Source organism: Anaerostipes caccae L1-92 (genome assembly GCF_014467075.1).
Lineage (GTDB): Bacteria > Bacillota > Clostridia > Lachnospirales > Lachnospiraceae > Anaerostipes > Anaerostipes caccae.
The window spans coordinates 488,280-603,622 of record NZ_AP023027.1 but is presented as its reverse complement, the minus strand read 5'-3'; the positions used below and the strand labels follow the sequence as shown (position 1 = coordinate 603,622).

Below are 115,343 nucleotides of genomic sequence, written 5' to 3'. Positions count from 1 at the left end.
ACCACAGTAATATGGTGGTAAGCTCCGTACATCGCCGGACGCATCAGGTTGACCGCACAGGCATCCACGCCGATATATTCTTTGTGGGTGTGCTTTTCATGGATCGCCTTTGTCACCAGATGACCGTTCGGCGCCAGCATATAGCGGCCCAGTTCCGTAAAGATTTTCACATCTCCCATACCCGCAGGGACAAGTACTTCATCAAAAGCCTTGTGTACCCCTTCACCGATCACTGCGATGTCATTGCCCTCCTGATCCGGAAGATAAGGGACACCAACGCCGCCTGAGAGATTGATAAATCCGATGTGCACACCGGTCTCTTTCTGGAGTTCCACTGCCAGTTCAAACAGCTGTTTTGCAAGGGTCGGATAATACTCATTAGTCACTGTGTTGCTGGCCAGGAAAGAATGAATTCCGAATTCTTTGACACCCAGTTCTTTCAGTTTTAAAAACGCCTCTGTCATCTGAGCCCTCGTCATGCCGTACTTAGCGTCTCCGGGGTTATCCATGATATCTGTTCCGAGAGAGAACACACCGCCCGGATTGTACCGGCAGGAAATGACTTCCGGAATGCCTGCTGCTTCTTTCAGAAAGTCAATATGTGTGATGTCATCCAGATTGATCGTGGCTCCCAGTTTTTTCGCAAGCACAAATTCTTCAGCCGGTGTGTCGTTGGAAGAAAACATGATCTCACTTCCATCAAATCCGCAGCGGTCAGACATCATAAGTTCTGTCAGTGAAGAACAGTCGGTTCCGCATCCCTCTTCTTTTAAAATCTTTAAGATCGTAGGGTTCGGTGTCGCTTTCACGGCAAAATATTCTTTAAATCCTTTGTTCCAGGAAAATGCCTTATTTAAATTCCTTGCAGTCTCCCGGATTCCTTTTTCATCATATAAATGAAACGGAGTCGGATACTTCTTTACGATTTCGTCTAATTGTTCTTTTGTTACAAACGGTTTTTTTGCCATTTTATTGATTCCCTTTCTTGATTTCTAATAGTTTTATCTCATTGGCGAGAGCGTCTTTGAATACCTCTGCCAGATTATGATTGCTGGAATACAGACAGGCTGCATTATACCGGTCCACAAGATCGCCCGTGAGCACATAGGTAGAGTCTGTGATCAGGCGGATCTGTTCTTTCTTATGCTCCGTCAGATAGATGATGGCCCCTTTAAGCTCAAAAGGCTCATTGGTAATGATCACTACTTTGATGCCGCGGCCGGCTAAATCGGTAAAATACTCCCGGAACATGTTCAGCTTTTCGTTGGAAGCAGACACATAGACCCGTTCTTTTGTCTCCCTCAGCATATTCGTAAACTTGTCAAGGATCTGTCTTTCCCCTTTAATGGTCAGATATGCCCCCTTATTAATCCTCTGTTTCGGAAGTTTTGCAGCAAGCTCTTTTTTGCTTTTTTTCAAGTCCCGGATCTTATTGTCACAGAACTCCTCCACAGGCACTGCCTGATATTTCACAGTGTCTTCCTCGGACATATAGGCGGCCCCTTTTTCCACAAGTCCTGCCAGCGCATTGTAGGTGTTGGACCTGGAGATGCCGCTTTTTTTCGCTGCCTCATATCCATTCAGTTCTCCCTCCAAGACCAGAAGAACATAGAGATTCGCTTCCTGCCTGGTCAGCCCGAAATTCATCAGACATTCAACATTTTCCATTCTGCGCCTCCATTCGTGTTCCTTTATAGGAATACTATAATACGGCGACATTTTTTTGTCAATAAACGATAATAAAAAAATGATCATTCAGCAGCTGTGCTTCTTATTTTTCTTACGGTACATCTTTTTATCCGCCAAAGAAATCAGCTTGTCCAGCGACAGGCAGTCATCCGGAAACACAGCGCTCCCTGCGCTGCATCCCTTAAACGGTATATAACAGTCAGTCACACTGAAGCTGAGGTGTGAAAGCTTTTCTAAAAATTCTTCCGGGTCTTTTTCCATAAACAGACAGATAAACTCATCGCCCGACATACGGTACAGCATACCCTGATTTTTCAAAAACTTTTCTGTCTTCCCTGCAAATACACAGAGATACTCATCTCCGGCCAGATGCCCGTACAGATCGTTCACCTGTTTAAAGCAGTCCAGATCGATAAAAATCAGATAAAATCTCTGATTCTTCCGAATCAATTCCTGCGCGTCATGGAACAGGCTGTTGCGGTTTTTTAATCCTGTCAGGCTGTCCATATAGGCGATCTCTTTTAAATCATTTATATTTTTATAATTTACTACCAGATAATATATAATAATAAAATTCAAGGTGACATTCAGCGCCAGCACAAGCAGACATATGACTTTCAGAATACGGTTTTGGGGATAAGTAAATTGTACATTAAACAATACCATAGTTAAAAACCAGCTGAGACTGAAGATCAGGAAAATATTCTTTGTTCCGTCTTCCATGAACTTCAGTGCTCTTACCAGCTTCTCTCTGATCCATGAGACAAAGAATACTGACGTAATAAAATAAAGGAGGGTCTGGACTGCAAGGACCGTACCGGCAAAATTTTCTGTCTGAAATATCTTCACGGCATGGACTGAGACAGAGAAAATGAGCATCGTATAGATCCAGGATGAACAGGCAATGCTGATGATCCTTTTCCATGGTTCCGCATACAGATATTTCAGAGGAAACACATACATGGCTCCTATCAGAGCAAACATCCCATTTCCGTTTCCGAAATTCTTTCCTCTGGACAGGACTGCATATGATACAGTAACCAAAAACAAAGAAAATACTGCGATGACAAAAACTGTCTTTATCAGAGAATACTTTCTCGTGCAGCACAGATTTACTACGTTCATATTGACGGTCAGCATTTCCAGAGCCACAAGGAGATTCACCAGTATATTCATATCTGTCAGTCCTTTCCCACTGATTTTCAGCCTTTTTTTATTATACTAAATACTGCTGAAAAAATCACAGACATTCATAAAAATACTGCCGGAAACTTTCACTTAAAATTTTTCACACAAAAAGCGCATCCCATCTGGAGATGCGCTTTCCTTCATATATTATTTTACTCGTCTGCTTTTCCCTCAGATCCGAATAACTTGATCTTTGTGATCACCATGTCTTTGATCGCATCTGTACCAGGAGCAAGTAATTTACGCGGGTCAAATCCTTTTCCTTCTCTGTCTTTGCCTGCTTCAATGTATCCGCGTGTAGCCTCGGCAAATGCAATCTGGCACTCTGTGTTTACGTTGATCTTTGCGACTCCGAGAGTGATTGCTTTTTTGATCATGTCATCAGGGATTCCTGTACCGCCGTGCAGTACTAACGGCATGTCTCCTGTCAGCTTCTGGATCGCATCCAGTGTCTCGAAGCTTAATCCTTCCCAGTTTTCAGGATATTTTCCGTGGATGTTTCCGATTCCCGCTGCAAGCATCGTAACACCTAAGTCAGCGACTGCCTTACACTCTTCAGGATCTGCACATTCACCTTTTCCGATGACTCCGTCTTCTTCTCCGCCGATGGAACCTACTTCAGCTTCGATGGACATTCCTTTTCCTCTTGTTACCTGAACCAATTCCTTGGTTTTTTCAATATTCTCTTCGATCGGGTAGTGTGATCCGTCGAACATAACAGAAGAAAAACCTGCTTCGATACAAGCATTGCATCCTTCATAAGAACCATGGTCTAAGTGAAGGGCAACCGGTACAGAAATGTTTAATCCTTCTAACATTCCGTTTACCATTCCAACCACTGTCTTGTATCCTGTCATATATTTTCCGGCACCTTCAGAAACACCTAAGATCACCGGTGATCTTGTCTCTTCTGCTGCCAATAAGATTGCCTTTGTCCACTCCAGATTATTGATGTTAAACTGTCCTACAGCGTAGTGTCCGGCTTTTGCCTTATTCAACATCTCTTTTGCTGATACTAACATGATAAATCCTCCATAATTCTTTAATGAATTGTTATTTTTTTCACATCAAACTTATTATATCCTATTTGGCCAAGTTGCGCAAGTCACAGGGTTCCCAAAAAAGCCGGGACTAACAGAGAAAACTTACTGCATTTATTCCAGCCGTTCCTGCTCTTATATCCGTATGAGCAGCATATACAGCACTGTTCCGCCTGCAATGCTGAGCAGGGTGTTCCTCTTCCAAAGGTGAAGCAGAATGACTGCCGCCCCTGCCGCCAGGCTCCACAGTTTCTGAAGAGCAGGCTGAATTGTCAGTTCTTTAAAACAATACACCACAAGTGCCGCGATGATAGCCGCCGGAAGTACCTTTCCCAGATAGCCGATCATTTTAGGCATGCCTTTCTTTCCTCCAAATAATACAAACGGAAGTACTCTCGTAAAAAGTGTGACAAATGCTACCACTGCCATAATAGAAACCGCCTTCATCATTCCTTACATTCCCCCTTTTGCTCCTCTCTTATAAAACCAAGGCACATGACTGCCGCAAGTATAAGCAGTGAGGGCAGTAAAAACCGGTCCGGTCCCAACAGAATCAAGAAGAAAACGGAAACAGCAAGTCCTGCTGCCGCTGCGCCGTGTTTTTTGGAATTTTTCCACTGGTCCAGAAAAATCACCAGAAACAGTGCTGTCATGGAGAACTCGATACCCTTAAAATCAAATGGAAGCAGACCTCCTGCCAGTGCCCCGATCAGGGAACCAGCTGCCCAATAAGCCTGATCCAGAGCTGAGATCCAGAACATGATCCTGGGTTCCGCCTCTGTTTTCTCATCCGGAATGGAGCAGAGGACCGAATACGTCTCATCTGTCAGAGAGAATACCATATAAGGGTAATATCTGCCCATTTTCCTGAAACGCTCCACGAAGGAGAGACCGTAAAACATATGCCTGCCGTTGATAAACAGTGTTGTGAGCGCCACAAGGCCCAATGGCGCTCCTGCTGCGAGAAAAGACACTAAGACAAACTGCATAGAACCGGCATATATGAACAGGCTTGCAGCCAGTGTCCAGAACGGCCCGTATCCTGCCTTTGACATAAGGATGCCGAACGCAATTCCCAGAAATATATATCCAAAGAAAACCGGTATGGATTTTGTAACTGCATATTTGAAATGTTCTTTCGTATTTCTCACTGTTTCTAACCCTCCAGGCATTAAATAAGCTTTTCCAGGAGGGCCACAGATGCCATGGCATCCTCCGCATAGTAGTCGGCTCCGATACTATTTGCAATATCTTCTGTGAGCACCGCTCCTCCTACCCAGATCGGACAGCTGCAGTCCTCCTCCCGGAGTCTTTGAATGGTTTTTTCCATCGATATGACCGTAGTCGTCATCAGTGCGCTCAGGCCGATTGCCTTCGGCTGATACTTCTTCCATGCCTCTACTACCTTTTCTATCTTCACATCTTTGCCGAGGTCGATAATCCGGTAGCCATAGCTTTCCAGGACGACTTTGACGATGTTTTTCCCGATATCATGGATATCACCCTCCACAGTGGCCATCACCACCGGTCCTTTTTCCTCGCCTGCATCTGCGGTGAAACACTGCTTCACAACCTCAAAGGCTTTTTTTGTCGTCTCTGCCGACTGGATCAGCTGAGGGAGAAAGATCTTCCCCGTCTCATAGTCTTTTCCAACCACATTAAGAGCCGGAATAATCACCTCATTGATCAGTACCAGCGGTTCTTTCTTTTCCAGTTCTTCTCTCGTCTTTGCCTCCACTTCATCCTTCAGTCCGTGGAGAATGATGTCGTGGAGAGAGAACTCTGTCTGAACTGCTGCTTTCGTCTCTGCCGCATTTGACTGATTCCTGATGTAGCTTTCACTGTCGATATCTTTATAAAACAAGACATGAAACGCATCGATGGTGCCCATCAGCTCCTTATCCAGAGGATTGATGATCGGCAGATCCAGCCCGGCCTGCATGGCAAGTGCGAGAAATGTCCGGTTTAAGAGCGGACGGTTCGGAAGGCCGAAGGAGACGTTGGAGACGCCCAAAACAGTATGCACTCCCAGTTTCTTTACCATCTCTATCGCTTTTAGCGTTTCCTTTACTTCCTTTTGCTGTGCAGAAGCCGTCAGGGTCAGACAGTCGATGATAATGTCTTCTTTCCCAATGCCGTATTCCGCCGCCTTCGCAATGATTTTTTGTGCGATTTCAAATCTCTCTTCTGCTTTCAGAGGTATTCCCTCATCTAACGTCAGGCCGATTACAACGCCGCCATATTTTTTCACGATCGGAAAAATGGCTTCCATGACTTCGTCTTTTCCGTTGACAGAGTTGATCAGCGGCTTTCCGTTGTAATACCGGCATGCCAGCTCAATGGCCCGGGCATTGGAACTGTCGATCTGAAGCGGCAGGGTAATCACTTCCTGGAGGAGTTTTACCACATGTTTCATCGTCTCCGGTTCATCGATACCCGGCAGACCCACATTTACATCCAGCACATCGGCTCCCGCCTCATCCTGTTTGATTGCCTCCGATACCAGCTCATCATACCGCTCCTCTTTCAGGGCCAGCTTCAGTTTCTTCTTTCCGGTTGGATTAAGCCGTTCCCCGCAGACGATGACCCGGTCTCCGAATGTAACGGTTTTTGTCTGGCTGGACACCCTCGTCTTTTTTTCAATCTTTCTCGGTGCCGCTTTTTTCGGAGACGCGGCTTTTAACTTCCGGATAAATTCCGGAGTCGTTCCGCAGCACCCTCCTGCGGCGGAGATGCCGTCTTTCAAATATCCCTGCATAAGCTCAGCATATTCATCGCTGGTCACATGATAATGGGTCTCCCCGTGTTCCAGGCACGGAAGTCCTGCATTTGGCTGGATCATCACAGGCACAGAAGATACGCTTAAAATTTCTTCAATGATCGGCCCCAGCTCTGCCGGTCCTAAAGAACAGTTGACGCCCAGCATATCCGCTCCCAGACCCTGCACTGTATTTACAAAGGTGACCGGATCATTTCCGGACAGAGTCCGCCCGTTCTGTTCAAATGTCATAGTCACAAACACCGGCAGAGATGTGTTTTCTTTTACTGCCAGGATACCGGCTTTCACCTCATACAGATCGCTCATCGTCTCAAACAGCACCGCATCCACATCATGTTTCACCGTTTCCACCTGTGAAAGGATGATGTCATAGGCTTCATCGAACGTAAGGGTACCCATGGGTTCTAAAAGCTGTCCGATGGGACCGATGTCGAGTACGATATAGGCATCCTGTTCACGCCCTGCATTTTTTCTTGCCTCATTTGCATTGGAAACCGCGGCGCGCAGCATATCCCGGTATTCGTATTTTGACTCCTGCATTTTCAGTTCATTGCATCCGAATGTGTTGGTCGTGATAAAGTCTGCTCCTGCCCCAAGATATTTTTCATGAATCGATACGATCAGCTCCGGTCTGTCAATATTTAATTCTTCGGGGATATCTCCGGCGCGGAGTCCTGCCTCCTGAAGCTGGGTCCCCATGGCCCCGTCAAATATGAGTAATTCTTTTCCGATTCTGTCTAGTAACATCTCTGGCCTCTCTTTCTAAATGCACAGTCTTCTTTCATTACACACTGTCCGCACTGTTTTTTCCTCTCAGGCGTGCCGATACCTATGAAACCCAGCATGGATTTCTGAGGTATCATCAGATGATCCGGCGTAAGTGTGACCCCGAGAGTTTTCCCAACATCGAGCACTCTTGCGATCTCCCTGTTGAAGGACAGCGGAATATCACCATAGCCCGGACAGAGCCGGTATGATCTGTTTGGATACCCCAGCCCTTCTTCATACTCATCGCAGTAAGCTTCCAGATAAGCGCTTCCCGCCGCATCCATAACGGCTGCTTTTGTCATATTGCATTTTTCGTAGTACTTTACCTTTCGCTCCAGGGTGACCCCGAGGGTCGCTCCGATAAAAAGGCAGTGGCTGCACTGCAAGAAAGCCTCCTGTATCTGATCCCCGGGGAGATGAAGTCCCAGTTCTTTTATATAGGGCGTTTCCCCTGACAGCTCAAATCTGCGTGAGATAACCTTGGGCTGGGAAGCCTGTTTCACCTCCCGGATACAATCATCCAGCAGGCTTTCCATCTCATCCGTGATCTGCTGCCCCGAATGCCCTAAGTATTTCAGTGTATTTTCTTTAATCATGATTCAGCTCTTTTAACACGGTCGGAATATTTCCAAAGATCCTCTGCGCGATCTCCGGCTTATTCATCGTATAGATATGAATTCCGTCCACCCCGTTTGTGATCAGGTCTATGATCTGGTGGGCAGCATAGTTAATCCCGATCTCTTTCATAGCCTCAGGATAATTATAATATGTCTCGATCATCGTGGAAAGCTGGAACGGAATGGAGCAGCCGCACAATTTGGCCGTGCGCAGAAGAGATTTTGCATTTGTCACCGGCATGATCCCTGCAAGAATCGGAACATCAATGCCTATTTTTCTCGCTTCTTTTACCAGCCGGTAGTAATAGCTGTTGTCAAAGAAAATCTGGGTGATCAGGTATTCTGCCCCCGCATCCACCTTCTTTTTCAGTGCTTCTAAATCATCCCGGAAACAGTCTGCCTCCTGATGGACTTCGGGATAACATGCCCCGGAAAGGCAGAAGGAATCCCCGAAATTTTCTCTGATAAATCCGTTCAGTTCGCTGGCATAGTGAAACTCCAGATCCATTCCCCGGTATTTTTCTTCTTCTCCCGCAGGATAGTCTCCCCTCAGTGACAGAATATTATCGACATTGTGCTCCTTTAATGCCCTGCATTCTGTGAGAATATCTTCTTTTGTGGATGTAATGCAGCTTAGATGGGCTACGGACTCGATCTGATACTTATTTTTAATGGCCGATGCGATCTCCACGGTCTTTCCCTTGGAAGATCCGCCGGCTCCGTATGTAACACTGATAAAATCCGGGTCCAGTTTTGCCAGTTCCTCAATGGTATAGTAAATGGAAGAAATATCCCCTTCTTTGTTCTTGGGCGGGAATACTTCAAATGAAATGGTGGCCTTTTCCTTTAGTAATTCTGATATCTTCATCTGCTTCTCCTTTATTCCTGTAATACATTAAAGCAATTTTATCATGTTCGATTTTCTCTGTCTACACAGAAAAAGCGATGTCTGACAGGCTTCTTTCAGCCTGAGCAGACATCGTTTTATCCGAATCTTTCTATTTTTTAACTGCCTTAAAAGCTTCACTTAGATCTTCAAGAATATCATCTATGTTCTCTGTTCCGATGGAAAGTCTGATAGTATTTGCTCTCAGCCCCTGTTCTTTCAATTCTTCCTCATTCAGCTGTGAATGAGTCGTAGATGCCGGATGAATCACGAGAGATTTCACATCGGCTACATTTGCCAGCAGCGAAAAGATCTCCAGATTGTCAATGAACTCTTTTGCCGTCCTGTCATCTCCCTTGATCTCAAACGTAAAGATCGAACCGCCGCCGTTTGGAAAATATTTTTCATACAATTTCTTTTGTTCTTCATCTGCGGTCACAGAAGGGTGATGCACCGCCTCCACCTGGGGATGCTGGCTCAAAAATTCTACCGTTTTCAGTGCATTTTCCACATGCCTTTCCACTCTTAAAGATAATGTCTCCAATCCCTGGAGAAATAGGAATGCGTGAAATGGAGAAAGGGCTGCTCCCATATCTCTAAGCAGAATTGCGCGGATCTTTGTGACGAATGCTGCTCTGCCCGCTGCTTTCGTAAAGCTGATGCCGTGATAGCTTGCATTTGGCTCGGTCAGGGAAGGAAATTTCCCTGATGCCTCCCAGTCAAAATTTCCGCTGTCTACAATAACCCCTCCAATGGCAGTCCCATGACCTCCGATAAATTTTGTTGCAGAGTGTACGACGATATCCGCTCCATACTCAATGGGACGGATTAAATAAGGAGTCCCGAATGTATTGTCGATTACAAGAGGTATCCGGTGTCTGTGTGCAATCTCTGCCATCTTCTCTATATCCGCCACATCCGAATGAGGATTGCCCAATGTTTCAATAAACACTGCTTTTGTGTTTTCTTTGACAGCTGCTTCCACGGCTCCATCCTCAAAAATGTCCACAAACGTTGTTTCCACTCCGAATTCCGGCAGCGTGTGGGCCAGAAGATTATAGCTTCCGCCATAAATATTTTTTGCTGCTACAATATGATCTCCGTTTTGTGCAAGGTTTTGGATCGTATATGTAATGGCTGCTGCGCCGGACGCTGTGGCAAGTGCCGCCGCTCCTCCTTCCAGAGCTGCTATGCGCTGTTCAAATACATCCTGAGTCGGGTTGGTCAGTCTGCCGTAAATGTTTCCGGCATCGCTTAAATCAAATCTGGCCGCTGCGTGCTCACTGTCGTGAAAGACATAAGAAGATGTCTGGTAAATGGGAACTGCCCTGGCGTCAGTAGCCGGATCAGCCTGCTCCTGTCCCACATGCAGCTGCAGTGTTTCAAATTTCAAATTTCTCTCTTCTCTGGATTTCTTCTGATACATGGCTTTCTCTCCATTTCCTATATGACTGGTATGAATTGTTTTGTTGTATTATAAAAAGCATTTCATATAAAGTCAATAGGAAATTGGAATTTTATTGATTTTCATTCGTGCTCAGGATTTATCAGTTTTCTAAGCTGCTGTAACTCCTTCCTATTTTGTCAAAGTCCAGAACCGCTGCGTCGTCATTTTGAAAAACAGCTCCGGTTCCTTTTGCATTCATTGCCCGGGCAAATCCAAGCTTATTTAACATGGAAAATACTCTCCTCACTGTTGAGACACTGACACTGTACTGTTGGCAGGCTATGCGTATATGTACACAGATTTATGATTGATGAATTTGTGAGACAGTGGTATTATTCTAAGGGAGTATTATTGGGGTGATAATAATGACTTATTTAGTTTGTTTTCTTTTTCTTTCTGTAATTCTTTTTTACAGGCTAAGACAAAAGCAGGTTGAAAGGATCGCATTCACAGATGCATTGACAGGAGGAATGAATGATACGGCATTTCGGGCAGCATATGAAAAACTGGCGGCTCGGATGGAACCTTCCACTTATGCGGTCGTTTTTCTAAATATAAAAGGCTTTAAATTTATAAATGAATATTTTGGATCTGCTGCAGGAAATGATACATTAAAGTATATCTACAGTAAGCTCATCCGGCACATCTGCACCGGAGAAATAGCTGCCCGGGACAATTCAGACTGTTTTTTTCTTTGTCTGAAAGAACACAGCAAAGAAGCAATCAGATACCGGCTCCAGAAAATGACTGCAGATATCAATTCTTTTAATGCATCTTCAGATATTGAATATCAGTTTACTATTCTGCAGGGCATTTATCTTGTTGATGACCCGAAACTGGATGTCACGATCGTACTTGACCGGGCCAGGACAGCCTGCAGACAGCGGCACGGAACAGATCCGTGTTCTTTCTTTCATCCGGAGATGGCAAAACAGATGCAGTTAGAGTATGAACTGAACACTATGTTTGAAGACTCCATAAAAAAACGAGATTTTCAGATCTATCTCCAGCCCAAGGTCAGATTGGCTGATCTGACACTCAGCGGAGCCGAGGCATTGGTCAGATGGATTCATCCGGATAAAGGCATGATCTGTCCTTCAGACTTTATACCGCTGTTTGAAGAGAACGGTAAAATTTGCAGACTGGATCTGTATGTATACGAGACAGTCTGCGCTTATCTTCATAAGCGGATAGAACAGCAGAAGGATCTGTTTCCGATATCCGTTAATTTATCCAGAGCGCATTTCAAGGACCTGAATTTTCTCAGAAAGTTTTCTGAATTAAAGGCCAAGTATGGGATTCCCGACGGTATGATTGAATTTGAATTAACCGAATACAGTTTTTTAGACAAGCAGCAGCGGGAGATGGTGAAGAACTGCATTAAACAAATGCACAGGCTGGGATTTCATTGTGCCTTGGATGATTTCGGTGTTGGGTATTCTGCACTTGCACTGCTGAAGGATTTTGATGTGGATACAATAAAGCTGGACCGTCAGTTCTTTGTCGATATGACAAACCCAAAGGCCCAGACAATCATCTCCGGATTTATTGAAATTTCAGAGAAGTTAGGTATCCATCTGGTAGCGGAGGGAATAGAAACAAAGGAACAGATGGAACTTTTAAAACAGTTCCATTGTGAGATGGTTCAGGGGTATTATTTTTCCAAGCCCCTGACAATCGATGAATTTGAAAAATGGAAGGATACAATGCAGAAGCAGAAAGTATTCAAATAATGAAGCAGTGCCGGAACCTTTTTCGTTTCCGCACTGCTTTCTGTGTTACACGCATTTAATTAATAAAAATCTCCCAAATAATCATAATGATAAAAATATAATCTTATATCTCTCAGTATACCAAATCCAAAAAATACTGCCAGTCCCACATACAGCATCCACATACGGAAACGAAAGATTTCCCCAGTTCCCTTTCCTGTTTTCCTGACCAATGCTCCAATGCCAAGCCACCCCGCAATCAATACAAGATAGGCAAACGTTGGATTGCATTTCAGCGATGTCAAAAAATCAAGCCTTAAAAAAGCCAGCGCCGCCCTGGTCCCTCCGCAGGCGGGGCAGTAAAGATTGGTGACCAGCTTAAATACACATGGAAATGCCGGAATAAATTTTAGAATCTTCTGCATCATTTAGATTTCTTCGTCCCAGTTGTCACTTGTGTCTACATCGTCCGTATCATCCCAAAAATCATCGTTATCAGGCTTGGTGTCATGAGTATCATAATTATTAATGTAGCTCTCAAAATCGCCGCCTGCAAGATTTACAGCCACGAAAACAGTGATCATGATGGAGAGGACCAGTCCGCAGATGCCGCAGATCAGACCTGCCACAGCCTTGCCGTCTTTCTTTCCCATGTATTTCGGGGAAATACAGAATAATACGATCGCAACGATGCCAAGGACAAATGATACCGGAAAACAGCAGCAGGCCAGTGCGATCGCCAGGACACCCAGCACAAGAGAGACCGTTGCATAATTGTTCTGAGGGGGCTCTTCCTGACTCTGATATGCCGGTCCGCCGGTCTGGCCTCCCTGATATCCGTAATTCGCCTGTTGATTCTGCTGATAATAATATCCGCTCTCACCTACTACAATCGTATCAGATGAAGCTGTCTGAGACTGCACCTCCTCTGCTTCCGGTTCGCTTTGAACTTCAGTCTCTCTCTGGATATCATTCTCTTCCTGACTTTCAAACTCCTGCACCGGTTCCTTGATCTCTTCTCCCGTATAAGGGTCATATCTCTTCTCTTCCATATATTTTTATGCTCTCCTTTCCTTTAGGTATCTTATCATGCCGGGTCCCAGACTCTCATTTGGCCTGGAAATAAAACCATGGGCCTCATAAAAGGCTTCCCTTCCCTTTGCACACATCAGGTCCAGCATCATCTCTGTGTCATCCTCCCGGATACTCTCCACGAAAGCAATCAGATTTTCAATTATTTTGCTTCCTACACCCGCCTTTTGGTAGTCCGGATGTATCATGAGATCCTGGATATAACAGATGACCGCTCCGTCCCCCACGATCCGCCCCATGCCGACGATCCTGTCATCCGCATAGGCCGCCACCACATAAAGACTGTTTTTCAGCGCCTTCACGGCCTGAGTCCTGGTGAGCTTTTTAAAGCCTACGGCTTCCCGGAGCCAAAGGTAGGTATCCACTCCGATGTGATTTGCAACTAGTGTAATCATCTTCATTCCTTCTATCTGTTGTAATTCATTTTGATATTATAACACGAAGCCCGGTTTTGTGATATAATTTAATAAAAAAAGTGAGGAGCCTTTATGGATTTTCAAATACTCGACTTTATCCAAACACATGTAAGAACCCCGTTCCTGGATGATTTCTTCTCCAGGATCACACATTTAGGCGACGCGGGCACGATATGGATTCTGATCGCCGTTATCCTTCTGTTCACAAAAAAATACAGAAAAGCAGGTGTCGGCATGCTCATTGCCATGCTGGTTACTTACATACTGGGGGATCATATCATCAAACCTTTGGTGGGCCGGGCAAGACCTTTTACCTATCGGGATATCAAACTTCTGATTCCTCCTCCGGGCCGGTATTCTTTTCCGTCCGGTCATACAGCTTCTTCTTTCTGTGCCGCCGTATCCTTGTTTTTATACGACAAAAAGCTGGGAATCCCAGCTTTTGTCCTGGCAGCACTGATCGCGTTCAGCAGGCTGTATCTGTATGTACATTATCCAACCGATGTCCTCGGCGGGATCCTACTGGGCACTGTCTGTGCAGTCACTGTGTTCCTGCTGCTTCGACGCAATGGACACGTCGATGGAACAGTCTGAAACGTGGTCTGAGTTAATGGACAGTCCGTAGTCGATGTGCAGCGCCATGCTGTCCTCTTTCTCCTCAAAGTCGATCTTGCTTGTGTTGATCCCAAGCAAGAGACTTCCGAAAGGAGTGTCATAATAAGTGAGGTTTTCTTTTCCCCGCTCAAATACCATATGGGAGCTGCTGGCTCCCTTTTTTGTTACTTCCACGACCTTGGGGCTGATCTTAAGACGGTTTTTTACGACCTGGGAATCGTCGGTCAGCTCATCATAAATGACATAGTGCTTTCCGTTTTTCAGATAGTAATCCCCTGTCGTCATCAGCTCAATAGGTTCTTCCGTACCGGCATCCAGCTGAAGACCGGAAATATTGATAATCACTTCTTTGTTCATTTGTCTCCTCTAATACCTTTCAATATCTATGGGCTGTACTTTTTCCACATGACAGGGCAGAACCCGGTCCGCAAAACTCAGAAACTGATCTTCCATATCGCTGACATAATAATGATACTCAGCTGTATGGCCGCTCTCCGCCTCCATCTCCCTTTCTTTCAGAAGTTCCCTCAGAGATTTCGCCGTCTCGTAGGCGGGATTGATCAAGGTTACATTGTCACCCACAAAATTTTTGATGGGATTTTGCAGCAAAGGATAGTGGGTACATCCAAGGATCAGGGAATCGATCTGATACTGGTCAAACTCCCGCAAATATCTGGATACCATGTCTTCTGTGATCCTGTCGTCGATCAGTCCCTCTTCCACGAGGGGCACAAACAGAGGGCAGGCTTTTGTCACCACGGTTACATCCGGGTTCAGTTCCCTTAAATACTTTCCATACTGGCCGCTCTTTACAGTGGCATTGGTTCCAATGATGCCGATATGGTGATTCTTCGTGGCCCTGGCGGCCGCAATAGCCCCTGGACGCACCATGCCGATCATGGGAACGATATATTCCTGCTGGAGCTTGTGCATAGCAAGGGCGCTGGCCGTATTGCAGGCTATCACAATGGCCTTTACATTTTTGCTCAACAGGAAATTTACGATCTGCCTGGAGTACCGGATGACCGTATCTTTCGACTTCGTACCATAGGGTACCCTGGCCGTATCTCCAAAATAAATCAGACTCTCATCGGGAAGCTGTCTCATGATCTCCCTGGCTACGGTAAGCCCCCCGACCCCTGAGTCAAATACTCCGATGGGTGCATTGTCATGTACACTGCTCATTTTTATTCAAACCTTTCTTCCGCAAGACGGATCAGCTCGTCTGCAAGGGCCGGCGTTTTGATTCCCTGGGCCGCCCAGAGCATCGGATACATGCTGATGGACGTAAATCCTGGAAGTGTATTGATCTCATTGAACACGACCTCCCCATTCTCTGCAATAAAGAAGTCTACGCGGGAAAGACCGTATCCGTCAACAGCCTTAAAAATCTCAGCTGCGGATTTCCGGATCTCCTCTCTCGTCTCCTCCGGCATCGGAGGATCGATCAGGGTCTTTGATTCCTGGTTATTATATTTGGCATCATAATCATAGAAATCGGCAGCGGCCAGAATTTCTCCCACACCGGAAGCCTTGATCTCTTTTCCTCCGAGGACGGCGCATTCCACTTCCCGTCCAACGATGGTCTCCTCCACTAAAATATTGCGGTCATGTTCGGCAGCCTTTGACAGTGCTTTTGAAAGTGCTTCCCTGTCCTCCGCCTTGGAAACTCCCACGGAAGACCCTGCCCGGGAAGGCTTCACAAACATCGGATAAGAAAGCTTTGCCTCTGCCCGGTCAAGAGCGTCCTCCATCTGAGTTAAGTCACTCCTGCGGATATGGACAAACTGTGCCTGCCGGATTCCAAGGTCTTCCACAATGATCTTTGTATAAACCTTATCCATCGATACCGCGGAAGCCAGTACCCCGCATCCCACATACGGGATCTGAGCCATTTCAAACAGTCCCTGAATGGTCCCGTCTTCTCCGTTTAAACCGTGAAGCACCGGGAAGATTACATCCACAGGCTGCAGCCGGTATGTACCCTCTGCGAGGAGTACCAATGCCTTATCTTCTGTATCCGGAGAAATAATCGCATTCACCCTGGATTCTCTCCAGCTTCCGTCTTCAATCTCTTTTAATTTATCCACAAGCAGCCAGCGGCCGTCTTTTGTTATCCCCACTAAAATCACATTATATTTTTCTTCATCCAGGCTTCGTATGACTGTGGCAGCCGAAACACAGGACACTTCATGTTCGGAGGATCTTCCCCCGAAGATCACAGCGATATTTTTCTTCATCTCTGACTTACATCTCCTTCCGAGTGCGCAATGCTATCATATTCACGCTTCGCGTACATTATATCATAAACTTTTCAAAAATAAATCCATAAAACTTTCTGCGGTACTTTTCATATTCCTCTCTGCTCCGGAACGTCCATCCATAGACCGGGATTCCCGAAATCTTCCGGCACAGCTTTAGGGACGGCTCCTCCCAGTAAATATATTTGTATGCAATAAAATCCGGTTTTGTGGCAAAGTTCGTCAAAAGATTCTGTTCCGCCCAGTAGGCAAGCTGGTTCCCCTTATGGTGATCCTTTCTGAAATTCATGGACAGCTGCCCGCGTATGACTTCCGGACGGTTTAGCCTGAACCAGAACAGTGCAAACGGATGAAAAGATTCCATACAGTAGAGTCCCCGGTATTGATCCAGCACTTCCGCCGCCAGCCGGCAGAGTTTCCGGTCACAGTGCTCCATTTTCAGTTCCACCAGAAGCGGCACCTTTCCGTCTACCAAAGCCAGCACATCCGCAAACCGGGGAATCCGTTCTTTTGTCTCCATCAGAGAATATCTCTTAAGCTCCCGGTAGGTCAGATCACGAATCGTTTTGTTGACACCGCAGGTTCTCTTCAGATCGTAATCATGATGGACGACCATCACATCATCTTTTGTAAGCTGTACATCCAGTTCAATCCCATATCCGTAGGTAACCGCATTCCTGAAAGCCTCCATAGAGTTTTCCGGTATCCCGTGAAAGCCGTGGAGCCCCCGGTGAGCAAAACATTTCGTTTCCAGCACCGGATGTTTTCTTGGCTTCCCGGGATAGATCATATACAGGTAAAGAAAGATACAAAACGGAATCACAAGTATGATCATAACTCTCCTCTTTTCTTCCTGACAGCCTGCTCCAATACTTCCCTTTTATTTTTGGCCGGATCTTCTAAAACAAGTTCTAAAAGTCCTGCCAGCATTTCTCCTATTTCTCTGCCGGGTTTCATCCCCAGACTGATCAGGTCCTTTCCGTCAAGAGCCAGATCTTTCACCTGAAGACAGTCCTCTTCCTCTTTGATTTCCTCAAACAGCAGTCTCGTACGGTCAAGGATCTGCTGCTTTTCCTCCTGCATAAAAGTGCTCTGGGCTGAAATATCTGCCTGCTGGACTTTTAAAAGTTTCTCAAACAGCGGCACCGAAATTCTGCTGGCCCAGCGTCTCACAGTCTTTTTGCTGACCTCATCCAAAGAACCGAACCGTACGTCATGCCAATATACAAGTCTGGTCACCTGCTTTATGGTTTGGTTGTCAAATTTCAGTCTTTTCAAAATCTTCCTGGACACCTCTTCTCCGATAGTGTTATGTCCCTGAAAACTGTCTTTTATTTTCCCTTCGACTCTGGCTTCAGGCTTTCCCACATCGTGGAGCAGCATCGTCCACCGCAGTATATGGTCCGGCTCAGTATTTTTTAAAGCCTCCACCGTATGAACTCCTACGTTATAGCAGTGATGAGGGTTATTCTGAGGTGTCTCCATCATCCGGTCGAATTCCGGGAGCACCACTTTTGTAACGCCCAGATCATATGCGTCAAGGATCGTTTCCGGGTGATCGGACAGGAGAAGTTTTGTGAGCTCCGTCTGAATCCTCTCTGCGCTGATATCCTTTAAGAACTTTGCCTGTTTTTGTATGGCCTGCTTTGTCTCTTCTTCTATCACGAAGCCAAGCTGTGCCTGAAAGCGCAGCGCTCTCAAAATTCTGAGCGCATCCTCGTCAAAACGCCTGCGGGCATCCCCCACGCAGCGGATCGTCTTCTTTTTAAGGTCCTCCACTCCTCCGTAATAATCGGTCAGTCCATCCCTGTCGTTGTATGCCATGGCATTGATGGTGAAATCTCTTCTCAGCAGATCTTCTTTCAGGGATTTGGTAAAACAGACCTCCTCCGGCCTTCTGTGGTCTCTGTATTCTCCATCCACCCGGTAGGTCGTCACTTCAAATGGTTCTTTTCCCATCATCACTGTCACCGTACCGTGAGCGATTCCCGTATCAATTGTATATGAAAAAATCTCCTTTACTTGGTAAGGAGATGCGGATGTGGTAATGTCCCAGTCCGTAGGGCATTTCCCCAAAATGCAGTCCCGGACCGGGCCGCCTACGACATATGCTTCGTAGCCGGCCTGTTCCAGCTGATTTATGATCTGTTTTGCTTTTTCAGGTATCTCAATCTTAAACATAAACTTCCTTTAATATGCTTTTCCGAAAAGAACCATCTTTTTGGCCGGCTTTCCGCAGTGAACGCACACATCCCCGAGATGTTCCTGTTCAAAAGGCATGCATCTGGTGGTAGCCCCTGTCTCGTCCTTGATGGCTTCTTCACACTCGGTTTCCCCGCACCACATAGCTTTTACGAAGCCCTGCTGCTTTTCGATGATCTCCGTAAACTCATCCCAGTTTCCTGCCTCGTGAGTATTCTCCTCTAAATGCTTTTTCGCCCGTTCCAGCATGTCTTTCTGCATCTGGTCAAGCACTTCGGAAAGCTTTGATTCGATCTCGTCAAGAGAAACAAAAATCTTTTCTCTCGTATCGCGGCGCACAATCACTGCCTGGTTCTTTTCGATATCTTTCGGTCCGATCTCGATCCTGGTTGGGATTCCCTGAACTTCCTGTTCACTGAACTTCCATCCCGGACTCTTGTCGGAATCGTCTACTTTTACTTTATAATTTTTAGAAAGGCACTCTCTGATCTCTTCTGCTTTTTCGAGAACTCCTTCTTTTTTCTGCATGATCGGCACGATCATCGTCTGTACCGGTGCGATTTTCGGAGGCAGCACGAGCCCTGAATCGTCGCCGTGGACCATAATGATCGCCCCGATAATACGTGTGGACATGCCCCATGATGTCTGATGGACATACTGCAGTTTGTTGTTCTTATCGGTATACTGGATATCAAACGCTTTAGCAAATCCATCTCCGAAGTTATGGCTTGTCCCTGACTGAAGAGCCTTTCCGTCATGCATCAGCGCTTCGATCGTATAAGTGGCATTGGCCCCTGCAAACTTTTCTTTCTCCGTCTTCTGTCCTTTGACAACCGGAATTGCCAGGTACTGCTCGCAGAAGTCCGCATACATATTTAACATCTGAACCGTGCGCTCCTCAGCCTCGTCGGCTGTCGCATGGGCCGTATGGCCTTCCTGCCAGTAAAACTCAGAGGTGCGCAGGAACGGTCTCGTGCTCTTTTCCCAGCGGACTACGGACACCCACTGATTATATAACTTCGGAAGATCCCTGTAAGACTGGATGATATTAGAGTAAAAATCACAGAACAGAGTTTCAGAAGTCGGCCTTACACAGAGACGCTCCTCGAGCTTCTTATTCCCTCCGTGAGTCACCCACGCAACTTCCGGCGCAAAGCCTTCCACGTGGTCTTTCTCTCTCTCCAAAAGGCTTTCCGGAATAAACATCGGCATTGCCACATTTTCCACACCTGTCTCTTTAAATTTAGCATCCATTACTTTCTGAATATTTTCCCAAATGGCATATCCGTTGGGGCGAAGGATCATGCATCCTTTTACACTGGAATATTCAATTAATTCTGCCTTTTTAACAACGTCGGTATACCACTGTGCAAAGTCTTCATCCATTGCAGTGATGGCTTCTACCAGCTTCTTTTCTTTTGCCATGTGATTGATCTCCTTCTTATCTCTTAATTTATTTAAAATATCTTTTTATTTCTCATGTACTGCCTTGTCTGATGTCATCTTCCGTCTTACTGCGTATTCTTATCTTTTCCTGCTGCTTTAATTCCATATAAAATGTGGCCAGAGAAACCTGAACCCATGGAGCGACCACCAGAATGCCCACTCCCAGGAACAGCAGACCGATGAACAGCCGCGGGAGAAAAAACAGCCAAAACGCGATTAATCTCAAGTAATTACCATGCATCATGCTGATTCCCCGCCGCACTGCCGGGCCGCATTTCTGCTCTTCCCCGTCCAGAAGTAAATATAATGCGGGAAAATAACGCAGCTCTACGACGATGACAGCCAGTATGAGTTCAATTAATGACCAATATGAAGGCTTCAGATATTGTGTTATGTTTAAAATATCGGCAGTACAAGAAAACAAAAGTAAATACACATTCATCATTAAAACTTTTCTCAGAAGCAGCCATAAAATTCCTTTTGACTTACTCTGAAATACATAAAAGATATATTCTACGTTCGCTTCCACACCCATAGCTGTCATCATACAAGCAAAAATATTTCCTGTCCAAAAAATAAACATCAGCAGCTGTTTTGAAATTTGTATCAGCAATGCAGGCGCCAGAAAAGGGAACAACATCACTAAGCCTATTTTCCATGTTTGAAGACCCATGACGATCATTATAATAATGACTTCAATTATAACCAAAGTGCAGAGGCTGTCTTTGGCCCTTGTCTTCGCTAATTCCCAAATATCCCTGAATTTCATTCTCTTTTATGCCGCCGTCCCTGTCTTTGCCTTTTCTTGTTCCTTCAAGTCTTTATAAAATACAGCCATAGAAATCTGCAGCCATGCAGCGACCACAAACAAGCCAATTCCAAGGGTCAGGACACCGAGCAGCATCCACGGAATAAAAGAAAGATATAAGAAAATCAGCCTCTTATAATTCCCTTTCATCAAATCAGTGCCCCGCCATACTGCTTTCTTTGCTTCTTTTTCTTCCCCATCTATCAGCAAATATATTGCAGGAAAATAACGAAGTTCCACTATGACCACAGCTAATACGCTGGAGGTAAGAATGAAAGGACTGCTGTCAACGTAAAGTATTGCGCCTAATAATCCACCAAAGAAACTAAATATTGCCGCGTACACCTGAATCATAATACATTTTCTTAAAATCACCCATAAAATCGATTTCTTCTTTTTTAAAAACACATAAAATACATCTTCTACTCTTGGTTTCAGGCCAACAGAACACATGAAATATGCAAAAGTAATTCCTGCAAAAAATGCATAGACTAAAAACATCTCTGCAATCTGTATCACAAAGTTCAATATCATAGAACCAATCAGTCTCTGGAACATGTTTCCCCATACTGTGATCCCAATGGTGATAAGTACAATAATGATCTGAATCAGCACTAGCACCTTTAAATTTTCTTTTAGTTTTTCTTTAGCAAATTCTCTTATATCCTTTGCCCTCATTCTCTCTCTCATATTCTCTCTCCTTATTTGCTACCACTCGTAGCGGTGCAGCTGCCCTTCTCTCTGGAAATGGTCAAATCCCTGCTGTCTCAGCACCTCATAGGCCACAATCGCCACAGAGTTGGACAAGTTCAGGGAACGGATCTCAGGAAGCATCGGAATCCTGACTGCCGTTTCCTTGTAGTCAAGCAGAATTTCCTCCGGAATCCCGGCACTCTCCTTGCCAAACATCAGATAGACGTCTTCATCCGCGCCCCCATAAGTGACATCTGCATAGGTCTGCCTGGATTTCGTAGTTGCCATGTAAATCTTAGGATGATGATTTTTCTCAAGAAAATCCTCAAAATTCACATAAGTCCTCACATCCAGGTGTTCCCAGTAGTCCAGTCCTGCTCTTTTGATCATCTTCTCATTCAGTTTAAATCCCAGCGGTTCGATCAGATGCAGGACCGCACCGCAGGCAACGCATGTCCTTCCGATATTTCCGGTATTGGCCGGCATCTCCGGCTCATGCAGAACAATATGCAGCATGATTATCTCCTTAGTTTCTCAATAAATGTGCCAAGCCTGCTGAGGGCTTCTTTCAGTTCGTCGATGGAATACGCATAGGACACTCTCAAATATCCCTCTCCGCAGGCGCCGAAAGCTGTTCCCGGGACGATCGCAACCTTCTGTTCTTTCAAAAGTTCTTCCGCAAACTTCTCTGAGCTCATGCCAAATTCCTTAATACACGGAAATGCATAAAAAGCTCCCTCCGGCTCAAAACACTCAAGCCCCAATTCCCGGAACCGGTGAAGCAGATACCGCCTCCTCTGGTTATAGGAATTTTTCATCTCCTCCACTTCGTCATCGCAGGCGCGGAGTGCCTCCACCGCCGCGTACTGGCTCGTGGTCGGCGCAGCCATGATGCCGTACTGGTGAATCTTCACCATCTGCTCCATAATAATTTTCGGAGCAGCGGCATAGCCAAGCCTCCAGCCTGTCATGGCAAATGCCTTGGAAAAACCGTTGATAACGATAGTCCTTTCCTTCATGTCCGGAAGCGCACCGATGCTGACATGTTTGTGTCCGTATGTAAGCTCGGAATAGATCTCATCAGAGATTACAAGCAGATCATGCTCTTTCGCAAAATCAGCGATAGGCTCCAAATCTTTTTTCGTCATAATAGCGCCTGTCGGATTGTTCGGAAACGACATGATAATGGCTTTCGTCTTATCTGTCACCGCCTCCTCAAGCTGTTTTCTCGTCAGCTTGAACTTGTCTTCCTCTTTCAGCTCCACAGTGACCGGGACTCCGTCGGCCATAATAACACACGGCACATAGCAGACAAATGACGGCTGAGGCACAATGACCTCATCTCCCGGATTTATAATAGCCCTGAGAGCCACATCGATCCCCTCACTGCCGCCCACTGAAACAAGCACTTCGTCATTGTGGTAGCGCATGTGGTATTTTCTTTTTAAATATCTGCAAATCTCATCCCTGAGCTCAACGAGTCCGGCATTGGATGTATAAAACGTTTTTCCCTGCTCAAGAGAGTAGATACCTTCCTCTCTGATTCTCCACGGTGTGTCGAAATCCGGTTCCCCCACGCCGAGGGAAATTGCTTCCGGCATTTCACTCACAATATCGAAAAACTTCCGTATACCGGACGGTTCCAGCATCACGGCTTTTTTAGACAGCATATCTTTCATTATGGAGTCACCGCCTGTCTTTTATCTGTTTTTTTTGCCTCCAGCACTGTTCCGTGATCTTTGTATTTCTTAAGCACAAAGTGAGTTGCTGTACTCAGCACTGCTTCCAGAGGAGCGAGCTTTGATGAAGTAAACATGGAAATCTCCTTCATTGTCTTTCCTTCCAGCATGACCATGAAATCATAAGCCCCGGACATGAGGTACAATGCTTTTACTTCCGGGAAATTGTAGATGCGTTCTGCGATCTTATCAAAGCCTTCTCCCCTCTGGGGTGTCACTTTCACCTCGATCATGGCAGTCAGCTGTTCCCTGCTTGTGTGGTCCCAGTTGATCAGTGTATGGTACCCGCAGATAATGTGTTCTTTCTCCATCTCGGCAATTTCATTGGCGATGTCTACTTCCGTAGAATCAAGAAGAACCGCCAGCTCTTTTAAGTCCAGACGGCTGTTCTTTTCTAATAATTTTAATATTGATTCTCTCAGCTCTTGGTTCATGATCTCTCTCCAATCTTATACAATTCGTCTTGTTTCGGAGCTTCCAGGCTTGCCGCCTTTCCCTGTCTGTAAATGATCTTATCGTTGGAACCTGTGGTACGGCCGATCACCGAGGCCTTGATCCCTTCCTGTTCCAGTTCCCTCACAAGGGCATTCCCGTGATCCGTAACGATCAGCATGGAGCCGCTGGAGATCAGCTGGTACGGATTCAGATCAAAAAACTCACACAGCTCAATCGTATGCTGCTTCACCGGAATATCCTCGACAGCAACTTCCAGTCCCACACCTGAGGCCTGAGCCACTTCCCAGAGAGCACCGTAGATCCCGCCCTCTGTAATATCGTGCATGGAGGATGCATACTTTCGCGCAATCTTCCCCTCAGGGACAACCGAAACCTGTTCAAGACAGGCCTTCGCCTCGTCAAGAAACTCTTCCGGAAAACGTTCTTTTAACAGTTGTTCCTGTTCCCTGGCGATAATACCGGTTCCTTCCAGGCCGATGTATTTGGTCACCACGATATCCTGTCCCGGCTTGGCGCCTCTGGTAGAAACAAGTTCTTCCTCTTTGACTTTACCGATCCCGGTAACAGAAATAAGGGGCTTTCTGACCACATCAGTCACCTCTGTGTGACCACCGATCACCGCAATGCCAAGCTTTACGCACTCTTCCTGCACCTCTGCCGACAGCTGCCTGAGTTCTTTTTCCTTCGTCTCCGGAGGAAGCAGGACTGTGAGCATAAGACCCAACGGTTCGGCTCCCGAGGAGATCAGGTCATTGGCGGTGATATGCACTGCCAGCCTGCCAGCTTCTTTGGCCGCCCCGGTGATCGGATCAGTGGAAAGCACAAATACTTCCCCCTCATCAAGCTTCAGAGCCGCACAGTCTTCTCCGATACCGGGACCGATCAGGACTTCGTCCCGCCTGGTGCCCAGCTGTTCTAATATAACTTTTTTTAAAGTGGCTTCCGGAATTTTTCCTATCTTCATGATATTCCCCTGATCAATTCTCTTTGGATGTTTGAGCTGCCTGAGTACTCTTCTTCTCTGTGGATTTCTTCGCAGGAGTCTTTTTCTTCTCTGTGGATTTCTCCGTTGATTTTTCAGTCGGCTTGCTGTCTTTCTTTTTCTTATCTGTGTCTTTTTTCTTCTTGTCTTTGTCCTTATCTTTCTTCTTGGTTCCTACTCGCACCGTGTTCGGAGTCGCCATATAGCTGGACGTATTGAACAGAATCTTCTGTGTCTTCTTACCCTTTTCCTTAACGATCTTCCAAAGCTTCGCAGTGTAGCCGGTATGCCCGACCTGTTCTACAACCCGTTTCCCTTCTTCCAGTGTCGGGTCCTTGATCGCTTTCTCTCCGGAACTGTTTCTCACTGAAGTCGTCTCAGAGACAAACTCCACGTGCCGGTTCGGATTGGTTTTCTGTCCGTAGACGCTGAACGTGATATTAGAACCGTCGGCAATTCCTTCTATATATATAGGGAAGTCATACTGGTTCTCAAACTTCAGATCCTTATAAGTTCCGGCGATGGCTGCATCGGCAGATCTTGGCACATAGGATACGGTCATAGAATGAGGGTGGCGTTCTTTGATCTTTAACTCCGCCCGGATCACCGCATTGTAAAGTGTCGTAGAGACCTGGCAGATTCCTCCTCCGTAAGTCTGCACTGTCTGGCCGTTCTCATAAGAGCCTGCCAGGTAATAGCCATTCTCGCTCGTAAACGGAGAAACCGCTTTGTACACGGAAAAAGTTTCTCCCGGATATACAACTGTTCCGTTGATCATCTTTGCGCCGTTGGCAACATTTCCTTTTCTCCCCGGTGCGGAAGATCCGTAATAGGTTGTCTTTGTCCCCAGCTTATCTTTGACTTTTGCCATGTCTTCGCTGGTATACTCCGCCTTTTTCCTTGTAACTTTCAGAGGTACTTTGAAACTTTCCGCCTCAACCTGCTTTTTGTACGCCTTAAACGTACTCTTTTTGTCCAGCGCATACCCTGTCTTTTCTTTTATGATGATAAACTTTCCGTTCTTTCTCTTTAAAGATGCATTTTTGGGCTCTGAGACAATCTTTTTCGCCGCAGAGTCCAGTTCCCTGTCAAATATCTTCTGGTCATAGCTGCGCTCAATCTTTACGATTATCTTGTCTTTCTTGACCTGGGAATAGCGGTTTATAATGCTTCCCGAACGTCCCACGTCATAGGCATCCTTTACTGTTTTCTCCACATCCCACGCAACACCTGTCTTTGAAAGTTTCGTCACCGCTTTCTTGCCGTCCACATAGAATGTAATATCCTTTGCCTGTTCTTTCTCTATATAATCTTCAATTTCTTTTTTCGCTTCTTCTTTCGTCATTCCTCCAAGGGATTTCCCTTCAAATATAACCCCTTGGACTATTTTATGATCTTTGGTAGCCCCTTTTACCGTCTGACTGATATATACAAATATACCAATGCAGATGACGGCTAAAATCCCGGCAGCAATGCCGGCTTTCATTCTTTTTGACATACCTATCCTTCCTAAAATGTTCACGTCTGCAAAATTGTTGTCCTTAATTACACCATTAAATAACCGGCGACTGTCGTGCCGACCATTACGATCACCAAAAGGATCGCTATGATCCCGGCGATCATTCTTTTCTTTTTCATCGCATCACCCCATATTTTGAAATAATCTCGTCTATTGTCCTGGAAGCTTCACTCATTGTCAGTCCGTCTATGCTGTCGTTATCCTCTATTTTATGATATTTCCTCAGTTCGTTCAAGTACCGTTTTTGCTTTGCCGTGATCATCTGGAGTTTTTTGGGACGGTACTGAAGCGGTTCCGGAACAAAGACCTTCTGGTCCTCTCCGAATTCTCTCTTCATGGACTCAAATACAACCGCGGTTGCCAGTGCATCGTCATAGGCCCTGTGAGCCGCCTGATTGACATAGTGATAATGCTCACAGAGACTCGAAAGCTTTTTGCTCTCCAGCCCGCGAAGCAGCAGCCGGGCGGCCCTGAGGGTATCAACACCTTCTTTTTCAAAAGCATAACGAAATCTCTTTGCCGCAGTTTTCATGAACCGGTAGTCAAACATCAGATTATGTCCCAGCACCGGATAACCCTCGCTGAATGCGAGGAAACCCTCCACGCCTTCGCGCATGGGGATTCCGCCGTCCAGCATCTTCCTCGTGATCCCTGTCAGCCGGATGATAAAATCTGACACTTCCCGCTCCGGATAGATAATACAGTTGTATTTTCCGGCAATCTTGCCGTTTTTGACCTTCACCGCCCCGATCTCGATCACCTGGTCTTCCTCCACGGAAAGTCCTGTGGTTTCCAGGTCAAAGGCAACGTACTCTCTCATAGGCTATACCTCACATGAAGGGCAGACGCTCTGAAGGGTACATTCCCCGCATTTCGGCCGTCTGGCGATACAGACGTTCCTTCCGTGGGTAATGATCTGAATATTGTAGAGAATCCACTGCTCTTTCGGCAGCACCTTCATCAAATCGTGCTCTATTTTCACCGGATCGTCGTTCTTTGTCAAATATAATTTTTTGGAGATCCTTTTTACATGGGTATCCACCACGATGCTCGGCTCATGGAAGATATTTCCCCGAATTACATTGGCAGTCTTTCTTCCCACTCCGTCCAGAGCGGTCAGCTCCTCAATGCTCTCCGGCACTTCCCCTCCGTGCCGCTCAATGATCTGGCCCGCGGCTCCGATGATGTTTTTCGCTTTATTCTTATAAAATCCTGTGGAATAAATATCTCTCTCAAGTTCCCTGATATCTGCCCGGGCAAATGCCTCTAAACTCGTATATTTTTTAAACAGCTTTTCTGTCACAATATTGACTCTGGCATCCGTACACTGTGCGCTTAGCATCGTCGCAATCAGCAGCTGCCATGCATTTTCATGGTTTAAATAACATTTGTATTCTGTCGTATAAGTCTCGTTCAGAATATCACAGATCTTTCTCACTCGTTCCTTTGTTACTCTTTTGGATACTTTCGCCATAGGTTTCTGCTCCTTATGAGTTTCCTCCGATAGTTTCTTCTGACCGGTAGCGGTCATGCAGTGTGAGGATCGTTTTCCTCAGTTCACTGTTCAGCTGCTCTTTTGTGACTCTCCACTCCCAGTTGTCCCCCACCGTGGAAGGCGTATTGATCCTGGCCCGGCTTCCGAGCCCCAGATAATCCTGAAGCGGAATGATCACTGTATTTCCTCTGCTCTCAAGGGCCAGAGAAATCAGATCCAGGTTCACCTCTCCGGTGCGCACAATCGTGCTGTGGTCTAAATAGTGATGCAGGAAATTTTTATCTGCCTCCGGCATGTCACCATACCATCCGAGGACCGTATCATTATCATGGGTTCCCGTGTAAACCACACAATTTTCTTCATATTTGTGCGGCAGATACGCACTGTCATCCCATGCCCCAAAGGCAAATTCCAGTATTTTCATTCCCGGATAACCGATCTCCTTTTGCAGCTCTCTCACAGAATCTGTGAGAAAACCGAGATCCTCCGCGATGATCTTCACATCCCCGACTCTCTCTTTTAATGCCGTGAAAAATTCCAGCCCCGGCCCTTTTTCCCATCTGCCTCCTGCTGCTGTCTCGGCATCTGCCGGAATGACAAAGTATTCATCAAAGCCCCGGAAGTGATCCAGCCTCAGCACGTCATATAAGAGGAAGTTGTGGCTTAACCGCTTCATCCACCAGTCATATCCTGTACTCCTGTGATACTCCCAGTCATAGACAGGATTTGACCAGAGCTGGCCGTTCTCCGCAAAAGCATCCGGAGGGCATCCTCCCTGAACTCTCGGCTCTCCCTGTTCGTCAAGCTGAAACATTTCCGGATGTGCCAGAAAATCGGCGCCTTCCTTTGCCACATAGAATGGCAGGTCTCCAATGATACTGATGCCGTTTGCATTGGCATACTGTTTCAGCTTCAGCCACTGGCTCAAAAACTTGTACTGAACAAAGCAAAAATACTCTCTCCCTTTTCCCGGCTGTTTTAAATCCATATATCTGCAGAAGTCATCCAGCCACTCTTTGTGGACATGTTTGAAATCTTCGTAGTCTTTTCCTCCGCGGAAGCGGCTGTATGCGATCCAGAGCAGGATCTCCCTGGACATAAAGACTCTGTCATAGTCTACTTTGTCCTCGCCGTCCGCAAACTCCCAGCCGTCACATTCCTCAGGAGTCAGAAGGCCTTCTGCCTGGAGCTGCTCTAAGTCAATATATAAGACGCTTCCCGCAAAGCTTGAATAGGATAAATATGGAGAGTTCCCCTCCCCGATCGTACCCAAAGGCAGGATCTGCCAGTAAGACTGGCCTGTTGATTTCAGAAAGTCTACAAACTGGTAGGCTTCTTTAGAAAAGCACCCGATGCCGTATGAAGACGGCAGGCTGAAGATAGGCAGCAAAATACCACAAGATTTCATTCAATACTCCTTATAACTACTGATGAGGGTCTCATCATCTGATTAACAGTTTTCGTATCCCTCATTATAACATGATTTCCTGTGGTTGTTTGCTTAAAATAACGTACATCGTACTATTTTTGATGATTTTTTATAATACTGCGGATCGTTTTATACAAAAACGGCTTTAACTGCTCCAGTGTGACGGGCTGTCCGAACAGAATTGCATTGTAACAGCTTCCGGAAATCAATTCCACGATCAGGTAGATCATTGTCTCCGGCTCCTCAAATTCCCTTCCGGATTCCTTCATCAGATTCATATAAGCTTCATATATATTTTCATAGTCTCCGTCCATCGGTTCATTGATCGCATTTTTAAAGATGCCCCATCCCAGATGTTTGGAGATCAGTTTCAGGAGTGTGGGATTCCGGTACAGCTGATCAATAATATTGTCTGCCAAAAACACGATTTTGTCTTCAAACAGCCGGATATCAGCTCGTTCCAGATCCCTGTAAGCCTTTTTAAAAATCAGTCCGGCCCGGTGTGCGATCAGCTTATAACGGATATCTGTCTTATCCTTAAAATAAAGATAAAATGTCCCCTTGGCAACCCCTGCCTGGCTTACAATATCCGAGATTGATGTCTTCTGATAGCCATTTTGTGTAAAGAGGTGATATGCCGTGTCAAGCAGCGCTGTTTTCTTTCTCTTTTTATTTTCTTCTACTTTACTCATTGGCCTGTATCCCCCTTTTGCTTTTGCCTATGTTATAACATCATTATACTTAAAAATGACCATAAGTCAATATTTTTCAAAAAACCAAAGAATCTTTCGGATAATTATTGACTTTTAGTCATTTCTATAGTATACCATTAATAAGAAAAATGACTTTTGGTCATTCATTTAGGAGGACTGATTATGATTAAATTTGGAAAATGGATTGCAAAGCATCGGAAATTGATCGTTCTGCTTTCCGTTCTGCTGTTGATCCCATCACTGATCGGCATTTCCAAAACCAGGATCAACTATGACATCCTGAGCTATCTCCCCAATTCACTGGAGACAGTCAAGGGTCAGGACATTATGGTAGATGAATTTGGAACCGGGGCTTTCTCCATGGTCGTCGTAGAAGACGCCAAGGTAAAAGACGTCCAGAAGATCAAACACAAAATTGAAAAAGTAGACCATGTAAAAAAGGTTCTCTGGTACGACGACCTGGCAGATACCACGTTTCCAAAGGAAATGCTGCCGAAAAAGATCCGGAATGTTTTCTTTAACAAGAATGCGACAATGATGATTGCCCTGTTTGACAACACCACATCATCCGACGAAACGATGGAGGCAGTCAGTCAGATGCGCCACGTCGTCGGCAAACAGTGTTTTATCAGCGGCATGTCCGGCATCGTTACGGATATTAAAAACCTGGCACTGGAAGAAATGCCAATCTATGTGGTCATCGCTGCGGTGATGTCTCTGCTCGTATTGTGCCTCACAATGGAATCCCTGCTGACGCCGGTCCTGTTTCTGGCAAGCATCGGCATCGCGATCCTGTATAACCTTGGAAGCAATATTTTTCTCGGAGAAATCTCTTACATAACGAAGGCACTGACGGCGATTCTTCAGCTGGGTGTGACGATGGATTATTCCATCTTCCTGCTCCACAGCTATGAAGATAACAAGGTACGGTTTGACAACGACAAACAAAGAGCCATGGCTCATGCAATTTCCAACACCTTTAAGTCTGTTGCCGGAAGTTCCGTTACGACGATTGCAGGTTTCGCAGCCCTTTGTTTTATGACCTTTGCCCTCGGCATGAACATCGGTGTGGTCATGGCCAAAGGCGTGGTCATCGGTGTGATCTGCTGCGTAACGCTTCTGCCGTCCCTGATCCTGATCTTTGACAAATGGATCGACAAGACGACACACAAATCCATCATCCCGGATCTGTCCAACGCTTCCCACTTTATCACGAAGCATTACAAGGCAGCGATTTTGATCTTTCTGATCCTTTTGTTTCCTGCCGTTTACGGAAACAACAACACACAGATCTACTATAACATTGATAAATCACTGCCCCAGTCTCTTCCGAGCAATGTTGCAAATAAGAAGCTGAGCGACGATTTTCATATGAGCAATATCCATATGGTCATGCTGAAATCCGGCATGTCCGCAAAGGAAAAGTCTCAGATGCAGAAAAAGATCGAACAGGTAGACGGTGTCAAATGGGTTCTCGGCATGGATTCTGTAGTAGGTTCCGCCGTTCCGACCGATATGATTCCGGGCACGATCAGCGAAAACCTCATCAGTCCCCATTATGAGATGGAGTTTATCTGTTCCGACTACAAAACCGCAACCGATCAGGTCAACCGGCAGATCGCGAAGATCAATACCATCGTAAAAAGTTACAGCAAAGAATCCATGGTAATCGGGGAAGCCCCCCTTACAAAGGATCTTGCAGACGTAACCAATGTGGATCTCCGCAATGTCAACATCGCTTCGATCGCAGCCATTTTTATCATTATTATGATCGTATTTAAATCGGCATCCCTTCCGGTTATTTTGGTAGCCGTCATTGAATTTGCCATCTGCGTCAATATGGCTATCCCATATTATACCGGGGAGGAACTGCCTTTCGTGGCAAGCATTGTCATAGGCACCATTCAGCTGGGCGCAACCGTAGATTATGCGATCCTGATGACCAGCCGCTATCAGAAAGAACGTATCCGCGGAAATACAAAACGGAAATCCATCCGCATCGCCCACGAGACATCCATGCTTTCTATTATTACAAGCGGACTCAGCTTTTTTGCCGCAACGTTCGGAGTAGCGCTTTACTCCAAGATCGATATGATCAGTTCGATCTGTACTCTGCTCGCCAGAGGAGCCGTCATCAGTACGGTCAGCGTTGTGTGCATCCTTCCGGCGATGTTTATGATATTTGATAAATTAATTTGCAAAACAACCTTTGGCATGGGCCATATTCAGGAAATAAAGGAGGACTAAACATGAGGAAAAAGACATTGAGCAGGGCTTTGGCCATGGCAGCTTCACTGGTTCTGTGCGCTTCAATGGCCGCAGCTCCGGTATATGCAGCCGATTCCCAGGAAAAAGAGGAAACTGTCTATGTAAAAGCAGACGCTGAAGGCAATACACAGACAGTCATTGTCAGCGACTGGCTGAAAAACAAAAAGAAATCGGCTGAAATCAAAGATGCTACTGATTTAAATGACATCGAAAATGTGAAAGGTGACGAGACTTTTCAGAAAGGCGGCAAACACAGCATCACCTGGGATGCCAACGGCAATGACATCTATTATCAGGGAAAAACCGACAAAGAACTTCCGGTCTCCATGCAGGTAACTTATTATCTGGACGGCAAAGAAATCAGCCCGAAGGATTTGGTGGGAAAGAGCGGAAAAGTCCGGGTACGCTATGAGTTTACAAACCATGATGTACACAACGGGATCTATACGCCGTTTACCATGATCACCGCTGTGGTACTGCCCACAGAACATTTCTCAAACGTGAAAATGGAAAACGCCAAGGATATTTCCGACGGCAGCAAACACATTCTCATGGGTGTGGCCTTCCCCGGACTGTCAGACAGCCTGAAGCTGAAAGACAGTGCCATCGGCCAAAAATTTGATATTCCGGATTCCTTTGAATTTACTGCGGATGTGAAGAATTTCCAGATGACAGTAACCGCAACTGTGGCATCTGCCGACACTCTCTCAGAGTTCGGCCTGGATAAAGCGGATTCGATCGATGAACTGAATGATTCTCTGACTACTCTCTCCAATGCATCAGAGAAACTGGTAAATGGTTCCGGGGAACTGCTCTCAGGAGTCAAGGAGTTAAGAGATGCTTCCAAAACTCTGAAAAACGGCACCGCAGTCCTCAACAAAAAGACCAAAGAACTGTCCAAAGGCTTAAATACTCTGGACGATAAAAAGGATGATCTTATTTCCGGAGCCAAAAAACTCAGCAAAGGCACCAAGGATCTAAAGGCAGGGACCAGCGAACTGGAGAAGAAAACAAAGTCTCTTCCATCTATGATGAAGGAGCTTGCCTCCGGTCTGGAAAGTATGAAGTCTCTGACCGGCAGCCTTCCGAGCCAGCAAAAACTTCAGGAGCTTGCTTCCGGCCTGAACTCCATTACTTCCTCTTTTGAGACCATCAAAAGCGCCAACACTCAGTACAGCCAGGCACTTCAGGGACAGATCGACAGCCTTACCGCTATGCTCGGCAGAGGAACGGTTACGGATGCCTCTGACATTGGTGATATTAAAACTGCAATCGGAACCATGCAGGCCATTCAGGGCAAGATGAAAGACGAAAATGACACTATCGACCAGCAGAGCAAGGCTTTATCCTCTTCCTTAGCTCCCGCAAAGGCATTGATCCAGAAACTGAGCGATCCGTCCACTCAAGCATCCTTTAAAAAATTAAACAGCCTGGACACCAGAGAACTGACCACTGCTGCATCCAGTCTCCGTTCGGCGGCAGTGAAACTGAATAAAGGCGCCGGAGATCTGTCATCCGGGCAGAGCAGTCTGGTATCCGGAACCAACCAGCTGGGACAGGGAATCCACACCGCAGCATCCGGGGGCAAAAAATTGAGTTCCGCGACCGGCACGCTGGCATCCGGCGGCAGCAAACTTTCCTCCGGTACAGATGCACTGTACACAGGGGCTGACACCCTCAATACGGGCCTGATTCAGTTTAACCAGGACGGCATAAAACGTCTGGTAAACATCATGGACCATGATGTCCAAAACACTCTGGATCGGATCAATGACACGGTAAAACAGGGCGATAAGTATCAGACCTTTACAAAAAAAGCAAAAGGAACAAAAGGCAGTGTCAAATTCATGATCGAGACAGAAGAAATCGAGTAATAATTGCCTCAAAAAGAGCCATGGAATGGTTTTAAATACCGATTCCATGGCTCTTTTTATGCTTCCGCCTTTTGTAATTCCAGTTCTTTCTCTCTTTCCTTCAATTCCTTTGCTATCTTTATAAACAGCAGGAAGGAAACACCCAGCGACGCCAAATCCGCCACAGGCTGGGCAAATACGATTCCCTCAAGTCCAAATAAATAATTTGTGATCAGCAGAACCGGGAAGAATACAAGCCCCTGCCGGCTCAGTGACAGGATAAGGGACGGAATTGCTTTTCCCATCGCCTGGAACCCAAACATAAAGACGAACATGATGCCGATAACCGGGCCGGAGATCATTAAGACTCTCAGCATTCTCACACCGTGGGCTACCACCGATCCGTCGTTGATAAATGCCTGGATGATCGGCTCTGTAAACAGCAGATAAAGCAGTGACAGCACTGTTCCCATGATCACATTGCATGCCATGGAAAACTTCATCGTCTTCTTCATCTTCTCCAGATTTCCTGACCCGTAACAGTATCCGATCAGAGGAGCGACACCTGAGCCCAGTCCGATCTGCACGAGAATGACAAGCATATTTGCCTTCATAGCTACACCCATGGCCGCCACCGGAATGTCACCGTAAGATGCGAGAAAATTATTCAGAATAATATTTGCTGTGCTCATCAGAATATTATTGATCGACGCGGGTATCCCAATGGCAAATACCCCCGAAAGGATTCTTTCTTTTGCCGTAAAGTGCTTCGGCGAAATTGAAAGTCCTGTCTTCATCTTTGCAAAGAAAAACAGATAAAACACAACCGTACAAATATTTCCGATGATAGTTGCGATGGCCGCACCCGCGACTCCCATGTTCATGCCCAGAATCATCACCGGGTCCAGCACGATATTGACGATGGTCCCGATCATCATTCCGATCATGGAAATCTTGGCGGCTCCCTCTCCTCTGACTACATTGTTAAAGGCCATGGAGATTACGACAAAGACAGATCCCAGACCGATATAGGTCAGATAGCTCCGCGCGTATTCTTCTGTGTTGGGACTGCATCCGATCAGTTTCAGAATAACCGGCATTCCTCCCAGAAAGACGATCATCATGATGACGCCTGCTATGATACTGCCATAAAAGCAAAAACTGCTGATCTTCTTTACCTTTTCTGTCTCTCCCTCTCCAAGCATCCTGGAGATATAGGAACATCCGCCGATGCCAAAAATATTTCCTACCGCCATGAGCAGCATAAATACCGGCGTCGTCAGAGACACTGCCGCAACCTGGTTTGGGTCTCCGGTCTGTCCGACAAAAAAAGTGTCGGCCATATTATAAAAAATAGTTACAAGCATACTCAGCACTGTGGGCAGGGCCAGCGTGGCCACCGCTTTAGGCACCGGATATGATTCAAATACCTTATTATCCATTCGTTTCTTCCTCCTTTTATCGTAAATGCAGCCAGCTACATAATGGACTCTAATAAAATTTCACGTCTGTAATAAAAATGAAAGCGCCGCAGGGCACTTTCATCTGCTGTTTTCTATCTTATTCCAGGCTTTCGAGTACTTTTCCGAGCAATTCACAGAGTCTTTGTGACTCTTCTTCCGACAATGCTTTTCTGATGCGCATTTCTTCTTCTCTCAGGTGGACTTCCATTTCACTTTTTAAATCCAGCCCTTTCTGTGTGAGAATCACATTGCGGCATCTCTTATTCTCTTCATCCACAACACAGTATAAAAATCCTTTCGTCTCCAGACGCCTTAAAATACCGATGACCGTGGAATGTTTCACTCTCATGAATTCTCCGATATCTTTCTGGGTTATCTTCCGGTTCTGATGTTCTGCCAGATATAAAAGCAGTTCCATCTGGGAATAAGTCACATTCAGGCAGCGCAGTTTCTGATTCATATGCTGAGTAAACTTATCGTGGATATGTTTAAATCTGGCTCCGATTTCCCGTTCCTGGTTCATAATCCGCCTCCATATGTAGTGCACTACATATTCTACAAGACTGGACCAAAAATTTCAACCATTAATTTATTTCCGGCTCTCTGCCTTTACCGCATCTGCAACCGCACTGCAAACCCGCTTATCGAACACTCCGGGGATAATATAATCCTCGTTTAATTCTTCCTCAGCTATGATTCCCGCGATTGCCCGGGCCGCCGCCATCTTCATCTCTTCTGTAATCTGAGAAGCTCTGGCATCCAAAGCCCCGCGGAAAATTCCAGGGAACACCAGCACGTTATTGATCTGATTCGGAAAATCCGAACGGCCGGTAGCTACCACCTTCGCCCCGCCTTTTTTCGCCTCATCCGGCATAATCTCAGGCACTGGATTTGCCATGGCAAATACTACCGGGTCCTTTGCCATAGACGCGACCATCTCTGATGTGACAATATTCGGTGCAGAAACGCCGATAAACACGTCTTTTCCCTTCATAATCTCAGAGAGATCTCCTGTCTGTCTGTCTTTATTTGTTTTTTCCGCCATTTCTTTCTGTGCATCATTCATCCATGCTTCCCCCGGACACAGGGCGCCTTTCTGGTCAACGAGCACCGCGTCTTTTACCCCGAACTGAAGCAGAAGCTTACAGATAGAAATACCGGCAGAACCCGCTCCGTTGATCACTATCTTTGCATCTTCCAGCTTCTTTCCCGCAAATTTCAGCGCATTGATCAGCCCTGCTGCCACGACAATGGCTGTCCCGTGCTGATCGTCATGAAACACCGGTATATCCAGCTCTTCTTTCAGCCTGCGTTCTATTTCAAAACATCTCGGCGCAGAGATATCTTCCAGATTGATCCCTCCGAATGTAGGCGCCAGATTTTTTACTGTCTTTATGATCTCTTCCGCATCTTTCGTGTCCAGACAGATCGGAAACGCATCGATATCGGCAAACTCTTTAAATAAAATCGCTTTTCCTTCCATGACCGGCATGGCCGCCTCCGGTCCGATATCACCAAGGCCGAGTACTGCTGTCCCGTCGGAAACCACAGCTACCAGATTTCCTTTTGCAGTGTAGCGGTACACATCCTCTTTGCAGTCCCTGATCTTTCGGCACGGTTCTGCCACTCCGGGTGTATAAGCTGTACTCAGGTCTTCTCTCGTCTCAACCGTCACCTTTGACCTTACCGCCACTTTTCCTCTGTTTTCTTCGTGCATCTTCAGCGCCAATTCATTGTAATCCATGACCTTCTCCTTTATGAATCTCTTTCATCTACGGTTTTCTTTTATTATATTACAGTGTGATATAAAATAAAATAATGTCTTCATATCTGCCGTCTGCCAAGCGGTAGCCCCCGGGCACTGTCCCGAGCCGCTGAAATCCAAGCCGGTCATAAAGTCTCAGCGCACCCTGATTAGACGCTACCACCGCATTAAACTGCAGAATTTTATATCCCAGCTCTCTCGCCCTTTCCATACAGTCCAAAACCAGCTGTTCTCCAATATGCCGTCCTCTTGCATCTTTGCTGACCGCATAGGAGGCATTGGATAAATGTCCGCACCTGCCCACATTATTCGGATGCAGTATATAAAGTCCAAGAATCTTTCCATCCGATTCAGCCACCCCAGTATAAGACTGGCCTGCAAAAAATTCTTCTGCTTCCTTTAAAGAAAAAGTATCTTCCTGCGGAAACGCATTGGCCTCCTCCACTACCTGATTCCATATCGCTGTCATCTCTTCTAAATCTTCTTTTTTAAACTGTCTCACCGTAAGTTCCATGTACAATCCACTCCTTTTTCTCACTCTTTTGATCCCGCAGCTTTTGCATACCGGTCAAAGCTGCCGCGGAAGAAAGAAAAAAGCCATCTTAGAGATATCTCTAAAACGGCTTGCTAAGCGGGTGATGGGAATCGAACCCACGTGATCAGCTTGGAAGGCTGGAGTTCTACCATTGAACTACACCCGCATATATGACAGAGTCTTTTCAATTCTCTGTAATGCCCAGAGCCGGAATCGAACCAGCGACACGAGGATTTTCAGTCCTCTGCTCTACCGACTGAGCTATCTGGGCATGTCTCATTTCTGCGACTTCTATACTTTACCATATCATAAAGCCCAAATCAAGAACTTTTTTAGATTTTTTGTCACCCTGCGGAATTATCCTGTCTCTCTTCAACCGCAATGATATTTTTCTCAACAGACAAAACACCTTCCGTCTGGAGTTTTCTCAGCTCCACCATCATACCGCTCCTGTCCACACACAGATAATCGGCCAGATCTTTTTTAGAAAAAGGAAGCTTAATCCGGGATGTTTTCTGCTTCTCCTGTTCCTGGTTTATATATGCGAGAATCTTTTCCCTTGTAGTCCTTTTTTCAAGACACTCCAGCTTTTGATTTAAACGTACATTCTTTTCAGCCAAAAGCACAACCATATTTTCAATCAGCCTCTGGTGAAACGCACAGCTGGCGTCGCAGGTCGTCAGTACCTTATGGTAATTCAAGAACAGCACCGTACAATCTCTGGCACATTCAACCGATACAGGCAGCTCCGCATCCGGAAGACAGCCATAGGTCTCTCCGAACACATCACCCGGCCCAATATGGGCAAGAATCGCTCTCCTCCCCTCAAAATCATCTCTGACGATCAGGACTTCTCCTTCCACGATGATCCCCACTTCATCCATCCTGTCTCCATTCAGACAGATAGTATCCCTGGAAGCATACGTTTCTTTTCTGGCTGACAGACAGCCCAGCATGCCCTCTAAGTCCTCCTCTTTTATTCCTCGGAACAGGGGACAATGAGATAATATTTGCTCCATTTTACAACTCTCCTCTAAATATGTTGATTTTTCAACAGACAACTCGTGCTCATTATAGTATGATGAGATTACAAACTCAAGGAGGAAATTAAAAATGATACGACAAATAATTAAAATAGATGAGGAAAAATGTAATGGATGCGGTCTCTGCGCTTCTGCCTGCCACGAAGGTGCCATTCAGATGATCGGCGGAAAAGCAAAACTGATCCGGGATGATTACTGCGACGGACTCGGAAACTGCCTTCCAATGTGTCCGACCGGCGCCATCTCCTTTGAAGACAGGGAGGCCCCGGACTACAACAAAGCGGCAGTTCTTGAAAACCAGAGAAAGAATAATATGAGTGCGCTGCGCCAATGGCCGGTACAGATCCAGCTGGTGCCTGTGAACGCCCCGTACTTTGACAACGCCCACCTTTTGGTTGCCGCCGACTGTACCGCATTCGCACACGGAAACTTTCACGAACAGTTTATGAAACAGAAAGTCACCTTAGTCGGCTGTCCAAAACTGGACCCCGTGGACTACTCAGAAAAGCTGACAGAGATCATCCGCCAAAACAATTTAAAGAGCATCACCGTCACCCGGATGGAAGTCCCCTGCTGCGGAGGGCTGGAAAATGCGGTGCGCACTGCCCTTGAACAGAGCAAAAAATCCATTCCGCTCAATGTTATCACCATTTCTACCGAAGGGATCATCCTGGATTAAGAACTTTGATTTAAAATATCCACTGCCTTTCCGGCCAGCTCTCTGGTAAGCCCGCCTTCCATGAAGCTTGTGCGGACCCAGTGTTCTCCCAGGCTGTACTCTTCCCAATCATAATCCGTATCATCAAGAATCACGAAAGACCGGATGCGTTTCCCGCGCATCCAGTCTTTTACTTCCAGCGAACGGTTTCCTTTATGGAGATGTTTCGTTTTTGATATAATCTTCAGGCCATAGGAAGCCATGGCCTGATCCAATGCTCTCCCTACCCTGATCATCGGCCCTTTTTCATGCCACGCATGGCGCCAGCTTGACGACAGTACAATCTGTGCCCCCGTTCTCTCCACAATATATCTCAGCTGTTCTAAATTATCTTCATCCACATCAATGCCCATGAACGGCTCCATGTCTCTTTCTTCCAGTTTATCAAACAGTTCCATAGAGTTCAGCACACCGTCGATATCTAAAAAAATGATCTTTTGAGGCTTTACCCGGAACCGCCATTTATCAAAGGCTCTCATATGCTCCATCCCTTTCTCTTTATATAACTGGTACCTTTTCTATTATATCAAGACGCAGCATTACTTTCATTCGTTTTCCGGGAAATTCCGGGATAAGTCCTGTTTTATTTTATCTTCACTCTTTTTATCCCGCTGTAACTTCCAAAATATTTCTTTCCATTTATCGTCTTATATGCCCGTACCTTTATGCAGTAATATTTTTTTCGTTTCAGTCTTCTCATCCAACGCACTGTTCCGGCGGTAGATACCGACTTTGATTTAGAAAAGTTTTTTCCTGCTGACCAGCAGATTTGATAACCGCTTGGCTTGCCGGGACTTTTCCTGATATAAACTTTTGCCTTCTTTTTCCCGGCTTTTATTTTCCTGATCCGTGCTTTCTTTGGAACAATTACAAAATACCTATTGATCTTTCCTGTATAACCCCCTTTTCCTATGACTTCCATCCTGGCTTTTCCGCAGTTTTTATTTGCAGTATACTTCACCGTATAATCTTTGTTTAACTTTAAAACCCGATTGCCGCTTTTTACTCTGACTGTCCTGAAGATTGATTTCCCGGTATATACACTGTTTTTAGGCTGAGAGACAAAGCTGATTTTTTCGTATTTTTTATTGTTGTCTTTTCTCCGTATAATCTGGTAATAAGAAAAATTCTGACCATAGTAATCATTGATCCCGGTCAGACATACACAGCCAAAGCCGATGCCATTGTTCCCCATGTACTCTATACAGTAGTCTCTTCCCTCTTCCAGATGTCTTCCATTCAGGCTCACCGATGGTTTCGGCGTGACTGGTTTTCCCTCATAATAGTAATACCTTTGCGGATAGACAACTTTTGCTCCGGAAACATCATTCCCCTTGATCCGTATATCAAAAGATGTCTTTATACTTCCCTGAAAGCAGCCGATACCTTCTATCAGCACTTCTGCCCTGCCGGGATTTTTATTATTTTTATACTCCACTGTATAATCATTTCCACGCTTCAGCACCTGGCCGTTATGATTTCTCACAACCGGTTCCGGACGTATTTCTGCCCCTGTATAAAACTGCTTTGGGATATCATCTGAATTCCCCAGAGGGCCATACACAGTCACGCGGCACTCTTTCCTCACGTTCCCTGCCTTTACTGTAACGAAAGCAGTCCCCGGTGAAACTGCAGTAATCCTCCCCAGATCGCTTACCGTTAAAATTCTATGGTCACTTCCCGAAACTATGATCTTATCCGTGGATGAAAGAGGAAACAGCGAAATTTCCAGCAAACGGCTTACCTGTCTTCCATCCTTCCCCATGTCCAGAGAAACCGACTCACTATCCAATATGATATCTTCAGCCGGCTGCTGCTCCATACCTGAAACTTGGATCACTGACTCCTTATCCTGCTGATCAATATACCGGTTTTTCTGATTTCCTAAGTCAAACTGATTTTTCAGTTCCTGGTTTTTTAAATAGATTACACTTCCGGAAGCTAAGTCGGTAAAAGCTGCCTTCTTTATCTCCGGCAGCCTGTCCCCGCATAAATAAATTTGGATTGGCTTTTCAGCTTTCCCGTCGTTTCCATAATTAAATGCAGAACTGCTGATCTTCTGTACACTCGGCGGCAGGAACACCTGATCCAGACGGCACATATGAAATGCGCTGTCTTCAATGCAGTTAGTACCGGGAGAAACAGCATAGCTTAATTCTTCTTTTGCCGATGGATAACAGACCAATGTCTTATCATCACCGGAACGGCCGTACAGCACACCGTCTTCTGACCATAGCTTCGGATTTCCTTCCTCCACGGAAATATCTTTCAGTGAACGGTTTTCATAAAACTGCCCTCCATTTAGAACCGTTTCTCTTCCAAGTTTTATTTCTTTTAAGTTATGGCAGAATTCAAACGTTCCTCTCCCAGCCTTTTTTACATGGGAAAGATCTAATCGCTGAATGTGGGAACCGGCAAATGTCCACGGCTCTAACTCTGTTAAAGAAACAGGAATTAAAACATCCTGTAAATTTTGATTGGACGCAAAGGCTTCTTTCTTTATTGTCCGGACGCCATTCGGAATGCGGTAAGATATCCTGTCATCTCCGCTTGGAAAGGCAATCAGGTCAGTACCATTCTTGCTGAACAGAACATTATCTTCCACTTTATAATATTTGTTTTTATCGGACAGCTGGATGGAGTTTAAATTGGTCATAGTAAAAGAAAAGCCGGGGTTGATGTACTCCAAAGTATCTGGGAGAATGAGTTCCTCCAGATTTGGATATTCATAGCCGGGTACTCCGTCAGGATTTATAATCACTTCTTTTACACCACTTAGAATTACTATCTTCTTAGTTATCGCATCCGAATGATCATAATGAAACTTTGTAACATTGTACTTTTTCCCTTGGTATTCCACCGACGAAACCACTTCCATTGTATCCGGCTCCTGATGGTCATACTTATAGACCAAAACTTCATTTTTTGAAATAACTTCATATGAAAAACTGCCAGCTTTAAAAGTCTGCCCAATAAAACTTTCCCCATGAATTGTCGTTCCGCTTCTAATGCTAAAATTCACGATTACAAATAAACAAGATACTAATATAATTTTAACCTCTTTTTTCATAACATCTCCACATGATTAATATAATGATGGTTTTTAGTATCTTTTCTCTCATAAATATATTATAGCAAAATAAGTAAAAAATTCCATGTATTAATTTGAAATATACAGGGAACGACTTTCGCCATTCCCTGTATATTTATTTCTTTATTTCAAATTCATATTTTAACACAGCATCTTCCTTTGTTTTTTCCAGCTGACTTGTGAGCTGAGCATTTAATTCCTCGTCTTTCTTCCATTTGCTCGACTCTTTCAAGGTATACAAATATTTCTTATTTATAAATCTTACATTATATTTATATGAGTCTTTAAAAGGATTGTTCTCGGCGATATATACTATCGAATCAAGTTTTGTTTTCTTCCCCAAAGAATCTATTGCCTGATAAACAATTTTATGCTCACCTACCGAATTTAACTTTTCAATTTGCAGCGGTATTGGATCAATAACAGACACTGGTACTTTCAGGCCTTTTTTGTCATCTTCTATGTCTTCTACCTGATAGTTTTCAAATATTTCTTTAAGAATGGTCTGTGGATTGTTGTCTAGATCTTTTTGATAAAATGCAAGATTCTGTGAATGTAATTTGGGAGGATTGTTATAAGTTACACATACCGTGCCTTCTTTTTCTGCAACATTTCCAACGCTGTCTTCAGCTTGAAAAGTAACTTTGACTTCTACTGTCTCATCTTTTTCAAGCTTCATAAAATAAGTGTCCATTACATCTGTATCATTCATTCCTCCAGAAAAATTTTGGGTTTCCGGCCGGTATCCTTTCATACTTTTTGCGTAATCTAGTTTTATAATCTGTACTTTTTTTGTCAATTCTCCATCTTCTTCATCATAACAACCCTTTACAACTTTTAATAAATCATTCTTCTTTATTTTTTCATTCTCTAAAAAAGTCTTTTTATCGTTCAAAATAATATCTGGTTTACTGTCCCATTGGCCTTCCATAAAAAATATATCTTCAACATCCAATAAGCTATTTATATTATCCAAATTTTCAGATGAATTGACTTTTTTATTGCTTTCTGCAAAGTCTAATATATGATTTAATTTACCCTTTTCCCGCTCTTCTTTTAATTCTTTATATCCCACCGGTTCTAATTCCATTCTTTTGCGGGCACTGCTGATATCCTGTTTCCAGCCTACAAACTTCCCTTCTGATGACCGGAACCCGTTTTTCCTCAGCAGTATATCCTCAGATTTGTTTTGTTCCTGGCTGTCCGTCGTGCCAGCGGCACTCCGAATTCCAGGCAGATACTCCACTCTGTAATGGGGCCAAAGAGCAAAAAGAGTCGCATCCGCATTTGCCGTATAAACATTCCCCGGCTGATACCCGTCTCCTGTCCCATCTGCTTTCGTATTCCATGCCACAAACGCGCCCGACCCACTGGCAGGTGTCAGCGCCGACAGCCTTATGTCCTCCTCCCAATACTTAACTGCTGCCGTCGGCATGTTCATGACCTCCTCTTTTGAATTTTTATCATAGCGAATCTGATATGCCTGACTCAGAACAATGCTGAATGGAGCACAGCCAGAAGATGATTTCTTTAAATTTCCCGGTCTCATGACATATCCGCTGCCTGCATACACAAATCTTCCGCCCGCAGACTGATTATTCAGCAATGCCTCTCCTGTCTTGTAATTACCGTCCGCAGAATTTGATACATTCCCTTTTACTACCGCATAGCCGTTTCGTATATTGGCAGTATCCAGAGAAATTTTGGCCTTCAATGAATTGCTGTTGGAAAAGTATCGGTTGGAAGCCGTAACAAACCGGTCCTTTGCAAGATAAATTTCCTGTTGTATCTCCGTATTTCCTTCTATTGAAAACAGACTTCCTTGATGAAAAATACCCCGTTGTGTACCATTTTTGCAATGATTGTTCAAGATATGGGCGTTGTTGTTCAGAACCGTAATATTTCTGTTATAAATACCTGAGCCATTTCCGGACGCACTGTTTCCCTGGATGTTTACTGCCTGATTCGCCTGAAACGTTGTAAAAGTACCGCTGGCTATGTAAACAGCTCCTCCGTCTCCGGAGGATTGATTTCCAGTAAAGCTGCTCCCGTTTGCCTTGCAGGTGCCGTCAATGTAAATACCCCCGCCTCCCGCCTTTGCGGTGTTTCCGCTGACATTGCCGCTGCTTAAATTACATGTGCCGGATGAACTTACTGAGATACCTCCGCCCTTCCCGGAAGCGCTGTTAGAACTTACCGATGCGTTTGAAAGTGAGACTGTTCCGTCTATCTGAAGTCCCCCACCATTGGCAGAGGCGGAATTGCCTTTGATACTTCCTCCGCTTACAGAACCTCCGGCAGTTTTTAAAATGGCTCCTCCCCCGTATGTGGCGGCTGTATTGGCAGATATCTCTCCTCCGGTCATAGAAAGTTTTCCCTTTGCATAGATTCCGCCCCCGGAATTGCCGGAATGATTATTTCTTACAGTTCCTCCACTCATGCGGAATTCTGCCTCGTGATAGATGCCTGCGCCATATTTTGCCGAGTTATCATACATAGTTCCTCCGCTTAAAGAGCCTTTCACAGAATCCGCACAGTAAAAACCTCCTCCATAACCTTTGCTTTCATTTCCGTGAATCACGGCTCCCATCTTTAGTTCCAAAGCGGCGCCCTTTTTATAACTGCCGTTTGACAGACAGATGCCTGCTCCGTTTCCGGTGCTGTGATTTCCATTAATGCTGCAGTCTTGGATGGCTCCGTTTGAACCGTTGTTCAAACATATGGCTCCGCCTGCATCGGCCTGATTGTTTTTTAATACCACACCCGTGGTGGTTACCTGCTGATATCCATCTTTTCCATTCACAATCCATGCAGCGGATCTCCTGTACTTCCAGACGCCCAAGTCACCTTTTGTAGAGCTTACTTTTCCATCCGTTTCGATCGCTCCCTGCACTTTAACCGCTCCTCCGAGAGCATCCTTCTTTTGGTTGGACGCTGCACAGTCTGAAATCGCACCTCCGTACAGTCTCAGGGTTCCATAGTTCATAATGCCTCCGCCATGAATCGCCTGACAGTGTTCTATTGATCCCGCAAACATGTAAAAAGAAGAACCATTGCCGACCAGGACACCTCCTCCGTGAGAAGATTTCGGTGAACCGGAAGATACGTCTTTGCTGCTCTTTGCCCGGCAGTTGTCGATCCTGCCGCCAAACATATAACAGGATGTACCGGAATTCAGTGCAATTCCTGCCCCTCCCGCAAAGTCCGCCAAAAAATATCCGTCTATGATACGGCTGTATTTATTTAGATACAGGTGCCCTGATGTAACTTCTATCAAAGGAGCTGACGCAGCGATATTTTTTCCGTTGATGTACAGATTATTTTTTGCTCTTCCATCTCCGTCATAAGCCCCTAATGTGAGTGATCCTCCATTTACTTCCAACATGACATCTTTATATCCTGCAGTCCTGTTGAGATTATGTCCGCTCTCACCGTCCGCGTAAATCTTCACATGCCGGCCGTTCGTCCTGATCACTGATGTCACATTAAAACCCTTGTCCACACGGACGGCTATTTTCTCACCTTTCTTTACGGAAGCCACAGCATCTTTCAAAGCTTTCAAAGAACTCACGGCTTTAAAGTTGGAATATCCGTCTGAAACAGCTTTTGCCGCCGCTTTTTTCTGTACCTGGACTGACTGCCGGGATACTTCTGCTGAGTTTGCTGGAACCCTATCTTTCTTGAGAAAGCCAAGTTCTTTATAGAAATCATCCACTGCGCTCTCAATTTCCAGTTTCCCGTCCTTCACCAGTTTCAGGGCGTTGTAAAATTCCAAATAATGATCCTTTTTTCCTGAAACCAGCTGTTTTATATATTGCTCTGAAGAATGATAATCTGTTCCCTCAATCTGATTTATACACTCTATGACGATCTCATCATCCGGCTTCTCCTGATTTCCCTTCTTCAGTATCAAAAAATAAGGCTGCAGCCGGTCAAAAAATTGTTCCAGCTCCTCCTTTGAACGTTCGCTTTTTATAAGTTCCCTTGTAATCTGACAGTTTGTCACTTCCAAAAACACAGACTGCTGCTGCGGACTTAACCCGTCATAAAATTTATTCTGTTCTTCTTGAGTCCCGGAGGTGAATACATCGATGTATCCACCCTCAAGCAGTTTTCCCATAAAGCTCGTCTCTGTGCCGGCCTGAACGACCGAAGCCACTGTGCCTGTGCCCTGTTCTGATCCCGATATCGCAGCTGCCGTCAGCAGGCTTGCTGCAATCACACCGGAAATGATTCTTTTTCCCCATTTTTTCATTCTGACATGCCCCCTTATGCTTCTTCCTGAAACTGTTCCAGCACTGCTGTTTTTCTGACCTCGATCGTTTTTTTCTTTCCGTCTGAAGTAAGGAAGGTCTCACGGACATTGACGTCCAGCAGGCCGTGGATATGGTCGGCTCCGATAATCTCCACTTCTATGTCGGCATCTGATGTAATCTGTGTCTTTAAATCCCGGACAAATATCTCTGCCATCTGCTCTCTGGATTCATACTGTTCCTCCTTCATATTGTCCAAAGTCTGTTCAACCGCATTGGAGACATCCATCGTAAGTTCTGTTTTTCTGGTTGTGAGGCCTGCAATATTTTGTGTTATAAACACAGAGTAGATTAAGATGACAAGTAAAATAATTCCTGTGACTGCCCCTTTCATAATGGCTCCTCCTCTGCTTTATGCCCCGCCGTGTCATCCCAGCAGAATAAACGAGCTGTTTGCACCTGACTTCTCAAAAAATGTTGAAATGGTATCCGTCAGCGCTTTTTGAAACTGCGTCACAAAAGTACCTTTGGCAAAAACACATAAAGCCAGCACTACGATCACCGCTACAATAATCAATCCGTAATCTTCTAAAAAACTTTTCATAAATAACTCCTTTCAGTCATTCTTCATCCTCTGTTACACTGTTCGCATAGCTTCTGATCTGACAAACCTTTTCTATCCGCAGCAGAGGTACATATAATTTATACTTCAATGTTACAAGAGAGCGGGCCCTGTTCTCATCAGCCTGTTCCTTTAATACATCCAAAGAAACATACCCGTCCTCCTTTGCCTCCTTCCGGCACTGCTCCACCACTGCTTTTGAAAAACCTGCCGCATCCATCTTATGGACTGCGGCCGACTGGTACTGCTTTGCGTTGGAGACCACCTTCGTATTGGCACAATAAACGACATTTAAAAACATTCCTGCGGCTATAATAAAACAGCATACAAATGTCTCTACAGCCAGCTTCATTTTTTATCCTCCTCATAATGCATACCCTTCAATCTCCTGCCGGCTGGCAATTCCCAGCAGTTTTATCCTCAGATGATAAGCCAGCACTACTTTATACTTTGGCTTATCATCATAAAAGCCGTCATTTTTTATGGAAAGACTGTATCCTTTTTCAGACGCCTCTTTTTCACACTCTTTAATAGTCAAAGGGTCAAAACCACTGGCCTCAATTCTCCCTATCATATCCTCATGAACAGCTCTCGCTCCGGCCTCCTCCAGTGCCGCTCCGTTATATGAAGCCATTATAAAGGCACCGAGGCAGAGCAGAATCACACTGACGACTAATTCGACAGGCATCTTCATAAACATTCCCCTTTCTTCTTAATCGCCAGGCAGACGATCCATGCGGAAATAAAAGTAATACAGACGGTAAAACAAACATGATTCAGACTGATCCAAAGAATCGGTGAAAAAGACAGCATATTGCTGATCATATGTACTAAAAAAGGTGCTTTTAAGCTTTGATTTTTTTCATACACAAAACAAAAGACATTCCCCCACAGTGATGCATAGATTCCCTGGATCACCTGTCTGTGACACAGCCCAAAAATAACGCTGGAAATCAGAGACGACTTTACTTTTCCCATTGGTTTTAGTCCTTCATACAAGAATCTGCGGAATAAAAGTTCCTCGGCTGCCGGTCCAACAATCCCTGCCGCAGCTGCGTTTACTAAGATCGGGCTTTTCTCAGCCTCTTGATTCATTATAAATTTGCTGTTATGAAAAATATCAGTTAGATAAACAGAGATGTACTGCGTGAGGAAAAAGAAAGATATTGTAAATAAGATCAGCTCTCTGCGGACTATGAATCCTTTCTTTTGATCCTTTGCCAAAAAGGGGCTGCAAAGAAGGATCAGGCACAGGCCGCTGATCAGATTTGGATACAGACCGGGAATTCCGATCAGGCTGCACAGCTGTCCGCAGATTCTGTAAATTGTATAATATATAAGGAACCGCTTCACATCTTCATTCACTGTGATTTTCACCATAATTCTTTACCAGTATCTTAATTCTTCCTTCCGAAACTAACCCTATGGAGTTTTTAACCGTATATAAAAGAATGAATTCTTTATCATGACTCGTATCCAGATATTCTGACTCAAACAGAGATCTCACTTCTTTCCCTCCCTCATTCGTGACAACAAAAATCTTGATCTTTTCTGTTAAGTCACCGTCTTTTTTATCCTCTGCCTTTACAAGCTCTCTCGGATTCAGCTTTTCTTCTTTTCTAATGACAAGTCTTTTTGCCGTGCCGTCTTCCCCACGGACTCCAGACAACTTTGGTCTGCCCTGCTTTTGAAAAAATTCATTGGATGAGATATGATTGGTATCCTGTATCACGCCGTTTGCTTTCAGCTGTGAATAGACTGTATTTCGTATGAGGAAAACTGCTCCAAAAGCTGCTGCTAATAACACAATAATCCTTCCGTAATTCTCAATGGTCTGCTTCACCTCATCCTCCTAACACAATGCGCAGCTGATAGAGTCAAAAAAGGCCGTTCCAAACCGGGCAGCAGCAGATAATAGTACTCCCAGAAACGCAAGCACCGCGGTTCCCGCGATCACACACAAGATGATGCTGCCGTATTCGTCAATGATTGTCTTCATAGGTGTCACCTCCTTTCAGCTGATCAGCTGAACAAAATGAATGTAGACTGCACAAATACCAATGCCTGTAAGCAGCAAAAATAAAACCGCTCCCAGTTCCTCAAAAAAATCCTGCATATATCCTCCTGTCTATTACGGAAGCTTCGTCCAAAGCGTAAAGAAACTTCCAAAAATCAATCCCAGGTCCATGATCATCTTGAAAGTTGCCAGTATCATGGGCACAAACGTCAACGCTCCTATCCCTGCTACATCATTCTCATTTTGAAGCCATTCTGCCTTGTCCATCAATACATTATTCCGGTGAATCAAGGTATTGATCTGTGCCTCGGAATCGTCTTTCCCACAGTTGGTAAGGGAATACAGCATTCTGGAGGCAGACTGTATTTCCGGCAGATCAAACTCCGACAGAAAATTCTGATACGGCAGTATAGATTCGGGATCTTCATCAATGTTACGAAGAAGTATCTCTATCTGTTCCTTTAATACATAAGGTGCCTGATCAAGAGAATCCCTTATCGCAACATAGACATTTTCTGTCTGAAGGCTCAGTGCGATCCCCCTGAGCCAATATGGAAACTTCTGATTGATCTCTTTTAGAATTCTTCCCCCGGCATTCTTTCTCTTTAACGACGGCGTGAACCACGCTGCGGCTATCAGGGCTGTTACCGCCCCTATAATATAAAGATTCTGCCAGTCAAACCCCAGGAGTAAAACGGGAAAACTCAGTATAGTAATGATCCACGGCTGTTTTCCGTCCTTTTCCTCCCGCATTGTCTTAAAATCTTTTTTGATTTGTTCCGGATTTTCATCCAGTGTATCTTTCAGCCACGAGCCTGTGAGCAGTTTTTGTGCTCCCAGATATAACATCAGAAATAAAACCAAAAGAGAAAACGTCGTTCTCTGATAGAGCGGTCCCCTGAGCACCTTTCCAAGCATCTCATCGCTGGCCAGCATCATAACTGTGGTCCCCGCGACTGCCAGAGATGCGGTTAGAGATAGTACGATCTTAAATTTCATGCTTTTTCTCTCTTTCTGAAAGAGATATGTCCGCTCTGTCCATTCTTTCACATCGTCTAATATGATATTTAATGTACTTTGGTACTGACCGCCCAGATTTTCCACCTTGACCAGATAGTCATGCAGCATCTTCATCCGGTCACAGCGGTACTCCTGCTCGATACAGGATAGTGCGTGCCGGTATAAATCGTCCACTGCACCCGGACTGCTGATGGCTTTTTCTGCCTCATCGATAAGCTCCAGGATACGGCCTTCACAAAGCTGTTTTGTCTCCTCCAATGCCACAATGATCTTAGGCTGTTTTTTGAAAGAATACATCATTTGCTCCAAATAATTCACCACATCCCTGAATCTCTGCTGTTCATACATATATTTAAACTGCCGGATGATAATAATCGGAAAAAAACACAGATATGCCAGACCCAGGCCTATGATATAAGGTATTTGCAGATGAAAAAATTTTCCTGCTAAAAGAATTCCAAGGAAAGATAAAAGTAAAGATGCGAGATATTTTTTAAATGAATAAGAGTATCCATAGCCACGAATCTCTTTTTTTAGATTTGTATATTTGATGTACCGAAATGTTGTCAGAATTGTTCGTTTATGATGTTGTCTCATGGTTCACTCCCCTCCCATCGGAACGGATCTTTGACCAAAAATTTCTTCTTTAATTTCTCCGGAAGTTCTTTATTTATAATCCTCCGGTCCTTTAAGATCAACTGTATTGTTTTCTGTCCGGTCTTGTCCAGATAGAAACAGGCAATCTGATCAATGTAACGGCGAATTCTGCCATCCGGACTCTGTTCCTTCCGTATCAGGATCCCCAAGTCAACGAATCCATAGACGTCCCTCTCTATACGTTCCGATGCGATAGGATCATCCACCATATTTTTCATCCTCTCCGGTATCCTTCGCACATCATCTGTGTGAACGGTTGTCAGCGAATAGTGTCCCGTGGTAAGGGACTGTATTAAATGCTGTACTTCCTCGCCCCTGGCTTCCGACAGAAGAATCCACGTAGGCAGCTGTCTTAAAGATGCTTTAATGGCATCTACATAGCCAAAAGTATCTTCATTGACCTCAATGGCCACACAGTCTTTTCCCGGATTAATCTCCCGGTAATGAATCTCTAAGCTGTCCTCAATCGTGATAACTCTCTCCATGTCCGGAATAAACCTGGTCAGATATTTCAAAAGTTCTGTTTTGCCGCTGCCTACCTGACCTGCAATCACAATATTCATATGTCCCAGAATGCAGTTTTTCAGGAAATTCAGGATTTCTCTGCCGCAGTAATTCTCTTTAAAAATTTTATCTTCGCTGAGCCTTACAAGTGCCGGTGACTTTCTGATAGAAATACTCCGCCCGGTGGCACATACATCTTCATGTATAATGGAAATCCTCAGTCCATCTACTTCTGCTTCCACCAAAGGATCATATTTATTAAACGGAGCAGAGACTGCATTGGCTATTCTTGCGCTGAACTGGCTGATAAAACTTTCTGAAATCTCTGTTCCAGCAACAGTATGCCTGCCCCGCTCCAGGTCGTCAACGATCAGCTCTTTTCCGTTCCAGTTAACGTCGGTGACCATATCGTCCTGAATGAAAGGCAGCAGCGGCCCAAAATACCTGTCTTCGATTGCAAATTTCTGCATAGTTCCTCCTGATCAATGGAAATGGGGTTGTCTTGAAATAGATGTAGAAGTGATTGGCTGTATTTTGATATAAGATATCTTATTTCCATATTTTAACTTATATTTATCTTTTTGTCAATCCGTTAATTGTTTTTTTCATACAGCAAAAAAATAGTAAAAAGTAAAAAATATAGTTGACATCTCTGCCCTGATATTGTAGAATAAATTTTGTTCTCAGCAAAGAACTTCAGATAATATGCGATAGTAGTACAGTTGGTAGTACGCAACCTTGCCAAGGTTGAGGTCGCGGGTTCGAGTCCCGTCTATCGCTCTTTTTTTAATTTCAGAAAGTCTAGTGTTTGTAAAGGTTACTAGCAGTTTAAACAGCAAAGATAACTGCTGTCAAAAAGTTGGGTGGCCTTTTCGGTAAAAAATGACGATAGTTTTTTATAAAACTACCGCCATTTTTATTTTTATAAGATAATTTTTAATATTATTTATTCACAATTTTATTTTTCTGTCTATAATTCCTTTATCCAGTATACACATGTCTGCTCCATTGACTTTACCTTAGCAACCCTTGTGATACTTGTTTAGATTTATCAAAACCTGATCCAATAGAAATTCCCGGTGTACCCGTAATTGATATGGAACCCCCGGTAACTTTTATAATTCTATGAGCATAATTTGAGATAGCTTTTGTGGAATAATTTTTAAATGTTCCTTGATATAATCTAAATCTTGCATATGCTGAATATATTGTTCCCTTTGAATACTTTTGTGGAAATGTATATATAATACCTTTATTTGGTTTTTCATCTTTGGATGGTGTCTTATTAACAAATATATATCTGCTTTTAGACGGATTATAATATCTATATGTTGATTCAACCTTTTTCGTAGTTATATTTAATCCTCCTCCCCAGGCACATGCTATTCGATCTGAGGAAGCAACAAACATAGGATCAGATTTCCACTGATAATGTACTAAAATTTCATAATCAGCATTTTTTCTTTTTCCTTTTACCTTTTTACTGTTATCATATTTGACCATAGAGGTAGCCATTTTTTTTGCACTTATACTTCCAGAAGCCGAACATTTATTTTTATAATCTATATCTTTAAAACCATCTATATTTTTACTATTGTTGACTTTTACTGCGTTTTGCAACATTTTTGCATCTGTTGTAGAGCATTTATATTCCTCCGAAATCACTTCTATAGTCTTTGATTCTATTTCTTTAATTTCCTGTTTGACATTCTGAGCCTCTTCCAGAGACATCCCACTATTTTGAAGTTCCTCTATTGTTGCTTCAGAGAGTTTTCTGATTTCACCCACTTCATCTAATTCACTTAGATTATATGTTATTTCCACTGCCTGTCGATTCGTTCTCAACATTTGTTCCACTTCTTCTTGCTGATCTTGAGTAAACGTTTCTAAGCCTTTCTGTTCTTCTTCTGTTAAATTATATTTGTGTGATATACTTTGAGTAAAATTCTGATTATCTGTTTGTTTCTCGTCAGTATTTGCCCATATTATATCATTCATACTCAATACATAGATTAATAAAATTGCTGCAATAAATAACTCTTTTTTTATAATCTTTATCATAACAGTTTCTCCTTATTCTAATTTCTTTACTTCCAACCACAGTAATCTAGGTTCATAACGGAAATACTTTGTCAGAAATGGATTTTTCTTGTACATAAGACTGTATAGTAATTTCCCATCTCCATTTTTAACTCTGTCATACTCTTCCTTCATACACCTAACTTTCTCCTTTGTTGTCTTAATCTCCAAATAGTACTTTCCTTCTTGTTTCACTTTCTGAATCTCATTTGTAAAACAGGCTGTAGAAATGGTTCTTTCACTGTTACTAACTTTGTAATATAGAATACCCATTAAAATTACCAATGTTAAAATTAACCATTTACTTCTTTTCATTTTTCACCTCCTTTTCATCTTTTCTGATGCCTTATCAACGTTAAGTATATTTATATCAATCCCCTCCTTTTTTTTATTTTCTAAACTATAGGAATACTTGATAATAATATCCTTTATTTCATCATTACTTATTTTTGAATCAATACTTTTTAAAAGCGCAAATGCTCCTGATACATAAGCTGTTGCAGCTGATGTTCCGTCGACAAAAGTACGATCACCCTTCCCAATTTCCACCTCAATATTTTCGCCAGGAGCATATATATCAATTATCTTCCCATATCCCGAAGCATTATATAATTCCCCTTTACTATTTATTGCGCCAACTGATATAATATTTTTTAGCTGGTAACATGCCGGATATATTGGGTATTTATCTAAATTGACCCCTGCTTTTCCTCCTGCACAAACAAAAACTGCATCTGAATACTTTTTCATTTTTTTATAAATTGCCTTATTGTTAGCTTCAAAATCAAAGCTACAATTAAAAATTCTTGCTCCTCTATTGTATGCATAGTCTATAGCTTCCGGGATATCCTCAAGATTCCCATCTGCTCCATGCAAAATTTTAACAGGTAGTATTGTTATCCCTGGAGCCACACCAAAATATGAATCTTTCTGATGCGATCCAGCAAGAATATTTGCAATATATGTTCCATGTGCATCAGAAATATAATCATCATATACTGTATTATTTTTATGATAAAAATCCCACCCTGATATATCGTCAATATATCCATTATGATCATTATCTCGCCCGTCAAGTTTTTCATTTTTATTTTTATAGATGGATTTTTTTATATTCGGATCTGTTTTATCAATTCCTGTATCTAAAACAGCAACAATTATGTTTTTAACTCCTTTTGTTTTTTTCCATGTTTTTTGAATATTTATATCAATTCCCTGTTTGCCCTTTTTTCCATTAACAATTTGTCCAGAGTTATAAATTGCCCACTGTTTATTATAATTTTTGTTCCTTACATTTTTTTGAGAACTACAAGCCATTAAAGAAAAACACAGTGTAAATAAAAGGATAGCCTTTATATTCATCAATTTATATATCAAAACTTTTTTCATTTACAGCTCCTTTTTAATCTCCAATTTTTTGAATGGTTTTAACCATTTGGTAAAAATATTCTATCATAAACTACAAGAATAGTCAATATTATTATAATAGTTATTATTATTTATATAGTTAAAAATTAAACTATAAATATTGAAGAAGGGCTGCTCTATATGTATTTTTTTAATTATCTATTTATTGCTTTAAAGTTTTTTGCATACCTTTTTTTAATTTCTGGCCAAATGGTCAAAACTTGTTAATTTGACTGCCACCAAAAACCCAATATCCTCCGACTCATCATATAATGACAAGCCCTAAAATGTTGATCTTTCAGCCTTTTCTTTAAATAGTCATCTTTCAAAAGATTGAATGGATACTTTCCACCGCATTTGTTGTACACATGATCTTCCGTACCGCGCTCCCATATTCGTATTTTCCTCTGCATTCATTGCTCTCGTAACCTAAATAATCCTTCATTTCTTCTTTCAACATGGCTTCAAACAAAAAATAGAGTATGCAGTTCCTTTAGAACTTACACACTCTATTTTGTACTCCCTAATAAAAGGATTCTCACTTTTCTGTCCCACTGACTATGATTGCGCATACTGCCTTCTTTCCAGTTCTTTTATTATCTCACTCATAGCTGTTACTCATTTTTATGAATAATTTTATTTTGCAATACACCCAATAATGGACTCCTCTATATATGAAAAAGGTAACCGAAGGTACCTTTTTTCATATATCTTTGAAATTTAGTCAATGCTTTGTTATTCTTTCGATTCCGAGTACATTTGAAATCGCTTCCTGCAATAATCTGGAATAATTTATTCCAGCTTTATCTGCTTCTACACTCATCCAATATGGAATAGTACAATTTTTCTTTACTGCCTTATTATCTACTTTTTTCTATACTCTAAAAAATCAACGTCTACTAATGTTACAATATCTCCTGGTACAATTTCAGGACTGATCGTATTGGGCTCCGGAAGTTCTTTTCCTTCATCTTCCATATCAGTTCCTATTAATCCAATAGCGTCTCTCGCCATTTCCATTGCATCTGCAATGGTTTCTCCCTGAGTACCCGTATCAAAATCAGGGATTGATACATAGTATCCATCATCTGTCCTCTTTAAGACAATTGGGTAAGCCATTTTTTGTTTCATCATTTCCTCCTTTTATTTATACGTATCTTGTGCGTATGCTATTGATTTCCACTTCTATCATAGTGTTGGACACTTTTCAGCCATGCCTAAAAATTTTCTTATCTTTGATCATTATTTTTATGCCATATTGAGACAGTGAATTATTTTTCAGAATTGCTTGACAATTATATTCCCTCATGTTATTATAAACAAGTATTTTGATAAGATTTTGATTTTCACATATTTTTTGTAAATCATTACCACTTCTTGATGATTTACAAAAAATATGTGATTTTTTTATTTTTGCTTCAAATACAATAAAAATATTAGGAGGTACCACATGAATAACGGTACAGTAAAATGGTTTAACAGCACTAAAGGATTTGGATTTATCACAAACGAAAGCACAGGAGAAGATGTATTCGTACATTTTTCAGGAATTGCTGCAGAAGGTTTTAAATCTTTAGAAGACGGACAGAAAGTTACATTTGAGACAACTCAGGGTAACCGCGGATTACAGGCTGTCAACGTTTGTCTTGCATAATAGCTTTGATCATTCTGAAAAGATGCCCAGCACAACGCTGAGCATCTTTTTTTATTAATTTTGGAAACACTGATTTCTTTTGTTATGACATTTTGTTCTGCAGCGGTCGCGTCATACAGTTGCTGGTGTCTTCCCTGCAGAGGATTAATCTGCTCTTACAATATCAATGATCTGGTCGAAGGGCACAGCAAATCCTTCTTCATCTCTCACCATATGGAGAATATCATCTTCTTCACTGTAACGTGCAAACTCCACAAGCATGAAAGTCCCCGTCACCGTTTCATCCACAGTTGTCACCTTAACTTTGTCCCCCTGGGAGATAAAAACGTCTTCTTTTACTTCTCCGTCCTCTTTTACAATTTTCACGCCCGGCAGCAGACTTGTAATTTCCATAATACATTCCTCCATAAAAATTATTATATTAGTAAGTATTATACCCTACTGCGCCGGACGCGCCAAGTCCAAAGGGCATAAAATACAACGTGTCCGGTATTCAAAAGTCTTTGTTATCCTCCTCTGCCGCTTCCTTTTTTCTGGCCTCATCAAATATTTTTTTCATTCGTCTGTTCAGTCTCTCCGTGGGCTTATCTTCCGGTATCAATGAAGGGTCCAATGCACCTTGGCGATCATGTTCGTCTGTACTTTTACTGTCTGTTTTCCCATATCCCATGCTCTCCCTCCTTCTTATATTCTCATTTTATCACCAGCGATGCGCATCAGTTGCTGGTAATTTATGGTAATTGCATGCCGATATTCTATTTTATTCTTACATATAGTTGAATATGCAACTAATTTATGCTATATTATATTTATCTAAGATAGTATTTTGATTCATCTATGTTCAAAGTACTAATTTTTTTGGCCCAAAATAGTTGTGTATTCAACTTTATTCGAAAAAGGAGACTTTTATGAAAAAAATCAGCAGACTGATCTCTGTTATCCACCGTCACGGAATGAGATTCTTTGACTGGTCCCTGGCTGACACAGAGATCGGTCCGGGACAGCAGTTCTTTCTCGTGTGCATTTATGAAAATCCGGGAATCAGCATGCAGAAACTGGCCAGCATCGGTCATTTCGATAAGGGTACCGTCACAAAAGCCGTAAAAAAAATGGAAGATCAGGGATATCTGAGACGGGAGCCGGACGCCTGTGATAAGAGAATCCAGCACTTGTTCACAACCAGTGAGGCAAGACCTGCTCTCCAAATGATTTATGATCTGCGGGGACAGTGGAACGAAGTACTCTTAGAGAATCTTACCGAGGAAGAAGTCCAACAGGCAGAAACCCTGCTTACAAAAATTTCAGACAATGCATATTCATATATACAGAACAGGAGGTTGAAATCATTTGGAAACACAGACAAATAAGAAAGAAAATCCATTGGGATATGAACCGGTCGGAAAGCTGCTGCTCCAATTTGCAGTACCTTCCACGATCTCTGTCCTGGTAAACTCTGTCTATAATATCGTAGACCAGATTTTCATCGGGCAGGGAGTGGGTTACCTTGGAAATGCGGCCACAACGGTTACATTTCCTATCATTACGATCATCATGGCATTCGCCACTCTGCTCGGGTCCGGCGGAAGTGCTTATGCGGCAATCAAGCTGGGACAGAAAAAAGAAGAGGAAGCCGAGAAAACATTAAACAATAACTTTATGCTCTCCATTATCACTGGAATCGTGCTGGCCGTGATCGGCTTTATTTTTATGGAACCGATCCTTCGTTTATTCGGAGCAACAGAGAGTATCATGCCCTACGCAAAGGATTACGCGTCTATCATCCTGATCGGTGTTCCATTCAGTGTCATCGGACCGTGTCTCTCTAATATGGCAAGGACAGACGGCAGTCCCCGCCTTTCCATGTATGGAATCCTGATCGGGGCGGTATTGAATACCATTCTTGATCCAATTTATATTTTTATCTTTCATTGGGGTGTCAAAGGCGCGGCCATAGCAACAATTACATCACAGATCATCTCCGCACTGATCCTGTTTCTCTACTTCTGCAAACGGAGCCAGATGAGACTGCATCTAAAAGAATTAAAGCTGGATGGCTCTGTCTGCAAAAATGTGATCGCACTGGGCACTTCCTCAGGCATCACCCAGCTGGTAGCCTGCATCATGCAGGTTACGATGAATAACTCTCTCGTATATTACGGAAACAAAAGTGCCGTGGGCGGGGATGTTGCATTGAGTGCCATGGGGATCGTCATGAAGCTTGCCATGATCCTGGCATCTGTTTGTATCGGCATTGGTATCGGCTCCCAGACGATCTTCGGATTTAATTTCGGGGCAGAAAAATATCGCCGCATCAAACATCTGTTTAAAAATGCGGTGGCGGCGGCTACTGTTTCCGTACTGATCGGATGGCTGTTATGCCAGCTGTTTCCGGGATTGATCGTAAATTTATTCGGGGGAGGAAATTCCGCATTTGTGAATTTCGCTGAGAAATGTCTGAGGATTTATCTGTTCGGTATTTTCTGCGCTGGATTTCAGATCGTGGCCACAAACTATTTTCAGGCTACGGGGCAGCCTCTCAAGGCGTCTGTCCTCTCTATGCTCCGCCAGCTTCTGCTTCTGGTTCCCCTGATTTTGATCCTGCCGCTCTTTTTGGGGCTTAACGGAATCCTCTTTGCCGGACCCATCGCAGATATGTCATCGGCCGTGATCGTGGCCCTCTTTGTCGTTCCGGAGATAAAAAAACTGAATCGGCATATAAAAGAAAAAGATGAGGAAACCGAAGAAATGGAAACCAGTCCTGCATAATAGCAAGGATTTACTCACAAAAAGAACGGGTATACGCACTGTAAAATGTGTGTATACCCGTTTTTAGTTTTGCCCCTGACTGTATATAAGTCTTATCCTGAAATATGCCGTTGACCGGAATCGAACCGGTACGGGAGTATAAGTCCCGCAGGATTTTAAGTCCTGTGCGTCTGCCAGTTCCGCCACAACGGCTGATGGTGGGAGAAGGATTCGAACCTTCGAAGGCGTTGCCAACAGATTTACAGTCTGCCCCCTTTGGCCACTCGGGAATCCCACCGCGTTCCTGACAATTTAAAATTATACTGTATGAAATATGAAAATGCAAGTATTTTTTGAGAATTCCGATGAATCCCATTGTTTTTTCCGCCTTTTTCCTTTAAAATATTTCGTGGCTATACTACAAATTTAGGAGAAAAGAAAGTATGAATACAAAAAAACAAAAAAAGAAATTATCCCTGACCGTGATGATCCTGACAGCTCTATTCTTAGGTATCCTGTCCGGTCTTCTGCTTCAGGGCCATCCGAAGATCGCTGAGAATTACATTCAGCCGTTCGGGACTATTTTTCTGAATCTGATCAAAATGATCGTCGTCCCTGTGGTCCTGTTCTCTATCATCCAGGGGGTCGTCTCTCTCCAGGACATCAAAAAGGTAGGTTCCATCGGAGGAAAAACCATCTGCTTTTACATCGTTACCACCGCATTTGCGGTTACATTTGGCCTGCTGTTCGCAAATGTACTGAACGTAGGCGGCGGCTATGTAATGAACAGCTCCTCTCTGGAGGCATATGAAGGCGCTACCAAGGCTCCTTCTCTTATCGAAACCCTTGTAAATATCTTTCCGTCAAACGCAGTCGAGCCTTTAGTCAGCGCCACAATGCTCCAGGTCATTGTCATCGCACTGTTTTTCGGATTCGGCATCATCATTGCCGGTGACAAGGGAAAACCCGCGGCAGACCTTGTGGAGAGTCTTTCCGAAGTCTGCATCAACATTATGGGCCTCATCATCAACCTTTCGCCGATTGGCGTGTTCGCACTGATCACTCCGGTCGTGGCCGCAAATGGTCCGTCCGTACTGCTTCCTCTTCTGAAATTGATCGGAGTGGCCTATCTGGCCAGCATCGTGCATATGGTTGTAGTTTATTCCAGCGCGGTCAAAGGATTCAGCGGCATCAGCCCGCTCAGATTCTTTAAGGAACAGAGCCCGGCCATGCTATTTGCGTTTTCCAGTGCCAGCAGTGTGGGCACTCTGCCGTTTAACTATGAATGTACAGAAAAACTTGGTGCCAGAAAAGAGATCGCAAGCTTCGTCCTGCCGCTTGGCGCTACGATCAATATGGACGGTACCGCAATCTACCAGGGAGTCAGCGCTATTTTCATTGCCCAGATCTTCGGTGTACATCTGACATTAACCCAGCAGCTGATGGTCATTCTGACGACGACCCTGGCTTCCATAGGAACCGCCGGAGTTCCGGGGTCCGGGGTCATCATGCTTGCCATGGTGCTTCAGAGTGTCGGGCTTCCTTTAGAGGGAATCGCCCTCGTAGCCGGAGTCGACCGTATCCTCGATATGGCGAGAACCACCGTCAACATCACCGGGGATGCAGCCTGCACGATCTGCGTAGATGCCATGGAAAAACGGAAAGAAGCGCGGAGAAAACTAAACATATCCAATAACCTGTAAGTTATTTACCACTATTTCGTCACGCTTTGAAATGCGTTCCTCCAATAGTGCTAAAAACTATCATTGGATAGCTTCTTTTGTTCTAGGAATACTTGTCCAACAGACATCATGTGGAAAATGTCATAAAAAAACTGTCGCACTAAAAAGGTGCGGCAGTTTTTTGCACGAAATCCACGAAATATCTTCTGGAGAAGGCTAATGAATATAGAAATCTTACATTGAATAGCCCATTTAATCGAATAATACTTCTCCAGCAGACATTATGTCCATTTTTCACATGATTGGAGTGAGGCATTCTAAGAGCCGAACGGAAATCATGTGGAAAATGTCACGCTTCTGTACCTTCAAACAAGGTTTCAAATTCACTCTGATTGATTCGTTCTTTTTCCAACAGCAGTTTTGCACAGCTGTGGAGCACTTCCATATGCTCCTCGATGATCGCTCTGGCTTTCTTATAGCAGTCATCCACGATGTCTTTTACTTCCTCATCGATGATAGTCGCCACCCGCTCTCCGTACGGACGGGGCTGGCCGATTTCTTTTCCGAGGAAGACTTCATCCCCTTCTCCGCTGTCATAATTGATCAGGCCGAGACGGTCTGACATGCCGTACTCTGTGACCATAGACCTTGCAAGCTGGGTAACCTGCTTGATATCCTGGGAGGCACCGGTCGTGATATCTTCAAAGATCAGCTCTTCTGCGATTCTTCCTCCGAGGCTTACCATGATATTGTGCAGCATTTTATTTTTCGTGTTAAAGATATTGTCGTTTTCAGGAAGCGGCATCGTATATCCCGCCGCGCCAACGCCGGTCGGTATGATGGAAACCGTATAGACCGGTCCCATATCCGGAAGCACGTGGAACAGGATTGCATGGCCTGCCTCGTGGTAAGCCGTAATCCTCCGCTCGCTCTCAGGGACAACACGGCTCTTTTTCTCTGTGCCGATGCCCACCTTGATAAAGGATTTGTCAATGTCTTCTTTCACAATGTATCCCCGATTATTTTTAGCCGCCTGGATGGCCGCTTCGTTCATCAGGTTTTCCAGATCTGCGCCCACGAATCCCGCTGTCGTTCTGGCGATCTCGTGGAGATCCACATCATCGCCCAATGGCTTCTTCTTAGCATGGATCTTAAGGATATCTTCTCTTCCTTTGACATCCGGACGTCCCACGCCGACTTTCCGGTCAAATCTGCCCGGACGGAGAATCGCCGGGTCAAGGATATCCACACGGTTCGTAGCTGCGATGACAATAATGCCTTCATTGACACCGAAACCGTCCATTTCCACAAGCATCTGGTTTAAGGTCTGTTCCCTCTCGTCATGGCCGCCGCCCAGTCCGGAACCTCTCCGTCTTGCCACCGCGTCGATCTCGTCAATAAAAATAATACATGGCGCGTTCTTCTTTGCCTCTCCAAACAGGTCTCTGACCCTGGCAGCCCCGACACCGACAAACATCTCAACGAAATCAGAACCTGAAATGCTGAAAAACGGAACATTGGCCTCTCCGGCAACGGCTTTTGCTATCAGTGTCTTACCGGTTCCCGGAGGTCCTACTAAGAGGACACCTTTCGGGATTCTTGCCCCGATGCCGATAAACTTCTTGGGATCTTTTAAGAAATCCACCACTTCTTCCAGTTCTTCTTTTTCCTCGGTAAGACCCGCCACATCGTCAAATGTAACTTTGGGGCCGTCCGGATTTGCCATCTTGGCACGGCTCTTTCCGAAATCCATCATTTTTCCGCCGCCGCCATTCTGCTTCATCATCATGATCAGGAAAAATACAAGGATTCCCACCATCAAAAGGTTCGGCAGCAGGGTCGTGATCCAGTCCCCGCTCCGGTCGATCGGCTTCACTACCATTTTTTTGTAGAGATTCGGATATTTATTCTCGATCTCTTTTACCGCCGCGTCAACGTCGGTAATATTACAGTTTTTATACACTTCATTTTTTAACTCTACCGTCATAGTGCCGGTTGGGACCTCTTTGTTCTGCTTCATGGTGATTCCCACAACCTGCCCCGCTTTTGCGTCCTGACGGAACTGTGCGTAATTATAATTGTCCTCGCTGCTGTTCATCATTCTGGAAAAATAAATAATCCCCAGACATAAGATGACTGCAAGGAACAAAAAATTGCTGTTTCCTCTTCTTGGGTTCAACTTACTGTCTCCTCTCTGCTATTCTTCTGCGACTCCGATATATGGAAGATTCCTGTAATTCTGAGCAAAATCCAGGCCATAGCCCACGACAAACTCATCCGGCACGTCAAATCCTGTGTATGCCACTTCCACATCCACCTCCCGGCGCTCCGGTTTATTTAAAAGGGTGCAGATCTTTATGCTTTTAGGTTTTCTGCTCAAAAGCATTGGCTTTAAGTGGTTCAGTGTTTTTCCGGAATCAATGATATCTTCCACGATCAGAACTTCCTTATCCTCGATCGGTTCATCCAGATCCTTGGCAATCTTTACGATACCGGAAGACTCTCTGGAATCTCCGTAGCTGGACACGGACATAAAATCAATCGTAACAGGGACTGTGATCCTCTTGGCGAGCTCACATGCAAAAAAGACGCCGCCTTTTAAGATCGCGATCAAATGTACTTCTTTCCCCGCATAATCTTTGCTGATCTGAGCTCCCATCTCCTTGATTCTCTTATCCACAGCTTCCTCTGAGATCAACTCTCTAATCTCTGCTTGTTCCATTTTAATGTTTTCCTCCTAATTGTATTCCAATCTTAAATATCTTTTCGTTTTTTCAGAAACCTTATAAAACTCGCTCAGGCGGTGACCGATGATCCATATGATCCGGCTTCCGTCTGCCGCAAGCGGTATCCGGTCCCGCTCTTCCCGCGGGATTTTCTGGTCAATAAAAAACCGGCTCAGAGACTTACTCTTTCCATCTTTTGAAAATACAAAAAAATCTCCTGACTTTCTGTACCGCAGTTGGATGTCTTTGTCTATTTTATCATAATCAATGATTTTGGTAAAATCTTTTTCCTCCATTTTTTCATACCGGTCCGTCTCGGTCAGGACCAGCTGTCCCGCAGTCCCTGTTTCTGCTCTTGTCTGCTTTTCCTCCACCAAGAGTCCCCCGTATGTTTTTCTCCCAATAAGTCCATATGGAAGATCGATGGATTTCCCGGTTTCCCTGAAAGCCAGATCACAGAAACTCTGGATATGGACCTTCTCAATATCCTTTTTTCTCCCTGCGGCCTGTTCTATGGCCTGTTTTGCCAAAAGCCTCCTGATCGGCTCCGGTTCCTCCAGAAACCGGCCAGTATCGATGAGACGTCCCTTTCCTTCCTGCTTTACACAGGCTTTCCATGCCTCAGACAGCTGCTCTTCTAAATACCGGCTCCACTCTTCGATTTCTTCAGACAATGAAACGATATGTTCCACCGCCCTTGCATTGACTTTTGTGAGCGCCGGAATAACCTGATTACGGATCTTATTCCTGGCAAACGTATTATCTTCATTACTGGCGTCCTCCATCCAGTCTTGGTCCTTTTCTTTTAAATAAGCAAGAATTTCCTCTTTCTTAAGGCACAATAGCGGCCGGATCACATCTGCCCGGACGGCTTCCATCCCTTTCAGTCCCTGTATTCCGGTCCCCCTGGACATCCGGTAAAGCATCGTCTCCGCCTGGTCATTCTGGTGATGAGCCACTGCAATCTTTCCGCCTCCGTGCATATCCAGAACTTTCCTAAAACACCGGTAGCGGATCATCCGCCCTGCCTCTTCCAGAGACATAGATTGTTTTTCAGCTGTGCCTTTCACATCTTCTGAAAAAGTTATCCACGGCACCTTCCGTCTCCGGCATAAGTTTTCCACAAATTCCTGGTCTTTGAACGCTTCCCTGCGGATACCGTGATTGATATGGACTGCGCAGAGCTCAAGATCATACTCCTGCTTAAGCTCACATAAAAGCAGGAGCAGGCACACAGAGTCTGCTCCCCCGGAGACTCCCACAGCGATAAAGTCTCCCTGACCGATCATATGATGTTTTTCCATAAACTTTCGTACTTTATCCATATCAATACTTTATCATTCCCAATCCAAGGATTCAATACTTATCCCAAATTCCGAGACCGATCATCGTCATGTCATCCTTTTTTTCGTATCCCTCGGTTTTTTCGATTTTCTCCATCAGTTCATCCACAAACCCCTGGGGCCGTGTGGTATGGATCTGCTTCATATACTCCATCAGCAGTTCCACTCCTTTTTCGCCCATGGAGTCAATGATGCCGTCGCTGACCTGTAAAATGAAATCTTCCGCCTCCAGCTTCTTCCGGTGTATCGGCAGTGTCTTTTCCTTTAAAACACCTACCGGCAGGCTTGGAAGCTGCACCATCTCCACCTGTCCCTTCCGCTTAAGGAAACACGGGCAGGCACCCAATTTGAGAAAACTACCGATTCCGGCGTGCAGATCGATCTGCAGATAATCAAGGGTCGAATAGCGCTCCTTCTCCGGCCAGAACACAAAAATAGACTGCAGAAGCTGGACGGCTCTTTTCTCGTCCAATCCCACCTCCAAAAGTTCCTCCAGTGTCTCGATCACCGCTTTGCTGTCTCTGTTTGCAGCGGTTCCTGTGCCCATGCCGTCGGAGATCATAGAGACAAACCTGTGATTTCCCACAGTACCCATAGAAAAATTATCCCCATTTTTCATATCTTCTTTCTCCGCCCTGGAGATCACCCCTGTCAGCACATGAAATTTGGTCGCCGCCTGCACCCCCATCATCTCATAGTTCTCCCCGATGGCCTGCTTACCGTTGGGCAGCGGCTGAAGTTTTTCCTGTAAAATGACCGACAGCCAGCGGGCTACCTCTTTGGTCGTTACTTCCCTTCCCTTCTGGGCTTTTAAAAACAGGTATATCTGCTTTCCCCTCATGTCATCTTCATAGATGTAAACCTTTTTCACTTTCAGATGATGGGCTTTCAGCCCCTTCTCAATAACTTCCTGCATGGGGCGGACTCCGGACAGCTGATATTTCTGGGCCGAGAAGCTTTTAAACATCCTTCCCGCCTCTATGTACTGTTCCCCGATCATCCTGCGCATTTCGATAAAACGCTGTTCACAGGCATACAAAAAAAGCTCTCTTTCATAGATCGTATTGATCTCTTCCACCCACTCCTTCTCCCGCTGGCATTTGCAGACAGAGCGGATATTCTGCACGCTGAGGCCTCCCTGCTTCTCCAGAAGTTCCCCCAGCTTGTCCCTGTCGTCGAGAGTCAGCCGGCACTTATCTTTTTCCCGGCACAGCATACATTCTTTTAAAATCGTGCTCTCTATGATCGTTCTTCCGGTCTTTTTTTCCAAGTCTTCATCCTGCTTTGCACACATCCGCTTTCCGATCGTAGTGAGGCAGTGCTCCATCTGTTTCATATTATATGATATGATATCTTCCAGCTCATTGAAAAATATCTCTTCTACTGGTTCTTTTTTCTTTATAATCGGCATCCTGGACCCTCCTTCAGCTTCTAATTATACAAGGGTCTTGTGTCATAATTTGCTGAAACGGATCTAAGGAACCGATTTCCATACAAACAGCTCTTGTTATTTCTCTTTGGGACAGCTAAAATAAATTTAAAGTATTGATTGGAGGTAACGAATGGAGCATGCAGACGAAATGATCCCTATCTTAAAGTCGTCCCTTCCTTTTTGGGAGCACCTGAAAGAAACAGAAAAAAAGACTCTCTCCCAGTGGTCTCAGCTTATACGCTACGAAAAAGGAGGGATTATCCGGTGCCAGAACTGTGAATGTACCGGCGTGCTGATCATCAAAAGCGGAAGTGTGCGGACTTACATGCTCTCAGAAGAAGGGAAGGAGATTACTCTGTACCGTCTGGAGCAGGGAGATGTCTGTGTCCTTTCTGCTTCCTGCGTACTGTCTGCCATTACTTTTGAAGTACAGATGGAGGCGGTAACAGAAAGTGAGATCATACAGATCAGCGCAGGTGCTTATTCCGAAATTGTTGACCGGAATATTTATGCCGAAGCCTTTACCTATAAACAGGCTACCGAGCGTTTTTCTGATGTGATGTGGACCATGCAGCAGATTTTGTTCATGAGTTTCGATCAGAGGCTTGCAATTTTTCTTCTGGATGAGAGCGGAAAAACAGGTTCTGACGACATTCATATGACCCATGAACAGCTCGCCAAATACACCGGAAGCGCCAGAGAGGTTGTGAGCCGTATGCTGAAATACTTTTCATCGGAAGGGCTGGTAAAACTGTCCAGAGGCGGAGTCACGATCCTTGATAAAAAGGGATTAAAACAGCTGATCAGCTGAAATAAAATGCAGCAAACGGACAGATGCCGTTTTGCTGCATTTTATTGCTTAGATAAAAAGATTTACATCGGAATTTTCCGCGTCTCCCAAATAGGAGGCCACTCCTGCGAACTCCACACCGTCAATGATCTCTTCTTTTCTGATGCCCATCACATCCATGGACATGGTACAGGCCACCAGCTTCACACCATTTTCCATGGCCTGCTTCATGAGGTTTTCAAGAGTTTCCACATTTTTCTCTCTCATGACCCGCTTCATCATCTTTGTTCCCATGCCGCCCATATTCATTTTGGACAGTTTAAGCTTCCTGCTTCCTCTCGGCATCATAGCTCCGAACATCTTCTCCACAGCTGATTTTTTTACATGCTGTTTTTCCGGCTTCCTCAGAATATTCAGCCCCCAGAAGGTAAAAAACATGGTGACCGGCCTGCCCATAGCTGCGGCACCGTTGGCGATAATAAAGGAGGCGAGGGCCTTATCCATATCTCCGCTGAACACGACCATCGTCTTGCCCTGACCGCTGATTACGTCAGTGGCTGCCGCACACAGTTGCTGCCCTTCTTTTCCTTTTTTTATAAAGACTACATTTTGTTTTCCGTCCCGCTCCTTCTTGACTAACGTATTTCCTGTCCTCTGGCACCAGGACTCAATATCCCTCGGAAATCCCATGTCTGTGGCTGCTACTTTGACTGTCTCGCCATCCTCCATGGATTCTAAGGTCTCGTGAACCTTCATGATCGGCCCCGGACACTGAAGGCCGCAGCAGTCAACAAGCCTTACTTCTTTTGGCTCTGCCTCTGCTGCTTTCAGCTGCTCTTCTTCCCGGCAGGCAGATGGCCGGCTGTCTTTGTAATGCATAGACTGATAAAAACTCGTTCCTCCTTCCAGCACCTTTACATCTGAAAAACCATTCTGCATAAGAATTCTGGCTGCGTTGTAGGAACGGACTCCAATGGCACAGTAAGTCACGATCATCCGGTCCTTCGGCAGCTCAGACATTCTCTGTCTCAGCTGCCCCAGCGGAATGTGAACGGAGCCCGGAATATGGAACACCATCCGCTCCATCTCTTCGGTTACATCCAAAATGGTTAAGTCCTTCTCCCATCCTTCTGTTTCAATCCTGTCATCCAGTTCCCGGCAGCTCATGAAAGAGACCATCTTCTCCAAAACATTCTCTGCCGTAAAGCCAAGCATATTTACCGGATCTTTCGCTGAAGAATAAGGAGGGGCATAGGCAAGTTCCAGCTCTTCCAGATCATAGATCGTATTTCCAGAACGCATGGCGCCTGCAAGCACGTCGATTCGTTTATCCACACCTTCCTGCCCTACTGCCTGTGCGCCAAGAATATTTCCATCCAGGTCAAACAACAGCTTTAACGTAACCGGAACAGCACCAGGGTAATATCCCGCATGGGATTTCTGATTGATCAGTACAGTTTCATAGTCCTTCCCCCGGACCTTCCCCTTACGGATCAGCGTCTTTTCATTAACCCCGGCTGCCCCAGCTGTCAGGTCAAATACCTGAGCAACTGAAGTCCCAAGAGTCCCTTTGTATTTCTTCTGTCCCCCTGCAATATTATCCGCACAAATTCTTCCCTGCTTGTTGGCCGGTCCGGCTAAAGGAATCATTGCTGGTTCTTTCAATACATAGTTTTCAACCTCTATGACATCGCCTACTGCATATATATTCTCTTCGGAAGTCCGGAGCATCTCATCAACCAGAATACCGCCTCTGCCGTTAAGTTTTAGACCTGCTTCCCCCGCAAGTTCGCTGTTTGGACGCACTCCGATGGACAGCAGGACCATATCTGTCTGTAATTCCTTCCCACTGTTCAGTGTGATCAACGTTTTCCCGTCTTTATGTTCAAAAGATGCCACGCCGTCTCCCAGTATCAGGCTGACACCGTTCATTTCTATGTTTTCATGAAGAAGCTGGGCCATCTCGAAATCCAGAGGAGCCATGACCTGGTCCTGCATCTCCACGATACTCACCTCAAGGCCTGCCCTGTGAAGATTTTCTGCCATCTCAAGGCCGATGAATCCGCCGCCGATTACCGCTGCTGTCTTCGGCTTTTTTGTCTCTATGACTTTCTTTATCCTGTCTGTGTCCGGAACCGTCCAAAGAGTATAAATATCCGGTCCGTCAATACCCGGGATCGGAGGCACGACCGGAGAAGATCCTGTGGCGATCACCAGATAATCGTAGTTCTCCTCATACACTCTGCCCGCCTTTAAATCTTTTATGGTCACTATATGATCTTCCGGGTTAATTTTCACGGCTTCATTCTGCACCCTGACATCTACGTTAAATTTCTTTTTCATGGCCTCCGGAGTCTGAAGAAGCAGAGACTCCCTGTTTTTGATCACATCGCCCACATGATACGGAAGCCCGCAGTTGGCATAGGAAATATATTCACCCCGTTCCAGAAGCACAATTTCCATACTCTCATCTTTTCTCCGAAGACGGGCCGCTGTCGTCGCGCCGCCTGCCACACCGCCGATGATCACTGTTTTTTTCCTCATATTTTCCACCTCATATTTTTTTAAATATCATATCTGAAATGCAGTGATTACTCTGTGACCATGTCACACAGGAAAATATTATTCATATCTGAAGTCGTATACATCTTTATGGATATCCAGTGTTTTCCCATTAATTTTTATTTTGGAATCAGACAGCCATTTCATGTCGGCATCTTCACAGTGATATTCAAAATAAATATTTTTCTTTTTTGAGTTCTGTTTATCCTCGATCTCAACGATCACTGAAAAATCGACCGTTGTATTGTCTTGTCCGTGGTAGGCATTGGCGGTGTATCTGCCGCTTGGGGATTCTATACTTTTTATCAATTCCCCTTTAGGGACGGACTGAGTATCCAGTGTAAAGTGATAGACTGCCCATCCAAAAAGAAAAAGAGGCAGTATGCCTAATAATATACTGCCCCTGAAAAACGATTTCTTTTTCATTCATACTCCTCTAAAACCTCTAATTCACGACTGTATCCTTTTCTCTTACAATATTCCATCAAAGTTATGCTCCCCTTCAGGTCCGGTTCATTTTTATCAAAATTTTTTATGGTTATATTTTTGTCAGCCCCTTTTTTCAGATAATATTTTAAAAGCTTTTCTTTTGAAACATTTATATAATTGTTTCTGTCATACAGAATATAAAACAATATATTGGCTCCATGCTTGTCCCGAAAATTCACATCTGCCCCATATTTAATAAGTAGGTCTGACATTTTATAAACATCTTCTGATTTTGGGAGTGTTACCGTCAGTTCTAACGGTGACTGTTCCACTGAATCTACAAACTGATTCAACTCTGCACCCTTCTTCAAATGTTCTTCCACCCTGTCATAGTCACAGATCATGATATCGTATACCAGTGTGTGCTCCTTGCCGTCATACCCGATCATCACATTACTTGCCTGATCGTTGTCGAGAAAATCATCGTAATCCCTCTGAAGCATTATATAAATAGAAATATACATACCCGCCATACAAACCAATACGATAAGCAGAATGATTATTAATGTTTTCCAGAGGTTCTTATATCTCATGATATGTTTCTTATTCCTCCAAACTCATGTTGTACTCCTGAGGATCTTTTTTCAGCAGAAATTTCTTGTGATTCACTGTCTGATTCCTTTGAAATCTGCTGCCCTCTGACAACTTTGTATCCACGGTTAAATAGGCTTGTCCCTCATGATGTTTTATATCTAAGTTCACATCTATTTTGGTTTTATACCAATTATTTAATTTAAGATATAAAATCTTTAACGTCCCCTGAAATTCTAAACTTTTTGAATCCAGCGGAATCATAATCGCATATTCTCCATAGTCCGCATTTCCATCTTTTAATGTAAAACCATCATGGTAAGACCACTGCGCATTCTTATCCGTTTGTCTGATCTTTATTCGGCTTGTCTTATTTTTTGTCCCTGTGATATCCTCCGCACTATAATTGACAGCCACTTTTACATAGGGACGGTTCCATTGATAGATTCCTATAACCGCTAAAACTATACACAGTAAGACGCACCACATTCTATGCCCTTTAGGCTTGGCGTGCTTCACACGATTATGTATCATTGAACCAAGTATTATTTTTTTTCATTTATTCCTCATTGTCAATATCTTTTTTACTCTTCTTCCTCTGTATCATAAGATTTATAATTGCAAATACCATAATCGCTGTAATTAGAAAGTCACCCAAAATTCCTTCCCTCAACTCAGGAAAGAATTTGTTGAATATAAAAAGTCCCATTCCTAAGAAAAACAAAATATACTTCATTTCTCCCTCCCATTTTAACTTCTCTTTTATCATTATAAATTTTGTACACCCTGCTGTTGTTGATAAAACATTATTTTTTTCTTATATTCTTCTTGCGAATTCAAAATCTAATATTATACTATTTCTTTAGATATAAAAATATTGTTATAAAAAGACTTATTACTAGAATATAATTTAAGACTCCACCCATTAAATTCGGAAAAAATGAGAGTATAAACAACATAACACCTAAAGTCAACAATACATATTTCATTTTATTCTCCATTCAAAATAATTTTTACAACTACTATAATTCCTAGTGATTTATCCGTAACTTTTTTGCTTTTTTCATAATTTATTATTTAGCGAACGTATGAATAAACTTAAATAAGCTCAATCCATTTTAAAATCACATCACTGACAATCACAATTAACATCATCACAGTAAGAAAAATTATTCCACTATTCTTCTCTTCTTTGTCTTTTGTTTTTACTATTGCATAAAAACCAATACCAATTAAAATTACAAATTCTATGATTCCAACAAACTGTTTTAAAGAAACTGATAATTTAAAATGATCATCAATAAAGTCTGTGACCGCGTAAATACCACAAGTTAAGAGCAAATACAAACACCATTTAAAGTGATGCTTTATCAATTTGTAGTCTCCATTGATCCACAAAATAAAAACATCGTGAATGATATGTGCAAAAATATAAACAGCTAAGAGCAGTAATATTTTTATGTTCATTTTATCTCCCGTAATTTTTTAGTTAATCAGTTATCTAACCCAAATCTTTCTTATTATGGGCCCGCCATAGCGAAGCTCTGGTTTTAAAATAGCACTTTTTGATATTTTTCCTTCCATCCAATTTACTTTTAAAATAACCTCAGGAATATCGACACCTCCAAATTCCCATACTAGATAATATTTCTCCTTATTTTCATTAATAAATCGATCTTTTGTTATTGAATCGCCTTTTCCATTAACTCTTGATTTTATTTTACCTCCGTATTTATGAGTATCACCGTTGTAATTTATTTTTACATCTATGACACCGATATCTCCAGTATTATTTCCTTCATAATATAAATCTCCAGTCCAATCTCCCCCTTCATAAACAATGTATCCATACAATCTCCATTTCCCATCATTGCTTTCCGCATAACAATATGGGTATTGTCTTAAATCCTGTATATGTATTGCTCCACATAATCCCCAAAATAGAATAATTCCGATAACAATGTATCGCTTTTTTATCATATATTTGCTCCACTGAGTTTAATTTAAAGTAATGCTTTCAATTTTTTGTTTTTTACTAACTTCCCATTATAATCAAAAACCAGTAAACTTCTTTTCATAAGATTTAATTTTTTATTCGAAACATAATTTAAATCTATTACTACATAATCATTACAATAATTAACGTCAGCATAATACTCATTGTATTTAATAGAATCTTTCACCTCATCATTTTCTGAAAATGATATTATTTTTTGTTTATCTCCTGTATAAACATTTAAACAATAAAAATCTAAATTTTCATTATTATAATACAAATAGTCTTTTTCAATTTTAGCTTTTCGATTTAATAGCTCTTTTTCTTTTTTTATATTTTTAACTAAGTATTTCTTATGTTTCGTTTTCTTATTGTATAAAACAATATTTGCTTCATCTATGCTCAAAAAATATTGTGGATCTACATACCCAATCCAAAGTGGTTCCTCTTTTGCCGGACATCTTACAATTGTTTTATTCTTTTCATTTATTTCAAGCAGCTCTTTTGAAAATCTATTCCAACTATAAATAAAACCATTGTCAAAACGTAATACATTGGACAAATTCTCTTTCAATATGGTTTTTGTCTTCCCATTTTTTAAATTCTTTTTATACAGAAAATTTTGTTCTTCTTTATAGGTTGTCTCTTGATTCTTTAAATAATAAATATTGTTTGACGAAACAGTATATAGCCCTGCCTGATCTAATATTTTTTGACCCATTCCAATATCCCGCAGTTTTTTCGAGTATAATTCAATACCCGGGCCTTCACCAGAAACATTGTAAAACACTTTATTGTTATGGACTGCAAGCATATCACCATAAGTATAAAATGGACGAACATAGTTACTAATCAAGTATTCCCTGTCTTTTCCAATATCATATAAGTACAGTCGTTCTCCAAAAACAAATGGGAAATTTCTGATGGAATTCTTTTTGCGAACCAAGACGTAATTTGTTTTTGAATACGACTCAGACATATTGGTGTATTCTGCTGTATGATGAAAATTAATTCTAGCTTTCTGAATAAAAAACAAACACAAATTAAAGATTCCGAAAATAGTGCATATAATCGCTGCTATTTTTAATATACTTTTCATTGCACACTCTTCCTCTATATACAAGGTCTATATAAAAATATAATGATCCTCATTCACCTTAATTTTTCTTATTTTAAAGCCCGTTGGATAATCTTTAAACCCTTCGACTGATGACCGATACTTTTTCATTATGATTCTTGCCTTTTTCCAACTGCTAAAATAACCTATCAATTTAATATCTCCGTCGTGGTTATGTGTTAACTGATATATATACATATTGAAACCCCTCCTATTCATCTGTAAAAAATCCCTCTGCCCAAAAACTATTTTCAACATTTAACTCATGTTCACTTATAAACAATGCTTCTCTCTTACCTTTAAATCTAGGCTGTTCTGCAAATTTCTCTAATCCTTTCTGAGCAAGTTCATATGCAGAATATACTGCGATAAAAGTCTCATCATCATTTTCAGGATTTTCATCCCAATAGTAAAATGTCAATTCATAAATTGTCCTTCCTATCACCCACCTTCATTTGACTCTATTCTCCTTCTTGTTTTCATCCCCCTTAACATAAATCCTCATCAGTGATAAAACCTTCTTTCCACTCTGGTTCATTTAATTTGTACTCATCAATATAAAACTCATTTTCATGTGTAATAAATCTGAGATGCTTCTTAAACTTTTCTCTCGCCTCTTCAGCCAGTTTCAATGAAGAATACACTGCTATTGTTATTTCATCCTCATCATCATTTTCTTCATCCTGATACCAAAAACTTAGTTCATAAACATTCATATTCTTTACCTTTTTGTATTTACTAACCTAAATGCAGTTTGCTCCTCACCTGAAATGTTTTTGTTCTTCTGATAGTGATAAACTTAATATGACTTCATTTTTCTTTTTTACAAGCCTTCCTCATTTTTTTAATTATACAGTATATAACAAATAAAATTGCACTAATAAAAATTAGGCAAACAATTAATGACATGGCTTGAATAAAAACATCAACTATAAGCTCCCTATCAAAATTTACTATTTGAGTATTACAAATTTCTTGATACAAGATTATGACCTCCGCCTTATTAATAATTTCATTCTCACTAAAAAAACTGAAAGTTGCCTTTATGTATATAGTAAAATAATCTTCAATTCTTCATAAAACCCTCTAAAATCATGTTTATAAGAATTCTAAATTTCAAATACATCCCGCTTTTTTCGTTATTTCTTTGCGTTCTCTTCCTTTAGAATTTTCTTTATGGATATCTCCTCCATGTCTTTTTAAATATGTAAATCTTAATATAGTTCTATTATATCAAGTACCTAATGGATAATAATAATTATTCAATATACTCTACAGCATAAGTATGACATTTAATATAATAGAAGCCATAACACACCTAAACTAGCTATGTTATGGCTTATAAAAACATATCTTTAAAGTTTAGTACATTATCTCATGAAAATCAGTTTTCACTTTTTAAATAATTGATATTCCACGTGTATCCCGCCTCTTCCGCAATTTGCTTACAATCTTTCCCATTGGAATCCTTTTTATTAATATCTCCTCCATTCTTTTTCAAATACTCAATTATCTTAATGCTCTCTCTTCCACATGCCATATTCATTGATGTACATGAAAATTTTTCTGTCTCATCTTTCACATACTTATTTATTTCTGCACCGTTCTTAACGAGATATCTTACCATAGAAAAATCACCAATGTTGATTGATTCCTGAAGCAATACGTTTTTCCTGATTTTCCCTTGCGTCATTCCATCTTCCATAATCTCCTTTGCTAAGTCGCTGCCTCCAATCCAAATTAATGTTTTTAAATTCTCCTCTGAGGCCTTTAAGCCTCTTTTACATAATTCCTGAGCTTTATAAGTTGAATTTAAGCATACACTGTCCAATAAGTTATCTCCTTCTTCCTTAACTTTAATTGAATAGTGATGATCTAATAGATATCTGAAAGTTTCATCATTCACTTGTTCATAGGCATGATACAATTCAATATCAGTTGGTACATACCCCAATTCATTCATAGTTGCAAAAGATTTTTGATTTCCAAATGCAGTAATAAACTGCCATGAAACTACCTCTCCATCCTCCTTATTTTTTTCATAATTCACATTCCCATCCTCCTTTAACAATCTGGCATTTTCTAATTGCCCTCCAAGAACTGCAAAGGAGATAGCATCTGCTTTATAGTAATCAGTCCTGCCATTTCCATCTAAACCTTCCTGCAACAGATATTTCACAACATTTGAATCATTACATAGAGCTGCTATTTGTAAACAATTCACACCATCTTTATCTTTCCAAGAAAAATCGTAACCAACTTCTTTCATAATACTTAATGTATCGACATTACAGTAGGCCACAGCAAATGCTAAAAAACTATTTTTGTTTAAATGTTTTTTGGATTTGTTTTCTTTTAAATACTTTTGTACCTTCTTGTCATCTCCTTTTACTGCATATAGAACTTCTTTTGGTATATTAGGATCCACTTTGTTCTTCTGCATTAATTTTAAGATCTCTGGTGCGAAATAATAATTCATTCCATAATCATTATGTTGATAAAAATATGTAAATAGCTCCCGATCCATTTTCACACCATGATTTGAAAGCTGTGCAATTATTTTTTTTCTCTTTGTGTAGTTATTAGGGGATAATTTACTTAGTGCGGCCCTTATAGGAGAATCCCCTTCATCACTTTTTTGATTTACATCAGCCTCTGCTTTTATCAGTTCCTCTGCTATCTTATATCTATCATTTTCAATAGCCCAACACAAATGAGAAAGTTTATCTTCTCCAATCTCATTTACATCTGCTCCTGCCTTGATTAGCATGGAGCAGATTTGTAATTGGATGCGCTCATTTTCTATTTCTCTCAAAGACAGATCCAGCGGCTTCAACTTGCGATGACGTTTAATATTCTTATTAGAAATCTTCTTATCATTCGTCAAAGCTTCCTTTACACCTTGGATATTTGGTCTACAAATAGATGCATACAACTGTTCTTTTGCCGTATCTGTTTGCTTATTACATCCAGTTATACAACTAATAATTAAACTTAAAATAAATATCATCCAACCCTTTTTCAATATTAGCCTACCGTCCTTTCCATGAAAATGTCCTCCTCGTTAATGACCCTTTTACATTCAGACTTTTCACCTTAGCCAATTTTTTAGATAAATCCCTCATTTGACTCCTGTATTTTCCACTTGAAGGAAACCACAATGTACCTGTCATTTTTAACGTAGTTTTTCCCCATGTCTTCTTTTTTGGTAAATATGGTCTAGGAGTAAATCCTGTTAACCACCATGCTTTTCCTTGGTCAGTCGATGTTTTACTATCACGTGTAAATAATTTTTTCCCATTTGCATATAAAGACATTCTCATTCTTAACCTTTTGTTCGAGTCATATGCACAATTCCAGTGTTTGCTCCAGGTTGATTTTCTATAGTATAAACCAATCTCACATCCATTTGCTACCGCTGGTACATATGGTGGCCCATATATACCTTTCCAAAACTGTAAACGCCAATGTGAAGTCTCAATCTTCCTTGTAGTCAAGTCACCTACAGCCCAAGAATTCATATCATAAAAATCATTATATCCTGCATACTTTTGCGGCGCATTTTGATTAAATGCATAGTAATGTTGTTTTGAACTCCAATATCCTAAAAACTTATGTCCGCTAGGATCCACATAATTCACAGGATTATCCGCACAATACGCATACAAATGCTGTGTATCCGGCTCGTTTGTCTCCCCACGATAAGTATCCTCAGACAAAAACCTTCCGTCCTCCGGATTGTAATACCGTGCATTCAGATAATAAAACCCCGTCGTCTCATCATATCGTCCGCCAGTATAACAAGTCTCATTTCCGGATGTGTTTTCTCCAACACTGGTTGTTTCTCCAAAGTCTTCATAGCGGTAAGAAACATCCGCTTTTCCATCGTCTTTCAGAAGATTGGTCGTACTGCCCTGAACATCCTTGTTATACACATAGTATGCAGCATCATTGCCTGTATACCTCTGGGTTCCTATAATATTTCCGTCTGTTCCCAAAAGATCCTGAGACGTCTGATCTCCTTTTCCATTGGTCGTATAAGAGACCACTCCATCCTGATAATAGTAGTTGGTCGTCTGATCTCCTTCCACTCTCTGGATTCTCTGCCCGTCTCCATTATAGCGGTTCTGCTGCACAATGGCATTTTTGCCATCTTTGTTGACAGAAACTTCGGTCAGCCGGTTCTCCGCATCATAAGTACGGTAAAGGATCTCTCCGGTTTTACTATTGGTCTGTCCGATCTCATTTCCATTCTTGTCATAGGCATACTGCTTGTTTTCCTGAGCTGTGCCGTCTTTCCAGGTTGTAGAAGTTGTCACCTGATCCAGACCATTATAGTCATAGGTCGTCTTCGTATCCCCTTTCTCCTCGGCCAGTCGATTTCCAACCTTATCGTAGGTATAGGTCACAGTCTGTTTGCTGTCGTCTTTCCTATGGTCTGTTGTAACTGTCTTTTCAAGTCTTCCCAGAGAATCATAGGTATAGTGTTTCGTCTCATTGACCTTTTCTTCATCCTTTTGAGGATAGTTGTTTATCTGTGTCTTCTCGATGATGTTGGAATTCTTATCATAGGAGTAGGCATAAGACTCCACCACCGTATCCGGATGTTCCAGATCTGTGTAGACCATCTTTGACACACGGTCAAAAGTATCATAGGTATATACTTTTTTGACTGCCTTATCACCGTCTGATAAGAGGTTTCGGTAATCTTTGATCTCTGTTACTTTTCCGTAATCATCGTAAGCATAGGTCCGGACCGTTGCTTCTTTCGCATCACTTCCTTTATATACATCCGCTTTGATCACAGACAACCAGCCGTCACTGGTGTAATGATAAGAAAGGCTTCTGACCCCATCTTTTTTCGTTGGATAGATAACTTTCGTAAGTTTGCCTTCTGCGTCATAAGCATATTTGATCGCATGACTCCTGATCTCATCCGCCGTTGGTTTTTCTGACTGGCTCAGTTCTGCATAAGTTGTCTTTCTTTGAAGCCCGTCATACTCACACTCTGTATAACGGTAAGCTGTTTCTGTGTTTCCGCTGACCTGGTAGTCCACCATTTCGATGAGCTGGTCATTTCCGTCATAGCTGTAAGAAGTCTTGAGAGTCCTCGTACCTGATTCGCTTCCTGCCTCAGGTGATTCATAGGTGTTGGTTTCGGTCAGACGGTTCTTTTTGTCATAATGATACGTCTTATAGGCCCCGTTTTCATAAGTTTCTTTCGTCTTATTTCCATTTGTATCATAAGTAAACTTAGTGGAAATGCTCTCGCCCAGGTTTCCTTTGCTCGTCGTGGTTTCTGTCAGCCCGGCTGCATTGGTCACTTCGATGTTTTCATGACCCATGGCATCCGTGATGCTTGTGGTATTCACCCCGTCTGTTCCCATTGTATAGGATATGGAAGTGCTGTTATCCCCCTGGGATACTTTGGTCACCCGGTTTTGGTCATCGTAAGTGTACGCCACCGTGTTTCCGTTTCCGTCTGTCTTGGCTGTCTCATTTCCCTTGTCATCATAGGATGTCTGATTGACAATGGACTTCTCCGGATCAATGGAAACATCCTCACCCGCAATCACAGGATTCTGGACGGTATGTGTCTGTTTCCCGTTTTTGTCATACAGGTTTAACGTAATCTTTCCTTTGACATCTGCTCCGTCTTTTGTTCCGAGAAGAATGGATGCTGTCTCCTTGCCGTCTTCTGTAAATACATGGTCCGTATAAATGCCATTGCTTTTCTCCCGGACGGTATTTCCGGAACCGTCGGTATACGTCTCTCCCTGGACCTTTCCGTTCACGGTTGTTGTGACGACAGAAAGATTCTGATAGCTTTTCATTCCGGAGAGTGTATGGATCTCCCTGTCAGCATATCCATAGTCTGTCTTTGTAGTTTTCGTGATGCCGTCCTTTGATACTTCGACAGCCTCTTCTACCCGGTTATTTTCGTCGTAGGTGTAAGAAGTGGTAACTCCTGTGTCTGAAGTCTCTAATTTCAATGTACCGTTGGCATTGTATTCCTTTTCCTCTGTCTTTACGACTCCGTTCAGTTCTTTTTGGATCTTGACCTGCCGTCCCAGGAAATCGTACTCAGTGGTCGTTATCTCGGTTGTGTTTACATCCTGGCTTTTGGTTTCTCTTCCCATCGGGTCAAGGACCGTAGTAGATTCCTCTTTTACATTTCCCTGGGTGACGGTGCTGTCTTCTGTGATGATATGGTCTTTTTCATCATAGTGCGTCTCTTCTCTGGATGTGAGTTCCCCTTCTTCATAGTCCTCTTCTAAAATAAGGTCGCCGTCTTCATCATAGTCGCATACAGTTTTTGTCTCTGCGATGGAATCAGTCTCTTTGATCGTATTTCCACTCTTATCATAGGAATAGGACACATCAGAAACAGTTTTATCACCCTGCTTTGTCACTTCTGTCTTGGGAAGATTGGCTTCCGCGCCTGTTCCGTAAGTGGTCTGCGTCACCTGCCCGGTCTCGTCCTTCTCCATCGTGACATTTTCATTGGAGTCATACTGTGTCTTTGTGGTCACTTCTTCTGATGTGAAATTCACTTTGCCGGAGTCTGTGACCATCTGATGATATACTTTGGTTGTTGTTCCTGTGCAAAGCAGGTCATTAGAAGCGTCTTCATACTGGTAAGAGGTTTTGTTTCCTGCTGCATTGACAGATGTCAGAACTTTTCCATTGGACTTATCATAGGTAATGGAATCTTCTGAAATCTTTTCATCCTCTGCTTTATGGAGAGAAACTGTCGTTTTGCCGTCCCCATAGGTAAGCTTCTGATATTCTCCATTAGGCTTCTTTACGTTCACTGCCCGATTATTTTCATATGTGATGTCATATGAATTGTCTTTGGCGTCTTTTACGTCTTTGGCGTCTTTTATTGCATTTAAGAAGCTCTTTGCATCGTAACCATATTCATATGCAACCGATTTACTTCCGTCAGCACTGCTGTGTACAGCTTTTACCAGATTGCTTCCGGAGTAAGTATACTCCATCTTCGTTCCATCCGGCAGGACAATTTCCTTTAACAGGTCTGCATTATTTTCCTCACCGTCAAAATATTTCATGGTGAGTGTTTTGATTTTATTCGATGTAACAGTTTTCAGCCGGCCTTTGCTGTCATATTCGTAGAGAATGAAATTATCATTTGGCTCTTTCACTGCAGTCAGCTGACCATTGTTGTTAAATTGATAAATCGTGTTATCCTTAGCTGTAATAGTACATGCATAAGAAATAAGTTTTGTTACAGTCTTTTGTTCCGTCTGTCCTTCGGATGAGCCGGAAGATACATTGTGGCTGGCTTCATAACTGCATCCTTTTAATGTTGTATGACTTAAAATTCCGGATTCTATAGTAAATGATTCGCTCAAATACTGATTTGCTGCCTTCATGTTTGGACTCTGAGAAACACTTTTTGCTGCAGCCACATTATCAAAGCTCAGTTTATAATCTTTGCTCTCCTTGGAAACATAGGAATCTCCCTGCTTTTCAAATGTAACATAAGTACCGTCGCTGTCCTGAAATACAAGATTCGCCCCTACCTGATAAAGCTCCTTATGATAACTGTCATACCAGCCGTTTCCGAGCATTCCCGCTTTGTCAGACTGACTGTTGTAAGTTCTCGTAAGTCCCATGCTGAGCTGTCCCGCAGGAATCGCATAATCTTCTGCCTGGTAATTCAGGTTTCCTCCGGCTTTATCTACGGTTCCATTTCCGTTCGGTGTACTGAATTCCATGGTTTCCCTGTAATCTTTGGAACCCAGCCACTGTTCATATTCGGATTTGGCATACTGCTTTTTATGGCCTGCTGTCACGTAATCACTTGATCCGATCACGTTTCCTTTTTTCGATAATTTAACAGTCCGGACTTTATAGTAATAATCCTTTCCGTCACCAACCCTGGTATCGGCACAATAAGAATCCTTTACCGCCGCTCTCACCAGATTGGAAGCATCCGGCGTAAAATCAGCGCTCTCCCCGCGGTATATCTCATAATAAATGCTTCCCGGAAGGCTTGCTTTTTTGTCCCATGAGATCATGTTTTTCCCATAAAGATTATTCAGTTTCGCATTGACCGGTTTATAATCAGCCGCCTGGGAGTTGTCAATATAATAATAACTCCTTGAAGTCTCGGCGGTATACCCTGCCTTGTCTGTGACCTTCATGGTAATCTGATAGGTGCCTGCATCTTTAAAATTAGACGCCGGTATGGAAACCTGACCGCTCACTGCACTTCCCGCATTGACATAGCTTCCGTTTCCTACCTTATACTCTACTTTGGACAAATATTTTTCTGTAACATTCCATTTTAGTGCTGGGGACATATTGGAAGACGGATTTTCTTCAGAACCACCTTTTCCATCACCGGCATCAATGGTCATGCTGTTGATCTTCGGGGCAGTGCTGTCCACATAGAAAATATATCCTTTGCCGGTACCGTTAATCCCTCCGTTGTCCACACCGCGGATAACAAACTTATAACATCCCTCCGGCCAGTTCTTACTGTCTGCTACTGATGCGCTTCCGCTTCCTGTGGTCCCAAGCTTTGTGCTTCCAGAATAAGCGCGGTAGTTGGCATTCACCTCTGCATTTTTTGCCGGGTCATAGGTGGCAACTCTGTATTCCGCCCTGTTTAAAGACTTGGAACTGATGCCTGCCCACTTAGCGGTCAGTGTCTGCCCTTTCTTCATGTACTGCGGAGTCACAGAAACGGAAGTAGGAGTTGTCGGTCCATCATAGTAAGTCACACTCATCTTCGGCCGGTAACTTGCGTTAGAATATCTGGAACTATAAAACTGCCCATACTTCTTTGTCTCATCTGCATTTTTCAGCATAACGCCGTAGGAAGTGATGGAGCCGTTCGCACATTCTCTGGCATACTTGGTCAGATTGATGCTCCTTGCTTTATGGGTGGTTCCCGTTGTCTTCACACTTCCATAGTTTGTGGAATATCCGGGACGGTTACTCCATGTAAGTCCGGGTCTTGACCAGTTAGAAGTGACTCTCCTTGCCTCAATCGTCTGGCCGCTTGTACTGTCACCGGTTTCATACATGGTCAGAGTGGCAGTATCCACGTACTTATTCTTAATCTTTGCCGTGAAATCCTTAAACCTCAGATATGTACGATATGTTCCTTTGCTGGCTTTTCCCGCCATCATTGCCGTTACGCCGGAATCATAAAAGTTGGTGTTTTTGTAGCTTCCGTTGATCACGTACACATCCCAGAAGTCTGTTGATCCTTTCCATGTGACCGTGGGATCAATCGTAATCGGGTATTTGCGGTCTTTGTCTTTCAGATACTCCTCATCCAGTGTCAGTGTCAGTTCATAGGTATCTTTTTCGTCCTTGATCGGTTCAATATCATAGGATAATTTTTCACTGTATGCTTCTTTCGTGTCGTCGTTCATTGACGGTGCTTCCAGTGAAGCAATGATGTCTTCACTTTCTTTGTCATAGAACGTGATACCTCCGTCTCCGATGTTTTTCTTTGCCGTCAGATTTTTGGCATAAAACCGGAACTTCAGCTGATTGCTGTCCGGGATCTCTTTTAATGTGACACTTTCTTTCACTCCCGCGTCCAGTGACTGGTATAAAAACGTACAGTTTTTATCCTCTGACTCGTATGCCACACTGACCGGCAATTCTTCTTTTTTGTCTTCTGCCGTCAGGACTTCCTCTCTCTGGAGTTTTGTCCTTTTCAGCTTGTTAATAGAAGAGAAGGCATTCTCCTCTATTTTTTCTTTCTGCCGGTCCTGTGTCTCAATGCCGCTTTCTTCTTCTCCTGTGATTGGAGCAAAAGAGATTTCATACTTATCATGCTCCATTAAAACCGGCGTGGATTCCGTCAGTTTCTTGGGCAGATACTGCTTTTTATCTCCGTCTTTGTTTTCATATTGGTAATCTTTCAGATTATGTCCATGCTCGCTGGTCTTGTCTTGAATCTCCACAAGGGTCGGATCATAATCTTTCAAGTTTCCATTTTCATCTTCATACCTTACATCCTGTCCGTAAAATACAGATTCCTTTTTTCCGTTGGACAGGCGGAATGTGGTTGAATTTTTTGTGCTCTCACTATCAATAACTTCTTTTGATTGTGCTGCTTTTGGCTCTGCTGCTTTTACATCTCCTGATCCGGCAATCATACCGCTCCATTGAACAGATGTAAACATCAAAACAAAGGACAGAGCCGCACAGACTGCTGGCTTTACCAATTTCTTCATTATAACTCTTCTCCTTTTATCCAGTTGTACTGTCTGTTATAATAAAGACGTCCATGTGATACGTTATCTGCATTTGCAGATGTCTGGTTTGGCCGCCATTTGTATTGCATGGATCTTTATTATAAACGCCTTCTTATGTGTCGTTTCTATTGCAGGTCATGTCTGTTTCTTCTTCGGCATCACCACCTTTCCATTTATCTCATCACTACCGCCGGTAATTTCCTTTGACAGTAATGGTTTTGCCGGATTTATTCTCAACAAATACTCTGTATTTTCCTGACTCGGTAATTGTAAAAATTTTATTTACAGTATTGGTTGCTTTTATATATTTTTTTATACTATTGTTTTTTTTAATTCCAATCTTAACATTTTTTACTGTTGGTCCAATCTTTACAGAGATAGATATCGTACTTCCGGCTGATTTGCTGAAATCCTTCGTCTGTTTCAATACATTGTTTCCAACTGACCAATTTAAGGCATAAGCCGTTGAATATGTAGGCATTAATATTTCATCTACTGTTTCTACTGTCACCTCCGGATCATCCTCCATAGAAATATACTCTGTCTCTCCGTCGATCTCCTCAGCTGATACTTTGACCGGCACTAAAATCATAGTGCAAAGAATTATCAGTAATGTACTTTTATAAATCTTATTTCTCATACCTGCTCCTCCATCTCCTTGTGAATTTCCCTGTGAAAACATACTTACTTTGAGGAAGATTTTGTCTTGTGCATTAAGCTATAGACTCCTACCACCTGCAGTTTTTTATCTGCTTTGTTTTCTACAAATATTCTGTAATCCCCCTCTTTATTTACTGCAAATATGTGCTCAAAATCTCTTGCATCCGATACATATCTTTGCGTGCCATCGGGTTCGATGATTCCTATAAGAATTTCATCATTCTTGACTTTTGTTCCCTCGTCCTCTGAAGTCATCATCAAAATCTGGATCTTCTCTCCTTCTTGTACTCTAAACTTTCTGCTCATTGAGAATTCCTGTGATTTCGGCCACCAGTCAATTAATATATCTTCCTCCTTGCCAGGCACCTCTCCTTTCATTTCTTTCTGTCTTACATCAGAAACTGCCGCCCTTTTTTTCTCCTTCATTATGATAGGCGGGTCCATCTCTTCCTCTATTTTCACACTGGTCTTATCTTCCAAAAATATATATCCCCTATAATATCCATAAGATATCGCAGTGATCGTCGCCGCTCCCAAAGTACAAAAACAGAGAAAAAATATTTGTGCGCTTTTCCACGGCACTCCCTTCATCTTCCTGATAGAGGCGGTTCTCCGCATCCGCAGTTCCAGTCCTCTGCTGTTTTCATAAAGTGCAGAGGCCAGATACTGACGGTATCCGCTTTTTCTTGCGGCAATCGAAATAATCGTTCCAAAATATTGCTTCAGGCTTCCAAACACCTTCAGTACCCGGACATCACAGGATACTTCACTCCAATCCTCCACCTGGCTGCAGATCTGCTTTTTCAGGGGATTAAACCAGTGAACACACGCCAGGACATTGCACATCAGTTTCCAAAAAATATCCCTCTGTTTATAATGTTCCATCTCATGAAGAAGAATAATCTCAAGTTCCTGTTTTGTGTAATGTTCCTCCGGCAATATAATCTTAGGTCTGACCACTCCGCAGATGAACGGCACGGGAACCTGGTAGCTTTGGTAAACATTGATTCTTCGCCGTACACACAGTTTTTTTCTGCACTCATCCGCAATTTTCTGAGTCTGCCTGCTGCAAATACAGGAATTCTCAAGTGATTTCCTAAGACGCCTGTATTTCAAAAAATAAAAGCACCCCGAAACTGTGGCTCCTGCAAGCCAGATCACGCCTATGATCTCTGTAATGTCTCTGATCACTGTTGTAGTAGAAAACAAATAAGATTTATGTGAGAGATCTTCAAATATAATAGAAAGTACAGGAACAAAAAATACAACAACAATTATTTTTAAGATCGTATAATTTAATTTTGCATCTCCTTTCTTCTCCAAGTATCTGCTGATTGGCTTCCAGTAAAAAAACAAGACGCTTCCTGTCACTGAACACAAGAAAATACCTGAAAATACCCGGATCAGAATTTTAGTCATCTCCCAGCTCATCTAATACCCTCCTCTCTAATCATCTCTTTCTGCTTCTGTAATAAGTTCATAGTCTCCTGCCAGCTGGATCTTCTTTGTTGTCTGATTTTCTACAAAAAACTGGTATTCTCCGCTTTCCTTTATCAAAAAACTGTGCTGCAGATAATCTTTATCACAGACAAATTTCTGCGTTCCGTCCGGCTCTATAATCCCTGCAAGAATTTCATTATTTTTAACCTTTGGATTATCATCTTCAGAACATAGCAGCATCATCTGGATCCTGTTCCCTTTTTCTGCTCGGAATTTTTTACTCATCAAGAATTCTTTCGCCTCCGGCCACCAGTCAATCCATATATCTTTTTCTTTACCCGGCACCGCATCTTTCATGATTCTCTGCTTTGACAATGATGTTCCTGCTCTTTTTTTCTCCTTCATTATCTTGGGCGGATCTGCCTTTTCTTCTATCTTGATGCAGGTCTTATCTTCTAAATAGAGATACCCTTTAAAATACCCATACGATATTACAGAAATGGTTGCTGCTCCCAGAGTACAAAAACAGATGAAAAATATCTGTGCGCTTTTCCACGGGATTCCCTTCATCTTCCTGATAGAGGCGGTTCTCCTCATCCGCAGCTCCAGCCCCCTGGTGTTTTCATAAAGTGCAGAGGCCAGATACTGGCGGTATCCGCTTTTTCTTGCAGCGATCGAAATGATAGTCCCAAAATACTGCTTTAGGCTTCTATATACCTTCAGTACCCGGACATCGCAGGATACTTCACTCCAATCCTCGATCTGACTGCAAATTTCTTTTTTTACCGGATTAAACCAGTGAACACAGGCCAGAACATTGCACATCAGCTTCCAAAATATATCCTTCTGTTTATAATGTTCCAGTTCATGGAGCAGGATGATCTCAAGTTCCTTTCCCGTAAACTGCTCTTCAGGGAGTATGATTTTAGGTCTGATCACTCCGCAGATAAATAGCACTGGTGCCTGATAGCTTTGAAAAACATGTATTTTTCGTCTTACAGACATTTTCTTTCTGCAGATTTCTGCAACTTTTTGCGTTTGCCTGCTGCAAATAGAGGCATTGTTCAAAGCGGCCTTCAGGCGCCTGTGTTTAGATAAATAAAAAACTCCTGAAACAATGGCCCCCAAAAGCCAGATACTCCCCACAATCTCTGTGATTGTTCTAATTGTACTTGTAGTCGAAAACAGCCAGGTTTTATGTGAAAGATCTTCAAATACTACAGAAAGTACAGGAACGAAAAATGAAACAACAATGATCTTTAAGATCGTATAATTTAATTTTGCGTCTCCTTTTTTCTCTAAGTATCTGCTGACTGGCTTCCAATAAAGAAATAAAACACTTCCTGTCACCGAACACAAAAAAATCCCTGAAAACACCCGGACAAGGATTTCAGTCATCTCCCAGCTCATCTAATACCCCCATAAGATGATCCACTGAATCTTCGGTCACTTCTTTTGTCAATGCACTCATCATCCTTTGACTTGACCCGTCAAACCAGAAATCCAGCATCTTTGCTGTCTCGGTCTTTTTATACTCATCTTCCCCGGACAACACCTTAATATAGGAATGTCTCCCCCTCCTTTCGAGCGTTATAAATCCTTTTCCCTCCATATCCACAAGAAATGTACGGAGCGTAGAATGTTTTGCATCCCAGCCGAATTCTTCTCTCAGCCTTTCCTGCATCTCCATAACCGACAATTCTTTTTCTGAACCCCATGCACACTTCATAATCAATATTTCCCTGTTTGTCAAATCTTTTTCTCTCATAACTAAATTCTCCTTTGTTATTCATTTAATATTTTAGCATAATTATAGCACAGCAGAAACGGAATTACAAGAAACCTAATAGACTAATCGCGGTTTTCGTAAGAATTTATTAAAAAAACCTCATCCTATAATAGAATGAGGTTTACGGCTGTCTCTAAAGCCACTTTTTCAATTGTCCTAATATTTTATCATAATCGATCTTGCTGTAATCGGTCACGTCTACTTCGATGAGTTTCCCCAGGCAGAATTCTCCGTATCCCCGGTTTCTGCACCGGTCCATGAAAATATCATAATCCACAAAGCAGTCGCCTTTCGTCCTGTCCAGAAGCACATCCCCTTTGTGATAACGGCTCACCACATGGCCTAAATGGCGGCTTGTGTCCAGATCTCTCTGCTTTGACCGCCCGAAAAGGACTTCCAGATCACCCACCAGGCGGATCGTAACAGGCTGATATCCGTATTCTTCACAGAGTCTCTTAAGCTTTCCTCTCTGCTTTTCGCTGAAAGGATAATCAGATACCAGCCGTTTCCCTTGATTCATGGCATCTTCTATCTGCTCATAGTAAAGCGTCCAGCTTTTATTCTCCAGAGCCGTCTTTTCTTCCATGTTGTCAAAGCCAAATTCGTCCCAAAGCTGTTCCTTCATGTCATCCTGGGAAATCACCTGAAAATCCTTCTCCTGCTCCAAAATCTTATTGCACATATAAGTCTTTCCGGTGCCCGGATACCCCGCCAGTAAAATCAATGTCTTTTTCATCTCTCCTGCTCCTTTAGCTTTCGTTCCGTCAGATCCAGAGACGGTATGGAACTCTGTCCTCCCAGACTTTCCACCGAGATCGCAGAAGCCATGGAACTCAGCTTTAAAATATCTTCAAGAGACATCTTTCTTGCCAGTCCGTAGGCAAATGCCCCGTGAAAGATATCCCCGGCACCACTCGTATCAACGGCCCTGGCAGGATAGGCGGGAAGATGTTTCAGTTCCCCGTCCTCTTCATACAGCAGTCCCTTTTCTCCGAGAGTGATCACCGCATGCTTCCGGTTGATGCTCTGAATCTGACTGAATATCTCTCTGCACAGTCCGGGGTCATTCAGATCCATGGCCTTCCCTGTATACTGTCTGGCAAAATCTTCGGAACAGACAATATAATCCACATATGGCGCCACCTCCATAGTGCTCTCACGGCAGGTCCCCGCATCCAGTACAGACAGTGCCGACGGATATTCCTCAATAGCACCGATGCTGAGTTTCGGAAGATGTCCGTCGCTTAAGATCACACTCACATCAAGTTTGGGATAGGTATACTGCCGGTACCGTATTTCTCCCGGGAAATTAAAGATGGTCCTGGCTCCGTTTCCTGTATTGGAAAGGATGATGCTGTAAGGCGTCTCTATCCCGTCTTCCTCCACGAGATGGGCCGTATCGACTCCAGCTTCTCTCAGGATTTTTTTAAGCTTCTTTCCATAATCATCGTCCCCGATACGGCTGATGAGACTGGTTTCCTCTCCCCACAGGGCACAGAGATAAGCCGCATTCATGGCAGGGCCTCCCCCGCATTCCAGCCGGTCTCTGACACGGTACTTCTGATTCTCTGTCAGCTCCCCATCGTATGGGATTACAATATCATAGGCAGACTGCCCTACACAGACTACTGCCATAGGCTATTCCTCCTTCATGATCTTGATCAGCCTGCTGGTTCCGAGACGGTCTGCCCCCAGTGAAAGAAAGCGTTCCGCGTCGTCAAAAGAGGCGATCCCGCCTGCGGCTTTGATCTTTACACCCTCTCCCACGTGTTTTTTAAACAGCTCCACATCCTCAAACGTGGCGCCGCCCGTGGAAAATCCCGTAGATGTCTTGATGAAGTCAGCCCCTGCGTCTGTCACTGCCCGGCACATACGGATCTTTTCCTCTTCCGTCAGCAGACAGGTCTCTACGATCACTTTCAGAATCCTGTCGCCGCAGGCTTTCTTTAAAAGACGAATTTCTTCTATAATTTTATCGTCCCTGCCTTCTTTTATATCTCCCAGATTTACGACCATGTCGATCTCATCTGCACCGTTTACAAGGGCATTCTTTGTCTCAAATTCCTTTACTGCACTGGTAGAATAACCGTTGGGAAAGCCGATGACCGTACAAAGCTTCATCTTATCCCCCACGTATTCTTTGGCTCTTTTAATAAAAGACGGCGGAATACAGACGGAAGCTGTCCCGTAGGCAATGGCATCGTCACAGATCACCCTGATCTCCTCCCATACGGCCGTCTGTGCAAGCAGTGTGTGATCAACAGTTTTTAAGATTTCATTTCTCTCCATAACAAGGCTCCTTCTCTCTGAAACTAAAGCGGCTGTTTGACTGGTTTCTTACTTTCTATTGTAACAGATAAAACCGGGAAAGTAAGATGCGTTTTCCCGGTTTTATCTTCTGCCTCTTAGATTCTGAATAAAGATGCTTTCTCTTTTACAACATCTGCAATCTTGTCATTTGCAGGCCCGAGAAGATTTCTCAGTGAAGTCAGAGGAGTCACATCCTCCCCGGTAAAGGTTTCCCTCACCACTTCGATATAGGATTTGTTAAGTTCTGTTCCAACATTGATCTTTTTCATTCCCTCTCTGACGCAGCGCCTCATATCTTCGTCAGACACTCCGGTACCTCCGTGGAGGACCAGACCGGTATCCCCAAGTTTCGCTTTCAGCTCGGTCAGCAGTTCATAGTTGATCTTTGCCTTGGATTTGTACTGCCCGTGGGTTGTCCCGATGGAAACAGCCAGTGCGTCCACCCCGGTGTTCTCGGCAAAATAAAGGGCATCTTCCGGTTTCGTATACATGGCATCATCTTTCGCAACGACCACACCTTCCTCCGCGCCGCCGATGGAGCCTACTTCACCTTCCACAGATACATTTCTTTCATGGGCATAGGCAACCACTTCTTTTGTATTTTTGATATTTTCTTCTAAAGAAAGGGAAGACCCGTCATACATGACAGAGGAATACCCCTTGTCAATAGCTTCTTTCAGCGCATCAATATCTTTGCAGTGATCCATATGTAAGGCAACACTTACAGAAGATGTTTCTGCGATCGCTTTCACTGCGGCGATCAGCGGTTCAAATCCGATGTATCTGGCAGTGCCGAGAGAAGTCTGAAGGATCACGGGCACGCCGAGTTCCTCTGCCGCTTGGACCATTGCCGGAAGCATCTCGAAACAGTGCACATTAAAAGCACCCACAGCCCCCTTACCTTCATTTTCTTTAAACAAGTCTATTAAATTTCTATACATATCGGTTATCTCCTTTACGCTTTTCCACGAATTACATCTTTTGACAGTTTCATCAGCCCGTCAATTTTATCCATGTATTCTTTCATCTTTGCATCATCTTTTGCCTCTGAAGCTTCTCTTCTCTTTATGTTATAAAGCTTCAGCAGATCGGTATATGCTTTCCCAAGGGCTTTGCTCTCTGAAAGGCTGGTTTCATATGCGCTGATCGCCTTGTCTGTCTCCTCAGCCTCAAAATACAGGCCTCCAAGCTCGTTCAGTGCCTTGTTCCGCTCCTCCCCTGAAAGCTCCGGGAGCTCTTTTTGTATGGCCTCAGCCTTTTTTAAAAGCTCTTCCCGGCTGATTTCAGGCACAGCCTCTTCTTTGACCGCTTTCTCTTTTTTCTTTTTAAACAAAAACATTTTTTATTTCCTCCTGCCGCATCATAAACAATTTATTTACGGACTAAAATATTGCAGCGATTGATTTAAACAGCATGAACAGGAAGCCGGTCACTACCGTATCCACATCCGTACAGGTCGTATTGATGAATCCGATGTCGGCAAGCATCGGTGAGAGCATCGCCGGCAGGAAGGTAATAAAGATTCCGTGGGCGATACATCCGATCATGGCTCCGCGTCTTCCTCCTACCTGGTTTGCAAATATACCTGCAGTTCCGCCTGCGAAGAAGTTGGAAAGTACACCCGGCAGTACCATAGGAAGTCCGAATACCGGAGTCAGGAACATTCCGATGATAGAACCGATGGTTGTAAAGACAAATCCGAATATGACCGCATTCGGTGCATATGGGAACAATACCGGACAGTCCAGTGCAGGCACTGAGTTTGGAACCAGCTTCATAGAAATTCCCTGGAATGCAGGAACGATCTCGGCCAAAAGCATACGGACTCCTGTCATCAGCACATAGACACCTACGACAAACTGCATACCCTGTAAAAATGCATGAACGATAAAGTTTGTATTTCCCGCATATTCTGCACATGCGGCAGGCCCTGCAAACGCGGCTGTAATTACATAAAGCGGTACCATGACAACCATGACGGAAAGGTACGTATCCTGTAAAAATTCCAGGCTCTTAGGAAGATTGATTTCCTCTGTGGATTTTGATTTTCCGCCGGTCAGTTTTGCGATAAGAGCCGTGAACATATAACCGATGGTACATAAATGTCCGAGCGCGATATCTTCGCTGCCGGTGATCTTCTTTACAATGGGCTGTGCAAAGGCAGGCATGAAGGTCGCAAAGAATCCTCCCACGATACTTCCGATGATAATCAGCGGTACACCTGTTAAACCACAGTAATAAGCGAATACCACACAGAGCGTCGCCTCCCACAACAGTGCCTGGCCTGTCAGGAATATGTATTTAAATTTTGTAAATCTTGCAATGATAATATTAACGATGAAAATTCCCGCAAGGGTGATGGCGATCTCGCTTCCAAGACCAAGCTCATTCATGGCCTGTCCGTTGATTCCCTCGATGGAGGCCACCAGACCCTTCAGTCCGAACGCGGCCTTAAAGATATCTCCGAAATACGTCAGCGATGAGACGATGACAGCGGAACCTGCGGACAGTACAAGAAATCCGAGCATGGTTTTCATTGTTCCTGAGATGACGGCTCCCACCGGTTTTTTCTGCAGGACCAGACCGAGCAGCGCAATCAATGCGATGATGATGGAGGCCTGCGTTAAAATATTATTGATGATAAAATTCAATACTTGCATAGTTTTTCCTCACTTTCTTTTTCCTCTTGTTTTTAAAGTTCTCCCAGTTCTTTTAACACCGGTACAAGCTTCTCCCGGATTTCGTTTTTGTCTACCAGACGCTCCAAAAATACGGTCGGGCAGCTGATCGTATAACGCTCAAACTGCTTTTCGAAATTCTTTGCGGCGATGATGATGTCTGCCTGTGCCCCGGATACACTGGAAATATCCGTGTGATCCATCTTTGCGTCTACTCCCAGGTCTTTCAGTACCGCTTCCGCACTCATCTGGCATGCAAAACTGCTTCCGAGTCCTGCCCCGCACACTGCTAAAATTTTTAACATGTTCTATCCTCCTTTTAAATTGGTTGTCGTGTTTCTTTTTATAGAAGCCTTGTCAGGCATTACTATTCTTATTGAGAAAATCAAATAATTCCTGCTGATCCTTCATTGCGGCGATCTCCGGAATCCATCCTTTTTCCACGAAGCCAACGATCATTTTCAGAATGTCCAGATGGCTTTCGCTGTCCACCGCCGAAAAACAGATCAGGACTCTCACCGGTTCCTTATCCCCGTCAAAGTAGACAGGTTCTTTTAAGGTGATCAGGCTGCAGCCGATGCCGGTGGCCCCGCATTCCGGCCTTGTATGCGGCATAGCCAGGCCGTCGGCCACGATGATGTACGGCCCCAGTTCTTTGATGGCACTTATGATTCCTTCCACATAGGATTGTTCGGCGCATCCCTGGCTGACCAGCATTTCCGCTCCGATCCTCACTGCCTCCTCCCAGTCTTTTGCTTCTGTCTGCAGCTGCACATTGTTTTCGTTTAAGATTAGCTTTTCCACTTCATATCCTCCCTGCTGTTTCTTTAAGCTTCTCTTCCTGTTCTAATAAGTCTTTGATAAACTGCCCGTAACAAGGGTGCCTCACCAGTTTCGCCACGCCGGAATTTCCGATCAAAAACTGATATAGGTTTTTAAATACAACTTCCCAGACATCGTATTTGCTCTGGGGAATGTTTAACATCAAGACGACCTGGACTTTTTCATTTTCCCAGATGACCGGTTTTTTCAGGACCATGACGGAAACCGCCGCCTCCTGCATATCGTTAAACAGTGCATGGGGGATAGCCACCAGGCTTCCCAGTTCCGTGGTTGACATCTCCTCTCTTTTAAAGATGGACTGCTTGATTTCCTGGTTGATATAGCCCTTTTCGACCATGGCATCGGTCATAAATTCAAGGATTTCCTGTTTATCCTTAAACTCCATATCGGTGAAAAAGAGATCTTCCCGGAAGATGCTGCTGTAATCAATTACTTTCATTTGGTTTCCGCTGTCTGTAATCACCGTAGCCAAATGATTCAAATCATCGTCATCCAGAAACAGTTTGATCTTTTTTATTTTTTCGGACTGAAAATCCGGAAGCTCTACCGTAGTCAGCACCAGATCGGCGCCGTCGATCAATTCCTCATCCACGTCCTGCACCGGACAGGATTTTACGATCTCTATGTACTGACCGAACTTATGCTGTAATTTTTCTTTTAAAAGCAGAGCCGTGGCAATGCCTGCGATACAGACCAGAACGACTTTCTTTGGCTCCTGTTTTCGGTTCAGACCTTTTCTCTCCAGTGCCGCTCCGAAATGCATGGCCAGAAATCCGATCTCCGACTCTTTTGCCTTGAGCTTATGTTTCTTTTCAATCACCTCCCCTGCCACGACTGCAAGTTCAAAGGCAAGCGGATACAGATTTTTGATGCTGTCCAGAAACTCATTTCTGATATTCATGTCAAACCGGAGCCTCTGCAGAGCCGCGCTCAAATGCATGGCCAGCCCGTTGATCAGCTGATTGTCGTCGGACAGATCGATTCCTGTCCCCGATCGGATGGTATTTAAGATATCCTCAATTTCTTCCTTATACTCGTAATCCCCGTCCAGATTTTCGATCAGAAATCGCTGGCTGGAAATCAGATGCTGGGTCAGATAATAGACTTCATCTCCCAGGGAGATGCCCAGTTTCCCGGAAATCTCAGTTATAATCTGCTGGGCACAGCGGAACTCCTTTGTTCCCGAGAACAGCTCAATCTCTTCTTCATCGTATTTTACATGCCGTTTCTTCTCGAAACGCTTCAGCATGATCAGGCTGTGTACGAGCAGGTTGCGGAACGCGATATCCGTAAGCCTAAGGTTAAAATCTGTGATCGCTTCCATGAGAATGATCCTCAGATTCTCCACCTCATCGGACGAAAACATATCTTTATAAAACTTGTTTCCTATATCTCCTGTGTCTTTTTGACTGTTGAAAATGTATTCCGAAATACAAAACCGGATCTTCGTCTCCTGCCCTGCGACTCTCATTCCTTCCTTTTTCGTATCACGGATCCGAAGGTCATGTTTTTTGAGTATTCCGTCGATGGTCCTCAGGTCTTTTTTCAGGGTGGAAGTACTCACAAACAGTTCTTCCTCCAGATCAAAGAAGTCGATCCTCTCCCCGCTGTTCAGAGAATTCAGCAAAAGTCTGGAAATAATATAATGAACCCGTTCCTCTGAATCCGAGGGAATGATATTCTGAAAGGGCTTTGAACTCTCTTCTTTTCGGATCTCTTTTTTCAGGAGGTCAAATTTCCGGCTGTCACTCACAGTAAGCTTGTATCCCTGCCCGATCTCTGACGTGATCTCTGCTCCCCTGTCCGCAAGCATCTGATTCAGCTCTTTGATGTCATTCCTGACTGTCCTTGTGGAAACGCCCACAGACAGTGCAATGCTTGCCCCGGTAATCCATTTTTCATTTTCCAAAAAGAAGCGCAGAATCTTGATCAGCCTCTTGTTGTATCTCTCCATAGTTTCCTCCTCTTTGTTATTCATTATAGGTATATGGCATTTTTGATGATAGTTCGTAAATTTCCGCTTGAAGCGGAAAGAAAGGCAAAAAAAAAGCCTGACATCCATGTCAGACTTCTTTTGGTTCCATCATTTTGATGGTCTAACTACATACTCATCCGGATAAAACAGTCCGAATTTTTCACGTGCAGTCTTTTCTATAAATTCTTTGGTCTTAATATATTCCTTCTTATCCTTCAGCTCCTGCTTTTTATCTTTCGCCTTTTCTATCTGCTGTTCCAGCTGGGCCTCCTCTTTTTGAAGCGCCGCCGACTTTTCCCACAGCCTCCGGTAAGCAATGGACATCACAATGACAAACACAATGACGACAAATAAGATCACTCTTGTGCGCTTCCTGAGTCCCTTTTTATAACTGCTTATCTTTCTCCCCATGTGTCTCACCTCTTTTGTGCCCCTTCCTCATTAAGGCTATTTTAACGTTTTTTCTCTCCTGTTTCAATCTCCATCTCATATTTATTCCCGCTTTTGCAAAGGGATGGCGGATAATACGAAATATTTTCCCAAAAACCCTTCTGATATTATGTAATAAAAACACAAGGCCTTCTAATACCTTCGGGCTGATGAGCATATAATAGACCGCCATGCCGATGATCAGTCCTAAAAAGAAAAATCCGCGGAGCTCTCCCCAATTATACCAGCAGAGAAACCGAAAACACAAGAAGCCCACAAAAATCCAGTAGAGCACATCCTCCACTGATACGATCCATAATTTGTGCCGGAATACGATGCGGAAACTCCTGATGCCGTCATAGACAAGGAGCAGGCATGCCCCGAACCAGACAGCCCCCAGGAAGAAATAAAGCTGGCCTAACACTGCTTCCTGCATTATTTTAACAGCCTTCCGAGCAGCCCTTCTTTTTTGCCTCCGTTATGGTCATCCACATCTGAATACAGGAAACTGTCAACTTTGCCGTCAATCTCCACCTCGCCTTTTTCCACCAAAAGCTTTTTCACATGCAGGTTAAACCCCTTGATCATCAGGAGTCCCTGTTCCGTATCGAGTATGATCTCATTCAGGTCGAAGGACACTACATCCCTCACTCCCGTAATGACACCCAGAGAGCGGTTCAGCAGATCCACTTTATGTGTTTTCATAGGTTGTCTATCTTCTATCATGAAAAAATCTCCTTTCATAGTTTATACACTATATGAAAGGAGAACGAAAATCATGTGAAAAACATCAAATGTATTTGTATAATTCTGCCGCCTGGTCTTTTTTTACGGTTTCTTCCACCCGGAGGACTTCCACGGCCGCCTCTTTATTCCCGAACTGGATGCGGATCTCGTCCCCCGGTTTTACATCTGTCCCGGCTTTGGCAGTTTTGCCGTTGACGGTCACTCTCCCGGCGCTGCACGCTTCGTTGGCAACGGTCCGGCGTTTGATCAGCCTGGATACTTTCAGAAATTTGTCTAGTCTCATTCCATATAACTCCTTAATATAAAAGAAGCCGCCCATACAATGTAGAAGGGCAGCTTGATTTGTCGTTCTGTGATTATTTTTCGTTTACGATATCTTTCAGAGCTTTTCCGGCTTTGAACTTTGGAGCTTTAGATGCAGGAATGTTCATCACTTCACCGCTTCTTGGGTTTCTTCCTTCTCTTGCAGCTCTCTCAGAAACTTCAAAAGTTCCGAAACCAACTAACTGAATTTTCTCACCCTTCTTTAATTCTTCTGCAATGACATCTGTGAAAGCTTTTAAAGCTTTTTCTGCATCTTTTTTAGATAATTCAGTCTTGCTTGCGATAGCCGCAACTAATTCTGTTTTGTTCATTGATTATATTCCTCCTAATTTCGTCATAAGCATTTTCTGCTCTTCGATTACATGAGTTCATTGTATAATTAAGGTGACAGCATGTCAAGCCAAAATGCGCTTTATTCCTTATTTTCAGCCAATTCACGGGCTTTGCGCTTCTTTTCTATCTTTTCTAATTCCTTAATCTTCCTCCAGCTGGATAATTGTTCCTCCCGAGTGGAAAATGTCTCATTTCCAAACACGTGAGGATGCCTTCGAATCATTTTCCTGCACACTCCGTCCACCACATCCGAAAAATTGAAATCTCCCCGTTCCTCGGCAATCCTTGCATGCATCACCACCTGAAGGAGAACGTCTCCAAGCTCCTCCTCCAGATTCTGCATGTCATGATGTTCTATGGCTTCCACCACTTCCCCGCTCTCCTCCACAAGACAGGGAATCAGGGATTCATGTGTCTGCTTTTTATCCCACGGGCATCCGTTTTCTCCCCGCAGTTCTTTTACTACCTGGATAAAATCTTCGATTGTATAGTATTCTTTTTCCTGCATTTTAAGACTCCCTCCGTTTTCTTTTTATGGTATCACATTTTCTGCAAATGAAAAGGGATTTATGCTATAATAATGAAACAAAGAAAGGAAGAACTATGATTAAATTAGGAGAAAACCAAGAACTTTATATTGTAAAATTTGCCGATTTCGGCGCATATTTAAATGATGAGGAAGGTGTGACAGAGCAGAGCATCCTTCTGCCCAAAAAACAGGTTCCGGAGGGAGCCCAAGTCGGAGACCGCATATCCGTCTTCGTCTACAAGGATTCAAAAGACCGTCCGATCGCCACGACTTCCCATCCTCTCATTACGATGGGACATCTGGCTGTCCTCAAAGTCAAAGAAATCACAGATATCGGCGCGTTTCTGGACTGGGGACTGGAAAAAGACCTGTTCCTCCCGTTTAAAGAGCAGACCTCCAAGATCCGGCCGGATCATTCTTATCTGGTCAGGCTCTATATCGACAAAAGCCGGCGTCTCTGTGCTTCCATGAAGATTTATCAGGCACTGAGCAGTGAACATGACTATGAGAAGGATGACTGGGTGACAGGCACCGTATACAGCATCAACCCTGAGATCGGTACGTTTGTGGCCGTAGATGACCAGTATTTCGGCCTGATCCCGCTCAGCGAATGCCACATCAGACTTTCTGTGGGGGACTCTGTAAATGTCCGGGTAGTCCGCGTCCGGGAAGACGGCAAACTGGATCTTTCCCCGAGAGAGAAAGCATATCTTCAGATGGATGCAGACAGCGAACTGGTCATGGAAACGATCAAAAGCTACGACGGGGTACTCCCATTCACCGACAAGGCGAGTCCTGCCATGATCGACAAAGAGCTGGGCCTCAGCAAAAATGCCTTTAAGCGGGCCGTCGGACGATTACTAAAGCAGAATAAAATCGAGATCACCGGCGGAACCATTCGTGCAAAATAAACTTACAAGGAGCTGGATATTGTATGAAATATTTTAAGACACCGGGCTGTTTCTGCCTGATGTATCTGTTTGTGTACTTTTTTATTTCCCCTCTGCTGCAGTTTGCAGTACAGGACCGATACTTGTTTATGATCGTGTTTTATCTGGTGCTGCTCGGACTTGGCATCGGTTATCTGAAGCTTTGCAGAGAAGATGTAAAAAAGAGACTTCATCTGAAGCCTCTGAGACCGGCGGCTGCTTTGCTTTCCGTCCTTTTGGCGTTTACAATCCTGCCTTTTATCAGCCTGATCAACAATGTAAGCCAGCTGATTTTCCGGGATTTCATTACTTCCAGTGTGTCCACGGCCTCACAGAATCCCTGGCTGTCTATCCTGGCGCTGTCTGTACTTCCGGGGATCGTGGAGGAAGTGCTGTTCCGAGGCGTTCTTTATTCCGGTCTTCGGAAAGCTCGTCCCATCAAAGGAATCCTGCTGACCGCATTGTTTTTCGGCATCGCACACATGAATTTTAATCAGTTCAGCTATGCCTTTGTCCTGGGACTGGTCCTGGGTCTGCTTCTGGAGGCCTCCGACAGTATTTATTCCTGTATGCTGCTCCACGCCGCATTTAACGGCGTCAGCGTCATAACCAGCATCATCTACGGACTGACCGGCAATTCTTCGCTTATGAACCAGACCGTATCCACGGCCCAGAGGCTTCAGGCCATCGCAGTCCTGATTCCTGTAAGCATTGCTTTTCTGGTGCTGAGTGTTCTGATCCTCATAGCCATTTCCCGCCTGTGCGGCCGTTCCGGCTATCTGAAGACGTGGCTTAACAAGGATATCCGCCGAAGCTGGCCAAATGAAAAAGCCGCCGGTATCTCCTACTATGCGGCTTTGATCATCAGTTTCGGATATGCGGTTTTACTGGAACTTGTATCCTATGCGTCATCTTATTTGTGATCCTTTTGGTGGTCATTCCACGTTTCCAGGGTCTTGATACAGTGATAAAACATTTGATTATAAGGAGTTGGGATACCCAGCTCCTTTCCCATTCTTATGACCGCTCCTGCAAACATCTCCACCTCCGTCTTCCTTCCGGCCTCGATGTCCTGAAGAGTCGAAGGTTTCCCGTAAAACGGAGCGCCCTCAAAATAGGTCCTGTGTTCCATAAGATCTTCCTCTGTCAGATGAATACCTTTCTTTCCGGCAATAGCGATGACTTCCCTGGCCGCCTGCTCCCTCAGCTCATTGGCGTCTTCACTGATGGTCCAGATGCCGTAGGGGACACGGAGAATGGCAGCGCTCTGATTCTCGCTGACATTCGTCATAAACTTATGCCACATATTCCTCAGCATATCTTTGGGCACTTCATATGAAATACCTCCCTTTTCAAATACCTCCCTCACAGAACACACGGTCTCCGACCATGTATCATTATACGCATGGCCGAAAGAAATTTTGCCGGAACCCTCCGGAAAGGAAATTTCATTTCCATGGTGGAGGGCCGGAACCCGTATCACCGAATATAATACTTCATTATCAGGGTAGGCGGCTTTGATCCTCTCCTCACTTTCCACTCCGTTCAGCAGAGACATGATGACAGTGTGTTCCCCTACCTGATTCCTGATATCTTTGATGGCCTGGTCAAGGGCCGTATATTTCACACTCAAAATAACAAGATCCGCCGGCTCTCTCTCCCATGAGGGCTCGGCCGTCTGGAATTTCCATTGTTTTCCGTTAATGATAACTCCGTCTCTTTCCAGACGCTTTCTGCGCTCTCCTCCCGCGATGACGCAGAAATTTTCACTGCCCAGCGCTTTGCAAATCCCCGGTGCCGCGAATCCTCCGATCGCCCCAAGTCCTATCAATGCCGCTTTTTTGATTTCTCTCATAACAGGTTTCCTTCCTTATCTGTTAAATAGTAATTCAGATCGCAGTGGCCGCTTTCCGTGTTTGCCCCGGGAACAGAAGCCTGATCCGTAAACTGCCACATGTGGTATTGAAATGGAATATCCGGCTCCTCTTCTTTCGTGTAATGGGCCACCCACAGTTTATATGCTTTAATGCCTTCATAATCAAAATAGTGTTTCAAAAAGTAAGCGTTGGAATAGACCATGGGCACGTAACCCGCCCGTTTGATCTCTTCACAGAAAGCTCTTGTCAGCGCCGTCACATTCTTTTTTCCGGTTTTCATGACTTCCTCTTCCTCAATGTCAAATACCACTGGAAGCTTCAGATCTTCCGGGTCAATATCATGCTTTTTCAGCAGGGAAATACAGTGTTTTGCCTCTTTCACTGCCGCTTTCGCGTCTTTGGCATAAGAATAATAATAAACTCCGCAGTGAATGGATGAGATCTTTGCGTTCCGGTAATTGGAAATAAACATTGGATCTTCTGTGCCCTTTTTCTTTTTTCCCGCACCGGAGCCGATCTTTAAGACAGCGTGGTTGATCTGGCTGTCCTTTACTTTCTTCCAGTTGACTTTATGGTTATATTTTGAAACATCGATCACCTTGATATGGCCGTTTTCGACTTTCGTCTCGATCGGCAGCCCGATATTTTGGATGATCCATATAAAAATAAAAGTGACAATAAAAAGAAACGTGCAGATCACTGCAAGTTCCCTTTTATTTTTCCTTGTAAATTTGAACATATAAGTCCTCGTTAATCTTTGCTCTCAATCGCATGTACAAACGTACGGTTATCTTCCTGTTCATAACTGCATGTGACAAACGTATACAGTTTCTTTGTTTTCATCACAGTCTTCTTCGGTATCCTGGACTGGATATCACTCATGGACAAAATCTCCTCCAGATATTTCTTCATGTCCTTCCTGTCCCCAAATGTGATCGGAATCAGCTTGTCGGCCTTTCTTGCGTAAGAAGCAACGACCTTCAGATCCTTCTTCCCACTCGGAGTATACAGGGTGATCGTATCCTGTTTTTTGATAAAGCTCTGCTCGCGGAACTCCATAAGGTCTGCAAACATCGATCCGTTTCTCATATGGTGCCCGTATATAATATTGTGCTCCGCGCGGAAATCCTTATCCCCGTGGCTGTCCATAAAGACTGCTCCGGAGCTGTTTTTTGTCCCCTCAAACGTGGTGTGCAGGTAATAATCGTTATCCTTCCCAAGGACGACCGGGTAATCGATATTGGTTCCCTTGGCATAGACCCAGCCGATGGTATCCGGATTGATCTTCCTGAGTTTCTCAAAATCAATGATTCGTTCTTTCCCTTTTGTTTTGACCACTTCCTGTGCTATCTTATCATATTCATCATCTGCCTTCTTATATTCCAGATAATACCCCACGAGTTTCCATCCGCTGAATAAAAAGACGACGATGCACACAGCCAAAAGAAGATTAGATATTACTTTTTTCATGCAGCTTCCCTCCCCTGAACCTTATTTTTTATCAGTATAACACAAAAAGAACCGGTCTTCCTTAAAGAAAGCCGATTCTTTTCTTAATATTTATTTAGCCGGACGTGCAATCATTTTGATGCACTTGGTGTACTTATATTTTGCCTCCACAACCCCTACTCTTCGGTTGGCCGCATGGATGATTCTGCCGTTTCCTATGTACAAAGCCACGTGGGAAATATTCCGGTACCGCCCGTTTCTTGTGTAGGAATAAAAGATCACATCTCCCGGGAGAAGCTTTTTGGCCTTCACCCTCTTATAAGAAACGACTTTTTTATGGCGCTTCATGTACTTGGCTTCACTGGCCGCCACCGGAGCGTAAGAACGGCTTCCGAAATGTATGCCGTACGGCTTGTAGCAGCGCCAGATCAGAGAACTGCAGTCATAATATCCCTTCCTCATTCTCCTTGGCTGGCTGTATCGGCATCCCTTCGCTTTTTTTGCCTTCGCGATGGCTTTGACCGCCTTATAGGAAGTGACCTCCGCCTTATAGGTTTTCTGTTTTCCGTCTATCTTGACATAAAACTTGGTTATGCCTTTCTTTTTTGGATATATAACCAGCTGATCGTCCTGAATATAAGCTTTCGCCCTGCTGCCGCTCACAGAGACAGATGTCTGGCTGGTAGAACTCAGCCCCCTGATCGGTATTTTCGCAGTCCGGTTCTTTGCCACAGTTCCGCTGCTTTTTGACAGATATGGATTTGTAACCTGTACGCCTGCTGTCACGACCTGGCTGCCCACTACGGCCTGTACATAAGTCCTTCCCGCCGCTTTTCCTCTTACATTTCCGCTGCTGTCCACAGTTGCGATGCGTTCGTCACCTGACTTCCACACAGCCCTGGGAGACGAAGATTCTCTGACTCCCACCTTTGCCTGTGCAGAGACTGCCACAGTCACCTGTGAACGGTCAAGCGTATATTCCTTTTCCCACACAGCCGTGAGGGTCAGATCTTTTTCAGGCATCTCATCGGCGCTGAAATTCCAGTATCCCGTCTGTCCTCCGCTCTGATCACTCCAGCCCTTAAATACATATCCGTCCCTGACAGGTGTCTCCGGCTCAGAAATAAGTTCTCCTGCTTCCATCTGACGCACGGCCTCTCTCACCGTGCCGCCCGCTCCGTCAAACCTGACCTGAAATGTCTCTCTCTGCCCTATATCTTCCTGAATATCTTCTGTTCTGCCGCCCTCTTTTGGTGCCGCTGAAACCGGCACAGATGCTGCTGCCATAGTCAATGCCATGGCCCAGACTGTGATATATTTTTTATAGTTCCTCAACTCTCTTATCCTCCGGAAACTCATTCTATTGTAAGATTTCTGTAATATTATCGTTAAACCTTATTCATAATATCACAAATATTGTCACAGAACAAGAATATACGACAGAAAATTCCAAAAAATACAATATAATCGAATCGAAAAAACTTGAGATCTGCAGCAAGTTGGCATGGTCTGGCTGATGAGGTATACTGGGAATAAAAGAAAGGAGAGATCAGATGAAACAGACTTTTTTTGAACATCATTTAAATCACACCGGACGGGAAGATATGATTAAAATCACTTCCTTCCTGAAAGAAGACCTGAGAATTTCTGGGATCAGAGACGGCATCGCCGTCATCCATTCTCCCCACACGACGGCAGGGATCACAGTCAATGAAAATGCGGACCCGGATGTGGTCCACGATATGCTCTTCGGGCTTGACAAGGTATATCCACTGCATGACAAAAATTACCGCCACGCAGAGGGTAACTCCAATGCCCACCTGAAGACATCAACCGTCGGCCCGTCACAGACAATCATCATCTCTGACGGAAAACCGGTACTCGGAATCTGGCAGGACATCTACTTCTGCGAATTCGACGGACCCAGAAACCGGAGATTCTATATAAAAATTGTTGAGTGTTAAGTATGACATTTTCCACACGATTTCCGTTCGGCTCTTAGAATGCCTCACTCCAATCGTGTAGAAAATGGACATATTATCTACTGGAGCAGGCTGCTTAGAAATCAAAGGTGCCACCTGCGATAGTTTTTCTCCATTGTCGGAAGGAGGCCTTTCCAGAGCCGACTGGAGATAATGGAGAAAAACTCAGAAAAACGGTGCCGGAATTTCTTCCGGCACCTGCCTGCTTGCAATATGTGCTCTGTTACCGGCAGAGCATTTTTAAAAAGAGAGGATTAAGTATATATGAAAAACTATGTCTTCATTATAACAACTTTTCCTTTAAAAACAATATATAGAAAATAAACAATTCTAAACATATTATAAACTATTGGCTGTCTACCCCTCTTTTCTTGTAGACGATATTAAACACCGCAATGCCTATAACGATCCATACAAGGCAGACCGCATAGTGTTTCATATTGGCTCCGGAAAGAAAGGCAGCTTTATTTTGGTATTCTCCGTTCATAATCTCCATAAAGGCGTTTGTGGGAAGACAAAATGCTATCTTTTCCAGTACCTTGTTCATTCCGGCAAACATCGGCGGCAGCATCAGCAGAAGCATCAGCGGTGTGGAAATCGTTCCGGTTGACATCTGATTTTCAGACAAAATTCCCACAGCTGCACCTAAAAACAGGATACCGACCGAAGCCAAAGTGGAGATGAGCATATAACCCGCAAAAAACTTCATATCAAGTCCCACCAGCAGATAATTCGCCACGGAGATCACTTCCATCAATAAAAGTACAACAAACATCTTGCTGGCCAGAAACTCCATAGCCCTGACATCGGACATGATCAAAGTCCGCAGGGTATTTTTCTCTTTTTCCTCCGCCACCATCATGCTCAGCAGTGAGATCGGCGCACAGATCAGATTCAGCACCTCACAGAGAAGCAGGGGGTATAACATCCCCGTCTCTTTTCCGATCGGCAGTACCTTTGTGTAAAGGACACAGAATAAGATCGGAAGCAGTAAAATAAAAAAAGTATTTTTATTGCCCGCAAGCATCCGGAAATCCTTTTTCATCAGTGCTTTTATGATTCTCGCTCTTAATTTCATGCTAATTCCCTCCCCGTCAAGTCCAAGAATATCGTTTTCAAGTCGGGTTCCACTGAATGGATCGTCACAACCTCTTTGTCTGCACTTAAAAGTTCCTCTGCTATAGCCGTTTTATCCTTGGGAATTTCTTTTACAGTTCCGTCCGTGTAAAGGATCTTCACCCTGTCTTTTGCATATTTGATCTTCAGTTCTTCCGGTACTCCGACCTCTTTGATGACCCCTTCGTTTAAGAATGCCACTCTGCTGCAGAGTTCGTCTGCTTCCTCCATATCATGAGTCGTAAGAAAAACAGTCGTTCCGTCCCGGTTCAGCTGTTTGATGATATCGTGTACATCCTCACTTGTAGATGGGTCCAGATTGGCCGTAGGTTCATCCAAAAAGAGCAGCTTTGGTTTATGTAAGATCGCCCTGGCGAACAAAAGCCTCTGTTTCATTCCTCTTGAGAGTTTCTCCGCCTTTTTCTTCCCGTCCTCGGTTAAATGAAGCTGATCAAGCACCTCCGGAATTCTTGTTTTCGGAAGCCTGTAAATCTCAGAAAATATTTTAAGGTTTTCCTCCACAGACATTTTTTCATAAAAGCCGCTGTTGTCGGATAAAATTCCGATGTTCTGATACAGCCTGCTGACATCTTCAAACGGTTCCATTCCCATGACAGAGATCTGACCGCAGTCCTGGCGAAGCTGTGCACTCAATAATTTGATCGTCGTTGTTTTTCCGGCTCCGCTGGGCCCTAAAAAACCAAAGATTTCTCCCTCCGATACCCGGATATTCACATCGTCCAATGCCATTTTCTTCTGAAATGAAATGCCGACATGTTCCATTGTTATGCAGTCTTGATTCATGTAAATACCTCCTCGTAATACATGCATTTTATTGGATTCTCCCGGTTTTCACAAGGAAAAACGGATGAACGGAGATATAGGTCCATGAAAAGAGCCCCTAAAATCCATAATATTCCTTCAATTCTTCAATCCTTCCTTTGCTGAGAGGGATATTTTCCTCTTCCCCGCCTTTCATCCTGAGGGAATAAGAATTTTTTGTCCATTTCATAACTTCCGAAACTCTCTGCATGTTGACGATATAAGAACGGTGACTCCTGAAAAAACCAAATTTCTTCAGCTTGCTGCAGAGTTCGTCCATAGTCATAGAACACTGGAACCTGTCCTGTCTGACGTGCAGATAATTTTTTCCCTGCATGCTTTCAATATAATCGATCTCGTCCGGATCAAAAAGCAGGATTTTATCACCCATCCTGGCCGGAATCTTTTCCGCCATATAAGGCCCGCTCTGTTCTTGTTTCGAAAAAATATTTTCCGGCAGTTCTTCCGCATGCTCCTCATCCACAAAAAAATGCCTTCCCGGAAGCATATACACATGTTTTAAAGACTGAGAAGTAGTAATAACCTTTTTCCCCTGATCACCACACGATTCGATCCACTGTATCATCGGCTGTACAGAATCTCTGTCTGTCCCGAGGACAGGTTCCTGAAGGAATAAGATATCCCGGTCCATAATGATTTCCCTCGCCAATGAAACTCGGTACTTTTGGGAAGGTGTCAGCGATTTTATCTTACAGTAAAGAAATCCATCAAGCTGCATGGTGCGGACTGCAGAATCCAGTGTGACATCAGAACCCGATAATCCCGCAAATAATTTGAGATAGGAATTCACGGTCATATAGTCATAGTATCCTTCATTCTGGAGAACAGCCCCAACATCTTTACAGAGACTGGTCAATGTTTCCAGCAAAAGTTCACTGATATCACTCCGGCATTCAAAATGCAGAAGAGAAGTTCCGTTTGATGCTGAATTATATAGTATTTTTTCCAAACTGAGTTTCATTTTCCTGTCCTTATGTCATAAAGATCTGTCCGGCGGTTTTTCATTACCGGAACCTGATGTATAATGGCATCTCTCTGGTCTGTGTCTACCGGCAGGACAATCAGTTCCTCTCCTGCTTCCCCTTCTGCAAGCTTTCTGCCGGAGGGATCGAAGGCGAGACTTCTGCCCATATAGTGTTCTTCACTGTAATGGCAGCAGCCAATCGTAAACACTGTATTCTCAATGGCCCTGGCACGAAGCAGAGCCTCCCACTGCATAAATTTATCCGGACCGTCTACCCATGCTGAAGGATAGATCAGAACCTCTGCACCCTTCAGTGCCTGTATCCTGGCCGGTTCCGGAAATCTGAGATCATAGCAGGTTCCCAGTCCTGCCTTTCCAAGCGGTGTATTCACCGGTTCATGCAGAACTTCCCCGGGCAGCGTACTGTCCGATTCTTTCCATGAAAATGCATCAAATAGATGAGTCTTTCTGTAAACAGAGCAGAGATTACCTCTGTCGTCTAAAAGGACCGCCGTATTGAAACATTTCCCTCCTGAATCCCTGCCGGGCTTCTCGCTCATTCCAAATAAAATCCACTGCCCATGTGCTGCGGCCAGTCTTTTCATTCCCTGTACAAAGGGTCCGTCGAGAGTCTGGGCTTTTTCATAGTAAGCACTTCCCTCTATAGGATAATACGTCATAAAATACTCCGGGAATATGACAAAGCATGCGCTTTCTTCCCTGGCTTCCCGGCAGAAGAATTCTGCCTTACAGAGATTTTTTTCCGGTTCCTGTGAAGCTCTGCACTGAGCAATGGCAGCAATGGATTTCATATATATGCCTCCTACTCGATATCCAGATTCTTTTTGTATAATCTGTAATTGACCCAGTTGTTGACCAGATACTGGACCACCGCAAAAAACGGCACTCCTAAAAACATACCCAAAGGTCCGAAATACGCTCCTCCGACTGTAATGGAAAAGAGGATCAGGATCGGCCTGACTCCCGTAGAATTACCGAGGATCTTCGGTCCCAGCACCAGTCCGTCGAACTGCTGCAGCACCAGGATCATTCCAAGAAAAATCAGTGTTTTATATGGGCTTACAATAAAAAGAATAAATGCGCCCGGAACGGCCCCGATAAAAGGTCCAAAATAAGGAATCATATTGGTTACCCCGACAATAACGCTGATCAGCACGGTATACGGCAGGTTTAAAAGACTCATAAGCAAAAAGCAGAGGAACCCGATAATGAGGGAATCCAGTGACTTTCCAATGATATAGCCGGAAAAAATATTATGGCACTCTTTCAGCCCATGAATGACCGGAACCGCTGCATCATAAGGAAATACTGCAAAAATAAGTCTTCGGCAGGCACTTTTCAATAATTGCTTATCGGCCGTCATGTAGATGGACACTACGAAAGCAATAAACAGATTAAACAGCCATTTTACAAATGAAACCGAAAAATTGTACAGCATCGGAATGGCTTCTGTGAGCATTTGATTGGAAAGCTGCACCAGCTTCGGCAGACTCTTGGTCTCCAGTGTTTCCATCAGCTCGGCCGGGAATACTCCGGAACCGCTTTCCTTGTAGTGATCCAGCAGTCCCATGATCTGGTCTGAAATGACCGGAATCTGGCTGGACAGTTCCTTAATGCTGTCATAAAGCTGAGGTACGATAAAGATCAGACAGATCGTTAGTGCTCCGACTAATATGATATAAGTAGTGAGGATCGCACATGCACGGCATAATCTTTTTCGTTTTTCACCGAATAATGATGAAAAGACTTTTTCGTTAAAAAAGGTAACGACAGGGTTCATCACATATGCGATCAGAAAACCAATAAAAAATGGGAAAATCGTATTCCATAGATCCGTGAGAATCCCGACCGTAGACGCCCAGTTATTGACCAGGCGGAATATTATACACCCGATAAGGATTACAACAATCGAATAAATCGATATGGTAAAATATTTTTTATTGGATTCAAATTTATTGTTTTTCAATTCTTACACTCCTTCTATTATCCTCAGGTCACAATCGAATTTTGGCTTTATTCTAGCACAAAGACACAGAAAAGTATAGGGTCCGGCGCCTTTTGAACCCGGTCTTTTCAATGACTTCTGCATCACAAATACATTTATTATTGTCATCGACAAAAAGATACAAAAAAATTTTCAATTTTTACTTGCAATTATGGAAAACATCATATATAATAATTCTTGCGTTGAAAATGCAGCGCATCATGAAATAAGCGTGATTAGCTCAGTTGGTAGAGCACCTGACTCTTAATCAGGGTGTCGAGGGTTCGAGCCCCTCATCGCGTATTAAAACACTATTTTTGGCTTGTTTGGGGCTGGGGATGGTGTTTTTTTATTTCGTAAAATGAAAACTGTATGAACCGGCACAAAAGAAAAGGAGCCCCCTATGAACATTGATCTCACTTCCAGTCAATATGCCCAAAAGGCGATGAATTTATTTAAAGAAGGATACAACTGTTCTCAGTCAGTTTTTCTGGCTTTCAAAGATCTGTACGGCATAGACCGGCACACTGCCCTCAAGCTCAGTTCTTCTTTTGGCGGAGGCATGGGAAGACTCCGGGAAGTATGCGGCTCTGTCAGCGGTATGTTTCTCACTGCGGGAATTTTGTACGGATACGACTCACCGAAAGACCGTTCCTCAAAGACAGAGCACTACAAACGGATTCAGGAACTCGCCCGCTCATTTGAAGAATTAAACGGTTCCATCGTATGCCGTGAATTGCTGGGACTTGATCAAAAAAAAGAATCTTATGTTCCGGAAGAGCGCACAAAAGACTATTACCGGAAGCGCCCATGCGAACAGATCGTCGGCTGTGCTGCTTACATTATGGAAGAATATATCAGGAATCACCCGATCCTTTCATAAGAATCACAAGTTTTCCTTAATATTTGTTTATAGGATGTTTAGAATTGTTTAGTTTCTATACATTGTATTCGCACATAAAGCTGATATACTTAAGACATAGTTTTTCATATATATTTTAATCCTCTCTTTTCATTGAAAGACCCCGCAGGCATGCGGGGTCTTTTATTTAACATTTTCTACATGATTTCCGTTCGGCTCTTAGAATGCCTCACTCCAATCATGTAGAAAATGAACATCATATTTGCCGTAGAAGGCCTCCTTTAAACAGGCAGGTAACTTCAGGTATTATTTTCCTATGGCTACGTAGCTATAATAAAATGTTGTCGTTCCGCTTCCCATATTGGAGTCTCTTGCATTAAATCCTGTCTTTGTGATATCTACTGCTGCCAAACCTCTGCTGTAAGAACTGTATGCATTACTGATGATAACGATTGGCGGAGACGAAAATGTTGAAGGGAAATTCACCCACTTATCTGCGTTCCCATATGGTCCCACTGTAATCGGTCCGTTTCCTGTAACAATTTTCATATTCTTTACGTTGTTGACCTGAGAAGAAAGTGTATTCAAATCAGTTTGATTTGCCTTCCCTGCGAGCCCTTGTGACACAACAGTGGAATCTGCTTTTTTATTTAACTCAGAGCTTAATTCATATATTCTGTTTTTTATTTCATCAACAGAATCTAAAAGTTTTTTATGCTGCTCAACCCCAACCAGTCCCGCCGAGTCCAAAACGACCTCAAACGGTGCCGTATCTGAATTCTGAAAACAAAAGTTCCATGTGATGGAAAATCCCGGACTTTCTGCCGCTGATGGAATTTTCTTTCCCTCCGAAGTCTGTGCAATGCAGTATAAAATTTCTCCCTCCTCCGGATCTTGTGCATAAAATCCTACCTGATGCAGTTCATAGCTTTCCTTCACCTCTATATTTTCCAGCAGTACAGGAATCACGGCTTTGCCGTCCTCTGTCCGTACCGGCTGCAGTGTAATTTCCTGCCGTTCGTCGGTGATCTGTGTCTGCTGCCTCAGATTCACAGAAGGCACCTCTCCTGCTCCGGCCTTTGCCCCTGTAATTTTTAACGTCTGTCCGTCAAACAGTTTATTCTGCAGCGCTGTACCCTTTTCCGTAAGCGCTGTATTCTCCCAAAGTTTCATAATTTATTACCCCTCTTTCCACAATATGTTCTATATTAGAAACCATACCACAGCTCTACCGGACATTATGGGCAAAAAAAATACTGCCGGATGCCATCCAGCAGTATTTTATAAATCATTTTATTTTTTATAATCCGGTTTTCTCCGCAATAAACTTTCTTGCTTTCAGCGCATACTCCAGTGGATTCGCCTTTGCCGGGTCCTGTTCTGCTTCCACAAGCATGTATCCCTCATATCCTGCGTTTTCCAGCACCTTAAAGATCGGATCAAAGTCGATGCATCCGTCTCCCGGCACAGTAAATGCTCCCATACGCACACCGTCTAAGAAGCTCAGGTTTTCTGCCTTTACTTTTTCTACGATTTCCGGACGAATATCTTTTAAGTGTACGTGCTTGATGCGGTCCACATAAGTTTTCACCATTTCCAGAGGATCGGCGCCGCAGTATGTAAAATGTCCTGTGTCAAATAAAAGGCTGACATATGCAGGATCTGTATCTGCCATCATCCGCTCAACCTCATCCGGGTCCTGCACCACGGTTCCCATATGATGGTGGAAAGTAAGGCTGATGCCGTACTCTTCTTTTGCGATTTTCCCAAGTTTGTTCATACCCGTGCAGAATGTCTCCCATTCCTCATCATTCATCACATACTTATGTCCAAAGATGGGCGTGTCCGTCATTCCCTGTACACTGTGGCTCTGCTCGGATGCTCCGATGACCTTTGCTCCCATAGCCTTTAAGAAGGAAAGCTGTGCACGAAAATCTTTCTCCACTTCTTCAAATGGTTTCGTAATCAGGAAAGACGAAAACCACTGATTGCAGATTTCAATTCCCCGCAGCTCTAAAGCTTTTTTCAGCACTTCGGGGTCCTTCGGATATTTGTTCCCCACCTCTGAGCCGGTAAATCCTGCCAAAGCCATCTCGCTGACACACTGTTCAAACGTGTTTTCTTTTCCCAAATCCGGGAGGTCATCGTTTGTCCATGCGATCGGGGCAATTCCTAATTTTACTTTTTCTTTGTTAAACATAGCACTTCTCCTTTATCCGTGTTCTTTATATGATCTGAATAAAGGATACCATGGAAGAAGCTCAAAAAAATCGGGAATATTTTTAGCTTTGTTGTACTAAAAATAGATGTTCCCGATTTCGTGTCTTATTTTTAGAACTTCCTGCGGTACTCTGCCGGGCTGACCCCATTTAACCGTTTAAAAGCCTTTGAGAAATAGTGGTAATCGTTGAATCCCGATTCCACTGCAACATCTTTAATCTTGTAGCTTGTATTTTTGAGAAGATCTTTTGCATACTCTACACGGAGTTCCAGAAGAAATCCCGAAAAGCCGATCCCCATTTCCTGTTTAAACAGATAACTAAGATAGGCAAAATTCAGTCCTACAGCATCTGCAACCTCCTGAAGCCCGATCTGCTCTTTGAAGTGTTCACGAATATACTGCACTGCCTGTCTCGTCTGTGTCCCCGCATTTTCGGGGACTTTTTTTCCTGTACCCAAAAATATTCTGCTTCTGTAATCCTTAAAGATATCAGAAAGCTGATCCACATGAGTGAGTTTAAACAGTTCTTCCTGACTGTGCTCTGTCCCCACTGCCGTATCTAATTTCCGAATCCACCGGAAAATGATCTTTGGGTCCGTCCTTGTCTCCCGGCATGCTTCTATCACACGAAAAAACTCTTCTTTCATCTCTTTTTCTTTTCTTCCTGCCGCATAATCCCTCACATGATTTAAAAGTTCCTGTGCGCACTCCGGCATCTTGGTCCCAATGGTCTTCTGGCTGTCAAAATATAAAATATCTCTGTCCTCATAAAAACTAAGCTTAATGGTCTCTCTTGCCTGCTGATATGCCTGACGTATGCCCCCTTCTCCAATGCAGATATTGCTGACTGCAATATCGTAGTCAAAAATCTCCTCCCGGCAGCACTTGAAGCAGGCAGAGGCCACACTCGTGAGTTTCTGCTTCATTACACTGCTCCTGCTCAGATCAGAAAGATCCAGAAAACAGCAGAAGATGCCTCCTCCCAGAGAAACTGTCTCGGCCCTGCTGTGCTCCTCTCCCAGGAGCATTTGAAGCTGAGCAGACAGACGCTCTATGAACCCTGCGGCGTATTGTTCCGACTCAGCCGGTGACTGGCTGTCTTTGATAACCATCCAGGCAGGGATAAACATGTTGACGACCGCACTGTTGATATATTTTCCTTTAATCCCCGCCTCGATGCGCCTTTCTTCCCGCTCTTTAGAGCTCATATCTCCCGCCACAATCTCGTTAAAAAATCGGATCTTCAAAGACTGGCTTCCGGCCTCGATCAGCTTTTTTGTCCGTTCTTCTTCACTGTTTCGTTTCTTTAGGCTGTTCATATGGTGTTCCGCATTTTTCAGCACCTCAAAAAGGGAATCCTCGTCCAGAGAATTTTTCAGCACATATTCATTTGCACCAAGGCGCATAGCTTCTTTCACATAATTAAAATCATCATGACAGCTCAGTACGATGATATATGCAGAAAGTCCCATTTCCCGTACCTTGCGTATCAGTTCGATCCCATCCATCAGCGGCATGGAGATATCGGTTACGATCACGTCGGGAGCCTGCTCCCTGACTGCATGTAAGGCCTCTTCCCCATCCCTTACATCGGCAGTGATCTCGTAACCCGCTTTCTCCCAGGCATCCAGCTGCTTCAGATAACTTCGCACTAAAAAATCGTCATCGACAATCATTGTTCGGTACATGGCGTTTTCTCCTTTCACACTGCATACTGATTCTGGTCTTTGTAAGCCGGCAGATACAGATATGCTGTTGTTCCGTCGGAAGTACTGTCATAGCCCAGGCCGGCATTATTTCCGTAATACAGTTCCAGCCTCTCACGGACATTGACAACTCCTATCCCGCTCAGGCCGCTGGTTTTCTTTGTCTTTTTTGTCAGCAGCTCATAAATCTGTTCCTGTGTCATTCCTCTTCCGTTATCTTTGACACTGATACATAAATAGTCTTCTTCGATCACGGCCCTGATCTCGATCCGGCTGCTGTCCATCTTCATATCCAGCCCATGCAAAATAGAGTTTTCCACCAGAGGCTGAAGGATCAGCCGCGGGACAAAACAGCTGCCCGCGTCTTTCCCTATCTCATAATCCACATGAAAATGACCGTCATATCTCATTTTCTGGAGATGAATATAATTTTTTAAAATATGTATCTCGTCTGAGACTGTGACAAACGTACCTTTTTTGTTGACACTTGCCTGCAGAAGCTCCACAAAATCACCGATCAGGCCTCCCAGTTCCTTCTCCCCTTTCAGAAGTGCCGCAAACTTAATGGAATTTAAAGTATTGTACATAAAATGCGGGGTAATCTGATACTGAAGTGCTTCCAGCTCTGCATCTTTTTTGAGTCCTTCTTCTTTGATCAGCTTTTCGATCAGCTTTTCAATCTGGTTCAGCATGTTGTTAAAGTCATTGGAAAGCCGTCCAATCTCATCTCT

Annotated in this window: 117 protein-coding genes and 6 tRNA genes (2 of these 123 cut by a window edge); 16 read left to right on the top strand and 107 right to left on the bottom strand. The window is 43.6% G+C overall.

Annotated elements, in window-relative coordinates; all coding sequences use genetic code 11:
* The 11 genes from ANCC_RS03095 to ANCC_RS17780 form a co-directional block, all read right to left on the bottom strand.
* Positions 1–968 carry the 5' portion of a diaminopimelate decarboxylase gene (locus ANCC_RS03095; RefSeq protein WP_006567464.1) on the bottom strand. The gene continues 283 nt to the left of window position 1, outside the view, so the window shows 968 of its 1,251 coding nt (coding positions 1–968); the start codon lies at positions 966–968; its stop codon lies beyond the left edge, outside the window.
* Position 969: 1 nt separating this feature from the next.
* Positions 970–1,668, bottom strand: coding sequence for a TrmB family transcriptional regulator (locus ANCC_RS03090; protein WP_009289261.1), 699 nt, complete (start codon positions 1,666–1,668; stop codon positions 970–972).
* Between the two features lie 87 nt (positions 1,669–1,755).
* Positions 1,756–2,865 carry a GGDEF domain-containing protein gene (locus ANCC_RS03085; RefSeq protein ID WP_006567466.1) on the bottom strand — a complete coding sequence of 370 codons (1,110 nt, stop codon included), beginning with the start codon at positions 2,863–2,865 and terminating at the stop codon, positions 1,756–1,758.
* A gap of 164 nt (positions 2,866–3,029) precedes the next feature.
* On the bottom strand, positions 3,030–3,899 hold the full coding sequence (gene fba, locus ANCC_RS03080; RefSeq protein ID WP_006567467.1) for a class II fructose-1,6-bisphosphate aldolase: 870 nt from the start codon (positions 3,897–3,899) through the stop codon (positions 3,030–3,032).
* Between the two features lie 153 nt (positions 3,900–4,052).
* The gene (locus ANCC_RS03075) at positions 4,053–4,367 is read right to left on the bottom strand and encodes a branched-chain amino acid transporter permease (protein WP_006567468.1); all 315 of its coding nucleotides are present in this window, start codon (positions 4,365–4,367) and stop codon (positions 4,053–4,055) included.
* Positions 4,364–5,068, bottom strand: coding sequence for an AzlC family ABC transporter permease (locus ANCC_RS03070; RefSeq protein ID WP_225103642.1), 705 nt, complete (start codon positions 5,066–5,068; stop codon positions 4,364–4,366). The genes ANCC_RS03075 and ANCC_RS03070 overlap by 4 nt, the downstream gene beginning before the upstream one ends.
* A 20-nt stretch (positions 5,069–5,088) precedes the next feature.
* Complete coding sequence (locus ANCC_RS03065; protein ID WP_006567470.1) at positions 5,089–7,443, bottom strand: homocysteine S-methyltransferase family protein; 2,355 nt, start codon at positions 7,441–7,443, stop codon at positions 5,089–5,091.
* Positions 7,434–8,060: a vitamin B12 dependent-methionine synthase activation domain-containing protein gene (locus ANCC_RS03060; protein WP_006567471.1), complete on the bottom strand. Its 627-nt coding sequence runs from the start codon at positions 8,058–8,060 to the stop codon at positions 7,434–7,436. Before ANCC_RS03060 ends, ANCC_RS03065 begins: the two co-directional genes overlap by 10 nt.
* A complete protein-coding gene (gene metF / locus ANCC_RS03055; RefSeq protein ID WP_006567472.1) occupies positions 8,053–8,949 on the bottom strand; it encodes a methylenetetrahydrofolate reductase [NAD(P)H] in 897 nt (298 codons plus the stop codon). The genes ANCC_RS03060 and metF overlap by 8 nt, the downstream gene beginning before the upstream one ends.
* A 130-nt stretch (positions 8,950–9,079) precedes the next feature.
* The gene (locus ANCC_RS03050) at positions 9,080–10,393 is read right to left on the bottom strand and encodes an O-acetylhomoserine aminocarboxypropyltransferase/cysteine synthase family protein (RefSeq protein WP_006567474.1); all 1,314 of its coding nucleotides are present in this window, start codon (positions 10,391–10,393) and stop codon (positions 9,080–9,082) included.
* Positions 10,394–10,514: 121 nt separating this feature from the next.
* Positions 10,515–10,643: a hypothetical protein gene (locus ANCC_RS17780; protein ID WP_006567475.1), complete on the bottom strand. Its 129-nt coding sequence runs from the start codon at positions 10,641–10,643 to the stop codon at positions 10,515–10,517.
* Between the two features lie 136 nt (positions 10,644–10,779).
* On the opposite strand from ANCC_RS17780, the gene ANCC_RS03045 reads away from it, so the two are divergent.
* Positions 10,780–12,147 (top strand): putative bifunctional diguanylate cyclase/phosphodiesterase, encoded by a 1,368-nt coding sequence (locus tag ANCC_RS03045; RefSeq protein WP_006567476.1) that lies wholly within the window; start codon positions 10,780–10,782, stop codon positions 12,145–12,147.
* 59 nt (positions 12,148–12,206) lie between these two features.
* Here the strand turns inward: ANCC_RS03045 and ANCC_RS03040 are convergent, their stop codons facing one another.
* Genes ANCC_RS03040 through ANCC_RS03030 form a run of 3 tightly spaced genes read right to left on the bottom strand, consistent with a single transcriptional unit; the run spans position 12,207 to position 13,613 of the window.
* Positions 12,207–12,554: a DUF2752 domain-containing protein gene (locus ANCC_RS03040; protein WP_006567477.1), complete on the bottom strand. Its 348-nt coding sequence runs from the start codon at positions 12,552–12,554 to the stop codon at positions 12,207–12,209.
* Positions 12,555–13,178, bottom strand: coding sequence for a DUF4190 domain-containing protein (locus ANCC_RS03035; RefSeq protein ID WP_006567478.1), 624 nt, complete (start codon positions 13,176–13,178; stop codon positions 12,555–12,557).
* A gap of 6 nt (positions 13,179–13,184) precedes the next feature.
* Positions 13,185–13,613 carry a GNAT family N-acetyltransferase gene (locus ANCC_RS03030; RefSeq protein WP_022261201.1) on the bottom strand — a complete coding sequence of 143 codons (429 nt, stop codon included), beginning with the start codon at positions 13,611–13,613 and terminating at the stop codon, positions 13,185–13,187.
* A gap of 93 nt (positions 13,614–13,706) precedes the next feature.
* On the opposite strand from ANCC_RS03030, the gene ANCC_RS03025 reads away from it, so the two are divergent.
* Complete coding sequence (locus ANCC_RS03025) at positions 13,707–14,228, top strand: phosphatase PAP2 family protein (protein WP_006567481.1); 522 nt, start codon at positions 13,707–13,709, stop codon at positions 14,226–14,228.
* Here ANCC_RS03025 and ANCC_RS03020 read toward each other — a convergent pair.
* The 17 genes from ANCC_RS03020 to ANCC_RS02940 all read right to left on the bottom strand — a co-directional run bounded on the left by ANCC_RS03020 (position 14,154) and on the right by ANCC_RS02940 (position 29,971).
* Complete coding sequence (locus ANCC_RS03020; RefSeq protein ID WP_006567482.1) at positions 14,154–14,606, bottom strand: YwiB family protein; 453 nt, start codon at positions 14,604–14,606, stop codon at positions 14,154–14,156. The two genes, ANCC_RS03025 and ANCC_RS03020, sit on opposite strands and share 75 nt — an antisense overlap.
* A gap of 9 nt (positions 14,607–14,615) precedes the next feature.
* Positions 14,616–15,434 carry a glutamate racemase gene (gene murI / locus ANCC_RS03015; protein WP_006567483.1) on the bottom strand — a complete coding sequence of 273 codons (819 nt, stop codon included), beginning with the start codon at positions 15,432–15,434 and terminating at the stop codon, positions 14,616–14,618.
* Positions 15,435–15,436: 2 nt separating this feature from the next.
* Positions 15,437–16,489, bottom strand: a complete 1,053-nt coding sequence (locus ANCC_RS03010; RefSeq protein WP_006567484.1) for a D-alanine--D-alanine ligase family protein — start codon at positions 16,487–16,489, stop codon at positions 15,437–15,439.
* A gap of 58 nt (positions 16,490–16,547) precedes the next feature.
* Entirely contained in the window at positions 16,548–17,345 is a 798-nt protein-coding gene (locus ANCC_RS03005) for a glycerophosphodiester phosphodiesterase family protein (protein WP_006567485.1), read from the bottom strand.
* Complete coding sequence (locus ANCC_RS03000) at positions 17,342–18,691, bottom strand: CCA tRNA nucleotidyltransferase (protein ID WP_006567486.1); 1,350 nt, start codon at positions 18,689–18,691, stop codon at positions 17,342–17,344. The genes ANCC_RS03005 and ANCC_RS03000 overlap by 4 nt, the downstream gene beginning before the upstream one ends.
* A gap of 9 nt (positions 18,692–18,700) precedes the next feature.
* Positions 18,701–20,137, bottom strand: a complete 1,437-nt coding sequence (gene proS / locus ANCC_RS02995; protein ID WP_006567487.1) for a proline--tRNA ligase — start codon at positions 20,135–20,137, stop codon at positions 18,701–18,703.
* A gap of 52 nt (positions 20,138–20,189) precedes the next feature.
* A complete protein-coding gene (locus tag ANCC_RS02990) occupies positions 20,190–20,927 on the bottom strand; it encodes a DUF975 family protein (protein WP_006567488.1) in 738 nt (245 codons plus the stop codon).
* 6 nt (positions 20,928–20,933) lie between these two features.
* On the bottom strand, positions 20,934–21,656 hold the full coding sequence (locus tag ANCC_RS02985; RefSeq protein WP_006567489.1) for a DUF975 family protein: 723 nt from the start codon (positions 21,654–21,656) through the stop codon (positions 20,934–20,936).
* Between the two features lie 18 nt (positions 21,657–21,674).
* Positions 21,675–22,175, bottom strand: coding sequence for a tRNA (cytidine(34)-2'-O)-methyltransferase (locus ANCC_RS02980; RefSeq protein WP_006567490.1), 501 nt, complete (start codon positions 22,173–22,175; stop codon positions 21,675–21,677).
* Positions 22,176–22,177: 2 nt separating this feature from the next.
* Positions 22,178–23,338: an aminotransferase class I/II-fold pyridoxal phosphate-dependent enzyme gene (locus ANCC_RS02975; protein WP_006567491.1), complete on the bottom strand. Its 1,161-nt coding sequence runs from the start codon at positions 23,336–23,338 to the stop codon at positions 22,178–22,180.
* Positions 23,338–23,820, bottom strand: coding sequence for an Lrp/AsnC family transcriptional regulator (locus ANCC_RS02970; RefSeq protein WP_039946744.1), 483 nt, complete (start codon positions 23,818–23,820; stop codon positions 23,338–23,340). Before ANCC_RS02970 ends, ANCC_RS02975 begins: the two co-directional genes overlap by 1 nt.
* A gap of 8 nt (positions 23,821–23,828) precedes the next feature.
* Entirely contained in the window at positions 23,829–24,818 is a 990-nt protein-coding gene (locus ANCC_RS02965; protein WP_156340654.1) for an AIR synthase family protein, read from the bottom strand.
* A 13-nt stretch (positions 24,819–24,831) separates the two neighbouring features.
* Entirely contained in the window at positions 24,832–26,334 is a 1,503-nt protein-coding gene (locus ANCC_RS02960) for a VanW family protein (RefSeq protein WP_156340653.1), read from the bottom strand.
* Between the two features lie 136 nt (positions 26,335–26,470).
* Positions 26,471–27,175 carry a 3'-5' exonuclease gene (locus ANCC_RS02955; protein ID WP_006567495.1) on the bottom strand — a complete coding sequence of 235 codons (705 nt, stop codon included), beginning with the start codon at positions 27,173–27,175 and terminating at the stop codon, positions 26,471–26,473.
* 3 nt (positions 27,176–27,178) lie between these two features.
* Positions 27,179–27,829 (bottom strand): endonuclease III, encoded by a 651-nt coding sequence (nth, locus tag ANCC_RS02950; protein ID WP_039946717.1) that lies wholly within the window; start codon positions 27,827–27,829, stop codon positions 27,179–27,181.
* A gap of 13 nt (positions 27,830–27,842) precedes the next feature.
* The gene (malQ, locus tag ANCC_RS02945) at positions 27,843–29,258 is read right to left on the bottom strand and encodes a 4-alpha-glucanotransferase (RefSeq protein WP_006567497.1); all 1,416 of its coding nucleotides are present in this window, start codon (positions 29,256–29,258) and stop codon (positions 27,843–27,845) included.
* Between the two features lie 113 nt (positions 29,259–29,371).
* On the bottom strand, positions 29,372–29,971 hold the full coding sequence (locus tag ANCC_RS02940; protein ID WP_006567498.1) for a TetR/AcrR family transcriptional regulator: 600 nt from the start codon (positions 29,969–29,971) through the stop codon (positions 29,372–29,374).
* Positions 29,972–30,154: 183 nt separating this feature from the next.
* Here ANCC_RS02940 and ANCC_RS02935 point away from each other — a divergent pair, with 183 nt between their 5' ends.
* Positions 30,155–32,239: an efflux RND transporter permease subunit gene (locus tag ANCC_RS02935; RefSeq protein WP_006567499.1), complete on the top strand. Its 2,085-nt coding sequence runs from the start codon at positions 30,155–30,157 to the stop codon at positions 32,237–32,239.
* A gap of 2 nt (positions 32,240–32,241) precedes the next feature.
* On the top strand, positions 32,242–34,134 hold the full coding sequence (locus ANCC_RS02930) for a coiled-coil domain-containing protein (RefSeq protein ID WP_006567500.1): 1,893 nt from the start codon (positions 32,242–32,244) through the stop codon (positions 34,132–34,134).
* Between the two features lie 56 nt (positions 34,135–34,190).
* On the opposite strand, the gene ANCC_RS02925 is transcribed toward ANCC_RS02930, so the two are convergent.
* From ANCC_RS02925 to ANCC_RS02895, 7 genes are all read right to left on the bottom strand, one after another.
* On the bottom strand, positions 34,191–35,555 hold the full coding sequence (locus ANCC_RS02925) for an MATE family efflux transporter (protein WP_006567501.1): 1,365 nt from the start codon (positions 35,553–35,555) through the stop codon (positions 34,191–34,193).
* A gap of 118 nt (positions 35,556–35,673) precedes the next feature.
* Positions 35,674–36,099, bottom strand: a complete 426-nt coding sequence (locus tag ANCC_RS02920) for a MarR family winged helix-turn-helix transcriptional regulator (RefSeq protein ID WP_006567502.1) — start codon at positions 36,097–36,099, stop codon at positions 35,674–35,676.
* A 66-nt stretch (positions 36,100–36,165) separates the two neighbouring features.
* A complete protein-coding gene (locus ANCC_RS02915) occupies positions 36,166–37,320 on the bottom strand; it encodes an NAD(P)-dependent malic enzyme (protein ID WP_006567503.1) in 1,155 nt (384 codons plus the stop codon).
* Between the two features lie 49 nt (positions 37,321–37,369).
* Entirely contained in the window at positions 37,370–37,855 is a 486-nt protein-coding gene (locus tag ANCC_RS02910; RefSeq protein ID WP_006567504.1) for a GNAT family N-acetyltransferase, read from the bottom strand.
* Positions 37,856–37,971: 116 nt separating this feature from the next.
* Positions 37,972–38,042: transfer RNA gene (locus ANCC_RS02905), tRNA-Gly, on the bottom strand.
* A gap of 32 nt (positions 38,043–38,074) precedes the next feature.
* Positions 38,075–38,147, bottom strand: a tRNA-Phe gene (locus tag ANCC_RS02900).
* Positions 38,148–38,220: 73 nt separating this feature from the next.
* A complete protein-coding gene (locus ANCC_RS02895) occupies positions 38,221–38,895 on the bottom strand; it encodes a Crp/Fnr family transcriptional regulator (RefSeq protein WP_006567506.1) in 675 nt (224 codons plus the stop codon).
* Positions 38,896–38,989: 94 nt separating this feature from the next.
* On the opposite strand from ANCC_RS02895, the gene ANCC_RS02890 reads away from it, so the two are divergent.
* The gene (locus ANCC_RS02890) at positions 38,990–39,598 is read left to right on the top strand and encodes an ATP-binding protein (RefSeq protein WP_006567507.1); all 609 of its coding nucleotides are present in this window, start codon (positions 38,990–38,992) and stop codon (positions 39,596–39,598) included.
* Here ANCC_RS02890 and ANCC_RS02885 read toward each other — a convergent pair.
* The 12 genes from ANCC_RS02885 to ANCC_RS02830 all read right to left on the bottom strand — a co-directional run bounded on the left by ANCC_RS02885 (position 39,595) and on the right by ANCC_RS02830 (position 52,271).
* The gene (locus ANCC_RS02885) at positions 39,595–40,125 is read right to left on the bottom strand and encodes an HAD domain-containing protein (RefSeq protein ID WP_006567508.1); all 531 of its coding nucleotides are present in this window, start codon (positions 40,123–40,125) and stop codon (positions 39,595–39,597) included. The two genes, ANCC_RS02890 and ANCC_RS02885, sit on opposite strands and share 4 nt — an antisense overlap.
* A gap of 95 nt (positions 40,126–40,220) precedes the next feature.
* On the bottom strand, positions 40,221–42,707 hold the full coding sequence (locus ANCC_RS02880) for a leucine-rich repeat protein (protein WP_006567509.1): 2,487 nt from the start codon (positions 42,705–42,707) through the stop codon (positions 40,221–40,223).
* 136 nt (positions 42,708–42,843) lie between these two features.
* Positions 42,844–46,983, bottom strand: coding sequence for a right-handed parallel beta-helix repeat-containing protein (locus tag ANCC_RS02875; RefSeq protein WP_006567510.1), 4,140 nt, complete (start codon positions 46,981–46,983; stop codon positions 42,844–42,846).
* A gap of 14 nt (positions 46,984–46,997) precedes the next feature.
* Positions 46,998–47,375, bottom strand: coding sequence for a hypothetical protein (locus tag ANCC_RS02870; RefSeq protein ID WP_006567511.1), 378 nt, complete (start codon positions 47,373–47,375; stop codon positions 46,998–47,000).
* A gap of 33 nt (positions 47,376–47,408) precedes the next feature.
* Complete coding sequence (locus tag ANCC_RS02865) at positions 47,409–47,585, bottom strand: hypothetical protein (RefSeq protein ID WP_006567512.1); 177 nt, start codon at positions 47,583–47,585, stop codon at positions 47,409–47,411.
* A 16-nt stretch (positions 47,586–47,601) separates the two neighbouring features.
* Positions 47,602–47,955: a hypothetical protein gene (locus ANCC_RS02860; RefSeq protein ID WP_006567513.1), complete on the bottom strand. Its 354-nt coding sequence runs from the start codon at positions 47,953–47,955 to the stop codon at positions 47,602–47,604.
* A 12-nt stretch (positions 47,956–47,967) separates the two neighbouring features.
* Positions 47,968–48,297, bottom strand: coding sequence for a hypothetical protein (locus ANCC_RS02855; RefSeq protein ID WP_009289300.1), 330 nt, complete (start codon positions 48,295–48,297; stop codon positions 47,968–47,970).
* Positions 48,294–48,983: a CPBP family intramembrane glutamic endopeptidase gene (locus ANCC_RS02850; protein ID WP_006567515.1), complete on the bottom strand. Its 690-nt coding sequence runs from the start codon at positions 48,981–48,983 to the stop codon at positions 48,294–48,296. The genes ANCC_RS02855 and ANCC_RS02850 overlap by 4 nt, the downstream gene beginning before the upstream one ends.
* Entirely contained in the window at positions 48,961–49,446 is a 486-nt protein-coding gene (locus ANCC_RS02845; RefSeq protein WP_006567516.1) for a hypothetical protein, read from the bottom strand. Before ANCC_RS02845 ends, ANCC_RS02850 begins: the two co-directional genes overlap by 23 nt.
* Before the next feature lie 9 nt (positions 49,447–49,455).
* Positions 49,456–49,602 carry a hypothetical protein gene (locus ANCC_RS02840; RefSeq protein WP_006567517.1) on the bottom strand — a complete coding sequence of 49 codons (147 nt, stop codon included), beginning with the start codon at positions 49,600–49,602 and terminating at the stop codon, positions 49,456–49,458.
* 132 nt (positions 49,603–49,734) lie between these two features.
* Positions 49,735–51,237, bottom strand: coding sequence for a hypothetical protein (locus ANCC_RS02835; protein WP_006567518.1), 1,503 nt, complete (start codon positions 51,235–51,237; stop codon positions 49,735–49,737).
* The gene (locus ANCC_RS02830; RefSeq protein WP_006567519.1) at positions 51,234–52,271 is read right to left on the bottom strand and encodes a CpaF/VirB11 family protein; all 1,038 of its coding nucleotides are present in this window, start codon (positions 52,269–52,271) and stop codon (positions 51,234–51,236) included. The genes ANCC_RS02835 and ANCC_RS02830 overlap by 4 nt, the downstream gene beginning before the upstream one ends.
* A gap of 237 nt (positions 52,272–52,508) precedes the next feature.
* On the opposite strand from ANCC_RS02830, the gene ANCC_RS02825 reads away from it, so the two are divergent.
* Positions 52,509–52,581 (top strand) — tRNA-Gly (locus ANCC_RS02825).
* Positions 52,582–52,815: 234 nt separating this feature from the next.
* Here the strand turns inward: ANCC_RS02825 and ANCC_RS02820 are convergent.
* The 4 genes from ANCC_RS02820 to ANCC_RS02805 all read right to left on the bottom strand — a co-directional run bounded on the left by ANCC_RS02820 (position 52,816) and on the right by ANCC_RS02805 (position 56,418).
* Entirely contained in the window at positions 52,816–53,862 is a 1,047-nt protein-coding gene (locus ANCC_RS02820; RefSeq protein ID WP_156340652.1) for a hypothetical protein, read from the bottom strand.
* Positions 53,863–53,874: 12 nt separating this feature from the next.
* Positions 53,875–54,195, bottom strand: a complete 321-nt coding sequence (locus ANCC_RS02815) for a hypothetical protein (protein ID WP_006567521.1) — start codon at positions 54,193–54,195, stop codon at positions 53,875–53,877.
* A gap of 3 nt (positions 54,196–54,198) precedes the next feature.
* The gene (locus ANCC_RS02810) at positions 54,199–55,269 is read right to left on the bottom strand and encodes a S8 family peptidase (RefSeq protein ID WP_006567522.1); all 1,071 of its coding nucleotides are present in this window, start codon (positions 55,267–55,269) and stop codon (positions 54,199–54,201) included.
* A gap of 882 nt (positions 55,270–56,151) precedes the next feature.
* Complete coding sequence (locus ANCC_RS02805) at positions 56,152–56,418, bottom strand: type II toxin-antitoxin system HicB family antitoxin (protein WP_317134554.1); 267 nt, start codon at positions 56,416–56,418, stop codon at positions 56,152–56,154.
* Positions 56,419–56,737: 319 nt separating this feature from the next.
* Between ANCC_RS02805 and ANCC_RS02800 the strand changes: the two genes are divergently transcribed.
* Complete coding sequence (locus tag ANCC_RS02800; protein WP_022260655.1) at positions 56,738–56,941, top strand: cold-shock protein; 204 nt, start codon at positions 56,738–56,740, stop codon at positions 56,939–56,941.
* Between the two features lie 144 nt (positions 56,942–57,085).
* Here ANCC_RS02800 and ANCC_RS02795 read toward each other — a convergent pair whose 3' ends face one another.
* Both ANCC_RS02795 and ANCC_RS02790 read right to left on the bottom strand, forming a co-directional pair.
* Positions 57,086–57,334 (bottom strand): hypothetical protein, encoded by a 249-nt coding sequence (locus ANCC_RS02795; protein ID WP_039946720.1) that lies wholly within the window; start codon positions 57,332–57,334, stop codon positions 57,086–57,088.
* A 100-nt stretch (positions 57,335–57,434) separates the two neighbouring features.
* Positions 57,435–57,611, bottom strand: a complete 177-nt coding sequence (locus tag ANCC_RS02790) for a hypothetical protein (RefSeq protein ID WP_006567528.1) — start codon at positions 57,609–57,611, stop codon at positions 57,435–57,437.
* A gap of 238 nt (positions 57,612–57,849) precedes the next feature.
* Between ANCC_RS02790 and ANCC_RS02785 the strand changes: the two genes are divergently transcribed.
* Both ANCC_RS02785 and ANCC_RS02780 read left to right on the top strand, forming a co-directional pair.
* Complete coding sequence (locus ANCC_RS02785; protein ID WP_233458269.1) at positions 57,850–58,308, top strand: MarR family winged helix-turn-helix transcriptional regulator; 459 nt, start codon at positions 57,850–57,852, stop codon at positions 58,306–58,308.
* Positions 58,289–59,707 (top strand): MATE family efflux transporter, encoded by a 1,419-nt coding sequence (locus tag ANCC_RS02780; protein ID WP_006567531.1) that lies wholly within the window; start codon positions 58,289–58,291, stop codon positions 59,705–59,707. Before ANCC_RS02785 ends, ANCC_RS02780 begins: the two co-directional genes overlap by 20 nt.
* Before the next feature lie 105 nt (positions 59,708–59,812).
* Here ANCC_RS02780 and ANCC_RS02775 read toward each other — a convergent pair.
* Positions 59,813–59,899, bottom strand: a tRNA-Leu gene (locus tag ANCC_RS02775).
* Between the two features lie 3 nt (positions 59,900–59,902).
* Positions 59,903–59,984: transfer RNA gene (locus tag ANCC_RS02770), tRNA-Tyr, on the bottom strand.
* A 145-nt stretch (positions 59,985–60,129) separates the two neighbouring features.
* On the opposite strand from ANCC_RS02770, the gene ANCC_RS02765 reads away from it, so the two are divergent.
* Positions 60,130–61,389, top strand: a complete 1,260-nt coding sequence (locus ANCC_RS02765) for a dicarboxylate/amino acid:cation symporter (protein WP_006567532.1) — start codon at positions 60,130–60,132, stop codon at positions 61,387–61,389.
* A gap of 328 nt (positions 61,390–61,717) precedes the next feature.
* On the opposite strand, the gene ftsH is transcribed toward ANCC_RS02765, so the two are convergent.
* From ftsH to ANCC_RS02745, 4 genes are read right to left on the bottom strand one after another with little or no spacing between them, the layout of a single operon-like run.
* A complete protein-coding gene (gene ftsH / locus ANCC_RS02760; protein WP_009289312.1) occupies positions 61,718–63,547 on the bottom strand; it encodes an ATP-dependent zinc metalloprotease FtsH in 1,830 nt (609 codons plus the stop codon).
* An 18-nt stretch (positions 63,548–63,565) separates the two neighbouring features.
* A complete protein-coding gene (gene hpt, locus ANCC_RS02755) occupies positions 63,566–64,090 on the bottom strand; it encodes a hypoxanthine phosphoribosyltransferase (RefSeq protein ID WP_006567534.1) in 525 nt (174 codons plus the stop codon).
* Positions 64,091–64,105: 15 nt separating this feature from the next.
* Positions 64,106–65,419, bottom strand: a complete 1,314-nt coding sequence (gene tilS, locus ANCC_RS02750) for a tRNA lysidine(34) synthetase TilS (RefSeq protein WP_006567535.1) — start codon at positions 65,417–65,419, stop codon at positions 64,106–64,108.
* 31 nt (positions 65,420–65,450) lie between these two features.
* Entirely contained in the window at positions 65,451–66,848 is a 1,398-nt protein-coding gene (locus ANCC_RS02745; RefSeq protein ID WP_006567536.1) for a SpoIIE family protein phosphatase, read from the bottom strand.
* Between the two features lie 151 nt (positions 66,849–66,999).
* Here ANCC_RS02745 and ANCC_RS02740 point away from each other — a divergent pair, with 151 nt between their 5' ends.
* Positions 67,000–67,680, top strand: a complete 681-nt coding sequence (locus ANCC_RS02740; RefSeq protein ID WP_006567537.1) for a Crp/Fnr family transcriptional regulator — start codon at positions 67,000–67,002, stop codon at positions 67,678–67,680.
* 48 nt (positions 67,681–67,728) lie between these two features.
* On the opposite strand, the gene ANCC_RS02735 is transcribed toward ANCC_RS02740, so the two are convergent.
* The 32 genes from ANCC_RS02735 to ANCC_RS02585 form a co-directional block, all read right to left on the bottom strand.
* A complete protein-coding gene (locus ANCC_RS02735; RefSeq protein ID WP_006567538.1) occupies positions 67,729–70,203 on the bottom strand; it encodes a DsrE/DsrF/DrsH-like family protein in 2,475 nt (824 codons plus the stop codon).
* Positions 70,204–70,281: 78 nt separating this feature from the next.
* Positions 70,282–70,647 carry a DUF5412 family protein gene (locus ANCC_RS02730; RefSeq protein ID WP_006567539.1) on the bottom strand — a complete coding sequence of 122 codons (366 nt, stop codon included), beginning with the start codon at positions 70,645–70,647 and terminating at the stop codon, positions 70,282–70,284.
* Positions 70,644–71,243, bottom strand: coding sequence for a hypothetical protein (locus tag ANCC_RS02725; protein WP_006567540.1), 600 nt, complete (start codon positions 71,241–71,243; stop codon positions 70,644–70,646). The genes ANCC_RS02730 and ANCC_RS02725 overlap by 4 nt, the downstream gene beginning before the upstream one ends.
* A gap of 10 nt (positions 71,244–71,253) precedes the next feature.
* Positions 71,254–71,730, bottom strand: a complete 477-nt coding sequence (locus tag ANCC_RS02720; protein ID WP_156782920.1) for a hypothetical protein — start codon at positions 71,728–71,730, stop codon at positions 71,254–71,256.
* A 70-nt stretch (positions 71,731–71,800) separates the two neighbouring features.
* Positions 71,801–71,977 (bottom strand): hypothetical protein, encoded by a 177-nt coding sequence (locus tag ANCC_RS02715; RefSeq protein ID WP_156782921.1) that lies wholly within the window; start codon positions 71,975–71,977, stop codon positions 71,801–71,803.
* 362 nt (positions 71,978–72,339) lie between these two features.
* A complete protein-coding gene (locus tag ANCC_RS02710; RefSeq protein WP_006567543.1) occupies positions 72,340–72,708 on the bottom strand; it encodes a hypothetical protein in 369 nt (122 codons plus the stop codon).
* A 30-nt stretch (positions 72,709–72,738) separates the two neighbouring features.
* Positions 72,739–73,221 carry a hypothetical protein gene (locus ANCC_RS02705; protein WP_006567544.1) on the bottom strand — a complete coding sequence of 161 codons (483 nt, stop codon included), beginning with the start codon at positions 73,219–73,221 and terminating at the stop codon, positions 72,739–72,741.
* A gap of 23 nt (positions 73,222–73,244) precedes the next feature.
* On the bottom strand, positions 73,245–74,336 hold the full coding sequence (locus ANCC_RS02700; protein ID WP_006567545.1) for a hypothetical protein: 1,092 nt from the start codon (positions 74,334–74,336) through the stop codon (positions 73,245–73,247).
* Positions 74,337–74,363: 27 nt separating this feature from the next.
* Positions 74,364–74,552, bottom strand: a complete 189-nt coding sequence (locus ANCC_RS18105) for a DUF7336 domain-containing protein (protein ID WP_039946724.1) — start codon at positions 74,550–74,552, stop codon at positions 74,364–74,366.
* Positions 74,553–74,565: 13 nt separating this feature from the next.
* Positions 74,566–74,799, bottom strand: a complete 234-nt coding sequence (locus ANCC_RS02695; RefSeq protein ID WP_006567547.1) for a hypothetical protein — start codon at positions 74,797–74,799, stop codon at positions 74,566–74,568.
* Positions 74,800–74,842: 43 nt separating this feature from the next.
* Complete coding sequence (locus ANCC_RS02690) at positions 74,843–75,070, bottom strand: hypothetical protein (RefSeq protein ID WP_006567548.1); 228 nt, start codon at positions 75,068–75,070, stop codon at positions 74,843–74,845.
* A 668-nt stretch (positions 75,071–75,738) separates the two neighbouring features.
* Complete coding sequence (locus tag ANCC_RS02685) at positions 75,739–77,364, bottom strand: ankyrin repeat domain-containing protein (RefSeq protein WP_006567550.1); 1,626 nt, start codon at positions 77,362–77,364, stop codon at positions 75,739–75,741.
* Positions 77,365–77,386: 22 nt separating this feature from the next.
* On the bottom strand, positions 77,387–84,580 hold the full coding sequence (locus ANCC_RS02680; protein WP_006567551.1) for a DNRLRE domain-containing protein: 7,194 nt from the start codon (positions 84,578–84,580) through the stop codon (positions 77,387–77,389).
* Positions 84,581–84,785: 205 nt separating this feature from the next.
* Positions 84,786–85,241, bottom strand: a complete 456-nt coding sequence (locus ANCC_RS02675; RefSeq protein WP_039946728.1) for a hypothetical protein — start codon at positions 85,239–85,241, stop codon at positions 84,786–84,788.
* 44 nt (positions 85,242–85,285) lie between these two features.
* The gene (locus tag ANCC_RS02670; protein WP_006567553.1) at positions 85,286–86,692 is read right to left on the bottom strand and encodes a M56 family metallopeptidase; all 1,407 of its coding nucleotides are present in this window, start codon (positions 86,690–86,692) and stop codon (positions 85,286–85,288) included.
* A 15-nt stretch (positions 86,693–86,707) separates the two neighbouring features.
* On the bottom strand, positions 86,708–88,111 hold the full coding sequence (locus tag ANCC_RS02665; protein WP_039946729.1) for a M56 family metallopeptidase: 1,404 nt from the start codon (positions 88,109–88,111) through the stop codon (positions 86,708–86,710).
* The gene (locus ANCC_RS02660; RefSeq protein WP_006567555.1) at positions 88,092–88,469 is read right to left on the bottom strand and encodes a BlaI/MecI/CopY family transcriptional regulator; all 378 of its coding nucleotides are present in this window, start codon (positions 88,467–88,469) and stop codon (positions 88,092–88,094) included. Before ANCC_RS02660 ends, ANCC_RS02665 begins: the two co-directional genes overlap by 20 nt.
* A 154-nt stretch (positions 88,470–88,623) precedes the next feature.
* Positions 88,624–89,226, bottom strand: coding sequence for a P-loop nucleotide/nucleoside kinase family protein (locus ANCC_RS02655; RefSeq protein ID WP_006567556.1), 603 nt, complete (start codon positions 89,224–89,226; stop codon positions 88,624–88,626).
* Complete coding sequence (locus tag ANCC_RS02650) at positions 89,223–90,125, bottom strand: PfkB family carbohydrate kinase (RefSeq protein ID WP_006567557.1); 903 nt, start codon at positions 90,123–90,125, stop codon at positions 89,223–89,225. The genes ANCC_RS02655 and ANCC_RS02650 overlap by 4 nt, the downstream gene beginning before the upstream one ends.
* A gap of 3 nt (positions 90,126–90,128) precedes the next feature.
* A complete protein-coding gene (gene deoC, locus ANCC_RS02645; RefSeq protein WP_006567558.1) occupies positions 90,129–90,779 on the bottom strand; it encodes a deoxyribose-phosphate aldolase in 651 nt (216 codons plus the stop codon).
* Between the two features lie 116 nt (positions 90,780–90,895).
* Entirely contained in the window at positions 90,896–91,741 is an 846-nt protein-coding gene (locus tag ANCC_RS02640; protein WP_006567559.1) for a class II fructose-bisphosphate aldolase, read from the bottom strand.
* A 14-nt stretch (positions 91,742–91,755) separates the two neighbouring features.
* Complete coding sequence (locus ANCC_RS02635) at positions 91,756–92,139, bottom strand: hypothetical protein (RefSeq protein WP_006567560.1); 384 nt, start codon at positions 92,137–92,139, stop codon at positions 91,756–91,758.
* A 43-nt stretch (positions 92,140–92,182) separates the two neighbouring features.
* Positions 92,183–93,460: a PTS ascorbate transporter subunit IIC gene (locus tag ANCC_RS02630; RefSeq protein ID WP_006567561.1), complete on the bottom strand. Its 1,278-nt coding sequence runs from the start codon at positions 93,458–93,460 to the stop codon at positions 92,183–92,185.
* 32 nt (positions 93,461–93,492) lie between these two features.
* On the bottom strand, positions 93,493–93,783 hold the full coding sequence (locus ANCC_RS02625) for a PTS sugar transporter subunit IIB (protein WP_006567562.1): 291 nt from the start codon (positions 93,781–93,783) through the stop codon (positions 93,493–93,495).
* 52 nt (positions 93,784–93,835) lie between these two features.
* Positions 93,836–94,282 carry a PTS sugar transporter subunit IIA gene (locus tag ANCC_RS02620; RefSeq protein ID WP_006567563.1) on the bottom strand — a complete coding sequence of 149 codons (447 nt, stop codon included), beginning with the start codon at positions 94,280–94,282 and terminating at the stop codon, positions 93,836–93,838.
* 1 nt (position 94,283) lies between these two features.
* On the bottom strand, positions 94,284–96,275 hold the full coding sequence (locus tag ANCC_RS02615) for a BglG family transcription antiterminator (protein ID WP_039946735.1): 1,992 nt from the start codon (positions 96,273–96,275) through the stop codon (positions 94,284–94,286).
* A 129-nt stretch (positions 96,276–96,404) separates the two neighbouring features.
* Positions 96,405–96,707: an FtsB family cell division protein gene (locus ANCC_RS02610; RefSeq protein WP_006567565.1), complete on the bottom strand. Its 303-nt coding sequence runs from the start codon at positions 96,705–96,707 to the stop codon at positions 96,405–96,407.
* Entirely contained in the window at positions 96,682–97,161 is a 480-nt protein-coding gene (gene yabQ / locus ANCC_RS02605; RefSeq protein ID WP_006567566.1) for a spore cortex biosynthesis protein YabQ, read from the bottom strand. The genes ANCC_RS02610 and yabQ overlap by 26 nt, the downstream gene beginning before the upstream one ends.
* Positions 97,161–97,451: a sporulation protein YabP gene (gene yabP / locus ANCC_RS02600; protein WP_009289329.1), complete on the bottom strand. Its 291-nt coding sequence runs from the start codon at positions 97,449–97,451 to the stop codon at positions 97,161–97,163. Before yabP ends, yabQ begins: the two co-directional genes overlap by 1 nt.
* Positions 97,452–97,515: 64 nt before the next feature.
* Positions 97,516–97,755, bottom strand: coding sequence for an RNA-binding S4 domain-containing protein (locus ANCC_RS02595; protein ID WP_009289330.1), 240 nt, complete (start codon positions 97,753–97,755; stop codon positions 97,516–97,518).
* Positions 97,756–97,828: 73 nt separating this feature from the next.
* Positions 97,829–98,107, bottom strand: coding sequence for an HU family DNA-binding protein (locus ANCC_RS02590; protein WP_006567569.1), 279 nt, complete (start codon positions 98,105–98,107; stop codon positions 97,829–97,831).
* Between the two features lie 101 nt (positions 98,108–98,208).
* On the bottom strand, positions 98,209–98,637 hold the full coding sequence (locus ANCC_RS02585) for a MazG family protein (RefSeq protein WP_006567570.1): 429 nt from the start codon (positions 98,635–98,637) through the stop codon (positions 98,209–98,211).
* A 95-nt stretch (positions 98,638–98,732) separates the two neighbouring features.
* Between ANCC_RS02585 and ANCC_RS02580 the strand changes: the two genes are divergently transcribed.
* On the top strand, positions 98,733–99,569 hold the full coding sequence (locus ANCC_RS02580) for a CvfB family protein (protein WP_009289331.1): 837 nt from the start codon (positions 98,733–98,735) through the stop codon (positions 99,567–99,569).
* 23 nt (positions 99,570–99,592) lie between these two features.
* Positions 99,593–100,510, top strand: a complete 918-nt coding sequence (locus ANCC_RS02575) for a CPBP family intramembrane glutamic endopeptidase (RefSeq protein WP_006567572.1) — start codon at positions 99,593–99,595, stop codon at positions 100,508–100,510.
* On the opposite strand, the gene ANCC_RS02570 is transcribed toward ANCC_RS02575, so the two are convergent.
* The 4 genes from ANCC_RS02570 to ANCC_RS02555 form a co-directional block, all read right to left on the bottom strand.
* Positions 100,501–101,442: a ketopantoate reductase family protein gene (locus ANCC_RS02570; RefSeq protein WP_006567573.1), complete on the bottom strand. Its 942-nt coding sequence runs from the start codon at positions 101,440–101,442 to the stop codon at positions 100,501–100,503. The two genes, ANCC_RS02575 and ANCC_RS02570, sit on opposite strands and share 10 nt — an antisense overlap.
* Positions 101,439–102,203, bottom strand: a complete 765-nt coding sequence (locus tag ANCC_RS02565; protein WP_006567574.1) for a glycoside hydrolase family 25 protein — start codon at positions 102,201–102,203, stop codon at positions 101,439–101,441. The genes ANCC_RS02570 and ANCC_RS02565 overlap by 4 nt, the downstream gene beginning before the upstream one ends.
* A gap of 11 nt (positions 102,204–102,214) precedes the next feature.
* Positions 102,215–102,934, bottom strand: coding sequence for a class B sortase (gene srtB, locus ANCC_RS02560; RefSeq protein WP_006567575.1), 720 nt, complete (start codon positions 102,932–102,934; stop codon positions 102,215–102,217).
* Positions 102,935–103,024: 90 nt separating this feature from the next.
* Positions 103,025–104,248, bottom strand: a complete 1,224-nt coding sequence (locus ANCC_RS02555) for an InlB B-repeat-containing protein (RefSeq protein ID WP_158565665.1) — start codon at positions 104,246–104,248, stop codon at positions 103,025–103,027.
* 218 nt (positions 104,249–104,466) lie between these two features.
* Between ANCC_RS02555 and ANCC_RS02550 the strand changes: the two genes are divergently transcribed.
* Positions 104,467–104,877 (top strand): secondary thiamine-phosphate synthase enzyme YjbQ, encoded by a 411-nt coding sequence (locus tag ANCC_RS02550; RefSeq protein WP_006567577.1) that lies wholly within the window; start codon positions 104,467–104,469, stop codon positions 104,875–104,877.
* Between the two features lie 364 nt (positions 104,878–105,241).
* On the opposite strand, the gene ANCC_RS02545 is transcribed toward ANCC_RS02550, so the two are convergent.
* The 5 genes from ANCC_RS02545 to ANCC_RS02525 form a co-directional block, all read right to left on the bottom strand.
* A complete protein-coding gene (locus ANCC_RS02545; protein WP_006567579.1) occupies positions 105,242–105,973 on the bottom strand; it encodes an ABC transporter permease in 732 nt (243 codons plus the stop codon).
* Positions 105,970–106,815, bottom strand: a complete 846-nt coding sequence (locus tag ANCC_RS02540; protein ID WP_009289337.1) for an ABC transporter ATP-binding protein — start codon at positions 106,813–106,815, stop codon at positions 105,970–105,972. The genes ANCC_RS02545 and ANCC_RS02540 overlap by 4 nt, the downstream gene beginning before the upstream one ends.
* Positions 106,816–106,912: 97 nt before the next feature.
* On the bottom strand, positions 106,913–107,815 hold the full coding sequence (locus ANCC_RS02535) for a LytTR family transcriptional regulator DNA-binding domain-containing protein (RefSeq protein ID WP_006567581.1): 903 nt from the start codon (positions 107,813–107,815) through the stop codon (positions 106,913–106,915).
* Positions 107,812–108,630 (bottom strand): carbon-nitrogen hydrolase family protein, encoded by an 819-nt coding sequence (locus tag ANCC_RS02530; protein WP_006567582.1) that lies wholly within the window; start codon positions 108,628–108,630, stop codon positions 107,812–107,814. Before ANCC_RS02530 ends, ANCC_RS02535 begins: the two co-directional genes overlap by 4 nt.
* 11 nt (positions 108,631–108,641) lie before the next feature.
* The gene (locus tag ANCC_RS02525) at positions 108,642–109,805 is read right to left on the bottom strand and encodes an AI-2E family transporter (RefSeq protein ID WP_006567583.1); all 1,164 of its coding nucleotides are present in this window, start codon (positions 109,803–109,805) and stop codon (positions 108,642–108,644) included.
* Positions 109,806–110,053: 248 nt separating this feature from the next.
* Between ANCC_RS02525 and ANCC_RS02520 the strand changes: the two genes are divergently transcribed.
* Together ANCC_RS02520 and ANCC_RS02515 are read left to right on the top strand one after the other, a co-directional pair.
* Positions 110,054–110,126, top strand: a tRNA-Lys gene (locus ANCC_RS02520).
* Between the two features lie 100 nt (positions 110,127–110,226).
* Entirely contained in the window at positions 110,227–110,706 is a 480-nt protein-coding gene (locus ANCC_RS02515; RefSeq protein ID WP_009289341.1) for a C-GCAxxG-C-C family protein, read from the top strand.
* A 285-nt stretch (positions 110,707–110,991) separates the two neighbouring features.
* Here ANCC_RS02515 and ANCC_RS17565 read toward each other — a convergent pair whose 3' ends face one another.
* The 4 genes from ANCC_RS17565 to ANCC_RS02495 all read right to left on the bottom strand — a co-directional run.
* Entirely contained in the window at positions 110,992–111,858 is an 867-nt protein-coding gene (locus tag ANCC_RS17565) for an H-type lectin domain-containing protein (RefSeq protein ID WP_006567586.1), read from the bottom strand.
* A gap of 127 nt (positions 111,859–111,985) precedes the next feature.
* Entirely contained in the window at positions 111,986–112,885 is a 900-nt protein-coding gene (gene iolE, locus ANCC_RS02505; protein WP_006567587.1) for a myo-inosose-2 dehydratase, read from the bottom strand.
* Positions 112,886–113,016: 131 nt separating this feature from the next.
* Positions 113,017–114,594 carry a response regulator gene (locus ANCC_RS02500; RefSeq protein ID WP_009289345.1) on the bottom strand — a complete coding sequence of 526 codons (1,578 nt, stop codon included), beginning with the start codon at positions 114,592–114,594 and terminating at the stop codon, positions 113,017–113,019.
* A gap of 14 nt (positions 114,595–114,608) precedes the next feature.
* On the bottom strand, positions 114,609–115,343 hold the end of the coding sequence (locus tag ANCC_RS02495; protein WP_039946762.1) for a cache domain-containing sensor histidine kinase. Its footprint extends 999 nt past the window's final position; only the last 735 of its 1,734 coding nucleotides appear in the window; the start codon falls outside the window, past its right edge; its stop codon occupies positions 114,609–114,611.

Bases quoted from the DNA above. Each gene is read 5' to 3' on its own strand.
- ANCC_RS03025 (WP_006567481.1), top strand. From the start codon at position 13,707: ATGGATTTTCAAATACTCGACTTTATCCAAACACATGTAAGAACCCCG.
- ANCC_RS02640 (WP_006567559.1), bottom strand. From the start codon at position 91,741: ATGTATAGAAATTTAATAGACTTGTTTAAAGAAAATGAAGGTAAGGGG.
- ANCC_RS03090 (WP_009289261.1), bottom strand. From the start codon at position 1,668: ATGGAAAATGTTGAATGTCTGATGAATTTCGGGCTGACCAGGCAGGAA.
- ANCC_RS02960 (WP_156340653.1), bottom strand. From the start codon at position 26,334: ATGTCAAAAAGAATGAAAGCCGGCATTGCTGCCGGGATTTTAGCCGTC.
- ANCC_RS02930 (WP_006567500.1), top strand. From the start codon at position 32,242: ATGAGGAAAAAGACATTGAGCAGGGCTTTGGCCATGGCAGCTTCACTG.
- ANCC_RS17780 (WP_006567475.1), bottom strand. From the start codon at position 10,643: ATGTTAAATAAGCTTGGATTTGCCCGGGCAATGAATGCAAAAGGAACC.
- ANCC_RS02835 (WP_006567518.1), bottom strand. From the start codon at position 51,237: ATGAGACAACATCATAAACGAACAATTCTGACAACATTTCGGTACATC.
- ANCC_RS02965 (WP_156340654.1), bottom strand. From the start codon at position 24,818: ATGAAGATAGGAAAAATTCCGGAAGCCACTTTAAAAAAAGTTATATTA.
- deoC (WP_006567558.1), bottom strand. From the start codon at position 90,779: ATGGAGAGAAATGAAATCTTAAAAACTGTTGATCACACACTGCTTGCA.
- ANCC_RS03000 (WP_006567486.1), bottom strand. From the start codon at position 18,691: ATGTTTAAGATTGAGATACCTGAAAAAGCAAAACAGATCATAAATCAG.
- ANCC_RS02580 (WP_009289331.1), top strand. From the start codon at position 98,733: ATGATTAAATTAGGAGAAAACCAAGAACTTTATATTGTAAAATTTGCC.
- murI (WP_006567483.1), bottom strand. From the start codon at position 15,434: ATGAGCAGTGTACATGACAATGCACCCATCGGAGTATTTGACTCAGGG.
- fba (WP_006567467.1), bottom strand. From the start codon at position 3,899: ATGTTAGTATCAGCAAAAGAGATGTTGAATAAGGCAAAAGCCGGACAC.
- ANCC_RS02685 (WP_006567550.1), bottom strand. From the start codon at position 77,364: ATGATATTTATTTTAAGTTTAATTATTAGTTGTATAACTGGATGTAAT.
- ANCC_RS03065 (WP_006567470.1), bottom strand. From the start codon at position 7,443: ATGTTACTAGACAGAATCGGAAAAGAATTACTCATATTTGACGGGGCC.
- ANCC_RS02855 (WP_009289300.1), bottom strand. From the start codon at position 48,297: ATGAAGATGCCTGTCGAATTAGTCGTCAGTGTGATTCTGCTCTGCCTC.
- ANCC_RS02680 (WP_006567551.1), bottom strand. From the start codon at position 84,580: ATGAAGAAATTGGTAAAGCCAGCAGTCTGTGCGGCTCTGTCCTTTGTT.
- ANCC_RS02870 (WP_006567511.1), bottom strand. From the start codon at position 47,375: ATGAAAGGGGCAGTCACAGGAATTATTTTACTTGTCATCTTAATCTAC.
- ANCC_RS02725 (WP_006567540.1), bottom strand. From the start codon at position 71,243: ATGAGATATAAGAACCTCTGGAAAACATTAATAATCATTCTGCTTATC.
- ANCC_RS03075 (WP_006567468.1), bottom strand. From the start codon at position 4,367: ATGATGAAGGCGGTTTCTATTATGGCAGTGGTAGCATTTGTCACACTT.
- ANCC_RS02880 (WP_006567509.1), bottom strand. From the start codon at position 42,707: ATGAAAAAAGAGGTTAAAATTATATTAGTATCTTGTTTATTTGTAATC.
- ANCC_RS02575 (WP_006567572.1), top strand. From the start codon at position 99,593: ATGAAATATTTTAAGACACCGGGCTGTTTCTGCCTGATGTATCTGTTT.
- ANCC_RS02840 (WP_006567517.1), bottom strand. From the start codon at position 49,602: ATGAAGACAATCATTGACGAATACGGCAGCATCATCTTGTGTGTGATC.
- ANCC_RS02795 (WP_039946720.1), bottom strand. From the start codon at position 57,334: ATGGAAATTACAAGTCTGCTGCCGGGCGTGAAAATTGTAAAAGAGGAC.
- ANCC_RS02705 (WP_006567544.1), bottom strand. From the start codon at position 73,221: ATGATAAAAAAGCGATACATTGTTATCGGAATTATTCTATTTTGGGGA.
- ANCC_RS02895 (WP_006567506.1), bottom strand. From the start codon at position 38,895: ATGGAGCAAATATTATCTCATTGTCCCCTGTTCCGAGGAATAAAAGAG.
- ANCC_RS02570 (WP_006567573.1), bottom strand. From the start codon at position 101,442: ATGAGAGAAATCAAAAAAGCGGCATTGATAGGACTTGGGGCGATCGGA.
- ANCC_RS17565 (WP_006567586.1), bottom strand. From the start codon at position 111,858: ATGAAACTTTGGGAGAATACAGCGCTTACGGAAAAGGGTACAGCGCTG.
- ANCC_RS02710 (WP_006567543.1), bottom strand. From the start codon at position 72,708: ATGAACATAAAAATATTACTGCTCTTAGCTGTTTATATTTTTGCACAT.
- yabP (WP_009289329.1), bottom strand. From the start codon at position 97,451: ATGATAGAAGATAGACAACCTATGAAAACACATAAAGTGGATCTGCTG.
- ANCC_RS02665 (WP_039946729.1), bottom strand. From the start codon at position 88,111: ATGAGCTGGGAGATGACTGAAATCCTTGTCCGGGTGTTTTCAGGGATT.
- ANCC_RS02635 (WP_006567560.1), bottom strand. From the start codon at position 92,139: ATGTTTTTGTTTAAAAAGAAAAAAGAGAAAGCGGTCAAAGAAGAGGCT.
- ANCC_RS02660 (WP_006567555.1), bottom strand. From the start codon at position 88,469: ATGAGAGAAAAAGATTTGACAAACAGGGAAATATTGATTATGAAGTGT.
- ANCC_RS03035 (WP_006567478.1), bottom strand. From the start codon at position 13,178: ATGGAAGAGAAGAGATATGACCCTTATACGGGAGAAGAGATCAAGGAA.
- ANCC_RS02535 (WP_006567581.1), bottom strand. From the start codon at position 107,815: ATGAAACTCAGTTTGGAAAAAATACTATATAATTCAGCATCAAACGGA.
- ANCC_RS02785 (WP_233458269.1), top strand. From the start codon at position 57,850: ATGAAAAAAATCAGCAGACTGATCTCTGTTATCCACCGTCACGGAATG.
- srtB (WP_006567575.1), bottom strand. From the start codon at position 102,934: ATGAAAAAAGTAATATCTAATCTTCTTTTGGCTGTGTGCATCGTCGTC.
- ANCC_RS02720 (WP_156782920.1), bottom strand. From the start codon at position 71,730: ATGTGGTGCGTCTTACTGTGTATAGTTTTAGCGGTTATAGGAATCTAT.
- ANCC_RS02940 (WP_006567498.1), bottom strand. From the start codon at position 29,971: ATGAGTAAAGTAGAAGAAAATAAAAAGAGAAAGAAAACAGCGCTGCTT.
- hpt (WP_006567534.1), bottom strand. From the start codon at position 64,090: ATGGAACAAGCAGAGATTAGAGAGTTGATCTCAGAGGAAGCTGTGGAT.
- ANCC_RS02590 (WP_006567569.1), bottom strand. From the start codon at position 98,107: ATGAACAAAACAGAATTAGTTGCGGCTATCGCAAGCAAGACTGAATTA.
- ANCC_RS03060 (WP_006567471.1), bottom strand. From the start codon at position 8,060: ATGATTAAAGAAAATACACTGAAATACTTAGGGCATTCGGGGCAGCAG.
- ANCC_RS02715 (WP_156782921.1), bottom strand. From the start codon at position 71,977: ATGAAGTATATTTTGTTTTTCTTAGGAATGGGACTTTTTATATTCAAC.
- ANCC_RS02700 (WP_006567545.1), bottom strand. From the start codon at position 74,336: ATGAAAAGTATATTAAAAATAGCAGCGATTATATGCACTATTTTCGGA.
- ANCC_RS02730 (WP_006567539.1), bottom strand. From the start codon at position 70,647: ATGAAAAAGAAATCGTTTTTCAGGGGCAGTATATTATTAGGCATACTG.
- ANCC_RS02690 (WP_006567548.1), bottom strand. From the start codon at position 75,070: ATGAATGTTTATGAACTAAGTTTTTGGTATCAGGATGAAGAAAATGAT.
- ANCC_RS18105 (WP_039946724.1), bottom strand. From the start codon at position 74,552: ATGTATATATATCAGTTAACACATAACCACGACGGAGATATTAAATTG.
- ANCC_RS02915 (WP_006567503.1), bottom strand. From the start codon at position 37,320: ATGGATTACAATGAATTGGCGCTGAAGATGCACGAAGAAAACAGAGGA.
- ANCC_RS02810 (WP_006567522.1), bottom strand. From the start codon at position 55,269: ATGAAAAAAGTTTTGATATATAAATTGATGAATATAAAGGCTATCCTT.
- ANCC_RS02630 (WP_006567561.1), bottom strand. From the start codon at position 93,460: ATGCAAGTATTGAATTTTATCATCAATAATATTTTAACGCAGGCCTCC.
- ANCC_RS02850 (WP_006567515.1), bottom strand. From the start codon at position 48,983: ATGGTGAAAATCACAGTGAATGAAGATGTGAAGCGGTTCCTTATATAT.
- ANCC_RS02860 (WP_006567513.1), bottom strand. From the start codon at position 47,955: ATGAAGCTGGCTGTAGAGACATTTGTATGCTGTTTTATTATAGCCGCA.
- ANCC_RS03010 (WP_006567484.1), bottom strand. From the start codon at position 16,489: ATGAAGAAAAATATCGCTGTGATCTTCGGGGGAAGATCCTCCGAACAT.
- ANCC_RS02530 (WP_006567582.1), bottom strand. From the start codon at position 108,630: ATGAAATCCATTGCTGCCATTGCTCAGTGCAGAGCTTCACAGGAACCG.
- ANCC_RS02990 (WP_006567488.1), bottom strand. From the start codon at position 20,927: ATGAAATTCAGGGATATTTGGGAATTAGCGAAGACAAGGGCCAAAGAC.
- ANCC_RS02585 (WP_006567570.1), bottom strand. From the start codon at position 98,637: ATGCAGGAAAAAGAATACTATACAATCGAAGATTTTATCCAGGTAGTA.
- ANCC_RS02655 (WP_006567556.1), bottom strand. From the start codon at position 89,226: ATGAAAAAGACATTGATTTTACTGGCGGGGTATCCGGGCACCGGAAAG.
- ANCC_RS02625 (WP_006567562.1), bottom strand. From the start codon at position 93,783: ATGTTAAAAATTTTAGCAGTGTGCGGGGCAGGACTCGGAAGCAGTTTT.
- ANCC_RS02865 (WP_006567512.1), bottom strand. From the start codon at position 47,585: ATGAAAAGTTTTTTAGAAGATTACGGATTGATTATTGTAGCGGTGATC.
- ANCC_RS03005 (WP_006567485.1), bottom strand. From the start codon at position 17,345: ATGATCATACTTGTGATTCCGTTTTGTATCTTTCTTTACCTGTATATG.
- ANCC_RS02515 (WP_009289341.1), top strand. From the start codon at position 110,227: ATGAACATTGATCTCACTTCCAGTCAATATGCCCAAAAGGCGATGAAT.
- ANCC_RS02540 (WP_009289337.1), bottom strand. From the start codon at position 106,815: ATGAATCAAGACTGCATAACAATGGAACATGTCGGCATTTCATTTCAG.
- ANCC_RS02615 (WP_039946735.1), bottom strand. From the start codon at position 96,275: ATGGAGAGATACAACAAGAGGCTGATCAAGATTCTGCGCTTCTTTTTG.
- ANCC_RS02565 (WP_006567574.1), bottom strand. From the start codon at position 102,203: ATGTTCAAATTTACAAGGAAAAATAAAAGGGAACTTGCAGTGATCTGC.
- ANCC_RS02890 (WP_006567507.1), top strand. From the start codon at position 38,990: ATGATACGACAAATAATTAAAATAGATGAGGAAAAATGTAATGGATGC.
- ANCC_RS02925 (WP_006567501.1), bottom strand. From the start codon at position 35,555: ATGGATAATAAGGTATTTGAATCATATCCGGTGCCTAAAGCGGTGGCC.
- ANCC_RS02875 (WP_006567510.1), bottom strand. From the start codon at position 46,983: ATGAAAAAATGGGGAAAAAGAATCATTTCCGGTGTGATTGCAGCAAGC.
- ANCC_RS02790 (WP_006567528.1), bottom strand. From the start codon at position 57,611: ATGGGATATGGGAAAACAGACAGTAAAAGTACAGACGAACATGATCGC.
- ANCC_RS02910 (WP_006567504.1), bottom strand. From the start codon at position 37,855: ATGGAACTTACGGTGAGACAGTTTAAAAAAGAAGATTTAGAAGAGATG.
- ANCC_RS02975 (WP_006567491.1), bottom strand. From the start codon at position 23,338: ATGAAAGATATGCTGTCTAAAAAAGCCGTGATGCTGGAACCGTCCGGT.
- ANCC_RS02830 (WP_006567519.1), bottom strand. From the start codon at position 52,271: ATGCAGAAATTTGCAATCGAAGACAGGTATTTTGGGCCGCTGCTGCCT.
- ANCC_RS02935 (WP_006567499.1), top strand. From the start codon at position 30,155: ATGATTAAATTTGGAAAATGGATTGCAAAGCATCGGAAATTGATCGTT.
- ANCC_RS02545 (WP_006567579.1), bottom strand. From the start codon at position 105,973: ATGAAATTAAGAGCGAGAATCATAAAAGCACTGATGAAAAAGGATTTC.
- ANCC_RS02595 (WP_009289330.1), bottom strand. From the start codon at position 97,755: ATGAGACTAGACAAATTTCTGAAAGTATCCAGGCTGATCAAACGCCGG.
- yabQ (WP_006567566.1), bottom strand. From the start codon at position 97,161: ATGCAGGAAGCAGTGTTAGGCCAGCTTTATTTCTTCCTGGGGGCTGTC.
- ANCC_RS03040 (WP_006567477.1), bottom strand. From the start codon at position 12,554: ATGATGCAGAAGATTCTAAAATTTATTCCGGCATTTCCATGTGTATTT.
- ANCC_RS02815 (WP_006567521.1), bottom strand. From the start codon at position 54,195: ATGAAAAGAAGTAAATGGTTAATTTTAACATTGGTAATTTTAATGGGT.
- ANCC_RS02745 (WP_006567536.1), bottom strand. From the start codon at position 66,848: ATGCCGATTATAAAGAAAAAAGAACCAGTAGAAGAGATATTTTTCAAT.
- tilS (WP_006567535.1), bottom strand. From the start codon at position 65,419: ATGGATAAAGTACGAAAGTTTATGGAAAAACATCATATGATCGGTCAG.
- malQ (WP_006567497.1), bottom strand. From the start codon at position 29,258: ATGAAATCTTGTGGTATTTTGCTGCCTATCTTCAGCCTGCCGTCTTCA.
- ANCC_RS02500 (WP_009289345.1), bottom strand. From the start codon at position 114,594: ATGTACCGAACAATGATTGTCGATGACGATTTTTTAGTGCGAAGTTAT.
- ANCC_RS02610 (WP_006567565.1), bottom strand. From the start codon at position 96,707: ATGGGGAGAAAGATAAGCAGTTATAAAAAGGGACTCAGGAAGCGCACA.
- ANCC_RS02650 (WP_006567557.1), bottom strand. From the start codon at position 90,125: ATGGCAGTAGTCTGTGTAGGGCAGTCTGCCTATGATATTGTAATCCCA.
- ANCC_RS02955 (WP_006567495.1), bottom strand. From the start codon at position 27,175: ATGAGAGAGTACGTTGCCTTTGACCTGGAAACCACAGGACTTTCCGTG.
- ANCC_RS02805 (WP_317134554.1), bottom strand. From the start codon at position 56,418: ATGAAACAAAAAATGGCTTACCCAATTGTCTTAAAGAGGACAGATGAT.
- iolE (WP_006567587.1), bottom strand. From the start codon at position 112,885: ATGTTTAACAAAGAAAAAGTAAAATTAGGAATTGCCCCGATCGCATGG.
- ANCC_RS02675 (WP_039946728.1), bottom strand. From the start codon at position 85,241: ATGAGAAATAAGATTTATAAAAGTACATTACTGATAATTCTTTGCACT.
- ANCC_RS02740 (WP_006567537.1), top strand. From the start codon at position 67,000: ATGGAGCATGCAGACGAAATGATCCCTATCTTAAAGTCGTCCCTTCCT.
- ANCC_RS02985 (WP_006567489.1), bottom strand. From the start codon at position 21,656: ATGAGAGAGAGAATGAGGGCAAAGGATATAAGAGAATTTGCTAAAGAA.
- metF (WP_006567472.1), bottom strand. From the start codon at position 8,949: ATGAAGATATCAGAATTACTAAAGGAAAAGGCCACCATTTCATTTGAA.
- proS (WP_006567487.1), bottom strand. From the start codon at position 20,137: ATGGCAAAAGAAAAGAAGCTGGTAGAAGCCATCACTGCAATGGATGAA.
- ANCC_RS03030 (WP_022261201.1), bottom strand. From the start codon at position 13,613: ATGATTACACTAGTTGCAAATCACATCGGAGTGGATACCTACCTTTGG.
- ANCC_RS02765 (WP_006567532.1), top strand. From the start codon at position 60,130: ATGAATACAAAAAAACAAAAAAAGAAATTATCCCTGACCGTGATGATC.
- nth (WP_039946717.1), bottom strand. From the start codon at position 27,829: ATGGCGAAAGTATCCAAAAGAGTAACAAAGGAACGAGTGAGAAAGATC.
- ANCC_RS03085 (WP_006567466.1), bottom strand. From the start codon at position 2,865: ATGAATATACTGGTGAATCTCCTTGTGGCTCTGGAAATGCTGACCGTC.
- ANCC_RS02920 (WP_006567502.1), bottom strand. From the start codon at position 36,099: ATGAACCAGGAACGGGAAATCGGAGCCAGATTTAAACATATCCACGAT.
- ANCC_RS03020 (WP_006567482.1), bottom strand. From the start codon at position 14,606: ATGAACAAAGAAGTGATTATCAATATTTCCGGTCTTCAGCTGGATGCC.
- ANCC_RS03045 (WP_006567476.1), top strand. From the start codon at position 10,780: ATGACTTATTTAGTTTGTTTTCTTTTTCTTTCTGTAATTCTTTTTTAC.
- ANCC_RS02885 (WP_006567508.1), bottom strand. From the start codon at position 40,125: ATGGAGCATATGAGAGCCTTTGATAAATGGCGGTTCCGGGTAAAGCCT.
- ANCC_RS03050 (WP_006567474.1), bottom strand. From the start codon at position 10,393: ATGTATCAGAAGAAATCCAGAGAAGAGAGAAATTTGAAATTTGAAACA.
- ANCC_RS02800 (WP_022260655.1), top strand. From the start codon at position 56,738: ATGAATAACGGTACAGTAAAATGGTTTAACAGCACTAAAGGATTTGGA.
- ANCC_RS02670 (WP_006567553.1), bottom strand. From the start codon at position 86,692: ATGAGCTGGGAGATGACTAAAATTCTGATCCGGGTATTTTCAGGTATT.
- ANCC_RS02735 (WP_006567538.1), bottom strand. From the start codon at position 70,203: ATGAGGAAAAAAACAGTGATCATCGGCGGTGTGGCAGGCGGCGCGACG.
- ANCC_RS02980 (WP_006567490.1), bottom strand. From the start codon at position 22,175: ATGCTGCATATTGTTCTGCATGAGCCGGAGATGCCGGCCAATACCGGA.
- ANCC_RS02820 (WP_156340652.1), bottom strand. From the start codon at position 53,862: ATGATAAAGATTATAAAAAAAGAGTTATTTATTGCAGCAATTTTATTA.
- ANCC_RS02550 (WP_006567577.1), top strand. From the start codon at position 104,467: ATGAAACAGACTTTTTTTGAACATCATTTAAATCACACCGGACGGGAA.